At 59.6% G+C, this 112093-nt stretch carries 105 protein-coding genes, 4 tRNA genes and 1 pseudogene (1 of these 110 cut by a window edge); 50 read left to right on the forward strand and 60 right to left on the reverse strand.

What is annotated here, in order from left to right:
- From pgi to AC3IT9_RS24915, 6 genes are all read left to right on the forward strand, one after another.
- A protein-coding gene (pgi, locus tag AC3IT9_RS24890; protein WP_150727067.1) for a glucose-6-phosphate isomerase crosses the window boundary here: on the forward strand, positions 1 to 1555 show its 3' portion. Its footprint begins 110 nt before the window's first position; 1555 of the gene's 1665 nt are visible here — the last part of the coding sequence; its start codon lies beyond the left edge, outside the window; it ends in the stop codon at positions 1553 to 1555.
- A gap of 230 nt (positions 1556 to 1785) precedes the next feature.
- Positions 1786 to 3723: an acetate--CoA ligase gene (gene acs, locus AC3IT9_RS24895; RefSeq protein ID WP_489271243.1), complete on the forward strand. Its 1938-nt coding sequence runs from the start codon at positions 1786 to 1788 to the stop codon at positions 3721 to 3723.
- Between the two features lie 133 nt (positions 3724 to 3856).
- Positions 3857 to 4726, forward strand: a complete 870-nt coding sequence (locus tag AC3IT9_RS24900; RefSeq protein WP_150754953.1) for an oxygenase MpaB family protein — start codon at positions 3857 to 3859, stop codon at positions 4724 to 4726.
- A gap of 213 nt (positions 4727 to 4939) precedes the next feature.
- Positions 4940 to 5956, forward strand: a complete 1017-nt coding sequence (locus AC3IT9_RS24905) for a class I SAM-dependent rRNA methyltransferase (protein WP_489271244.1) — start codon at positions 4940 to 4942, stop codon at positions 5954 to 5956.
- 93 nt (positions 5957 to 6049) lie between these two features.
- The gene (locus AC3IT9_RS24910) at positions 6050 to 9007 is read left to right on the forward strand and encodes a DUF748 domain-containing protein (protein ID WP_489271245.1); all 2958 of its coding nucleotides are present in this window, start codon (positions 6050 to 6052) and stop codon (positions 9005 to 9007) included.
- Positions 9007 to 9303, forward strand: a complete 297-nt coding sequence (locus tag AC3IT9_RS24915) for a DUF2845 domain-containing protein (RefSeq protein WP_150727061.1) — start codon at positions 9007 to 9009, stop codon at positions 9301 to 9303. Before AC3IT9_RS24910 ends, AC3IT9_RS24915 begins: the two co-directional genes overlap by 1 nt.
- A gap of 140 nt (positions 9304 to 9443) precedes the next feature.
- Here AC3IT9_RS24915 and AC3IT9_RS24920 read toward each other — a convergent pair whose 3' ends face one another.
- Both AC3IT9_RS24920 and AC3IT9_RS24925 read right to left on the reverse strand, forming a co-directional pair.
- Positions 9444 to 9800 carry a BON domain-containing protein gene (locus AC3IT9_RS24920; protein ID WP_489271246.1) on the reverse strand — a complete coding sequence of 119 codons (357 nt, stop codon included), beginning with the start codon at positions 9798 to 9800 and terminating at the stop codon, positions 9444 to 9446.
- A gap of 299 nt (positions 9801 to 10099) precedes the next feature.
- Positions 10100 to 10522, reverse strand: coding sequence for a pilin (locus tag AC3IT9_RS24925; protein ID WP_150757730.1), 423 nt, complete (start codon positions 10520 to 10522; stop codon positions 10100 to 10102).
- Positions 10523 to 10749: 227 nt separating this feature from the next.
- Between AC3IT9_RS24925 and AC3IT9_RS24930 the strand changes: the two genes are divergently transcribed.
- The 4 genes from AC3IT9_RS24930 to yacG are packed head-to-tail and all read left to right on the forward strand — an operon-like array spanning position 10750 to position 13658.
- The gene (locus AC3IT9_RS24930; protein WP_489271248.1) at positions 10750 to 11967 is read left to right on the forward strand and encodes a type II secretion system F family protein; all 1218 of its coding nucleotides are present in this window, start codon (positions 10750 to 10752) and stop codon (positions 11965 to 11967) included.
- 1 nt (position 11968) lies between these two features.
- Positions 11969 to 12841, forward strand: a complete 873-nt coding sequence (locus AC3IT9_RS24935) for a prepilin peptidase (protein ID WP_489271249.1) — start codon at positions 11969 to 11971, stop codon at positions 12839 to 12841.
- Positions 12838 to 13461, forward strand: coding sequence for a dephospho-CoA kinase (gene coaE / locus AC3IT9_RS24940; protein WP_489271250.1), 624 nt, complete (start codon positions 12838 to 12840; stop codon positions 13459 to 13461). Before AC3IT9_RS24935 ends, coaE begins: the two co-directional genes overlap by 4 nt.
- On the forward strand, positions 13458 to 13658 hold the full coding sequence (yacG, locus tag AC3IT9_RS24945; RefSeq protein ID WP_007970539.1) for a DNA gyrase inhibitor YacG: 201 nt from the start codon (positions 13458 to 13460) through the stop codon (positions 13656 to 13658). The genes coaE and yacG overlap by 4 nt, the downstream gene beginning before the upstream one ends.
- A 35-nt stretch (positions 13659 to 13693) precedes the next feature.
- Here yacG and AC3IT9_RS24950 read toward each other — a convergent pair whose 3' ends face one another.
- Positions 13694 to 14383, reverse strand: a complete 690-nt coding sequence (locus tag AC3IT9_RS24950; protein ID WP_007990394.1) for an energy-coupling factor ABC transporter permease — start codon at positions 14381 to 14383, stop codon at positions 13694 to 13696.
- A gap of 71 nt (positions 14384 to 14454) precedes the next feature.
- Positions 14455 to 15387: a LysR family transcriptional regulator gene (locus tag AC3IT9_RS24955; protein ID WP_489271251.1), complete on the reverse strand. Its 933-nt coding sequence runs from the start codon at positions 15385 to 15387 to the stop codon at positions 14455 to 14457.
- A gap of 121 nt (positions 15388 to 15508) precedes the next feature.
- Between AC3IT9_RS24955 and AC3IT9_RS24960 the strand changes: the two genes are divergently transcribed.
- On the forward strand, positions 15509 to 15751 hold the full coding sequence (locus AC3IT9_RS24960; protein ID WP_057713259.1) for a DUF2790 domain-containing protein: 243 nt from the start codon (positions 15509 to 15511) through the stop codon (positions 15749 to 15751).
- Positions 15752 to 15759: 8 nt separating this feature from the next.
- On the opposite strand, the gene AC3IT9_RS24965 is transcribed toward AC3IT9_RS24960, so the two are convergent.
- From AC3IT9_RS24965 to AC3IT9_RS24975, 3 genes are read right to left on the reverse strand one after another with little or no spacing between them, the layout of a single operon-like run.
- The gene (locus tag AC3IT9_RS24965; protein WP_489271252.1) at positions 15760 to 17028 is read right to left on the reverse strand and encodes an OprD family porin; all 1269 of its coding nucleotides are present in this window, start codon (positions 17026 to 17028) and stop codon (positions 15760 to 15762) included.
- A gap of 16 nt (positions 17029 to 17044) precedes the next feature.
- Positions 17045 to 18265, reverse strand: a complete 1221-nt coding sequence (locus AC3IT9_RS24970) for a benzoate/H(+) symporter BenE family transporter (protein WP_489271254.1) — start codon at positions 18263 to 18265, stop codon at positions 17045 to 17047.
- A 3-nt stretch (positions 18266 to 18268) separates the two neighbouring features.
- Positions 18269 to 19612 carry an aromatic acid/H+ symport family MFS transporter gene (locus tag AC3IT9_RS24975; RefSeq protein WP_489271255.1) on the reverse strand — a complete coding sequence of 448 codons (1344 nt, stop codon included), beginning with the start codon at positions 19610 to 19612 and terminating at the stop codon, positions 18269 to 18271.
- A gap of 219 nt (positions 19613 to 19831) precedes the next feature.
- Between AC3IT9_RS24975 and AC3IT9_RS24980 the strand changes: the two genes are divergently transcribed.
- From AC3IT9_RS24980 to AC3IT9_RS24990, 3 genes are all read left to right on the forward strand, one after another.
- Positions 19832 to 20458, forward strand: a complete 627-nt coding sequence (locus AC3IT9_RS24980; protein ID WP_007970534.1) for a DUF1780 domain-containing protein — start codon at positions 19832 to 19834, stop codon at positions 20456 to 20458.
- A gap of 104 nt (positions 20459 to 20562) precedes the next feature.
- The gene (locus AC3IT9_RS24985) at positions 20563 to 20736 is read left to right on the forward strand and encodes a DUF3094 domain-containing protein (RefSeq protein WP_489271256.1); all 174 of its coding nucleotides are present in this window, start codon (positions 20563 to 20565) and stop codon (positions 20734 to 20736) included.
- Between the two features lie 60 nt (positions 20737 to 20796).
- Positions 20797 to 22095: an NAD(P)/FAD-dependent oxidoreductase gene (locus AC3IT9_RS24990; RefSeq protein ID WP_489271257.1), complete on the forward strand. Its 1299-nt coding sequence runs from the start codon at positions 20797 to 20799 to the stop codon at positions 22093 to 22095.
- Positions 22096 to 22267: 172 nt separating this feature from the next.
- On the opposite strand, the gene AC3IT9_RS24995 is transcribed toward AC3IT9_RS24990, so the two are convergent.
- The 7 genes from AC3IT9_RS24995 to rluD all read right to left on the reverse strand — a co-directional run bounded on the left by AC3IT9_RS24995 (position 22268) and on the right by rluD (position 27361).
- Positions 22268 to 22344, reverse strand: a tRNA-Pro gene (locus tag AC3IT9_RS24995).
- A gap of 94 nt (positions 22345 to 22438) precedes the next feature.
- Positions 22439 to 22514: transfer RNA gene (locus AC3IT9_RS25000), tRNA-Lys, on the reverse strand.
- A 5-nt stretch (positions 22515 to 22519) separates the two neighbouring features.
- Positions 22520 to 22596, reverse strand: a tRNA-Pro gene (locus tag AC3IT9_RS25005).
- A 9-nt stretch (positions 22597 to 22605) separates the two neighbouring features.
- Positions 22606 to 22681: transfer RNA gene (locus AC3IT9_RS25010), tRNA-Asn, on the reverse strand.
- 300 nt (positions 22682 to 22981) lie between these two features.
- Complete coding sequence (gene clpB / locus AC3IT9_RS25015; RefSeq protein ID WP_150754962.1) at positions 22982 to 25546, reverse strand: ATP-dependent chaperone ClpB; 2565 nt, start codon at positions 25544 to 25546, stop codon at positions 22982 to 22984.
- Positions 25547 to 25676: 130 nt separating this feature from the next.
- Positions 25677 to 26402, reverse strand: coding sequence for a peptidoglycan editing factor PgeF (pgeF, locus tag AC3IT9_RS25020; RefSeq protein WP_489271258.1), 726 nt, complete (start codon positions 26400 to 26402; stop codon positions 25677 to 25679).
- Positions 26399 to 27361, reverse strand: a complete 963-nt coding sequence (rluD, locus tag AC3IT9_RS25025) for a 23S rRNA pseudouridine(1911/1915/1917) synthase RluD (protein WP_008052092.1) — start codon at positions 27359 to 27361, stop codon at positions 26399 to 26401. The genes pgeF and rluD overlap by 4 nt, the downstream gene beginning before the upstream one ends.
- A gap of 151 nt (positions 27362 to 27512) precedes the next feature.
- Between rluD and AC3IT9_RS25030 the strand changes: the two genes are divergently transcribed.
- The 4 genes and pseudogenes from AC3IT9_RS25030 (at position 27513) to AC3IT9_RS25045 (ending at position 30577) form a co-directional block, all read left to right on the forward strand.
- Entirely contained in the window at positions 27513 to 28535 is a 1023-nt protein-coding gene (locus tag AC3IT9_RS25030; RefSeq protein ID WP_150754964.1) for an outer membrane protein assembly factor BamD, read from the forward strand.
- A gap of 125 nt (positions 28536 to 28660) precedes the next feature.
- Positions 28661 to 28894, forward strand: a complete 234-nt coding sequence (locus AC3IT9_RS25035; RefSeq protein ID WP_150727047.1) for a PP0621 family protein — start codon at positions 28661 to 28663, stop codon at positions 28892 to 28894.
- 28 nt (positions 28895 to 28922) lie between these two features.
- Positions 28923 to 29243 (forward strand): annotated as a pseudogene (locus AC3IT9_RS25040) (hypothetical protein); the annotation flags it as partial.
- Positions 29240 to 30577: a sigma-54-dependent transcriptional regulator gene (locus AC3IT9_RS25045; RefSeq protein WP_150754966.1), complete on the forward strand. Its 1338-nt coding sequence runs from the start codon at positions 29240 to 29242 to the stop codon at positions 30575 to 30577. The pseudogene AC3IT9_RS25040 and the gene AC3IT9_RS25045, both read left to right, overlap by 4 nt.
- Positions 30578 to 30581: 4 nt before the next feature.
- Here AC3IT9_RS25045 and thiO read toward each other — a convergent pair whose 3' ends face one another.
- From thiO to AC3IT9_RS25080, 7 genes are read right to left on the reverse strand one after another with little or no spacing between them, the layout of a single operon-like run.
- Positions 30582 to 31682 carry a glycine oxidase ThiO gene (thiO, locus tag AC3IT9_RS25050; protein WP_489271259.1) on the reverse strand — a complete coding sequence of 367 codons (1101 nt, stop codon included), beginning with the start codon at positions 31680 to 31682 and terminating at the stop codon, positions 30582 to 30584.
- A 56-nt stretch (positions 31683 to 31738) separates the two neighbouring features.
- Entirely contained in the window at positions 31739 to 32140 is a 402-nt protein-coding gene (locus AC3IT9_RS25055) for a type IV pilin protein (RefSeq protein ID WP_150757741.1), read from the reverse strand.
- A 14-nt stretch (positions 32141 to 32154) separates the two neighbouring features.
- Positions 32155 to 32568, reverse strand: a complete 414-nt coding sequence (locus tag AC3IT9_RS25060) for a hypothetical protein (protein WP_489271260.1) — start codon at positions 32566 to 32568, stop codon at positions 32155 to 32157.
- Positions 32555 to 33034, reverse strand: a complete 480-nt coding sequence (locus tag AC3IT9_RS25065; RefSeq protein ID WP_489271261.1) for a pilus assembly PilX family protein — start codon at positions 33032 to 33034, stop codon at positions 32555 to 32557. The genes AC3IT9_RS25060 and AC3IT9_RS25065 overlap by 14 nt, the downstream gene beginning before the upstream one ends.
- Positions 33035 to 33044: 10 nt before the next feature.
- Positions 33045 to 33752 (reverse strand): PilW family protein, encoded by a 708-nt coding sequence (locus AC3IT9_RS25070; RefSeq protein ID WP_489271262.1) that lies wholly within the window; start codon positions 33750 to 33752, stop codon positions 33045 to 33047.
- Positions 33749 to 34198 (reverse strand): type IV pilus modification protein PilV, encoded by a 450-nt coding sequence (gene pilV, locus AC3IT9_RS25075; RefSeq protein ID WP_489271263.1) that lies wholly within the window; start codon positions 34196 to 34198, stop codon positions 33749 to 33751. Before pilV ends, AC3IT9_RS25070 begins: the two co-directional genes overlap by 4 nt.
- Positions 34195 to 34668: a GspH/FimT family pseudopilin gene (locus AC3IT9_RS25080; RefSeq protein WP_489271264.1), complete on the reverse strand. Its 474-nt coding sequence runs from the start codon at positions 34666 to 34668 to the stop codon at positions 34195 to 34197. The genes pilV and AC3IT9_RS25080 overlap by 4 nt, the downstream gene beginning before the upstream one ends.
- A 130-nt stretch (positions 34669 to 34798) precedes the next feature.
- Here AC3IT9_RS25080 and AC3IT9_RS25085 point away from each other — a divergent pair, with 130 nt between their 5' ends.
- On the forward strand, positions 34799 to 35338 hold the full coding sequence (locus tag AC3IT9_RS25085; RefSeq protein WP_489271265.1) for a GspH/FimT family pseudopilin: 540 nt from the start codon (positions 34799 to 34801) through the stop codon (positions 35336 to 35338).
- Here the strand turns inward: AC3IT9_RS25085 and ispH are convergent.
- The 6 genes from ispH to murJ all read right to left on the reverse strand — a co-directional run bounded on the left by ispH (position 35307) and on the right by murJ (position 42818).
- Entirely contained in the window at positions 35307 to 36254 is a 948-nt protein-coding gene (ispH, locus tag AC3IT9_RS25090; RefSeq protein WP_150754973.1) for a 4-hydroxy-3-methylbut-2-enyl diphosphate reductase, read from the reverse strand. The two genes, AC3IT9_RS25085 and ispH, sit on opposite strands and share 32 nt — an antisense overlap.
- 162 nt (positions 36255 to 36416) lie before the next feature.
- Entirely contained in the window at positions 36417 to 36854 is a 438-nt protein-coding gene (fkpB, locus tag AC3IT9_RS25095) for an FKBP-type peptidyl-prolyl cis-trans isomerase (protein WP_191628064.1), read from the reverse strand.
- A gap of 7 nt (positions 36855 to 36861) precedes the next feature.
- Positions 36862 to 37374, reverse strand: coding sequence for a signal peptidase II (gene lspA / locus AC3IT9_RS25100; protein ID WP_150754975.1), 513 nt, complete (start codon positions 37372 to 37374; stop codon positions 36862 to 36864).
- Positions 37367 to 40198 (reverse strand): isoleucine--tRNA ligase, encoded by a 2832-nt coding sequence (gene ileS / locus AC3IT9_RS25105; RefSeq protein ID WP_489271266.1) that lies wholly within the window; start codon positions 40196 to 40198, stop codon positions 37367 to 37369. Before ileS ends, lspA begins: the two co-directional genes overlap by 8 nt.
- Positions 40199 to 40211: 13 nt before the next feature.
- Positions 40212 to 41150, reverse strand: a complete 939-nt coding sequence (gene ribF / locus AC3IT9_RS25110; RefSeq protein WP_150727032.1) for a bifunctional riboflavin kinase/FAD synthetase — start codon at positions 41148 to 41150, stop codon at positions 40212 to 40214.
- 129 nt (positions 41151 to 41279) lie between these two features.
- A complete protein-coding gene (gene murJ / locus AC3IT9_RS25115; protein ID WP_150754977.1) occupies positions 41280 to 42818 on the reverse strand; it encodes a murein biosynthesis integral membrane protein MurJ in 1539 nt (512 codons plus the stop codon).
- 252 nt (positions 42819 to 43070) lie between these two features.
- On the opposite strand from murJ, the gene rpsT reads away from it, so the two are divergent.
- The gene (gene rpsT / locus AC3IT9_RS25120; protein WP_007970922.1) at positions 43071 to 43349 is read left to right on the forward strand and encodes a 30S ribosomal protein S20; all 279 of its coding nucleotides are present in this window, start codon (positions 43071 to 43073) and stop codon (positions 43347 to 43349) included.
- A gap of 184 nt (positions 43350 to 43533) precedes the next feature.
- On the opposite strand, the gene AC3IT9_RS25125 is transcribed toward rpsT, so the two are convergent.
- The 5 genes from AC3IT9_RS25125 to rplU form a co-directional block, all read right to left on the reverse strand.
- A complete protein-coding gene (locus AC3IT9_RS25125; protein ID WP_489271267.1) occupies positions 43534 to 43998 on the reverse strand; it encodes a CreA family protein in 465 nt (154 codons plus the stop codon).
- 12 nt (positions 43999 to 44010) lie between these two features.
- A complete protein-coding gene (proB, locus tag AC3IT9_RS25130; protein WP_150727089.1) occupies positions 44011 to 45129 on the reverse strand; it encodes a glutamate 5-kinase in 1119 nt (372 codons plus the stop codon).
- Between the two features lie 137 nt (positions 45130 to 45266).
- Complete coding sequence (cgtA, locus tag AC3IT9_RS25135) at positions 45267 to 46490, reverse strand: Obg family GTPase CgtA (RefSeq protein WP_008052064.1); 1224 nt, start codon at positions 46488 to 46490, stop codon at positions 45267 to 45269.
- Between the two features lie 195 nt (positions 46491 to 46685).
- Complete coding sequence (gene rpmA / locus AC3IT9_RS25140) at positions 46686 to 46943, reverse strand: 50S ribosomal protein L27 (RefSeq protein ID WP_003281574.1); 258 nt, start codon at positions 46941 to 46943, stop codon at positions 46686 to 46688.
- 35 nt (positions 46944 to 46978) lie between these two features.
- Complete coding sequence (rplU, locus tag AC3IT9_RS25145; protein ID WP_003176051.1) at positions 46979 to 47293, reverse strand: 50S ribosomal protein L21; 315 nt, start codon at positions 47291 to 47293, stop codon at positions 46979 to 46981.
- 239 nt (positions 47294 to 47532) lie between these two features.
- Here rplU and AC3IT9_RS25150 point away from each other — a divergent pair, with 239 nt between their 5' ends.
- The 3 genes from AC3IT9_RS25150 (at position 47533) to AC3IT9_RS25160 (ending at position 49509) form a co-directional block, all read left to right on the forward strand.
- Positions 47533 to 48501, forward strand: coding sequence for a polyprenyl synthetase family protein (locus AC3IT9_RS25150; RefSeq protein WP_150727030.1), 969 nt, complete (start codon positions 47533 to 47535; stop codon positions 48499 to 48501).
- Positions 48502 to 48704: 203 nt separating this feature from the next.
- Positions 48705 to 49046: a zinc ribbon domain-containing protein YjdM gene (locus tag AC3IT9_RS25155; protein ID WP_020798653.1), complete on the forward strand. Its 342-nt coding sequence runs from the start codon at positions 48705 to 48707 to the stop codon at positions 49044 to 49046.
- A gap of 205 nt (positions 49047 to 49251) precedes the next feature.
- Positions 49252 to 49509, forward strand: coding sequence for a PA4570 family protein (locus AC3IT9_RS25160; protein ID WP_489271268.1), 258 nt, complete (start codon positions 49252 to 49254; stop codon positions 49507 to 49509).
- Positions 49510 to 49647: 138 nt separating this feature from the next.
- Here the strand turns inward: AC3IT9_RS25160 and bamJ are convergent, their stop codons facing one another.
- The 3 genes from bamJ to AC3IT9_RS25175 all read right to left on the reverse strand — a co-directional run bounded on the left by bamJ (position 49648) and on the right by AC3IT9_RS25175 (position 51280).
- Positions 49648 to 50265 (reverse strand): BamJ family beta-barrel-assembly machinery protein, encoded by a 618-nt coding sequence (bamJ, locus tag AC3IT9_RS25165; protein ID WP_008052058.1) that lies wholly within the window; start codon positions 50263 to 50265, stop codon positions 49648 to 49650.
- 121 nt (positions 50266 to 50386) lie between these two features.
- Entirely contained in the window at positions 50387 to 50677 is a 291-nt protein-coding gene (locus tag AC3IT9_RS25170) for a DUF6482 family protein (RefSeq protein ID WP_150727028.1), read from the reverse strand.
- A gap of 114 nt (positions 50678 to 50791) precedes the next feature.
- The gene (locus AC3IT9_RS25175) at positions 50792 to 51280 is read right to left on the reverse strand and encodes a TIGR00645 family protein (RefSeq protein ID WP_150727027.1); all 489 of its coding nucleotides are present in this window, start codon (positions 51278 to 51280) and stop codon (positions 50792 to 50794) included.
- A 171-nt stretch (positions 51281 to 51451) separates the two neighbouring features.
- Here AC3IT9_RS25175 and AC3IT9_RS25180 point away from each other — a divergent pair, with 171 nt between their 5' ends.
- The gene (locus tag AC3IT9_RS25180; protein ID WP_353741604.1) at positions 51452 to 53281 is read left to right on the forward strand and encodes a hypothetical protein; all 1830 of its coding nucleotides are present in this window, start codon (positions 51452 to 51454) and stop codon (positions 53279 to 53281) included.
- A gap of 6 nt (positions 53282 to 53287) precedes the next feature.
- On the opposite strand, the gene AC3IT9_RS25185 is transcribed toward AC3IT9_RS25180, so the two are convergent.
- Together AC3IT9_RS25185 and AC3IT9_RS25190 are read right to left on the reverse strand one after the other, a co-directional pair.
- On the reverse strand, positions 53288 to 53629 hold the full coding sequence (locus AC3IT9_RS25185) for a PA4575 family protein (protein WP_046041767.1): 342 nt from the start codon (positions 53627 to 53629) through the stop codon (positions 53288 to 53290).
- Between the two features lie 323 nt (positions 53630 to 53952).
- Positions 53953 to 56391, reverse strand: a complete 2439-nt coding sequence (locus AC3IT9_RS25190) for a Lon protease family protein (protein ID WP_150754979.1) — start codon at positions 56389 to 56391, stop codon at positions 53953 to 53955.
- Positions 56392 to 56668: 277 nt separating this feature from the next.
- Between AC3IT9_RS25190 and AC3IT9_RS25195 the strand changes: the two genes are divergently transcribed.
- From AC3IT9_RS25195 to AC3IT9_RS25205, 3 genes are all read left to right on the forward strand, one after another.
- A complete protein-coding gene (locus AC3IT9_RS25195; protein WP_150727025.1) occupies positions 56669 to 57157 on the forward strand; it encodes a DUF3015 domain-containing protein in 489 nt (162 codons plus the stop codon).
- A 93-nt stretch (positions 57158 to 57250) separates the two neighbouring features.
- Positions 57251 to 59104 (forward strand): Lnb N-terminal periplasmic domain-containing protein, encoded by a 1854-nt coding sequence (locus tag AC3IT9_RS25200; RefSeq protein WP_353741605.1) that lies wholly within the window; start codon positions 57251 to 57253, stop codon positions 59102 to 59104.
- Positions 59105 to 59384: 280 nt separating this feature from the next.
- Entirely contained in the window at positions 59385 to 59879 is a 495-nt protein-coding gene (locus AC3IT9_RS25205; RefSeq protein ID WP_150754982.1) for a GreA/GreB family elongation factor, read from the forward strand.
- A 7-nt stretch (positions 59880 to 59886) separates the two neighbouring features.
- On the opposite strand, the gene gdhA is transcribed toward AC3IT9_RS25205, so the two are convergent.
- Entirely contained in the window at positions 59887 to 61224 is a 1338-nt protein-coding gene (gene gdhA / locus AC3IT9_RS25210) for an NADP-specific glutamate dehydrogenase (protein WP_489271269.1), read from the reverse strand.
- Positions 61225 to 61597: 373 nt separating this feature from the next.
- Complete coding sequence (ettA, locus tag AC3IT9_RS25215; protein ID WP_150727021.1) at positions 61598 to 63262, reverse strand: energy-dependent translational throttle protein EttA; 1665 nt, start codon at positions 63260 to 63262, stop codon at positions 61598 to 61600.
- A gap of 277 nt (positions 63263 to 63539) precedes the next feature.
- Between ettA and AC3IT9_RS25220 the strand changes: the two genes are divergently transcribed.
- The 7 genes from AC3IT9_RS25220 (at position 63540) to AC3IT9_RS25250 (ending at position 73440) form a co-directional block, all read left to right on the forward strand.
- Positions 63540 to 67388: a sensor domain-containing protein gene (locus AC3IT9_RS25220; protein WP_489271270.1), complete on the forward strand. Its 3849-nt coding sequence runs from the start codon at positions 63540 to 63542 to the stop codon at positions 67386 to 67388.
- Between the two features lie 221 nt (positions 67389 to 67609).
- Positions 67610 to 68863 (forward strand): serine hydroxymethyltransferase, encoded by a 1254-nt coding sequence (gene glyA / locus AC3IT9_RS25225; protein ID WP_489271271.1) that lies wholly within the window; start codon positions 67610 to 67612, stop codon positions 68861 to 68863.
- A gap of 275 nt (positions 68864 to 69138) precedes the next feature.
- Positions 69139 to 69693 carry a hypothetical protein gene (locus AC3IT9_RS25230; RefSeq protein ID WP_489271272.1) on the forward strand — a complete coding sequence of 185 codons (555 nt, stop codon included), beginning with the start codon at positions 69139 to 69141 and terminating at the stop codon, positions 69691 to 69693.
- Between the two features lie 187 nt (positions 69694 to 69880).
- Complete coding sequence (locus tag AC3IT9_RS25235) at positions 69881 to 70453, forward strand: hypothetical protein (RefSeq protein ID WP_489271273.1); 573 nt, start codon at positions 69881 to 69883, stop codon at positions 70451 to 70453.
- A 211-nt stretch (positions 70454 to 70664) separates the two neighbouring features.
- Positions 70665 to 71978, forward strand: a complete 1314-nt coding sequence (locus tag AC3IT9_RS25240) for a C4-dicarboxylate transporter DctA (RefSeq protein ID WP_150727017.1) — start codon at positions 70665 to 70667, stop codon at positions 71976 to 71978.
- A 48-nt stretch (positions 71979 to 72026) separates the two neighbouring features.
- Positions 72027 to 72731 (forward strand): FadR/GntR family transcriptional regulator, encoded by a 705-nt coding sequence (locus AC3IT9_RS25245; RefSeq protein ID WP_151214217.1) that lies wholly within the window; start codon positions 72027 to 72029, stop codon positions 72729 to 72731.
- 25 nt (positions 72732 to 72756) lie between these two features.
- Positions 72757 to 73440, forward strand: a complete 684-nt coding sequence (locus AC3IT9_RS25250; protein WP_489271274.1) for a GntR family transcriptional regulator — start codon at positions 72757 to 72759, stop codon at positions 73438 to 73440.
- 102 nt (positions 73441 to 73542) lie between these two features.
- On the opposite strand, the gene yjiA is transcribed toward AC3IT9_RS25250, so the two are convergent.
- The 3 genes from yjiA to AC3IT9_RS25265 form a co-directional block, all read right to left on the reverse strand.
- The gene (yjiA, locus tag AC3IT9_RS25255; protein WP_353741613.1) at positions 73543 to 74517 is read right to left on the reverse strand and encodes a GTPase; all 975 of its coding nucleotides are present in this window, start codon (positions 74515 to 74517) and stop codon (positions 73543 to 73545) included.
- Between the two features lie 162 nt (positions 74518 to 74679).
- Positions 74680 to 74877 carry a YbdD/YjiX family protein gene (locus AC3IT9_RS25260; RefSeq protein WP_007895266.1) on the reverse strand — a complete coding sequence of 66 codons (198 nt, stop codon included), beginning with the start codon at positions 74875 to 74877 and terminating at the stop codon, positions 74680 to 74682.
- 15 nt (positions 74878 to 74892) lie between these two features.
- The gene (locus tag AC3IT9_RS25265) at positions 74893 to 76959 is read right to left on the reverse strand and encodes a carbon starvation CstA family protein (RefSeq protein ID WP_489271275.1); all 2067 of its coding nucleotides are present in this window, start codon (positions 76957 to 76959) and stop codon (positions 74893 to 74895) included.
- A 159-nt stretch (positions 76960 to 77118) separates the two neighbouring features.
- On the opposite strand from AC3IT9_RS25265, the gene AC3IT9_RS25270 reads away from it, so the two are divergent.
- Positions 77119 to 77487, forward strand: coding sequence for a PilZ domain-containing protein (locus tag AC3IT9_RS25270; protein ID WP_489271276.1), 369 nt, complete (start codon positions 77119 to 77121; stop codon positions 77485 to 77487).
- 128 nt (positions 77488 to 77615) lie between these two features.
- On the opposite strand, the gene radA is transcribed toward AC3IT9_RS25270, so the two are convergent.
- Entirely contained in the window at positions 77616 to 78983 is a 1368-nt protein-coding gene (gene radA, locus AC3IT9_RS25275; protein WP_008004292.1) for a DNA repair protein RadA, read from the reverse strand.
- A 644-nt stretch (positions 78984 to 79627) separates the two neighbouring features.
- Between radA and mscL the strand changes: the two genes are divergently transcribed.
- Entirely contained in the window at positions 79628 to 80041 is a 414-nt protein-coding gene (gene mscL / locus AC3IT9_RS25280) for a large-conductance mechanosensitive channel protein MscL (protein ID WP_150727013.1), read from the forward strand.
- Between the two features lie 43 nt (positions 80042 to 80084).
- Here mscL and AC3IT9_RS25285 read toward each other — a convergent pair whose 3' ends face one another.
- Positions 80085 to 80861 (reverse strand): ferredoxin--NADP reductase, encoded by a 777-nt coding sequence (locus AC3IT9_RS25285; protein ID WP_423504808.1) that lies wholly within the window; start codon positions 80859 to 80861, stop codon positions 80085 to 80087.
- Between the two features lie 304 nt (positions 80862 to 81165).
- Between AC3IT9_RS25285 and AC3IT9_RS25290 the strand changes: the two genes are divergently transcribed.
- Positions 81166 to 81879, forward strand: coding sequence for a helix-turn-helix transcriptional regulator (locus AC3IT9_RS25290; protein WP_489271277.1), 714 nt, complete (start codon positions 81166 to 81168; stop codon positions 81877 to 81879).
- A 175-nt stretch (positions 81880 to 82054) separates the two neighbouring features.
- Positions 82055 to 83179: a methyltransferase gene (locus AC3IT9_RS25295; protein ID WP_489271278.1), complete on the forward strand. Its 1125-nt coding sequence runs from the start codon at positions 82055 to 82057 to the stop codon at positions 83177 to 83179.
- 64 nt (positions 83180 to 83243) lie between these two features.
- Here the strand turns inward: AC3IT9_RS25295 and AC3IT9_RS25300 are convergent, their stop codons facing one another.
- From AC3IT9_RS25300 to AC3IT9_RS25310, 3 genes are all read right to left on the reverse strand, one after another.
- On the reverse strand, positions 83244 to 83411 hold the full coding sequence (locus AC3IT9_RS25300) for a DUF2474 domain-containing protein (RefSeq protein WP_015096916.1): 168 nt from the start codon (positions 83409 to 83411) through the stop codon (positions 83244 to 83246).
- 89 nt (positions 83412 to 83500) lie between these two features.
- Positions 83501 to 84508 (reverse strand): cytochrome d ubiquinol oxidase subunit II, encoded by a 1008-nt coding sequence (cydB, locus tag AC3IT9_RS25305; RefSeq protein ID WP_056728750.1) that lies wholly within the window; start codon positions 84506 to 84508, stop codon positions 83501 to 83503.
- 3 nt (positions 84509 to 84511) lie between these two features.
- On the reverse strand, positions 84512 to 85939 hold the full coding sequence (locus tag AC3IT9_RS25310; protein ID WP_150757763.1) for a cytochrome ubiquinol oxidase subunit I: 1428 nt from the start codon (positions 85937 to 85939) through the stop codon (positions 84512 to 84514).
- 503 nt (positions 85940 to 86442) lie between these two features.
- Here AC3IT9_RS25310 and AC3IT9_RS25315 point away from each other — a divergent pair.
- Positions 86443 to 87693 carry an MFS transporter gene (locus tag AC3IT9_RS25315; protein ID WP_489271279.1) on the forward strand — a complete coding sequence of 417 codons (1251 nt, stop codon included), beginning with the start codon at positions 86443 to 86445 and terminating at the stop codon, positions 87691 to 87693.
- 5 nt (positions 87694 to 87698) lie between these two features.
- On the opposite strand, the gene AC3IT9_RS25320 is transcribed toward AC3IT9_RS25315, so the two are convergent.
- Together AC3IT9_RS25320 and AC3IT9_RS25325 are read right to left on the reverse strand one after the other, a co-directional pair.
- The gene (locus AC3IT9_RS25320; RefSeq protein WP_489271280.1) at positions 87699 to 88250 is read right to left on the reverse strand and encodes a DJ-1 family glyoxalase III; all 552 of its coding nucleotides are present in this window, start codon (positions 88248 to 88250) and stop codon (positions 87699 to 87701) included.
- Positions 88251 to 88318: 68 nt separating this feature from the next.
- On the reverse strand, positions 88319 to 88765 hold the full coding sequence (locus tag AC3IT9_RS25325) for a DUF4879 domain-containing protein (protein WP_489271281.1): 447 nt from the start codon (positions 88763 to 88765) through the stop codon (positions 88319 to 88321).
- Between the two features lie 222 nt (positions 88766 to 88987).
- Here AC3IT9_RS25325 and AC3IT9_RS25330 point away from each other — a divergent pair, with 222 nt between their 5' ends.
- Together AC3IT9_RS25330 and trmA are read left to right on the forward strand one after the other, a co-directional pair.
- Positions 88988 to 90283 carry an NCS2 family permease gene (locus AC3IT9_RS25330; protein ID WP_008050771.1) on the forward strand — a complete coding sequence of 432 codons (1296 nt, stop codon included), beginning with the start codon at positions 88988 to 88990 and terminating at the stop codon, positions 90281 to 90283.
- Positions 90280 to 91359: a tRNA (uridine(54)-C5)-methyltransferase TrmA gene (gene trmA, locus AC3IT9_RS25335; protein WP_150757765.1), complete on the forward strand. Its 1080-nt coding sequence runs from the start codon at positions 90280 to 90282 to the stop codon at positions 91357 to 91359. The genes AC3IT9_RS25330 and trmA overlap by 4 nt, the downstream gene beginning before the upstream one ends.
- Positions 91360 to 91389: 30 nt before the next feature.
- Here trmA and AC3IT9_RS25340 read toward each other — a convergent pair whose 3' ends face one another.
- Together AC3IT9_RS25340 and AC3IT9_RS25345 are read right to left on the reverse strand one after the other, a co-directional pair.
- Positions 91390 to 91860: a DUF2442 domain-containing protein gene (locus AC3IT9_RS25340; RefSeq protein ID WP_150754999.1), complete on the reverse strand. Its 471-nt coding sequence runs from the start codon at positions 91858 to 91860 to the stop codon at positions 91390 to 91392.
- Positions 91857 to 92285 carry a DUF4160 domain-containing protein gene (locus tag AC3IT9_RS25345; protein ID WP_150755000.1) on the reverse strand — a complete coding sequence of 143 codons (429 nt, stop codon included), beginning with the start codon at positions 92283 to 92285 and terminating at the stop codon, positions 91857 to 91859. Before AC3IT9_RS25345 ends, AC3IT9_RS25340 begins: the two co-directional genes overlap by 4 nt.
- Positions 92286 to 92511: 226 nt before the next feature.
- On the opposite strand from AC3IT9_RS25345, the gene AC3IT9_RS25350 reads away from it, so the two are divergent.
- The 3 genes from AC3IT9_RS25350 to AC3IT9_RS25360 all read left to right on the forward strand — a co-directional run bounded on the left by AC3IT9_RS25350 (position 92512) and on the right by AC3IT9_RS25360 (position 94864).
- On the forward strand, positions 92512 to 93423 hold the full coding sequence (locus AC3IT9_RS25350) for a LysR family transcriptional regulator (RefSeq protein WP_489271282.1): 912 nt from the start codon (positions 92512 to 92514) through the stop codon (positions 93421 to 93423).
- Between the two features lie 140 nt (positions 93424 to 93563).
- Positions 93564 to 94004: a type II 3-dehydroquinate dehydratase gene (aroQ, locus tag AC3IT9_RS25355; protein WP_150727002.1), complete on the forward strand. Its 441-nt coding sequence runs from the start codon at positions 93564 to 93566 to the stop codon at positions 94002 to 94004.
- Between the two features lie 5 nt (positions 94005 to 94009).
- Entirely contained in the window at positions 94010 to 94864 is an 855-nt protein-coding gene (locus tag AC3IT9_RS25360) for a shikimate dehydrogenase (RefSeq protein ID WP_489271283.1), read from the forward strand.
- Between the two features lie 55 nt (positions 94865 to 94919).
- Here the strand turns inward: AC3IT9_RS25360 and AC3IT9_RS25365 are convergent, their stop codons facing one another.
- A complete protein-coding gene (locus tag AC3IT9_RS25365) occupies positions 94920 to 95597 on the reverse strand; it encodes a TetR/AcrR family transcriptional regulator (protein WP_150727000.1) in 678 nt (225 codons plus the stop codon).
- Between the two features lie 102 nt (positions 95598 to 95699).
- Positions 95700 to 97601, reverse strand: a complete 1902-nt coding sequence (gene quiC / locus AC3IT9_RS25370) for a 3-dehydroshikimate dehydratase QuiC (protein ID WP_489271284.1) — start codon at positions 97599 to 97601, stop codon at positions 95700 to 95702.
- Positions 97602 to 97869: 268 nt separating this feature from the next.
- On the opposite strand from quiC, the gene AC3IT9_RS25375 reads away from it, so the two are divergent.
- Positions 97870 to 99207 carry an MFS transporter gene (locus AC3IT9_RS25375; protein WP_150726998.1) on the forward strand — a complete coding sequence of 446 codons (1338 nt, stop codon included), beginning with the start codon at positions 97870 to 97872 and terminating at the stop codon, positions 99205 to 99207.
- A gap of 130 nt (positions 99208 to 99337) precedes the next feature.
- On the opposite strand, the gene AC3IT9_RS25380 is transcribed toward AC3IT9_RS25375, so the two are convergent.
- The 4 genes from AC3IT9_RS25380 to AC3IT9_RS25395 all read right to left on the reverse strand — a co-directional run bounded on the left by AC3IT9_RS25380 (position 99338) and on the right by AC3IT9_RS25395 (position 103263).
- The gene (locus AC3IT9_RS25380; RefSeq protein WP_008052441.1) at positions 99338 to 100216 is read right to left on the reverse strand and encodes a DMT family transporter; all 879 of its coding nucleotides are present in this window, start codon (positions 100214 to 100216) and stop codon (positions 99338 to 99340) included.
- A 155-nt stretch (positions 100217 to 100371) separates the two neighbouring features.
- Positions 100372 to 101187 carry a sugar phosphate isomerase/epimerase family protein gene (locus AC3IT9_RS25385; protein ID WP_489271285.1) on the reverse strand — a complete coding sequence of 272 codons (816 nt, stop codon included), beginning with the start codon at positions 101185 to 101187 and terminating at the stop codon, positions 100372 to 100374.
- Between the two features lie 2 nt (positions 101188 to 101189).
- On the reverse strand, positions 101190 to 102245 hold the full coding sequence (locus AC3IT9_RS25390) for a Gfo/Idh/MocA family protein (protein ID WP_150755006.1): 1056 nt from the start codon (positions 102243 to 102245) through the stop codon (positions 101190 to 101192).
- Between the two features lie 241 nt (positions 102246 to 102486).
- The gene (locus AC3IT9_RS25395) at positions 102487 to 103263 is read right to left on the reverse strand and encodes an IclR family transcriptional regulator (protein ID WP_489271286.1); all 777 of its coding nucleotides are present in this window, start codon (positions 103261 to 103263) and stop codon (positions 102487 to 102489) included.
- 175 nt (positions 103264 to 103438) lie between these two features.
- Here AC3IT9_RS25395 and AC3IT9_RS25400 point away from each other — a divergent pair, with 175 nt between their 5' ends.
- The 3 genes from AC3IT9_RS25400 to AC3IT9_RS25410 all read left to right on the forward strand — a co-directional run bounded on the left by AC3IT9_RS25400 (position 103439) and on the right by AC3IT9_RS25410 (position 107240).
- On the forward strand, positions 103439 to 105160 hold the full coding sequence (locus AC3IT9_RS25400) for an FAD-dependent oxidoreductase (protein ID WP_489271287.1): 1722 nt from the start codon (positions 103439 to 103441) through the stop codon (positions 105158 to 105160).
- A gap of 226 nt (positions 105161 to 105386) precedes the next feature.
- Positions 105387 to 106280, forward strand: coding sequence for a KPN_02809 family neutral zinc metallopeptidase (gene ypfJ, locus AC3IT9_RS25405; protein WP_489271288.1), 894 nt, complete (start codon positions 105387 to 105389; stop codon positions 106278 to 106280).
- A complete protein-coding gene (locus tag AC3IT9_RS25410; protein WP_151214164.1) occupies positions 106281 to 107240 on the forward strand; it encodes an alpha/beta hydrolase in 960 nt (319 codons plus the stop codon).
- A gap of 142 nt (positions 107241 to 107382) precedes the next feature.
- Here AC3IT9_RS25410 and AC3IT9_RS25415 read toward each other — a convergent pair whose 3' ends face one another.
- From AC3IT9_RS25415 to AC3IT9_RS25425, 3 genes are all read right to left on the reverse strand, one after another.
- Complete coding sequence (locus tag AC3IT9_RS25415; RefSeq protein ID WP_489271289.1) at positions 107383 to 107976, reverse strand: HAD family hydrolase; 594 nt, start codon at positions 107974 to 107976, stop codon at positions 107383 to 107385.
- Positions 107973 to 108842, reverse strand: a complete 870-nt coding sequence (gene tesB / locus AC3IT9_RS25420; protein WP_046041726.1) for an acyl-CoA thioesterase II — start codon at positions 108840 to 108842, stop codon at positions 107973 to 107975. The genes AC3IT9_RS25415 and tesB overlap by 4 nt, the downstream gene beginning before the upstream one ends.
- Positions 108843 to 108946: 104 nt before the next feature.
- Positions 108947 to 109516 (reverse strand): GNAT family N-acetyltransferase, encoded by a 570-nt coding sequence (locus tag AC3IT9_RS25425; protein WP_150755011.1) that lies wholly within the window; start codon positions 109514 to 109516, stop codon positions 108947 to 108949.
- Positions 109517 to 109595: 79 nt separating this feature from the next.
- Between AC3IT9_RS25425 and AC3IT9_RS25430 the strand changes: the two genes are divergently transcribed.
- Together AC3IT9_RS25430 and AC3IT9_RS25435 are read left to right on the forward strand one after the other, a co-directional pair.
- Positions 109596 to 110516 (forward strand): histone deacetylase family protein, encoded by a 921-nt coding sequence (locus AC3IT9_RS25430; RefSeq protein ID WP_150726989.1) that lies wholly within the window; start codon positions 109596 to 109598, stop codon positions 110514 to 110516.
- A 280-nt stretch (positions 110517 to 110796) separates the two neighbouring features.
- Entirely contained in the window at positions 110797 to 112038 is a 1242-nt protein-coding gene (locus AC3IT9_RS25435) for a TIGR03862 family flavoprotein (protein ID WP_489271290.1), read from the forward strand.
- The last annotated feature ends 55 nt before the right edge of the window (positions 112039 to 112093 follow it).

Here is a 112093-nt window from a genome sequence, read left to right on the forward strand (position 1 = left end):
CGATCCGCAGCGTTTTACTCAATTCACCCTCAGCAGCTGCGGCCTGTTTCTCGACTATTCGAAAAACCTGATCAACGCCGAGACCCGCAATCTGCTGGTGGGCCTGGCCAACGAAGTCGACCTCAAGGGCGCGATCAAGTCGCTGTTCGACGGCGAAATCGTCAACTCTTCCGAAGGCCGTCCGGCCCTGCACACGGCCCTGCGCCGCCCGGTTGGCGACAAGCTGTCGGTCAACGGCGTCAACGTGATGCCCGAAGTGCACAAGGTGCTGAACCAGATCACCGACCTCGTCGGCCGTATCCACGATGGTCTGTGGCGCGGTTACACCGAGAAGCCGATCACCGACGTGGTGAACATCGGCATCGGTGGCTCGTTCCTCGGCCCTGAGCTGGTGTCCGAAGCGCTGCTGTCCTACGCCCAGAAAGGCGTGCGCTGTCATTACCTGGCGAACATCGACGGCAGCGAGTTCCACGAACTGACCATGAAGCTGCGCGCCGAGACCACGCTGTTCATCGTCTCGTCGAAATCCTTCAACACCCTCGAAACCCTGAAGAACGCCCAGGCTGCCCGTGCCTGGTATCTGGCCCAGGGTGGTTCGGAAGCCGAGCTGTATCGCCACTTCATCGCGGTTTCGAGCAACAACGCCGCCGCGGTAGCGTTCGGCATCCGCGAAGAGAACATCTTCCCGATGTGGGACTGGGTCGGCGGGCGCTACTCGCTGTGGTCGGCCATCGGTTTGCCGATTGCCCTGGCCATCGGCATGTCCAACTTCAAGGAGTTGCTGTCCGGTGCCTACACCATGGACCAGCACTTCCAGAGCGCACCGTTCGAACAGAACATGCCAGTGCTGCTGGCCTTGCTCGGGGTGTGGTACGGCAACTTCTGGGGCGCGCAAAGCCACGCGATCCTGCCGTACGATCACTACCTGCGTAACATCACCAAGCACCTGCAACAGCTGGACATGGAATCCAACGGCAAGAGCGTGCGCCAGGACGGCAAGCCAGTGTCCACCGACACCGGGCCGGTGATCTGGGGCGGCGTTGGCTGCAACGGTCAACACGCCTACCACCAGTTGCTGCACCAGGGCACCCAACTGATCCCGGCCGACTTCATCGTGCCGATCGTCAGCTTCAACCCGGTGTCCGACCACCACCAGTGGCTGTACGCCAACTGTCTGTCGCAGAGCCAGGCGCTGATGCTCGGCAAGACCCTGCCTGAGGCTGAAGCCGAACTGCGCGACAAAGGCATGAGTGAAGCCGAGGTGCACAAACTCGCGCCGCACAAGGTGATCCCGGGCAACCGTCCGAGCAACACCCTGGTGGTCGAACGCATCAGCCCGCGTCGCCTCGGCGCTCTGGTGGCGATGTACGAACACAAAGTCTTCGTGCAAAGCGTGATCTGGGGCATCAATGCCTTCGACCAGTGGGGTGTGGAGCTGGGCAAAGAGCTGGGCAAAGGCGTCTACAACCGCCTGGTCGGCAGCGAAGAAACCCCGGCCGAGGACGCCTCGACCCAAGGGCTGATCAATTACTTCCGTGGTCGTCACCGCGGGTGATTTGAAGCCTGCCCACAGAGTGTGTATTGAGTACAAACTCTGTGGGCAACGAATATCCAATGTGGGAGCGGGCTTGCTCGCGAAGAGGCCGGTACATTCAACATCCTTGTTGACTGAACCACCGTCTTCGCGAGCAAGCCCGCTCCCACAGTTGTTTTGCATCTGACTTGAACCCATTGACCTCTCGGCGCATCTTAATCTTTGTCGCAAAACAAGAATAAGGAACCGTCATGTTCGATATCAGCACGTTCCCCAAAGCCGATGCCGTCCGCCGGGCTGCACAATTGAGTCAAGACGACTATCAGCGCATGTACCGCCAATCCGTCGAACACCCCAGCACCTTCTGGGCCGAACAGGCCACGCGTTTTCTCGACTGGAGCGCGCCTTGGGAAACCGTCCAGCGCTACAACCTGAAAACCGGTGAAGCCAGCTGGTTTGCCGGAGCGCAATTGAACGTCAGCTACAACTGCATCGATCGGCACCTGGAGAAACGTGGCGATCAGGTTGCCATCATCTGGGAAGGCGACGATCCTGCCGACTCGACATCGATCACCTACAAAAAACTGCATGAAAACGTCTGCCGCCTGGCCAATGTACTAAAAAGCCGTGGCGTGAAAAAAGGCGACCGCGTGTGCATCTACCTGCCGATGATTCCCGAGGCGGCCTACGCCATGCTGGCCTGTACCCGCATCGGCGCGGTGCACTCGGTGGTGTTCGGCGGCTTCTCCCCGGACTCGTTGCGTGACCGCATTCTCGACGCCGACTGCCGCACCGTGATTACCGCGGACGAAGGCGTGCGCGGCGGCAAGGTCGTGCCACTCAAGCAGAACGTCGACAAGGCGCTGCGAAGCTGCCCGGACGTGAGCACCGTGCTGGTGGTCGAACGCACCAAGGGGCAGGTGAACCGGGTCGAAGGACGGGACATCAAGTATCAGCAGGCCCTGAGCGAAGCCAGCGCCGATTGTCCGCCCGAGCCGATGGACGCCGAAGACCCGCTGTTCATCCTCTATACCTCCGGCAGCACCGGCAAACCCAAAGGCGTGCTGCACACCACCGGTGGCTACCTGCTGCAAGCAGCGATGACCTTCAAGTACGTGCTGGACTACCGCGATGGCGAAGTCTTCTGGTGCACCGCCGACGTCGGCTGGGTCACTGGCCACAGCTACATCGTCTACGGTCCGCTGGCCAACGGCGCGACCACGCTGATCTTCGAAGGTGTGCCGAGCTACCCGAGCACCTCGCGCTTCTGGCAGGTGATCGACAAGCACAAAGTGAACATTTTCTACACCGCCCCGACGGCCCTGCGCGCACTGATGCGCGAAGGCCCCGAACCGTTGAAGCAAACATCCCGCGCCAGCATCAGGCTACTCGGCACGGTCGGCGAGCCGATCAACCCGGAAGCCTGGGAATGGTATTTCCATGCAGTCGGCGAAGAGCGTTGCCCGATCGTCGATACTTGGTGGCAGACCGAAACCGGCGGCATCATGCTCAGCCCGCTGGTCAGTGCCCAGCGGATCAAGCCTGGTTGTGCGACACAACCGATGTTCGGCGTGCAACCGGTATTGCTCGACGAGCAAGGCAGGGAAATCAAAGGTGCCGGCAGCGGCGTACTGGCCATAAAGTCCAGCTGGCCGGCGCAGATCCGCAGCGTTTATCGCGACCCGCAACGCATGGTCGACACCTACTTCAAGCCCTACCCCGGCTACTACTTCACCGGTGACGGCGCGCGGCGCGATGAAGATGGCGACTACTGGATCACCGGGCGCATCGACGATGTGATCAACGTATCCGGCCACCGTATCGGCACCGCCGAAGTGGAAAGCGCCCTGGTGCTGCACCAGAGCATCGCCGAGGCCGCTGCGGTCGGTTACCCCCACGACATCAAGGGCCAGGGCATCTACGTCTTCGTCACGCCCATGAACGGCGCCGAAACCAACGATGAACTGAAGAAAGAATTGCTGGCCCTCGTCAGCCAGGAAATTGGCAGTTTCGCCAAACCGGACTTGATCCAGTGGGCCCCGGCCTTGCCGAAAACCCGCTCAGGCAAGATCATGCGGCGCATTCTGCGCAAGATCGCCTGCAACGAACTGGACAGCCTGGGTGATACTTCGACCCTGGCTGACCCGAGTGTGGTGCAGGGCCTGATCGACAAACGCCTGAACCAGTAACGGACTGCGCACTGTAGGAGCAGCCGGTCGACGCTCGATCGCTCGCGATGAACTCCGACGCGCCGCGTACATTCAGGAAACACGCGTAATCGTTAACGTCCATCGCGAGCAAGCTCGCTCCTACAGGTTCACCATGGAATTCATCCGCACCCGCATCGAAACCCAGATCATGAGCCTGACCGGTTTGTCCCTGGGCAAACTCGATCTGGAAAACCCCAAGGGCGACCCCGGCCTGTTCGGGCCGGACTCGGTGAGCTGGCAAGTCCATGGCGATTTCAGCAGCATGCTGATCGGTGGCATCAGTGCCCTGATGCTGCAAGCCCTGCATCCTCTGGCATTGGCCGGGGTCTGGGACCATTCGAATTTCCGTGAAGACATGCTCGGCCGCTTGCGTCGCACCGGGCAGTTCATCTCCGGCACCACCTTCGGTTCTCGACAGGATGCCGACTGGCTGATCGAAAAAGTCCGCACCATCCATTTGCAGATCACCGGCACGGCACCGGACGGACGCGCCTACGCCGCCAGCGACCCCGAATTGCTGACGTGGGTGCACGTAGCGGAAGTCAGCAACTTCCTCACCGCACATTTGCGCTATCGCAATCCGCACCTGTCGCAGGTCGATCAGGATCGCTATTACGCCGAAATTGCCTTGGTTGCCGAGCGCCTCGGGGCCCGGGATGTGCCCCGTTCGCGGCAGGAAATTGCCGACTACCTTGAGCGCATGCGTCCACATTTGCTGTGCGACGAACGCAGCCGAGAAGTCCTGCGCCTGTTGCTGAACGCCCCCTCCCCCAGCCGCCTGGCCAAGCCTTTCGGTGGTTTGATGATGCAGGCCGGGATCGATCTGCTGCCGGACTGGGCCAGCGATATGCTCGGTGTCAGCCAGAATCCGCTGCAACGCAAGCTGATCCGCGCCAGCGTCAATCGCAGTGCGCCGATGCTGCGCTGGGCGGTGCGTAATGGGTCGGTGCAGCGGGCTAAACGACGGATGGGGATTACTTAGAAAGAACAAAGATCAAAAGCTTCGCGAGCAAGTCGAGTCGTCGCACCGCCGATCCCACATTGGATCTATGTCGAACTCGAGTTTTATGTTCACAGAAAATCCGATGTGGGAGCGGCGGTGCGACGACTCGACTTGCTCGCGAAGGCAGCACCTCGGTCCCGTGCCAAAACTGTTAAACTCCCGCGCCCAATTCCCTCCTGCAAGGCGCCCAGCATGTCTTCCTTGAATCAGGCGCTGCGCGCCGCCCTCGAACGTCGCCAGGATCTGTTGGCGGAGTTGCACAGCCAGGGTACCGATTGCTATCGCCTGTTCCACGGCAGCCAGGAGGGCGCAGGGGGCCTGACCATCGACCGCTACGGCCCGCAATTGCTGGTGCAGAGTTTCCACCAGCCGCTGGAGCGCGAGACGCTGCTGCAACTGCACGAAGCGATCAATCAGCACCTGGGTTCTGACACCCTGCTGGTCTACAACGACCGCTCCCGTGGCAATTCGCGCATCGATCGCGAAGACATTGTCTACCGCGCCGACGAAGCCGCCCTGCAAAACCTGGTCGGCCACGAATGGGGCCTGAACTATCGGGTACGGGGTCGCCATGCCGGACAAGACCCGCTGCTGTTCCTCGACCTGCGCAACACCCGCGGCTGGGTCAAGGATCACAGCAAGAACAAAAGCGTACTGAACCTGTTCGCCTACACCTGTGGTGTCGGCCTCAGTGCCGCCGCCGGTGGTGCGCGCGAGGTGTGCAACCTGGACTTCGCCGAAGGCAATCTCGCGGTCGGTCGGGAGAACGGCCAACTCAACCCGCAGTTGCCGACCATGGAATTTATCCAGTCCGACTACTTCCCGGCCATTCGCCAACTGGCCGGCCTGCCGATCAGCCAGCGCCGCGGGCAAAAACTGCCGAGCTATCCGCGCCTGGAACAGCGCCAGTACGATCTGGTACTGCTCGATCCACCGGCCTGGGCCAAGAGCGCATTCGGCACCGTCGACCTGCTGCGCGACTACCAGAGCCTGCTCAAACCGGCCCTGCTGACCACCGCCGACAACGGCGTGCTGATCTGCTGCAACAACCTGGCGAAAGTCAGCATGGACGACTGGCGCGAGCAGGTTTTGCGTTGCGCAGAGAAGGCCGGGCGGCCGGTGCGTGAGTGGAGCGTGATGAAACCGGGCGCCGACTTCCCGTCGATGGATCAGCAACCACCGCTGAAAACCCTGATTCTGCAGCTCTGACCGCTGTGGGAGAAATCTGAAACTTCCTGATCAGTCCAATCACTTGGGAACCGGAAACGCGTGCCATACTCCAAGGCACTCCGATCCAGACAGATGAAGCCGCACATGTACAAAGGATTGATTCGCGCCATCGGCGCCTTGTTGACTGCTCTGGCCCTCTACAGCTTGCTGGGTTTTCTGATTTTACCGGGTGTCGCGCTGCGCGTTGCCAACCAGCAACTGGCCAACTACGCCACCACACCCGCCACGATCCAGCGGATCGAATTCAATCCGTTCAGCCTTGAACTGACCCTTTGGGGCTTGAACATCGGCGAGCCCGGTAAGGAGCAGGTCGGTTTCGAACGCCTGTATGCCAATCTGCAACTCGACAGCCTGTGGACCAAGGCGGTGCACCTGTCCGATGTCGAACTGGACAAGCCCAAGACCGAAATCCTGTTCAGCAAGGATGGCAAACTCAATCTGCTGGGGCTGTTCAAACTGCCAGCGAACGAACCCACACCCGCCGACCCGGATGCCAAGCCGTTTCCGCTGCGCATCGAGCGAATCAAACTGGCGGGCGGCGCCGTGCACTTTGAAGATGCCCGGCCCAGCGAGCCCATCGAGTTTGTCTACGACACACTCGATTTCGAGCTGAAGAACCTCAGCACCCTGCCCGATGACAGTGCCGACATGACCTTGGTGGCCGTCGGCCCCAATGGCGGACAGATCGACTGGACCGGCAACTTCAGCCTGATCCCGATCGCTTCCGAAGGTAAGCTGAAAATCACTGATGGCAAGATGAAAGCCTTTTGGCCCTATGTGCGCGACGCCGTGCCACTGGACCTCGAAAACGGCGTCATGAGCATCAGTACCGACTACAAATTCAGCCTGGCCAAGGAAACCGAGCTGCTGCTGAGCAATGTAGCGGTCAACATTGCACCCTTCGCGATCAAGGCCCCGGATGGCCGGCCGCTGGTGAGGCTCGAGCGCCTGGACGTCAGCGAAACCACCGTGGACCTGGCCAAACAGCAAGTGGTGGTCGGCAAGATCCGCAGCCACAAACTGGAAACCTGGGCCACGCTGGAATCGGACGGCCAACTCGACTGGCAGAAACTGTTCGCCAGCCAACCGTCAAAACCCGCTGCCAAAGCCAAGGCGGATGCCGAACCGGCCAGCATTCCGGCGGCGGCGGACTCACCGAAACCTGAACCGGCCGCGTCAGACAAACCCTGGCAGGTGTTGCTCAAGGATGTGCAGTTGCGCGATTACCAGGTGCATCTGGCTGACCGCAAGGCACAGCCTGCCGTCGCCCTGGATCTGGCTCCGCTGAACCTCGACCTGCAAAACTTCGACAGCCTCAACGGTTCCCCCTTTACCCTCAAGCTCGATACCGGCGTGGGCAAGCAAGGCAGGATCATGGCCGACGGCGAGGTCAACCTGGCCCCGGTCAGCGCCAGGCTGAAGGTACAGACCAAGGACATCGACCTGCGGGTTGCCCAGTCCTACATCACGCCGTTCATTCGCCTGGAACTGCGCAGCGGCATGCTCGGCAGCGATCTGGCGGTCGACCTGAAAAGCACTGAGCCTCTGGCGTTCAACGTTACAGGCCGCGCCCAGGTCGATCAGTTGCATACCCTGGACACCCTGAAAACCCGCGACTTCCTCAAGTGGCAACAGGTCGTGGTCGAAGGCCTGAACTATCAGCATGGGGACAGCCTGTCGATCGACAAGATCAACCTGTTCCAGCCCTATGCGCGCTTCATGATCAACGATGATCGCACCACCAACATCGATGACCTGCTGATTCCGCAACCGGTGGACTCCGGGGCAAAACCGGCGGCGAGCAAACCGGCCAGCAACGAAAAACCGCTGGGCATCCACATCGGCGGCATTTTCATCAATGACGGTTCGGCCAACTTCGCCGACTTCAGCCTGACCCCGAACTTCGCCACCGCCATCCAGCAACTCAATGGGCAGATCGGCACCATCGACAGCCGCCAGCCGAAACCGGCCGGTGTCGACGTCAAGGGCAAGGTCGATCGCTACGCGCCGGTGACCATCAAGGGCTCGGTCAATCCGTTCGACCCGATGGCCAGTCTCGACATCGCCACCAGCTTCAAACGCGTGGAGCTGACCACGCTGACGCCCTACTCCGGCAAGTTCGCCGGCTATCGTATCCGCAAGGGCCGGCTCAATCTCGACCTGCACTACCAGATCACCAAGGGTCAGCTCAAAGCTGAAAACAAAGTGGTGGTCGAACAACTGCAACTGGGTGAAAAAGTCGACAGCCCGGATGCCGTGAGCTTACCGCTGAAACTGGCGATTGCCTTGCTCAAGGACGTCGACGGTAAGATCTCCATCGAACTGCCGGTCAGCGGCGACCTGAACAACCCTCAGTTCAGCGTCATGCCGATTATCTGGCAGACCCTGCGCAACCTGATCGTCAAAACCGCGGCAGCACCGTTCAAACTCATTGGCGGGCTGGTCAACGGTGGCGGCTCGGAAGACCTGGGCAGCGTTTCATTCGCAGCCGGTTCCAGTGAATTGGGCAAGGAAGCCGAAGGTGCCCTGGACAAACTGTCCAAGGCACTCAAGGAACGCCCGGCCCTGCGCCTGGAAATCGAAGGCACCGCCGCCCAGAGCAGCGATGGCCCGCTGATCGCCGAACAACGCCTGGAGCGTGAGTACCAGTACAACTACTACAAAATGCTCCAGCGCCGCGGTGACAAGGTCCCGGCCCAGGCTTCGTTGCTGGAAGTGCCGGACGGGGAAAAAGGCCCGCTGCTCGAAGGTATCTACCGCACCCGCCTGAAAATCCAGCCCCCTGCCGAATGGAAGGACCTGGGCAAGGAAGAACGCACCGCGAAAATGCGTGCCGAGGTTATCAAGTTCTGGAGTTCCAGCGACGTGCTGTTGCGTCAACTGGGCCAGGAACGCGCCAGCAGCATCAAGGATTACCTGGTCGACAAGGCCCAGCTGGAAGATGACCGGGTGTATTTCATCGACGCCAATCTGGGCGAGGCGCAAAGTGACGGCCGCGTGGTGACCCCGATGCATCTGGATGCCGAGTGATGATGCGGCGGCAGCTGACTGGCCTGATCCTGGCGCTCTCCGCCAGTCAGGCCGGGGCGGCCGATACCCTGCGCTGTGGCAGCCAGTTGATCAGCGTCGGCGATCGCTCGAGTGAGGTTTTGCAGAAATGCGGTGAACCGGTCAGTCGCGACCTGCTGGGTTACAAACGCAGTGCAGATCGACGCGAAGAGTTTCAGGTCGAGGAATGGACCTACGGACCGAATGGCGGGATGTATCAATACTTGCGGTTCGAAGGTAATCGGCTGAAACAGATCACCAGCAAACGCGGCAATTGATTAGCACTATCCAGTGTGGGAGCGGGCTTGCTCCCACATTGGTTTTTCAGCGCTGCATATAGAGCAGGCCCCGGCAAAAATGCGCGGGGTCTGTGGTGGCCAACATTCGTTTGGCTCCGGTCCAGGCGAGAAGTCTTGCCTTACTCGGCTTTGAGGCCGTCAGCGGAGACCGCCTTGACGCCTTTGATCTTCTTGGCGATGGCCACAGCCATTTCTTTTTGCGAATCGGTCACGGCGGTGGTCGACGACAGCGATACCACGCCTTTGTTGGTTTCAACCTTGATGTCGGTACCTGGAATGCCTTTTTCGGTCATCAGGTCAGCTTTGACTTTGGTGGTGATCCAGGTATCGGAAGTAGCTTCTTTCGCTTCGGTCATTTCACCGGCAGCCAGCACCATTGGCGACTGGGTTGCCTGGGTGGTTTGAGCAAACGCGGCGTTGACCATGGTCAGGGTCAGCGCGGTAGCAGCAGCGGCAGTGATAGCGAACTTCTTCATACGAGTAACTCCTGTTTTTCGGAAAGTCTGCCGGGTGTCTTTTCGGCAGGGTTACCAAGGATATTGCGAACGCTATGCCAACTTTTAAACAGAGTTAAAAACCTTATTAATCAACAAGTTATAAAATAAGCCAATTTTCGGAATCATGCAAAATGCACGAGAAGCACGAACACTGCATGCAAGTTGCGGGTTTATGGAAAGTTCCTAAGATGCTGAATTTCTGAGCTTTATCTGCTGCATTTGACGACGGGTCGACAAACAGAAAAATCCTCGCAAAAGCGGGGACTTGATTCAGCACTTCATGCCGCAGAACCGGAACACCCTTTTGGCAAGTAATCCTTGGAAACGCTGCTTTTACATGACCAGCCTTTGTCTTCGTCCCGTGTCAGGGTGACGGTTTTTCCCTGGACCACCCCCGGGGCATTGTGCAACGTACAAACGATTGATCCCGCTCCCGCCGGCGTCGTAGCCGTCACAGACAGGGCGCAATGGTTGGTCGATGTCTCGCCAGCGGGCGCCACGTTGGCAATTGTCGGGGTTTCCCCCTGGCTGATCACATCCTCGAACGGCACCTTCATTGCAGTCAGTTCGGCCAGCGCCGCCGTGACCTTGGCCCGAGCCTGGTACTTGGAATACATCGGCAGACCCAGTGTTGCCAGGATCCCGATGATCGCCACCACGACGAGCAACTCGATCAGGGTAAAACCTTTCTGATTGTTCATGTACAAGCTCCATGCATGAGTCGAAGGCTCATGACCTGCCCCATGGCAGCACAGCCTGTGCCAAGGCCAGAAGCCCCTGTTGGCAGGGGGCGTGGTGGCCGCACAGCTCTTGCCTACTACCAGGATCAGCACTATCTGACGTTTTTTGTCACCTCACCCTTGCGGGTTTGGCCCCGTCCCTTGACTAGGCTATAAGAGCAATTCAATCGGAATACCCAGGACTGAACATGGCGGTCAAGGCAGCGAAAATCAGCGTGTATGCATGGGAAGGCATCGACCGCAAAGGCACAAAAGTGACCGGCGAACTCAGCGCTCAAAACCCGGCGCTGATCAAGGCGAAACTGCGCAAGCAAGGCATCAGTCCCGGCAAGGTTCGCAAGAAAAACCATTCGTTCTTCAGCATGGGCAAGCGCATCAAGGCCCAGGACATTGCCCTGTTCACCCGGCAAATGGCGACGATGATGAAGGCCGGGGTGCCGTTGTTGCAGTCCTTCGACATCATCGGCGAGGGCTTCGACAATCCGGCCATGCGCAAGCTGGTGGACGAACTGAAACAGGAAGTTGCGGCAGGCAGCAGCTTCGCCGCCGCCCTGCGCAAGAAGCCCCGGTATTTCGATGAGCTGTATTGCAACCTGGTGGATGCCGGCGAGCAGGCCGGTGCCCTCGACACCCTTTTGGAGCGGGTCGCGACCTACAAGGAAAAAAGCGAAAGCCTCAAGGCCAGGATCAGGAAAGCCATGACCTACCCGCTGGTCGTGGTGTTCGTCGCGGCAATTGTCACCGGGATTCTGCTGGTCAATGTCGTGCCGCAGTTCGAGTCGGTGTTCAAAGGCTTTGGCGCCGAACTGCCGGCCTTCACCGTGATGGTCATTGGCCTGTCGCAATTCATGCAGGCCTGGTGGTGGGTGGTCCTTGGCGCGCTGGTCACCACGGCCTTCGGCGTGCGCCACGCCCTCAGGACATCCCCGGCCTTCCGTGACCGGATGGACACCTGGCTGCTGAAACTGCCGCTGGTGGGCACCTTGATGCACAAGTCCGCCGTGGCCCGGTTCGCCCGTACACTGTCGACCACTTTTGCTGCCGGCGTACCGCTGGTGGAGGCCCTGGAATCAGTGGCCGGTGCGACCGGCAATGTCGTGTTCAAGCGCGCGGTATTGCGCATCCGGCAGGACATCTCGACCGGCATGCAATTGCATTTCGCCATGCGTACCTGCGGCGTCTTTCCGAACATGGCGATACAGATGACTGCCATCGGCGAAGAGTCAGGCACCCTGGACGCTATGCTCGACAAAGTCGCGGGGTTCTACGAAGACAACGTCGATAACATGGTCGATAACCTCACCAGCCTGATGGAACCGTTCATCATGGTGGTGCTGGGTGTTATCGTCGGTGGACTGGTAGTTGCCATGTACCTGCCCATCTTCCAACTTGGCTCAGCGATCTGACATGCCCTTGAATGAAATCCTGATTCACTCTGCGCTGGCCTTTGTCCTTCTCGCAGGCATCACCGGCCTGCTGGTCGGCAGTTTCCTCAATGTCGTGATCTGGCGCCTGCCGAAAATGCTCGAGCGCGACTGGCGTGAGCAGGCCCATGACATTCTCGGGCTGCCTGGCGAAACGCCGCTGCCGACCTACAACCTGTTGCTGCCCCACTCCCAGTGCCCGCACTGCGGTCACCGAATCCGCGCCTGGGAAAACATCCCGCTGCTCAGTTATGTGTTTTTGCGCGGCCGCTGCTCAGCCTGTAAGGCAGCGATCAGCCCGCGCTATCCGTTGACCGAACTGGCCTGCGGGCTGTTATCGGCGTTTGTTGCCTGGCACTTCGGCTTCGGTTGGCCGGCCGGCCTGGTGCTGGTGCTGAGCTGGGGTTTACTGGCGATGAGCCTGATCGACGCCGAACATCAGATATTGCCGGACGTACTGGTGCTGCCGTTGATATGGCTGGGGTTGATCGTCAACAGTTTCGGCCTGTTCGTGTCGTTGCACGAGGCGCTTTGGGGGGCGATCGCCGGCTACGGCCTGCTGTGGTCGGTGTTCTGGCTGTTCAAGCTGATCACGGGCAAGGACGGCATGGGCTACGGTGATTTCAAGCTGCTGGCGATGCTGGGTGCCTGGGGTGGCTGGCAGATTTTGCCGCTGACCATCCTGCTGTCCTCGCTGGTGGGTGCCATTATCGGGCTGATCCTGCTGCGCTGGCGCCATGCAAAAACCTCGACGCCGATCCCTTTCGGCCCCTATCTGGCCATTGCCGGCTGGATTGCGTTGCTCTGGGGTGGTCAAATAACCGACCTCTATTGGCAGTTTGTCGGTTTGAAATGAATAGCCCTGTGGAAAACCCCTGGATTCTCGGCCTGACCGGCGGCATCGGTAGCGGCAAAAGTGCGGCCGCCCAACACTTCATCGATCTGGGCGTGCATGTGGTCGACGCCGATCATGCCGCTCGCTGGGTAGTGGAACCCGGCCGCCCGGCACTGGCGCAAATCGCCGAGCACTTCGGCACCGGCGTGTTGCAGGCCGACGGGCAACTGGACCGCGCCGCACTACGCAAATTGATCTTCGAGGTGCCTGAAGAGCGCCGCTGGCTGGAGGCGCTCCTGCATCCGCTGATCGGCGAGGAGATCGCTCACCACCTGGCGCTGGCAAAATCGCCTTATGCGATTCTGGTTTCGCCGCTGCTGATCGAGTCCGGGCAATACGCCATGACCCAACGGGTGCTGGTGATCGATGCCCCTGAACAATTGCAGATCGAACGCACCCTGCAACGTGACCAGACCAGCGAACAGCAAGTCCAGGCGATCCTCAAGGCCCAGTCCAGCCGTCAGGATCGCGTGAGCCATGCCGACGACGTCGTGGTCAATGACCGCGACCTTGCCTGGCTGCACAGTGAGGTCGAACGCCTGCATCACTTTTATCTTTCTTTGCGTGGAGGCCAGTCATGAGCCAACCAACAACCGTCGAATGCCCAACCTGTGGCGCCCCCGTGGAATGGACCGCCGAGAGTAAATTCCGGCCATTCTGCTCCGACCGCTGCAAACTGATCGACCTGGGCGCCTGGGCGTCCGAAGAGCACAAGATTCCAGTGGCTCCCGATGCCGAGGACGAGATGTTCAGCGGTGACTTCGACCCGCGCCACTGATCCATCGAGAGGGCGATTCCAGGTTTTGATGCGGATCAGGACTTGGGATCGTCGTCCTTCCAGGGAGCCGAGAGGTAGCGTGTGCGGTTGAACGTCTCCAGCCACTCCGGGCAGAACACCACCAGCGCACTGACGATCATGCCGTTGATAAACGCTTCGGGAAAAATGATCAGCCACAGATATCCGACAAAGTCTTCCAGCCAGTACGGCATGGCAAAACGCTCGTCGAACCATAACAACCAAAGCGCCAGCAGCAGGCACAGCAACGCCGACAACGCCGCCGCAAAAAATCCGGAAACGAAGATATACACAAAGGGATTTCGCGGCTGAGCACGCTCCACTAGGATCGCGCAGCACTCGGTGACCAGCACCGGCAGCGCAATCAACAGCGCGCCATTGACCCCGACCGCCGCCAGGTCCTGTCGGCCGAGCAACACCAGCCCCGTTTGCGCCACCAACCCGCCGACCAGCGCCAGCGGCCAGTCCAGCAGTAGCGTCACCGCTGTCATGCCGATGAAGTGGTAAGACACGCCAGTATCAAAATCGCGCCGCACCAGCCACAACAGAAACAGCGCAAACACCGTTCCAAACAGCAGATGCTGACGACGGCTGTCGGTGAACAGTTCAACCCACGGCGCGCGACAGATCGCCCAGATCAACACCGGCACATAGATCAGCCAGCCGACCGCAAGGGTTTGCGATGACAGCAACTCTGCACCGATCATGGCTACGCGCGACTCCTTGGCGAAAGACAACAGGCACTCAGTCTACACCGCCGCTCGCCTGCCCTTCGACTTCAAGCCCAATGCCGCGAATCGTTCATCACCGCGTCATGCTCGGCGAACAGCTTCGGTAGCTCTGACTTGAGAAAGTCCACCCAGGTACGCACCTTGGCATCGAGAAAGCGTCGCGAAGGATACAGCGCATACACATTGCGTTCGCGCAGGCGCCATGCCGGTAACACGCGCAGCAAAGTACCGTCGCTCAAGGGCCGCGTCGCGGTGTAGAACGGCAGCAGGCTGATGCCCATGCCCGCCTCCGAAGCCTTGACCATCGACTCGGCAACATTGCACTGAAAGGTCTTGGCCGGGCTGACGGCGTGCTCGCCTTGCTCGTCCTGGAACAACCATTGATCGCTGTACAACGGGTCGAGCATGCGCAGGCATTGATGATCGCTCAGCGCCAGCGGCTGCTGCGGCACGCCCCGGCGTTGCAAGTAAGCCGGGGAGGCACAGGGCACGCTGTAGATCTGCCCGACGGCCTGCGCAACCATTTGTGAGTCGGCCAGTTCGGGCGCTATCGAAATCACCACATCGTGCCCTTCCTCCAGCGGATCGGGATTGCGCTGCGACAAGGTCAGCTCGAACACCACATCGGGATAGAGCTCGCTGTAGCGGGCGATCAACGGCGTGAGCAGCACACCCAGGCCGTTCATGCTGTGCACCCGCAGGCGTCCCGCCGGATTGATATGAGCGCCCCGGGCCTCGGCCGTCGCCTCGTCCATGGCTTCGACGATTTGCCGGCTGCGCAGCAGGAAGCGCTCGCCGGCATCGGTCAGGCTCAAGCGCCGCGTGGTGCGTTGCAGCAGACGCGCCTGAACATGCTCCTCCAGATCCGCCACCAATCGGGATACCTGGGCGGTCGACAGATCCAGCGCATCGGCAGCCCCGGTGAAGCTGGCGCAGTCCACCACCCGGATGAACACGCGCAAGTTGTTAAGCACATCCATAAGCCCCCCTCGGGCGATGACTGTTACGTTTTATGTAAGGCTGCATCCGCCGTTCGCCCCTTTATCCGTCGGTGGCAAAGACTAAAATTCAGACATCAGAACCGACACGGAGCACGCCAACATGAAAACGTTGATCAGCCTGTTGCTGACCGTCATCGCCACCTCGGCCATGGCCGCCGACAACGAACCCCTCGCGGTCCTGTATAACCCGGCACAGCCCCTGGACATCGCCAAGGTGGTTTCTGTGTCCGACACGGCGACCGCGTGCGGGGTTGTACCGGCGACCATGGAGTATGTCGATCATCAGGGCCAGACCCATCGCGTGACCTACAACGTCATGGGTGATTGCACCAGCAACCTGTGATCAATGGCTCACAGCAAGGTCCACGTGTAGCTGAGGATCAAGCGGTTCTCGTCGATATCACTGCGGTAGTTTGAACGCGCCATCGCATTGCGCACACGGATGCCAAGGCCCTTGAGGCTGCCGCTCTGCAGCACATAGCCGATGTCCAGGTCACGCTCGCGATCCTTGCCTTCAAACCCCTTGCCGGTATCGACGTTATTGCCGCTGATGTAGCGCACGGTACTGGTCAGCCCCGGTACGCCGAGCGCCGCGAAGTCGTAGTCGTAGCGCGCCTGCCAGGAACGTTCATCGGTGGAGGCGAACTCGTAGGTCGGCACTTCGTTGCCCAGTGGTGAGATGTTGGCAAACACCCGTGGGAACGCACTGTCACCGAACATGCCCTGATAGCCGACGTAAAACGTATGGCCGCCACGCTTGGCCGACAGCAACGAGAAGAACGCCTGGTTGTCGATGTTGCCCAGCAGTTTCTTGCCGTCCTCGCGCGAATCGTAGTAACCGAGGTTGGTACCGAGGATCCAGTCGCCCACCGGCTCACTGTGTTTTAAACCCAGAAAACGCTGGTTGTAGATATCTTCCAGTTGCCCGTACCAGGCGCTGACCGAGCTGCGCTTGTCGTTGAAGACATAATCAGCGCCGGCAAAATTGAAACCGTCACTGCTGACCTGGCGCTGCGGCACATGGCCCAACATCGCTTGCATCTTTTCGTCGCCAGCCTCATTGCGCAGGCTGGTTGAACTCAAGTGACCACCCTGCAGCGTCAGGCCATTGATCTCGTTGGAGGTGATGCTTGCGCCCTGATAACTCGGTGGCAGCAGGCGAATATCGCTGAATGCCAACACTGGCAGATTGGGTTGCAGCTCACCGACTTTCAGCTCGGTTTTGGAGTAGCGCATCTTCAACGCGCCTTCCAGACGACTGTAGTTGTCCGCCGCGCGGCCGTCGTCCTGCACCGGCAGCAAACCGGTATTGGTCCGGTCCGGAGCGCTGTCGAGCTTGAGGCCGAGCAAGCCGATGACGTCCACCCCAAACCCGACGGTGCCCTGGGTGTATCCGGACTTCACGTTGAGTATGAAACCCTGGGCCCACTCTTCAGCCTTCGATTGCTGGTTGGCGCCGACGATGTCGGAATAGTCGCGGCTGAAGTAGTAATTGCGCGCCTGCAACGTCGCGGTGGTGTCTTCGACAAAGCCGGCTTCAGCCGCCATCGCACCCGTGGAAAAACCCGAGACGACAGCCAGGGACAACGCCGAACCGGTTGTTGGGAGAATCTGTTTCATCGTTTTTCTCTTATTGTTATTGATCGACTGGTTGAAGGACTTCAGTTGCAGTGGATTTTCGACGGGGAACGGAACGACGGGCGCTCAACAGCACATGGGTGACCATGCCGAAAATCAGCCCCCAGAACGCCGCGGACAAACCGAACAACGACATGCCCGAAGCCGTGACCAGAAAGGTCACCAGCGCGGCTTCACGATCGCTCGGCACCGCCATCGCACCCGTTAACGCGCCGGCAATGGCGGCGAACAGGGCCAGCCCGGCCAGCGCCGCGATCAGCTCTTTGGGGAACGCTGAAAACAGCGAGACCAGCGTGGCGCCGAAGATCCCCAACAGCAGGTAACACAGGCCGCCGACGACCCCGGCCACGTAGCGTTTGCGAGGATCTTCGTGGGATTCGCGACCCATGCAGATCGCCGCAGTGATCGCCGCCAGATTCAGTCCATGGCACCCGAACGGCGCCAGCAGTGCCGTGCCCAGCGCGCTACTGGCGATGATCGGGCTTGCCGGCGTTGGGTATCCACTGGCGCGCAGCACCGCCATGCCGGGCACGAATTGACCGGTCAGCGCCACCATCACCAGCGGCAAGGCGATGTTCAGGATCGCACCCAGGCTGAACTCAGGCGTGATCCACACCGGCGTGGCCAGGCCGATCACCAGCGCTTCACGATGCAAATCACCGGTGAACGCGGCAATCGAACAGCCCACCAGCAGCACCATCATCACTGCATAACGCGGCATCACACGCTTGCAGATCAGGTAGCAGGCAAACATCGCCAGGACCAGCAACGGCTTGTGCTGCATCGACACGAACAACCCGGTGCCGAAACTGAACAGGATCCCCGCCAGCATCGCCGCCGCGATGGCGGCGGGCAGCTTGTTGATGATCCGGTCGAAAGCGCCCGAGATGCCAACCACGAAAATGATCAGGCTGCTGGCCAGATACGCCCCCACCGCCTCTGCCATGGAGATGTCCGGCAACAGCGTCACCAGCAACGCCGAGCCCGGCGCCGACCAGGCGATGATCACCGGAACGCGGTAGCGCAGGCTCAAACCGATACCGAGCACGGCGCTGCCAATGGAGATCGCCCAGATCCAGGACGACAACACTTCCCGCGAAAGATGTGCCGCTTCTGCCGCCTGAAAAATGATCACCAACGGGCCGGCGTAGGAAATCACCGTGGCAATCAATCCAGCCACGGCGGCTGACAATGAGAAGTCCTGGAAAAACGCTTTCATGATTCAGGCACCGGTCGCTGACAACGCTGGGTTGACGCCAGCAGCGCTGCGTCGGCTGCTGATGGCGAACACAGTCATGGCCAGGGCCGCCACCGCACCGGGCAAGGCAAACGCCATGAAGTTCAGTTGCAGGGGCAAGCTGATCCCGAGCAACGCACCACCCAGCAGCGGACCGACGATGGCCCCGTTGCGCCCGATGCCCGACGCCCAGCCCAGGCCGGTAGAACGAATCGTCATGGAATAAAACTGCGCGGCGCAGGCGTACAAAAGAATCTGCGAGCCAATGGTGGTGGCACCCGCAATGGCGATCAGCAGGTACAACACCGGCATCGGGCTGTTGAAGCCCAACAGGGTTATCGACACCGCCGCCATGGCGAAAAACACCGACAGCACCCGCGGCAGATTGAGTTTGTCGCCCAGCACCCCGCCACCGACCGCGCCGAAGATCGCCCCGAAGTTCAACACCAGCAGGAACGACAGGCTCGAACCCAGGCTGTAACCGGCGTTGGCCATCAGTTTCGGTAGCCAGGAACTCAGCGCGTACACCATCAACAGGCAGCAGAAAAACGCCAGCCATAGCATCAGCGTGCGCAACGCACGGCCTTCACGGAACAACTGCAACACCGGGGTGCCCGTGCCTTTCACTTCGGCCATGTGCAATTGATCGGAGGTTTGCGCGACGTAGGCCGGATCGATGCGCTGAAGAATGTTGCGCGCCTCTTCATTACGCCCCTGACGCAACATGAAGCCCACCGATTCGGGCAGGAAATACATGATCAGCGGCAACAACAGCAACGGCAGGACCGCCACGTAAAACACCGACTGCCAGCCGAAACTCGGGATCAGCACAATGCCCAGTCCGGCGGACAGCATGCCGCCCACCGAGTAACCGCTGAACATGATCGCCACCAGAGTGCTGCGGATTTTTTTCGGCGCGTACTCGTTCATCAGCGCCACGACGTTAGGCATCACGCCGCCAATGCCGAGCCCGGCAATGAAGCGGCAGAGGCCGAACTCGGTGGGGTTGCGGGCGAAACCATTGAGCACGGTGAAACCACTGAAGAGCATCACGCAGATCGTGATGGTTTTTTTGCGGCCGATCCTGTCCGACAGCGGACCGAAGAACAGCGCGCCGAACATCATGCCGAACAGTGCATAGCTGCCCAGGGCACCGGCTTGCAGAGGACTGAGCCCCCACTCTTTCATCAGCATCGGCAGGACCACGCCGTAGATCACCAGATCGTACCCGTCGAATATGATGATCAGGGCACACCAGAACAGCACCATCCAGTGAAAGCGGTTGAAGCGAGCGTTGTCGATAACCTCATGTACGTCGATCTTGCGCATGGCATATATCTCTTGTTGTTGTTTTTTTAGAGCGGCGGTAACACGGCTTACGTCCGTACAGCCGAGGGTAGAGCCGCCCGATACGTGGCAATAGCCAGTGAACGCAGATCACTATCCGTTTTGTGCAGGGCCCTGAAACGGGCATGGGAACGGGAGGCTATGAGCCTCTGCGACAAATTGTCTTCTTTGCGATCACATTTGAACGCTAAGCTTGGGCCTATGGATGACTCAGATTACCTACGCCTGCTGACCATCGCGGCCGAGCAAGCCAACGCGTTCCTGTCCAATGCCCGCAAATGGGAGCGGGAGCGTTGGGTGTGCCAGCGCCTTCTGCAAGGCTTGAACATTCCCTATCGTGCCGATGAGTTCGCCCCCGCAGGCGAGCCGCCGGATGTGTTGTTTCGCGATGCCAGTTTCGAGGTGTTCTTCGTGCTCGACGAGGGGCGGCGCCTCAACGATGAATGGCGCGACGAACTGCAACGCCGACGCAGCGCGTTTTCCCTGAGTCAACTGGTGCGCCGCGAGGCCAAGCCACGACGCATCCCGGCCAACGAGTTTTTGCTGCGATTGGCGCCGACCTTGCGCAAAAAAGCGCACAACTACAAAGAACGCGGCATGGATCTGGGTGAACTGGACATCATTGCCTTCGCCAGCCTCAAACGCGAAGTACTGGACCTCAACAGCCATTTCCCGCCGCCGACCGAATACCTGCGCCAGGGCTGGCGTTCGCTGTCATTGGTTGGGCCGACATTCGCCCGTGTGCTGTTCGCTCACCCGGATGCGCCGGACTTCTTGCGCAGCAACCTGGGGCGCAGCATTGTGTTCGACGTCGGGATCAGCCTGTGAGCCTCGAGCCTTTCCCCGGTCAGCAGCTAAGCTCCGTTCACAGCTGAATAATTTCCCTGTAGCTTCTACACATTCAGCAACGTCTACCCCTGACGAGGCCCGATATGACCAGCCGCCTGAACCCCGACGACCAAAAGCATGTCGAAGAGTACCTGCAGTTGTCCCAGCATCAAGTCGAGCGCCGGCCTTTCCGGCCGTGGATGCTCCTTGTACTGGTATTGGCAATGACCATTGGTCTGGGCCTGTTGAGCCGACTTATCAGTTACCTGACGCTATGAGCTGCCTTGCGCTCGCTTGGGTAACCGTACCGATTTCTTTTAGCCTTGCGAGTTATCCCCATGTCCCATCGTATTGTCATTGTCGGCGGCGGCGCCGGCGGTCTGGAGTTGGCTACCCGTCTGGGTAAGACTCTGGGCAAGCGCGGCACAGCCAGCGTGATGCTGGTCGACGCGAACCTGACCCACATCTGGAAACCGTTGTTGCACGAAGTGGCGGCCGGTTCCCTGAACTCTTCCGAAGACGAACTCAACTATGTCGCCCAAGCCAAATGGAACCATTTCGAGTTCCAGCTGGGGCGCATGAGCGGGCTCGATCGCGCGAAGAAAAAAATCCAGCTGGCCGCCACCTATGACGAAGCTGGTGTGGAGTTAGTGCCAGCCCGCGAAGTGCCTTACGACTCGCTGGTGATCTCCGTCGGCAGCACCACCAACGATTTCGGCACCCAGGGCGCGGCGCAGCACTGCCTGTTCCTCGACACCCGCAAACAGGCTGAGCGATTCCACCAGCAACTGCTCAATCACTATTTGCGCGCTCACGCCGGTCAGTCCGACACGATCGAGCAAATCAGCGTGGCCATCGTCGGCGCCGGTGCCACCGGGGTCGAACTGGCCGCCGAACTGCACAACGCCGCCCACGAACTGGCAGCCTATGGCCTGGACCGGATCAAACCGGAAAACATGCACATCACCCTGATCGAAGCCGGACCACGAGTCCTGCCGGCGCTGCCGGAGCGGATTGGCGGGCCTGTGCATAAAACCCTGGAGAAACTCGGGGTCAACGTCATGACCAATGCCGCTGTCAGCGAGGTGACGGCCGACAGCCTGATCACCGCCGACGGCAACGAAATCAAGGCCAGCCTGAAAGTCTGGGCCGCGGGGATTCGTGCACCGGGTTTCCTCAAGGACATCGATGGCCTGGAAACCAACCGCATCAATCAGCTGCAAGTGCTGCCGACCCTGCAAACCACCCGTGACGAGAACATCTTCGCCTTCGGTGACTGCGCCGCCTGCCCGCAACCGGGTAGCGACCGCAATGTGCCACCACGTGCCCAGGCCGCTCACCAGCAGGCTTCGTTGCTGGCCAAATCGCTGAAACTGCGCATCGAAGGCAAGGCACTGCCGGAGTACAAGTACACCGACTACGGCTCGCTGATCTCGCTGTCGCGTTTTTCGGCTGTGGGTAACCTGATGGGCAACCTCACCGGCAGCGTGATGCTCGAAGGCTGGCTGGCGCGGATGTTCTACGTGTCGCTGTACCGCATGCACCAGATGGCGCTGTACGGGCCGTTCCGCACGGCGATGCTGATGCTGGGCAGCAAGATCGGTCGCGGTACCGAGCCACGGCTCAAGCTGCACTGATGTAAACCTGTGGGAGCGAGCTTGCTCGCGATGGCGTCCTTTCTGTCGATATCAATGTCGCCTGATACACCGCCATCGCGAGCAAGCTCGCTCCCACAGGGTTTTGTGGCACGCCCAGTATTTTCGAAAGCAAAAAAAATCCCCGTATCTTTCGATACGAGGATTTTTAATATGGTCGGGGTAAGGGGATTCGAACTCCTGACATCCTGCTCCCAAAGCAGGCGCGCTACCGGACTGCGCTATACCCCGGTAAAAAAAAGGCACCCTTGAAGGCGCCTTCTTCGATCAGCGCTTTTGGCCTCTGATCTTAAGATTCGATTCCAGCGTTAACTGGTTTCAAAAATGGTGGGTCGTGTGGGATTCGAACCTACGACCAATTGGTTAAAAGCCAACTGCTCTACCAACTGAGCTAACGACCCAAAAATGGTCGGGGTAAGGGGATTCGAACTCCTGACATCCTGCTCCCAAAGCAGGCGCGCTACCGGACTGCGCTATACCCCGGTTTGAAATTGGCTCCGTGACCAGGACTCGAACCTGGGACCCAATGATTAACAGTCATTTGCTCTACCGACTGAGCTATCACGGAACTACACATTTCAATTTACAACTTTGAAGCTTTACTGCGTTCTCTTCGACCCGTTCGCATCGCTGCGTTCGTGTGTCTGAGGCGCGCTATTCTACAATCTTCAGCACCTCTGTCAACCCCCTAAATTGCTTTCAAGTTAATGATTTGCAACTTATTTTGGATTCCTGCTTGGGGAGCGGAAACCCTGGCGGGTGACTTACTGCGGGGCGCACTTTACAAGCCTTTTCCTTTGAGTTCAACAGCCTAACGAAAAAAAGGCCTCGTTATGCGAGGCCTTTTCGATTTTGCTGCCGTTTTGGATCAGACGAAGACGATTTCGTCGTTTTCCACCACACCGTGAGCGGTATCGCCCGGCATGAATCGACCGGACAGGATCAGCTGCGCCAGCGGGTTCTCGATCCAGCGCTGGATAGCGCGCTTGAGCGGCCGTGCGCCATACACCGGGTCGTAACCGACCGCGATCAGCTTGTCCATGGCTTCAGGGCTGAGCTCAAGCTTCAGTTCCCGCTCGGTCAGGCGGCTGCGCAGACGACCCAACTGGATCTCGGTAATGCCAGCGATCTGATCTCGCGCCAATGGCTCGAAGATCACCACTTCGTCGACCCGGTTGATGAACTCCGGCCGGAAGTGGCTGGAAATCGCATCCATCACAGCTGCACGCTGCGCCTCACGATCACCGACCAGTTCCTGGATCTGCACCGACCCCAGGTTGGAGGTCATGACAATCACGGTGTTCTTGAAGTCCACCGTACGGCCATGGCTGTCGGTCAGACGACCATCCTCGAGCACTTGCAGCAAGATGTTGAACACATCCGGGTGCGCCTTCTCGACTTCGTCCATCAGGATCACCGAGTAAGGCTTGCGACGCACCGCCTCAGTCAGGTAACCGCCCTCTTCATACCCCACGTAGCCTGGTGGCGCACCGATCAAGCGAGCCACGGAATGTTTCTCCATGAACTCGGACATGTCGATCCGCACCATCGCCTCTTCAGTATCAAAGAGGAACTCGGCCAGCGCCTTGCACAGCTCGGTTTTACCGACACCGGTCGGGCCGAGGAACATGAACGAGCCGCTCGGGCGATTCGGGTCGGACAACCCGGCGCGGGAACGCCGCACAGCGTTGGAAACCGCAACCACCGCTTCGTCCTGGCCGATCACACGCTGGTGCAACAGGCTTTCCATTTTCATCAGCTTTTCACGCTCGCCTTCGAGCATTTTCGACACCGGAATACCGGTCCACTTCGAAACGACTTCGGCGATCTCTTCTTCAGTCACCTTGCTGCGCAGCAACTGGTTTTCGGCTTTGCCGTGCTGATCGACCATTTGCAGGCTGCGTTCCAGATCAGGGATAACCCCGTACTGCAACTCGGCCATGCGGTTCAGGTCGCCTTTGCGACGGGCCGCTTCCAGTTCCTGACGGGACTGCTCGATTTTCTGCTGAATCTGCGCAGAACCCTGGACTTCGGCTTTTTCCGAGTTCCAGATTTCTTCGAGATCCGAGTACTCACGCTCATGCCGAGCGATTTCTTCCTGCAATTTTTCCAGACGCTTCTTCGCTGCGTCATCGCTTTCTTTCTTCAGCGCCTGGGATTCCACCTTCAGCTGAATCAGGCGACGCTCCAGACGGTCGAGCACTTCCGGCTTGGAGTCGATCTCCATGCGGATGCGGCTGGCGGCCTCGTCGATCAGGTCGATGGCCTTGTCCGGCAACTGTCGGTCAGTGATGTAGCGATGGCTGAGCTTGGCCGCGGCAATGATCGCGCCATCGGTGATCGCCACCTTGTGGTGAACCTCATAACGCTCCTTGAGGCCACGCAGGATGGCGATGGTGTCTTCTTCGCTCGGCTCATCCACCAGCACTTTCTGGAAACGTCGCTCGAGTGCGGCGTCCTTCTCAATGTATTGGCGGTACTCGTTGAGCGTGGTGGCACCGACACAATGCAGCTCACCGCGGGCCAGGGCCGGCTTGAGCATGTTGCCCGCATCCATCGAGCCTTCGCCCTTACCGGCGCCGACCATGGTGTGCAATTCGTCGATGAACAGGATGATCTGCCCTTCCTGCTTCGACAGTTCATTGAGCAGGGATTTCAGGCGCTCTTCGAACTCACCGCGATACTTGGCACCGGCAATCAGCGCCCCCATGTCCAGGGACAACAGGCGCTTGCCCTTGAGGCCATCCGGCACTTCGCCATTGATGATGCGCTGGGCCAGGCCTTCGGCGATGGCGGTTTTACCCACGCCAGGCTCACCGATCAGCACCGGGTTGTTCTTGGTCCGACGTTGCAGCACCTGGATTGTGCGGCGAATTTCATCGTCACGGCCGATCACCGGATCGAGCTTGCCGTCTTCGGCACGCTTGGTCAGGTCGACGGTGTATTTGTCCAGCGCCTGTCGCGCTTCTTCGTGGTTAGGGTCGTTGACGGCCTCGCCACCGCGCAGGTTGTTGATCGCATTTTCCAGGGCTTTCTTGCTCACGCCCTGGCCGAGCAACAGTTTGCCGAGCTTGCTGTTCTCGTCCATGGCGGCGAGCAGCACCAGTTCGCTGGAGATGAACTGGTCGCCCTTTTGCTGGGCCAGACGGTCGGCCTGGTTGAGCAGGCGCGCCAGATCCTGCGACATGTTCACGTCACCGGTCGGGTTCTGGATTTTCGGTAGCTGGTCGAGCTCTTTGGTCAGCTCTTTACGCAGGCTATTGACGTCGAAGCCCACCTGCATCAACAGGGGCTTGATCGAGCCACCCTGCTGTTCGAGCAAGGCTTGCATCAAGTGCGCCGGCTCGATGGCCGGATGATCGTGACCGACAGCCAGGGATTGGGCATCGGACAACGCTAACTGCAATTTGCTGGTTAAACGGTCTATACGCATGGGTCACCTTCCTTTTGAGCAGGCCGGACCTATAAAACATCCTGAATGAAGAAACCTGCCAGATACCACAATAGATGTGGTCGATTCTGGGAGTTTCAAGCGTCGGGACGTTGATGCAGGTCAGGGAAGCTTAGCGGGCGAGCCAGATCAGCGAGGCGAATCGACCGGTGCGGGACGCACGGCGATAAGAAAAGAAGCGAGGGTCGGTTACGGTGCAGAAACCACCACCATAGACAGCCGTTACACCACGAACTGCCAGACGCAAGCGGGCCAGCATATAGATGTCGGCCATGAACTTGCCGGGGTTTTGGCTCGGTACAAAGGCTTCTGCCGCTTGCGGCAACAGCTGTACGAAGGCTTCACGCACCTCCGGACCAACTTCAAAGGCTTGCGGGCCGATAGCCGGGCCGAGCCAGACCAATACTTCGGCAGGTGGCACGGCCAGACTGTCGAGGGTGGCCTCCAGCACGCCCGCCGCCAACCCGCGCCAACCGGCATGAGCCGCTGCGACACGGGTGCCGGCACGGTCGCAAAACAACACTGGCAGACAGTCGGCCGTCATCGCCGCGCAGGCGACGCCCGGCGTTGATGTCCAACTGGCATCAGCCGTATCCACCCGGCCTGGATCGGCATGGGCCACGACAATGCCGTGGACCTGCTGCAGCCAGGCCGGTTGAATGGAGAAATGATCGGTAAGACGACGGCGATTCTCGGCAACAGCTTCAGGATTGTCGTCGACGTGATCGCCGAGGTTGAGGCTGTCGAACGGCGCCAGACTGACGCCGCCCGCACGGGTGGTGACGCAGGCTTTGACCCCGGCCGGCGCGGGCCAGTCAGGAATCAGCCAGTCACTCATCCGATGAACGCCTCACGGTCTTGCTTAAGCAGGGTCAGCAACCAGACAAAATCTTCCGGCAACGGTGATTCCCAGCTCATGCGCTGACCGGTGGTCGGATGATCCAGTTCCAGGAAACGCGCATGCAGCGCCTGACGCGGGAAGTTTTTCAGCGATTCGACCATGGTTGGGTTGGCGGCCGGCGGAATACGGAAACGACCGCCGTAGGCAGGATCTCCGACCAACGGGTAGTTGATGTGCGCCATGTGCACGCGAATCTGGTGCGTACGACCGGTTTCCAGCTTCACCCGCACGTGAGTGTGGGAGCGGAAGCGCTCGAGCACGCGGTAATGGCTGACGGCTTGCTTGCCACCTTCCATCACGGCCATGCGCTGGCGTTGCTGGCCGTGACGACCGATCGGCGCGTTGATCTTGCCACCGGCTGTCACCACACCGATCACGATGCACTCGTAGATCCGGCTGACGCTGCGGCTCTGCAACTGTGTAACCAGCTGCGTCTGCGCTTGAATGGTCTTGGCCACCACCATCAGGCCGGTGGTGTCCTTGTCCAGGCGATGCACGATACCGGCGCGGGGTACATTGATGATGTCCGGCACGTGGTGCAGCAAGGCGTTGAGCAAGGTGCCGTCGGCATGACCGGCAGCCGGGTGCACCACCAGGCCCGCAGGCTTGTTGATCACCAGGATGTCGTCGTCTTCGTAGACGATATCCAGGGCTATGTCTTGAGCGACCCATTCGCCCTGAGCTTCCTGCTCGGCAGTCAGCTCAAGGATGGCGCCGCCGTGGACGATGTCTCGCGGGCGGATAACCGCCCCATCCACAGTCAGGCGGCCGTCTTTGATCCAGGCGGAAAGGCGCGAGCGCGAGTGCTCAGCGAATAATTGTGCGGCGACTTGATCGAGGCGTTGGCCGCCCAATTCGGACGGCACCTCTGCGCGAAGTTCAATTTTATCGGACATGCTCAGACTAGGCGTCGGCACAGCCTTTGGTTTCGGCTGCGCGCTTGTGGTTAAATACGGCGTCTTTTGCCCCGAGGCTATTCAACGGGGCGCTCATCATAACAGGACGGCCACGCCCAAGACAGCGGCCGTCATAGGGACGCAAGCCGCCATGCAAGTGAAACACCTGCTGCTGATCGCCATCCTCGCATTGACCGCTGCTTGCTCATCGAAGGAAGTCGTAGACGAAAACCTCAGTGAAGTCGAGCTGTACCAACAGGCTCAAGCCGACCTGGACAATAGCAGCTACACCAGTGCCATCGCCAAGCTGAAGGCTCTGGAATCGCGTTATCCGTTCGGTCGCTATGCCGATCAGGCGCAACTCGAACTCATCTACGCCAACTACAAGAACACCGAGCCTGAGGCTGCAAAGTCTGCAGCGGAACGCTTCATTCGCCTGCACCCACAGCATCCGAACGTCGATTATGCCTACTACCTCAAGGGCCTGACTTCTTTCGACCAGGATGTCGGCCTGCTGGCGCGTTTCCTGCCGCTGGACATGACCAAGCGTGACCCGGGCGCCGCCCGCGACTCCTATAACGAGTTCGCCCAGCTGACCAGCCGCTTCCCGAACAGCCGCTACGCACCAGACGCCAAGCAGCGCATGATCTATCTGCGCAACCTGCTGGCGGCCTACGAAATTCACGTGGCCGACTACTACCTGACCCGTCAGGCCTATGTCGCCGCCGCGAACCGCGGTCGTTACGTGGTGGAAAACTTCCAGGAAACCCCTTCGGTCGGCGACGGCCTGGCGGTGATGACCGAGGCCTACCAGCGCCTGCACCTGGACGAACTGGCTGCCACCAGCCTGGAAACCCTGAAGCTCAACTACCCGAACCACCCGACGCTGGTGGACGGTCAGTTCGTACCGACCGTGGCCGAAGCCGACAACCGTTCGTGGCTGAGCAAGACGACCCTGGGCCTGATCGAGTCCCGTCCGCCGCTGCCACCGGGCGAAACCCGCGCCAACCAGGACGTGCAGAAGCAGTTCCAGGACGCCAAGGACGCAATCCCGAGCGAGCTCAAGCCTAAAGACGACAATGGCGAAGCGCTTGAAGAAGAAAATCACGAAGCGCAAGGCAACGACAGCGACCGTTCGTGGTTCAGCTACATGACCTTCGGCGTGTTCGACTGACACCTTAGGTTGTGCAAAAAGGGAGACTTTCGAGTCTCCCTTTTTTATTTCAGCGCTTTATTACACTGTGCGCCTGTCTGGTCCTTGGCTAAACTGCCGCTTCATCAATCAAAAAGCAGCTCACCATGCTTCGTTTATTGTTCTGGATTGCCCTGATTGCCGCTGCAGTATGGTTCTGGCGCAAATTCAAGGGGCAGGCCTCCACCCCCAAGCCCCCTGCCGAACGGGAAGCGGCGCCAATGGTCCGTTGCGCCCATTGCGGCGTTCACCTGCCGCGCGACCGCGCACTGAGCCTCGACCAGCAATGGTATTGCAGCCAGGCTCATCTCGAGCAAGACAAAGGTTCCAAAGGCCGCTGACACCTCACCCGAAATAGCGGTCGATTGAGAACTATCGCGCGCCCCCAAGGAACTGAAAGGCATCGATCGACGTCTGACGCAGATTATTCAAGATCACTCTCTGCGAATGAACCGGGTAATCGAAAACGTCCTGCACCTGCTGCGCCGCGAGCAAATGTCGCCGCTACGGCTCGACCTGAAATCACTGGAAATACTCGATAATGAAGCCCCAGCCCGCCATATCAAAGGCCTGGGGCTTTATCTGTCCGGCCAGCCGGGCGAAAGCATTCTGTCCCGCCTAGACTTCAAAGCACGCCAGGAAAGCGGCTGCTTTTGCATGACCTATGCTCACGGACGAACCCCACATTGAACACCAGACCACGACAAAAAGTCTTGATCGTCGATGACGAACCGGACATTCGCGAACTCCTGGAAATCACCCTGGGAAGGATGAAACTGGAGACGTTCAACGCCCGCAACGTCGGCGAAGCGCAATCCCTGCTCAAACGCGAAACCTTCGATCTATGCCTGACCGACATGCAATTGTCGGACGGTACAGGCCTGGAGCTGGTGCAGCACATCCAGCAGCGCCACCCTCAGGTCCAGGTGGCGATGATCACCGCCTATGACAGTCTCGAAAACGCGATCAATGTGCTCAAGGCCGGGGCATTCGACTTCCTGACCAAACCGGTGGACCTTACGCGCTTGCGTGAACTGGTCACCAGCGCCCTGCTGGTTCCTGCCCGCGGGGGCGGTATCGATCGATGCTTGCTGGGCGACTCATTGCCCATGCGTAACCTACGCAAACACATCACCAAACTGGCCAGCAGCCATGCGACGGTATACATCAGCGGAGAATCCGGCAGCGGCAAGGAATTGGTCGCGCGCCTGATCCATGATCAAAGCCCCCGCGTCAATCAGCCGTTCATTGCGATCAACTGCGCGGCGATTCCTTCGGAGCTGTTGGAGAGCGAGTTTTTCGGCCATCGCAAAGGCAGTTTCAGCGGCGCCATCGAAGACAAATCCGGCCTGTTCCAGACAGCACACGGCGGCACCCTGCTCCTCGACGAAGTGGCTGACCTGCCACTGACCATGCAAGTCAAACTGCTGCGCGCGATTCAGGAAAAAGCCGTACGCAGCGTCGGCGGGCAGCAGGAAGTGGCGGTGGATGTGCGTATTCTCTGCGCCACCCACAAAGACCTTGGTGCAGAAGTCGCCGCCGGACGATTTCGTCATGATCTTTACTACCGTTTGAACGTGATCGAACTCCCGGTGCCGCCCTTGCGCGAGCGTCGTGATGACATCGAAATGCTAGCCAGCCACATACTCAAGCGCCTGGCCGCCGATACCGGTCAACCTGCCGCGAGACTCCACCCCCAAGCCCTCGATGCGCTGAAAAGCTATCGCTTCCCGGGCAATGTTCGGGAACTGGAAAACATGCTCGAACGGGCGCACACCTTGTGTGAGAACAAACAGATCGAAGCCGGCGACCTGCGCCTGGCTGAAGGCAACTGTGGGGCTGAGGGTGGCGTGCCGGACCTGACCCGGATCGACAATCTGGAAACCTACCTGGAAAACGTCGAACGCCAACTGCTGCTCCAGGCCCTGGAGGAAACACGCTGGAACCGCACGGCGGCGGCTCAGCGGTTGAATCTGTCATTCAGGTCAATGCGTTACCGGCTCAAGAAGCTGGGATTGGATTGAGGCTTTAAAGTCTTCCGGCAGGCGCATAAGGCGCCGGATCGATAATCGGTGCCCGGCCCAGCATCACATCGGCAAACAGTTGGCATGACGCCGGAGCCAGCACCAGCCCGTTACGGTAATGCCCGCAGTTGAGCCAGAGCCCGTCAAACCCCGGCACCGGGCCGATGTAAGGAATGCCCTCGGGTGATCCCGGGCGCAATCCGGCCCAATGCCCCACCACTTCGGCATCGGCCAGCGCCGGGATCAATTCCACCGCGGACGCCTTCAAACTTTCCAGTGCCGACCCGGTCGGCGTCTTGTCGAAGCCTTCATGCTCCAGCGTACTGCCGATCAGTATGTGCCCGTCGCGCCGGGGAATCGCATAACGGCCCTTGGCCAGGACCATGCTCGGCAGGAAATCCGCCGCACACTTGTAGAGAATCATCTGCCCTTTCACCGGCTCGACCGGCAGCGTCAGATCAAGACACTTGAGCAAATCACCGCTCCAGGCCCCCGCCGTCAGGACAACTTGATCGCCAAGAACAGAACCTGTGACGGTCTGCACGCCGACCACTTTATTGCCGTCACGAACAAACCCACTGACTTCGCACTGCTCATGGATCGTCACGTTCGGCAGCGCCAGCAACGCGGCCTTGAGTGACTTCACCAGACGCGGATTGCGCACGTTGGCGACGTCGGCCATATAGATCGCCCGGGAAAAACCGCTGCCCAGCACCGGTACGGCGTCGTGTGCCGCCGAAATATCCACCGCGCTAAGCGGACGATTTTCCCGGGCGGCCCATGCCAGCGCTTCAGCCTCGTCATCCAGATCCAGCCAGTACAGACCAGTGGTGTGCACTTCAGGATCAACGCCAGTGGCGGCAAACAAGCGCTCGCCCAGCTGTGGATAAAAGTCCTGGGACCAGTGAGCCAACGCGGTAACCGCCGGGCTGTAGCGCCACGGGTAAAGCGGCGAAACGATGCCACCACCGGCCCAGGACGACTCCTGACCGACGTTCGAGCGATCCAGCAGCACAACGCTTTGCACTTCGGAGGCGAGATTGAACGCCGTCAGCAATCCAATCACCCCACCGCCGACAATCACCACTTGCTGTTGCCTGGTCATGTTCTGATCCAATCGTTAAATAGACAGAGGGTACAAAAGGCACCCGAAAAAGAAACTCAGCGCCCCCAGCAGTCTTTGCTGGTCAGGCCGGATTTCGCGTTGACCATACCGAGCACACCGGTGTTGGTGATGGTCAGATCACCGCACTTGTCGGTGGCCATGCTCGAGTCAGCCTTGCGCACCGCGGTCAGCAGAAAGGCCTGGTCGGTCAGGGTCGGTGTGATGCTGTAGTAATCATTGCCGGCACTGAGGCCCGTCGCATCGGTGTAGGCATTTTTCTGCGAGTAGAAGCGCTCCAGCAGCTGCGCTTGCTCCGAGAGCAAACCGGCTACTTCTGCGCGACGGCCCTTGTTCATGTATTCGGTGAGACTCGGGGCAGCAATGGTCATGACAATACCGATGATCGCAATCACGATCATGATTTCGATCAGGGTAAAACCGCGGTTGGAACTACGCATGCATCAATTCTCACTCACTGTATTTGTCGCCACATGATGCGACGGCTGCCGCCGGATTTTTCCATCCCCGCAGTACCGTCGCCAGTGGAATCGTTCACGGCCCCGCCATTGTCGCTGACGTCCTGGGTCGAATGTTCTCCGATAAAGATCACGCCATCGGATAGCGTGTCGCTGTTGTCGACCACTCCATCGGCGTTGCTGTCGAGCATCTTAACGCTGATCGCCTCGGGCAGCTTCAGGCAGACGGCCTTCAACCCCTGATTGCTGTGGTAAAAGCCGTACCAGTTGCCATTGGCCAGACAGGTTGGCCGGTTCAGCGCTGGCGAATCCACTGATGTGGCAGCGTGCACCGACACCGACAGGTTAAGCGCGACGACGACACCAAATAGTTGTAACCATAACCTGACAGGTCGCTCAGTACTTCGCATAGATGCTCTCCACCACACTGCGCGAATGCCCCGCGATGCCGACTGCCGTTACCCGATACAAGGTTGCCGGGGTATTGATTGGCACATTCACCGTATTTCGGCTGACTCCGATGTTTTGCACGCCATAAAAGCCCTTGCCCGATGCAATCCAGGTCACTCCGGAAGAGGCGTTGAAACCGCCAGCGGTAATAGTCGAAGACTCGGAGGGTGGCGCACATTGCACGATGCCGCTGCAAACAGGTAGTGCATAGCTGTCCCGCTGCACTGTACCCTCGCCCACCCGCAACGCGGCTTCGGCACTCTGGAACGACTGGTTGCGCAAGGCGACGCTACCGGCCATTTTTTCCTGCAGGGTGGCGCTCTGCATTGATGAAAGACCAATCAGCGTCAGTAGGAGCAAGAACACCAGACTGACCAGCAGTGCCATGCCACGTTGGGCGTAATACGTCATGGGAGAACGATTCATTGGCACTCCCTCATGGCAAGCGGTTGCGCAGAGCGGCAACCACGTTGAAGGTTTGATCGGCCACCCGGTGGTTCGGATCGAAGAGAGTCAGGCTCAGGCGAACGCTACGAATCAGCGCGGGGTCCGGCGGGTTGCTGCTGTAGCGGGATGCAGCCAGGTCAGTGGCCGTGCTGGCCAGGCCGAAGCTCACGTCGAAAGCGCTGACGTTGTCCACCAATATCTGGTCTGCTGCGGCCCCGCTTTTCATCAGCAGTTGGTTGTTGCTGAAGCTGTAAATCAGCCGCCGGACCGGAAATGCCAGCTGCCCTGCCACTGGCGTCCGACCTTTACTGTAGGCCGTCGAATTGGTTCGACAATCGGAAAGTACGGTCCAGTCCGGTTCGCTGCCATTGCCGCCAACATCCGTCGTAACCAGTGTCAACTTGCGGCCGCCGTTATCCCAACGGATCGGTGCTACCTGACTGGCATGGAAATCCCTTTTCTTACTTGAATCGGTGATCGTTTCCAGGCAACCGAACATCCCGACCATGCGGACTTCCTGAATCATTTTGCTCAACACGAAACGTGCGTCCTCCTGCATGTTCGCGGCGGCATTCTGGCTGAGATAAGTGTTCTTGGCCGCAATGAAAACCTGCACCACGCCCAGCACCACGATCAGGCTCAATGCCAGGGCGATCAGCAACTCGACCAGGCTGAACCCCCTGCTGCGGCGACTCACGGGATCACCGCCGGATCAATGGCCGCGCGACTGCTCAGGACGAAACTGCGCCGAGAGTCGGCTGCCTTCGCAGCCCGTGAGTCGTCCCAGGTAATTGTGATGGTGTACACCTGCTGATTGACGCTGACACTACCCGTCGCGGTGGCGCCGAGCGAACTGACAATGTTGGCGTTGAAGTCAAACAGGTCCTGATCCCGGGTAACGTCCGGGTTGCCCGAAGCCGGCGGCGCAATGGTGTAGTCCGCAGCGGCGTTGGCGCGAATGCGGTCCATCATGTCGTAGGCGATAAAGCTGGCCTGACTGATCATGCGCGCGCTGTCCGTGTACTTCAGCGCATTGAGCTGAAACGCCGCCGCCCCCAACAGGCCCACTCCCAGAATGACTAATGCCACCAGGACTTCGACTAGCGTCATACCTTCCTGCGTACGTTTGCTCCATGCCCTCATCCGCAACTTCCACCCAATAGAATTCGTCCGTTCATACACACTGTCAGCGTCCTGCTTTGTGCTCCCCGCCCATAGCTGATCAGCACCTCTGTGGACGGTGATGACAATCCGCCCAGGCTGTTGAAATCGATGGCCGTGACGCCAGAGGTTAGCGCCAGAGTCGCGCCGCTGCTCATCGGCGGAACAACCCGTAATACATTGGCCAAAGCGCCAGTACCGTCGTAAACCGCCAGCTCCCCACTCCAGACATCCCCACCCGCCGCTGGGCGCACCCGTGTGGTATTACCCCGATCGATGGCTTCGAGCCGGGCAAAATTCAAGGCTCGTCGCAGGTCAGCTATTTCGGTGTCAGCCCTGGTTGTTTGCGCCGAGCGGGTAAACGCCGGGACGGCCATAGTCAGCAGAATCAGAAGGATCGCGAGCGCGACCAGCAACTCGATCAGCGTGAAACCTTTTGTAGGATGATCCATCGGGGCCTTCTGTTTCCTTCGGCTATACCTGCTCTTGCGCGGCACCACATTCGAGCGATGCGGTGCGTTTGCGTTGCCATTTCTCGCGCAGGGATTGCGCGAGCCACAGCACGCCACGGAGGGAAATGTCATGCGGCAACAAGGCTTCAGCCTGATCGAACTGCTCATGGGACTGGCAATTACCGGAATTGTTCTGCATTTGGTCAGTCCGGCGTTCGCAACGCTGGTCGAGTCGAACCAAAGACAACAAGCGGCACAGGCTCTTTCCAGCAGTATTCGCACTGCCCGCAGCGAAGCCATCGTCCGCAACCAGGCCGTGGTGATTCACGGCATCAATGGCGATTGGAGCCAAGGCTGGAGGATCATTCTGGATATCAGCGGCAAGGGGGAGATGGACAGCGACAATCCACTGCTGGCCGAACGCCAGAGCGGCGCACGCCTGTCGATTGTGGGGAACAGTACGGTCGAAAGCTCAATACGCTTCAGAGGTCAGGGCGAGGCACTGTTTGGAGGGACGCTACACGTTTGCGCTGTTCGCGAACCGGTAAGCCAACATCAAGTGGTGTTGGCCCGGACCGGTCGCGTCAGCCTGCGTAGCGACAAGGCTGAGCATCCGTTATGCGAAAAAAGGAATAAGTTCAGAGCAACGAGCGAACGCGCAGTTCTTTAGGCATCGAGAACGTGATGTTCTCCTCGCGACCGGCCAGCTCATCGGCACCGGTGGCACCCCAGGCCTGCAACTGCTGGATCACGCCGCGCACCAGGACTTCCGGGGCGGATGCGCCAGCGGTGATGCCAATACGCTCGACGCCGTCGAACCAGCTCTTTTGCAGGTCTTCGGCACCGTCGATCAGGTAGGCCGGCGTGGACATGCGTTCTGCCAATTCGCGCAAGCGATTGGAGTTGGAGCTGTTCGGGCTGCCGACCACCAGCACCACGTCGCACTCGTCGGCCAGTTGCTTGACCGCGTCCTGACGGTTTTGCGTGGCGTAGCAAATGTCGTCCTTGCGCGGTCCACCGATGGCCGGAAAGCGCGAACGCAGAGCGTCGATAACACGGCTGGTATCGTCCATCGACAAGGTGGTCTGGGTCACGAAGGCGAGCTTTTCAGGGTTCCTTACCTGCAACGCCGCGACATCTTTCTCGTCTTCGACCAGGTAGATCGCGCCACCACTGCCGGCATCGTACTGGCCCATGGTGCCTTCGACTTCCGGGTGACCGGCGTGGCCGATGAGAATGCACTCTCGGCCGTCACGGCTGTAACGCGCCACTTCAATGTGGACTTTGGTCACCAGCGGGCAGGTGGCGTCGAACACTTTCAGACCACGACCAGCCGCTTCGCTGCGCACGGCCTGGGAAACGCCGTGGGCACTGAAGATCACGATGACGTCGTCCGGCACCTGGTCCAGCTCTTCGACGAAAATCGCACCACGGGAGCGCAGGTCTTCGACGACAAATTTGTTGTGGACCACTTCGTGGCGCACGTAGATCGGCGGCCCGAAGACTTCCAGGGCGCGGTTGACGATTTCGATCGCCCGGTCCACGCCGGCGCAGAAGCCACGGGGGTTGGCGAGTTTGATTTGCATGCTGTGCCTCGTGTCTTGCGCGCAAGAAATATCGAAAACAGAGAAAAACCAGTGTGGGAGCGGGCTTGCTCGCGAAGGCGTCATCACATCCAACATTCTTGCTGACTGACACACCGCTTTCGCGAGCAAGCCCGCTCCCACATTTTGACCGTGCTCGGTCAGTTACAGTGCTTTGACGGAAATGATTTCCACGTCAAAGGTCAACGTCTTGCCCGCCAGCGGGTGGTTGAAGTCGACGGTCACTTGCGCGTCATCGAACTCTTTCACCACGCCCGGCAATTCAGTATTGGCCGCATCGTTGAAGATCACCAGCAAGCCAGGCGACAGTTCCATGTCCTGGAACTGGGAGCGCGGGATGAGCTGCACGTTTTGCGGGTTGGACTGGCCGAAAGCGTTTTCCGGCTCGATGCTCAGCGTACGCTTGTCACCGGCCTTGAAACCGAACAGGGCCGCTTCGAATCCTGGCAACAGGTTGCCATCACCAACCTTGAAGGTTGCCGGGGCTTTATCGAAGGTGCTGTCCACTGTGTCGCCGTTCTCCAGGCGCAATGCGAAATGCAAGGTGACTTCCGTGTTCTGGCCGATGCGTTGCTCAGCCAATACCTGTTCAGTCATGAACGGTTTCTCCGGTCTTTTTACTTTTGAACATATCCAGTGCCAGCATGACAGCGCCTACAGTGATCGCACTGTCGGCAAAGTTGAACGCCGGGAAATACCAGCGGTTCTGCCAATGCACCAGAATGAAATCGATCACATGGCCCAGGGCAATGCGGTCGTACAGATTGCCCAGCGCACCGCCGAGCACCAGTGCCAGCGCAACCGCCAGCCAGGTTTCGTTGCGCCCCAGACGCTTGAGCCACACCACCAGCACCACACTGACCACGACCGCGATCAACGCGAACAGCCAGCGCTGCCAGCCGGAGCTGTCAGCCAGGAAGCTGAACGCCGCGCCAGTGTTGTAGGCCAGGGTCCAGCTGAAGTAATCGGGGATGATTACGATCTGCTGGTACATCTGGAGCTTGCCTTCGAAGTAGAACTTGCTGGCCTGGTCGATGACCAAAACCAGCAAACTCAACCAGAGCCAGCTCAGCCGTCCGAAACGGCCAACGGCATTAGGCATAGTGACGGACCTCGCCAGCGCCGCTGATGTTATCCACGCAACGACCACAGATTTCCGGATGCTCCGGGTTCACGCCGACGTCTTCACGGCAGTGCCAGCAACGGGCGCACTTGGCGTGGCTCGACTTGACGATCTTCAGCTTCAGGCCGCTGACTTCGGTGACCACGGCATCGGCTGGTGCCTGCACCAATGGCGCAACACTGGCGGTCGACGTGATCAGCACGAAGCGCAGTTCGTTGCTCAGCTTGGCCAAGTCCGCGGTCAGCGCGTCTTCGGCGAACAGCGTCACTTCGGCCTGCAGGTTGCCACCGACAGCCTTGGCTGCACGCTGGATTTCCATTTCCTTGTTGACCGCGACCTTGACCGCCATGATCCGGTCCCAGTAAGCGCGATCCAGCTCGAAGCCTTGCGGCAATTCGGTCAGGCCTTCGTACCAGGTGTTGAGCATGACGGACTCGTTACGCTCGCCCGGCAGGTACTGCCACAGTTCGTCGGCGGTGAACGCCAGGATCGGCGCAATCCAGCGCACCAACGCCTCGGAGATGTGGAACAGCGCGGTCTGGCACGAACGGCGGGCCTTGCTGTCGGCGCCAGTGGTGTACTGACGGTCCTTGATGATGTCGAGATAGAAACCGCCCAGCTCCTGCACGCAGAAGTTGTGGATCTTCGAGTATACGTTCCAGAAGCGGTATTCGCCGTAGTGCTCTTGCAGCTCGCGTTGCAGCAGCAGAGTACGGTCTACGGCCCAACGGTCCAGAGCCAGCATTTCTTCGGCCGGCAGCAGATCGGTGGCCGGGTTGAAGCCGGTCAGGTTCGAAAGCAGGAAGCGCGCGGTGTTACGTATACGCCGATAGGCGTCCGCACTGCGTTGCAGGATCTGCTCGGAAACCGCCATTTCGCCTGAATAGTCGGTCGAAGCGACCCACAGACGCATGATGTCGGCGCCCAGGGTGTCGTTGACTTTCTGTGGCGCAATCACGTTGCCCAAGGATTTGGACATCTTGCGGCCGGACTCGTCGACCGTGAAGCCGTGAGTCAGCAGTTCGCGATACGGTGCGTGGTTGTCGATGGCGCAACCGGTCAGCAGCGACGAGTGGAACCAGCCACGGTGTTGGTCCGAGCCTTCCAGGTACAGGTCGGCGCGCGGGCCGGTTTCGTGGCCCATCGGGTGCGAACCGCGCAGGACGTGCCAGTGCGTGGTGCCCGAGTCGAACCAGACATCCAGGGTGTCGCTGATCTTGTCGTACTGCGGCGCTTCATCGCCCAGCAACTCGGCGGCGTCCAGCTTGAACCAGGCCTCGATGCCTTCGACTTCAACGCGCTTGGCGACTTCTTCCATCAGCTCGACGGTGCGAGGGTGCAGCTCGCCGCTTTCCTTGTTCAGGAAGAACGGGATCGGCACGCCCCAGTTGCGCTGACGGGAAATGCACCAGTCCGGACGATTGGCAATCATCGAGTGCAGGCGCGCCTGGCCCCAGGCCGGAACGAACTGGGTTTCTTCGATGGCTTTGAGCGAGCGCTGACGCAGGGTGTCGCCGGTGGTCGGCTGCTTGTCCATGCCGATGAACCACTGCGCGGTGGCGCGATAGATCAGCGGGGTCTTGTGGCGCCAGCAGTGCATGTAGCTGTGTTCGATGATGGTGGTGTGCAGCAGCGCACCGACTTCGGTCAGCTTGTCGACGATGGCCGGGTTGGCCTTCCAGATGAACTGGCCGCCGAAGAATTCCAGCGACGGTACGTAAACGCCGTTGCTTTGTACCGGATTGAGGATGTCATCGTTGACCATGCCGTACTTCTTGCAGGTCACGAAGTCGTCCACGCCATAGGCCGGAGCGGAGTGAACCACACCGGTGCCAGCGCCCAGTTCAACGTAGTCGGCCAGGTAAACCGGCGACAGACGGTCGTAGAACGGGTGACGGAAGTTGATCAGTTCCAGCGCTTTACCGGTGGTGGTCGCAATGACCGAACCTTCCAGCGAGTAGCGCGCCAGGCACGCCTCGACCAGCTCTTCAGCCAGCACCAGCAGCTTGTCGCCGACGTCGACCAGGGCGTAGTTGAATTCCGGGTGAACGTTCAGCGCCTGGTTGGCCGGGATGGTCCACGGGGTGGTGGTCCAGATCACGATCGAGGCAGGCTTGGCCAGCGATGGCAGACCGAAGGCGGCAGCCAGCTTGGCTTCATCGGCAATCGGGAACGCCACGTCGATGGTCGAGGACTTCTTGTTCTCGTATTCGACTTCCGCTTCGGCCAGGGCCGAACCGCAGTCAAAGCACCAGTTCACAGGCTTGAGGCCCTTGAACACAAAACCGCCCTTGACGATTTCGGCCAAGGCACGGATTTCACCGGCCTCGTTCTTGAAGTCCATGGTCTTGTACGGATTGGCGAAGTCGCCCAGCACGCCGAGGCGAATGAACTCGGACTTCTGCCCTTCGATCTGCTCGGTGGCATAGGCCCGGCACAGTTCGCGGGTCTTGTCCGCGCCCAGGTTCTTGCCGTGAGTCACTTCGACTTTGTGCTCGATCGGCAGGCCGTGGCAGTCCCAACCCGGTACATAAGGCGCGTCGAAGCCCGACAGGGTCTTCGAGCGGATGATCATGTCCTTGAGAATCTTGTTCAGCGCATGACCGATGTGAATCGAGCCGTTGGCGTACGGAGGGCCGTCGTGCAATACGAACTTCGGACGATCCTTGCCAATCTCGCGCAACTTTCCGTACAGGCCAATGCTGTCCCAGCGCTGCAGAATCTGCGGTTCGCGCTGGGGCAGGCCGGCCTTCATTGGGAAGGCGGTGTCCGGAAGGTTTAGCGTGGCTTTATAGTCGGTCATTTAAGGCTCTTCATTAGCGATGGGCGCTAGGTGCGGCTAGTGCACGGGCGGCGGCGACATCCGCGTTGATCGCCGTTTTCAACGCCTCCAGAGAGGCGAAACGCTGCTCTTCACGCAGCTTGTGGTGGAAAACCACCGTTAAACGCCGGTCATACAGATCGCCGGCAAAATCTAAAAGATGCACTTCCAGGTGGGCTTTGCCATCACCTTGAACCGTGGGCCGCACGCCAATGTTGGCGACGCCGGGCCAGGTCTTGCCGTCGATCTCGACATCCACCAGGTAAACCCCGGTGAACGGCACGCGACGACGCTTGAGTTGTATGTTGGCGGTGCGCGTACCCAACTGCCGCGCGAGCTTCTGGCCATGCAATACGCGACCGGCAATCCGGTACGGCCGCCCGAGCAGGCGTTCGGCCAGGGCGAAATCAGCGGCAGCCAGGGCGTTACGGACCTGTGTGCTGCTGACCCGGATGCCATCCAGCTCGACGGTTTGCGCCGCTTCGACGGTAAAACCCTGAACGATGCCGGCCTGTTGCAGGAAATCGAAATCTCCCGCGCGATCACAGCCGAAACGGAAGTCGTCCCCGACCTCCAGGTGCTGGACGCCAAGGCCATCCACCAGAATGGTATCGACGAACTCGCTGGCGCTGAGCTTGCTCAGGCGCTGGTTGAACGCCAGGCACAGAACACGGTCGACGCCTTCTGCGGCCAACAATTGCAGCTTGTCCCGCAGGCGGGCCAGACGGGCCGGCGCGGTGTCCGGAGCAAAGAACTCTCGCGGCTGCGGCTCGAAAATCACCACGCAACTGGGCACGCCCAACTCGAGCGCGCGCTCACGCAGCCGCGCCAGGATAGCCTGGTGGCCACGGTGCACACCGTCAAAGTTGCCAATAGTGGCGACACAGCCCCGATGCTGGGGGCGCAGATTGTGGAGGCCTCGAACCAGCTGCATAACGCGCTTCTTGCTCATAAAGTGGTCGATTATAACCACACCCGGCGGCCGACGACAGGCAACACCGTAACCCAAAGTGATCGAGCCGACAAAACCGCCGGCTCGCCCGTGTATATCAAGGCCAGAACCTCAGCCCAGCGCCTTGCGATTGAAGTCGCGCAAACGGAAGCCCATCAACACTAACATGCCGAAATAAGCCACCACACCCGCCGCCACCAACGCCCCCAGACGCAAGAACCGTTCGAGCATATGCCCCTGATCCCAGGCCGGCATGAAGTGCATCGTACCCAACAGTACCGCGGACATCACTGCCACCGCGACCAGCAACTTGAATGTGAACTTCGCCCAGCCCGGCTGCGGCTGGTACATCTGCTGCTTGCGCAGTTGATAGAACAGCAACCCGGCATTGAGACAGGCGCCGGCACTGATCGCCAAGGCCAGGCCCGCGTGAGCCAGGGGGCCGATCAGCATCAAATTGAACAACTGGGTGATCACCAGGGTGAAAATCGCAATTTTTACCGGTGTACGGATGTTTTGTTGCGCATAAAAGCCAGGGGCCAGCACTTTGACCACAATAATTCCGAGCAACCCGACCGAGTAGGCGATCAGGGCACGCTGGGTCATCGATGCATCAAACGCATTGAACTGGCCGTACTGGAACAAAGAAACCGTCAGCGGCTCAGCCAGAATCCCCAATGCCAGGGAGCAAGGCAGCACCAATACGAAGCACAGGCGCAGGCCCCAGTCGAGGATGCGCGAATACTCGTGACGATCCTTGTTGGCGTAGGTCTTGGCCAGGGTCGGCAGCAGAATCGTCCCCAGCGCCACGCCCAACACGCCGGACGGCAGCTCCATCAAACGGTCGGCGTAATACATCCACGACACGGAACCGGCAACCAGGAACGAAGCGAAGATAGTGTTGATGATCAGCGAAATCTGGCTCACCGAGACACCGAGGATGGCTGGCAGCATTTGCTTCATTACACGCCAGACGCCGGTGTCGCGCAGGTTCAGGCGCGGCAGTACCAGCATGCCGATCTTTTTCAGGTGCGGCAGCTGATAGAGCAACTGCGCCAGGCCGCCGACCAGTACCGCCCAGCCGAGCGCCATTACGGGCGGATCGAAGTACGGCGTCAGAAACACCGCAAATATGATCATGCTGACATTGAGCAAGGTCGGCACGAAGGCTGGCACCGAAAAGCGGTTCCAGGTGTTGAGGATCGCGCCGGCCAGCGACGACAGGGAAATCAGCAGGATGTAGGGAAAGGTCACCCGCAGCAGGCTGGACGTCAGTTCGAACTTTTCCGGCGTGTCAGTGAAACCCGGCGCGGTCACCCAGATGACCCACGGCGCGGCGATCATGCCCAACGCCGTGACCAGCGCCAGCACCAGCGTCAACAGGCCCGAGACGTAGGCAATGAACGTACGCGTCGCCTCTTCACCCTTCTGGCTTTTATATTCGGCAAGAATTGGCACGAACGCCTGGGAAAACGCCCCTTCGGCAAATATCCGCCGCAGCAAATTGGGCAGTTTGAAGGCGATAAAGAACGCGTCGGTCGCCATTCCTGCGCCAAATGCGCGCGCAATGAGGGTGTCCCGAACAAATCCCAAAATCCGGGAAAGCATCGTGATAGAGCTGACGGCGGCCAACGATTTGAGCAGATTCATGGAAAGAGTTTGTGCCTGTCGATAAACAGCAGGCGAACTACGCGCCTACTTATGCGATACTCCGCGCCGCAACAGCACAGAGCCAAAGCTCGCGAGTTTACAGGTCGCACGCTGGAAAGAAATCTCCAAGCTTGCTTCACCTACCACTTAGCGGAACGTCTCAACCGCCCTTGACAAGACCTCAACTCATCGGCATGATTCGCGGCCTATTTTGTTTGCTATTTCCTAAAAAGTCTTTCGAGGAGCTCGACGGTGGCCAACTCACCTTCCGCCAAAAAACGTGCAAAACAGGCTGAGAAGCGTCGCAGCCACAACGCCAGCCTGCGTTCCATGGTTCGTACCTACATCAAGAATGTAGTTAAGGCCATCGACGCAAAAGACGCTGCCAAAGCTCAAGCCGCTTACGTTCTGGCTGTGCCAGTTATCGACCGTATGGCCGATAAAGGCATCATCCACAAGAACAAGGCCGCTCGTCATAAGAGCCGCCTGAATGGCCACGTCAAGGCCCTGAACGTTGCCGCTGCTGCCTAAGCGACTCGTTCATTAAAAAACCGACCTCAGGGTCGGTTTTTTATTGCCTGCGATTTAATGGACCTGACGCAAAAAAATGCGGGAGCGAGCCTGCTCGCGAAGAGGCCATGCCAGTCAACATTGATGCTGAATGGCACACCGTTTTCGCGAGCAGGCTCGCTCCCACAGCTCGACTTACATCAGACTATTGAGCGCTCGCCCACGGCAAAATCGGAATCGCCGTCACCGCATTCTGCGGACTGCCCTCGATCAAGCGATCGCTATACACCAGATACACCAGCGTATTACGCTTCTTGTCGAGAAAGCGCACCACCTGCATGGTCTTGAACACCAGGGACGTGCGCTCCTTGAACACCTCGTCACCATCCTTGAGCTCACCCCTAAAGCTGATCGGCCCGACCTGCCGGCAAGCGATAGACGCCTCAGCACGATCCTCGGCCAATCCAAGACCACCTTTCACCCCACCAGTCTTGGCGCGCGACAGATAGCAGGTCACGCCGTCGACCTTGGGGTCATCAAAGGCCTCGACCACGATCCGGTCATTCGGCCCGACAAACTTGAACACCGTCGACACCTGGCCAATCTCTTCGGCCGAAGCCAGCAGTGGCATCGCCAGCAGCAATCCCAACAATCCTTTTGCCACACGCATTCAGGTATTCCTTCAAACCAGGATCAGGTTATCGCGGTGAACCAGTTCCGGTTCCGCCATGTAACCCAACAGACCGACAATCGCCTCAGACGACTGACCGATGATTTTTTGCGCTTCCAGCGCACTGTAGTTGGCCAGGCCACGGGCAATCTCACGACCGTCCGGCGCCACGCACACCACCATCTCACCGCGACGGAAGCTGCCCTGCACCAATTTGACGCCTACCGGTAGCAAGCTCTTGTTGCCTTGGGACAACGCGATCACCGCACCAGCATCCAGCACCAGGGTGCCACGGGTTTGCAGATGACCGGCCAGCCACTGCTTGCGTGCCGCCAGCATGCCGCGCTCCGGCGACAGCAAGGTGCCGATGCGTTCGCCCGCCTTGAGGCGGTCCAGCACACGCTCGATGCGCCCACCAACGATGATGGTGTGAGCACCGGAACGGGCCGCCAGGCGCGCAGCACGCAATTTGGTCTGCATGCCACCACGACCCAGCGCACCACCAGTGCCGCCCGCCACCGCGTCGAGCGCCGGATCATCGGCGCGCGCCTCGTAAATCAGCTGGGCATCCGGATTGTTGCGCGGGTCGGCATCGAACATGCCGTCGCGATCCGTCAGGATCACCAGCAAATCCGCCTCGACCAGGTTCGCCACCAGCGCTGCCAGGGTGTCGTTGTCGCCAAAACGGATTTCGTCGGTGACCACGGTGTCATTTTCGTTGATGACCGGAATGACTTTGAGCTCGACCAATGCGCGCAGGGTACTGCGGGCATTCAGGTAACGCTTGCGGTCGGACAGGTCATCGTGGGTCAGGAGAATCTGCGCGGTATGCCGGCCATGCTCGGCAAAGCTCGACTCCCAGGCCTGCACCAACCCCATCTGGCCGATTGCGGCGGCAGCCTGAAGTTCGTGCATCGCACTGGGTCGCGAGGTCCAGCCCAAACGGCTCATGCCGGCCGCCACCGCCCCGGAGGACACCAGCACTAGCTCGACACCCGCCTCATGCAAGGCCACCATCTGTTCAACCCAGACACCCATTGCCGCGCGATCCAGGCCTTTGCCGTCCGCCGTCAGCAAAGCGCTGCCGATCTTCACGACCCAACGCTGCGCACCTGTCACCTTGCTCCGCATCATCTTCAACCTTAGCTTGAGGGCAGCGCGACCTAGCACTGCCCGTGACGTTATTCGTGGTTATTCGTGACCAACAATCGATTTCCAGATACTAAAACGCCGCTCGATTGAGCGGCGCTTAAGTTTATCGCAACGAATCAGTCACGCACGTAAATGATTTCCGGACCGTCTTCGTCATCCACATCTTCTTCGTCCCAATCATCGTCGCCGATGTCGTGGACCGACTTCACGCCACTGCGACGCAGGGCACGCTTGTCATCCAGCGCCTGCAGTTGCGCGCGAGCTTCGTCTTCGATGCGCTGATCGAGATCGGCCAACTCTTCCTTGTAAGCCGGATCATTGGCCAGGCGATCAGCACGATCTTCCATGTAACGCATGATGTCGTGGCACAGACGCTCGGTACCGAGCTTGGAGATGGCCGAGATCACGTAGACCGGACCCGTCCATTCCAGGCGATCAACGATTTCCTTGACGCGCGCATCGTGCTCTTCATCAAGGATCTGGTCGCACTTGTTCAGGACCAGCCAGCGATCACGCTCCGCCAGGGACGGGCTGAACTTGATCAGCTCGTTGACGATCACTTCAGCGGCATCCGGTGCGCTGGCGTCATCCAGCGGCGCCATATCCACGAGGTGCAGCAGCAGACGCGTACGCGCCAAGTGCTTGAGGAAGCGAATACCCAGACCAGCACCCTCGGAAGCACCCTCGATCAAGCCCGGAATATCGGCAATGACGAAGCTCTTCCAGCGATCGACGCTGACCACACCCAGGTTCGGCACAAGCGTGGTGAACGGGTAGTCGGCAACTTTCGGCTTGGCAGCCGAAACCGAACGGATAAAGGTACTTTTACCGGCGTTCGGCAAACCCAGCAGACCTACGTCAGCCAGCACTTTCATTTCCAGCTTCAGGTCGCGCTGCTCACCCGGCTTGCCCGGAGTGGTCTGGCGCGGCGCACGGTTGGTACTGGATTTGAAACGGGTGTTGCCCAGACCGTGCCAGCCGCCCTGCACTACCATCAACTTCTGACCGGCCTTGGTCAGGTCGCCGATGACTTCCTGAGTCGCGGAGTCGATCACCGTGGTGCCGACCGGAACGCGCAGGATCAGGTCTTCACCCTTCTTGCCGGTGCAGTCGGTGCTGCCGCCGTTGGAGCCGCGCTCGGCATCGAAGTGCCGGGTGTAACGGTAGTCCACCAGGGTGTTGAGGTTTTCGTCGGCCATCATGTAGATGGAACCGCCGTCACCGCCATCACCGCCGTTCGGGCCACCGTTCTCGATAAATTTTTCCCGACGGAAACTCATGGCGCCATTGCCGCCATCACCAGCCTTTACGCGAATCGATACTTCATCAACAAACTTCATAACAAACGCCTCTCGCCATACGGACGAGCCGAAAAACAATCAAGACATAAGACTCTTGCAAAAATGAGCGCAGCGACCCTAAACCACGACACCTACATCGTACGCCGACAGCCCATACAAACAGCTTTGCAAGAGACTCACCCCACAAACGAAAAAGCCCCGTCGCGAGACAGGGCTTTTCCAGCGATCGCGCAATTAAGCTGCGACTACGCTCACGTAACGACGACCGAAGGCGCCTTTTACTTCGAACTTGATCACGCCTTCGACTTTAGCGAAGAGGGTGTGATCTTTACCCATGCCAACGCCGTAGCCAGCGTGGAATTGGGTGCCGCGCTGACGCACGATGATGTTGCCTGCTTTGATAGCCTGGCCGCCATACATCTTCACGCCAAGGCGTTTGGCTTCTGAGTCGCGACCGTTACGGGTACTACCACCAGCTTTTTTGTGTGCCATGAGTTCAATTCTCCTAGTGAGGAATTAGGCTGTAATTAAGCCTGAATACCGGTGATTTTGATCTCGGTGTACCACTGGCGGTGGCCCATACGCTTCATGTGGTGCTTACGGCGACGGAACTTGATGATGCGGACTTTATCGTGACGACCTTGGGAGATCACTTCAGCCACAACGGTAGCGCCAGCAACAACTGGAGCGCCGATATTCACGTCGTCACCGTTGGCAACCAACAGAACGCGATCAAAGGTAACGGATTCGCCGGTAGCGATTTCCAGTTTTTCGATCTTCAGGTATTCACCTGGGGCGACTTTGTACTGCTTGCCGCCAGTAACGATTACTGCATAAGACATGGTATTTCTCCGATAATCCTGCTCACCCAGCTCTTTATAAGAAGAGGTATTGGCTGGCATGGCTGCATGGGGCTGGAGGCCCGCTTGCAATTGCGTAAGGCAGGTGCTGCCCAGGAAGTTCAGGGTGCGCGATTGTACGCAAGGCACGAGCGCCTTGCAAGGGGCCGTCCATCGCGCCTTGACAGGCCCGGACGCGGGTCCTAGCATGCCGCGCAACCCTTCTGGAGCGACTGTCGCTGATGCAACCCCAAGCTTTCTACCGCGCGGTGGCGGACGATTTTAGCGCCGTCGACGGCATCATCAAGAAGCAGCTGACTTCGCGCGTGCCGCTTGTATCGAAAATCGGCGATTACATCACCTCGGCCGGCGGTAAACGCCTGCGTCCTTTATTGGTGCTGCTGTGTGGCAAGGCCCTGGGTCGCGAAGGCGATGACCTGCGCCTGCTGGCCGCGACCATCGAGTTTTTGCACACCGCTACCCTGCTGCATGACGATGTGGTCGACATGTCCGGCATGCGCCGTGGCCGCTCGACCGCCAACGCCATGTGGGGCAACGCGCCAAGCGTGCTGGTGGGTGATTTCCTGTATTCGCGCTCCTTCGAAATGATGGTCGAGCTGGGCTCGATGCCAGTGATGAAGATCCTTTCGCAAGCCACGCGCATCATCGCTGAAGGCGAAGTGTTGCAGCTGTCGAAGGTTCGTGACGCCAGCACCACCGAAGAAACCTACATGGAAGTCATCCGCGGCAAGACCGCGATGCTCTTCGAAGCCTCGACCCACAGTGCTGCAGCCCTGTGCGAAGCCTCGCCGGAACAGGCCGAAGCCCTGCGTACTTTCGGTGATCACCTGGGCGTGGCCTTCCAGCTGGTCGACGACCTGCTCGATTACAAAGGCGACGCCGAAACCCTGGGCAAGAACGTCGGTGACGATCTGGCCGAAGGCAAGCCGACCCTGCCGCTGATCTACACCATGCGCGAAGGTACGCCGGAACAGGCCGCCCTGGTACGCAAAGCGATCCAGAAAGGCGGAATTGAAGATCTGGAAAGCATCCGCGAAGCCGTGGAAGCCTCGGGCTCGCTGGATTACACCGCGCAACTGGCCCGTGACTATGTGGCCCGCGCGATCAAGTGCCTCGAAGCGCTGCCTGCCAGCGAATATCGCGATGCACTGGTTGAACTGAGTGAGTTCGCGGTCGCGCGTACGCACTGACAACACTGCAAAACCCTGTGGGAGCGAGCTTGCTCGCGATTGCGATCTGATAGTCGACTGTGATGTTGACTGACACACCGCCATCGCGAGCAGGCTCGCTCCCACAGGTTTGTTCCCCACAGGTTTTCCTGCGCTGTGCCCTCTTCCTCCTAAAACCCTATACAATGTGCGCTTTTTAGCGATCCTGAATCCAAGGAGCCTTAGTGAGCACGTTGCCACCCTGCCCAAAATGCAATTCCGAATACACCTATGAAGACGGCGCCCAGCTGATCTGCCCCGAGTGCGCCCACGAATGGTCCGCCAGCGGTGAGGCCGAAGCTGTGTCCGATGACGCAGTGAAAAAGGATTCGGTCGGCAACGTCCTGCAGGACGGCGACACCATCACCGTGATCAAGGACCTCAAGGTCAAGGGTACGTCTTTGGTGGTCAAGGTCGGCACCAAGGTCAAGAACATCCGCCTGTGCGATGGCGATCACGACATCGATTGCAAGATCGACGGCATCGGCCCGATGAAACTCAAGTCCGAGTTCGTCAGAAAAGTCTGAACCTGCTGTTGTCCATCCCGCGCCCGGCGTGGGATGGCGCATCACCCTCCCCCGTTTCGCCCAGTAAATCCTCGCAATAGCCAAACGCCAGTCGTTTTGACCTGACGCAATCTTTACCCGGAAAAAAGCGCAAACCGCCAATAGGCCCTTGCTATTTATTGAATAGGAATTATTCTCATAAAACCCCTCAGTGGAGATGAGAACCATGACTTATTTGATCGATGCCTGGCTGGACCGCCCACACCCTTACCTCAGGATCCTGCATCGGGAAACCGGGGAAGTCTGTGCGGTGCTGGAAGAGGAAGCCTTGAGCGAACTGCAGGACCAGGGTGATCTTGACCTCAATGGCCTGAGTTCCAGCGAGCCGGTGGTGCTCAAGGAACTGGTGCGTAATCTGTTTCTGTTCTGCTATGCCCGGGCGTTGCGCCCGTCGCACGATCTGAACCATAAGATCGAGATATGAGAAACGCTGCAAAACACTGTAGGAGCGAGCATGCTCGCGAAAAACTCCAAGACACCGCGTTCATTCAGAATGGCCGCGTAATCGTTGACGCCCATCGCGAGCAAGCTCGCTCCTACAGGTACAGGTAATCAGCGGGTATTACAGAACGTCAAGCAACTCGACGTCGAACACCAGTACGCTGTGCGGCGGGATACTGCCAACGCCTTGAGCGCCGTAAGCCAGTTCGCTCGGCACGTACAGGCGCCATTTGCTGCCGGCGTTCATCAGTTGCAGGGCTTCGGTCCAGCCGGCGATCACGCCGCCGACCGGGAATTCTGCAGGCTCGCCGCGCTCGTAGGAGCTGTCGAACACAGTGCCATCGATCAGGGTGCCGTGGTAGTGAGTACGCACGGAGTCTTCACGGGATGGCTTGGCGCCTTCGCCAGCGGTCAGCACTTCGAACTGCAGGCCGGAAGCCAGAGTGGTGATGCCGTCACGCTTGGCGTTTTCAGCCAGGAAGGCCAGGCCTTCGCCAGCAGCCGCTTCAGCCTTGGCTGCAGCTTCGGCCTGCATGATTTCGCGGATGACTTTGAAGCTGGCGGACATTTCTTCCTGGCCCACACGGCTTGGCTTGCCGGCGAATGCGTCGGTCAGACCTGCCAGGATCGCGTCCAGGCTTACGCCCGGTGGCGGGTTGTCGCGCAGTTGATCGCCCAGCTGACGGCCAATACCGTAGCTGACGCGGGTTTCGTCGGTGGACAGATTTACTTCGGACATGACACTGCTCCGCTGTGCGGACGGCTCGGGAACTTGCCATGCGTGCACAGCGCGTCCCGGAGCGCCCGGAACCAAAAGGGCCAGCAGACTAGCACAGATGTCATGCCACTGATGAGGGACGTCAGGCGATCGGCACCTTCAGGTTTTCCTCGACATCGGCAACCAACCCACACATTTCGTCATGCACGACCGTGTGCACGAGGTTGAAGTGCAACTTGGGAAAGGAGCGCAGCACATCGCGGGCATGCTCCACCGAACGCAGGCTCATCATGTGCCCGTGCGTATCGCTCAAGGGATACGCCGTGCCATGCATCCGCGCCTCCAGCAGGTAGATGCCGCCCTCCATCGAGATCAGGTTCAGCTCGTCCACCTTCCCGGCGATGGCATACGCATTCAACTCTTGCAGGTTCATGAGCGCACCTCACGCAGTAGCGAGCCTCTTTACAGGGATAGGCTTCAGCGCATCAAAGCACAAGCCACAAACGACGCCGCCCGTCTGGTTTGCAACCCGCAATGGAAGTTGAAATCAGTGCTTGGTGAGTTTATCCAGGTAACCCATGGCAAATGCCGAGATCACGAAGGTCATGTGGATGATCACGTACCACTGCAGATGTTCAGGATCAACGTTCTTGGCGTCCATGAAGATGCGCAGCAGGTGAATGGACGAGATCGCCACGATCGACGCGGCCACTTTCATCTTCAGCGACGAAGAGTCCATGGTGCCCAGCCAGTTGAGCTTTTCCTTGCTGTCGTCGATGTCCAGTTGCGAGACGAAGTTCTCGTAGCCGGAAATCATCACCATCACCAGCAAACCGCCCACCAGCGCCATGTCGATCAGTGACAGCAGCACCAGGATCAAGTCCGATTCGGCCATCGAAAACACGTTTGGGATGACGTGGAAGACTTCCTGGAAGAATTTCAGTGCCAGCGCCAACAGCCCGAGGGACAGGCCGAAATAGATCGGCGCCAGCAGCCAGCGCGAGGCGTACATTGTATTTTCGATAAAGCGTTCCATTGAATCTCACATGTTGGTCTGAAAATGGCCGCGAGTATACCAGCCACCCGTCTATACCCAGAAGCAGCCAGAAACCGTCGAAAAATCCGCCACCTGCGCCTGTGTATCAAAGTTTTTCTGCTAGTGTCCAAATCATTGACTGCTCAGCGATGTCGGACAGGAAGACTGGAAATGGATGTGCGATTGCCTTTGACGAGTGCCGGAATTTTCCTGGCGCTGCTGCTGAGCGGCTGCTCACCCAGCGATGAAAAGCGCCAGCTCAGCCTCGAAGAAAAAACCGCGCTGTTCGAAAAATCGCTGGACGCCATACAGGATCCGAAGCTCAAGGATGCCGTGTCAGAGCTGGGCGGCTCACTGTTGCTGCTCGAACGCGCGCAACTCAAGCTCGACAGTAAACCGGTGGAAACCGAATACGGCGAAGACGCCCTCGCCATGCTCAAGCACTACCCGACCCCGCAGGCTCTGGTCGATACCTACATCAACGGGTTGTTCGTGCTGCAAAAGGACTCCGGCTCCGACTACCTGACCGATCTGCAGCCAGTGTTCCCCTTCACTTTCAGCGTTCCTGCCGCGTTTTTGTTTCCCCACGGCCTGGAATGGCAGTCGGTCACGCTAAGCAACAAACGAGTGATTCCATTCCAGCCGGAATGGTCGGAAACCGACCCCGGCATTCAGCTCAGCCCATCGAGCTCCAACCTGACAAACCCCGATGACCTGACCTTGGCCTACCCCTTCATCGAAGGCCTCGACATCGACCGAAAGCAGCAACCGCAACCGGTGAGCCTGCAAGGCAAAGTCGAAGTCATCGCACCACGCCGCCTCTACAGCTTCGACCTGACGAAAAAGGACGTAGGCCAGACCCGCACCAATGACAACCTGAGCGTCACCCTGCTCACATTGACGAACAACTACGCGGAAATCGAATACAACAACAGCGCGCCGCTGGCCCCTGAAGTCAGTGATACACCGCTGAACCCGCTGATCGTCCAGGCCAAAGACAGCACCGGGCAATTTATCTCGCGCGCCGGCTCAATCAATGAAACCTCGGTACAAATTGCCTTCTATCAGCAGCAGCTGGCCAAGATGCAGCAGCAGAAGAGCTGGAGCGAGGCCCTGGAAAAACAGCTCGACGAAGAACAACGCAACTTTGAGAAACAGCAGGCTCGACATTATTCGAAGGTGTACTTCAACGGGACGATCGAAACCCTCGAAGTCAGCATGCTGGATTTTTCCGCCGTCACGGCCACCCGAAAGAACCTCGACCTTCCGATCCGGCGTTTCGATGCCAATACCACGGCCAAGTCCATCCAGCCCTTGAACCTGCCCGTGGTGGTCTATGACGACCAGGCGGTGGGCTGGCTGAAAGGAGCAACGCTGAGTGAGGAGCAACTGAAAAAGAACGTCAACATCAGTCAGTCGGTCGACGACCCCAGCGCTGCGCGAATCGAGTTCACTCACCTGCGCACCTTTAACGATGAACTGCTCGGCACCTCGTTCAACCCCGGTGAAAGTCCGGTGAGTTTCTTTACCGAAGACGCTGCTGGCAAACGCGACGAACCGATCGAACTGCCACCAGAGGCGTACCAGATTGACCCTCTGCGCGGCACCATCACTTACGATCTGAATCTGTTTCCGCAAACCCCAGCCTATGCAGTGGGCTCCATGCCGCTGTTCCTGGCCACGGTCGAAAAGAAAACCGTCGATGCCCGTCAAATGCCCAAAGGCCTCGCGCTCAAGGACAACGCACTGGTGGTGGACCTGAAGGCATTTCCCGCCCAGGACTGGCGCTTTTTCGCCAAGGACGACAGCGGTAATTACTTGAAGGAGATTCTATCGGTCAGTCACGACGCGAGCGCACAAGGTCCGGCGCAGTTTGCCGTGCATTACTTCTACGGGCAGCCTACGCGCCTGGAAACCTATCAGCGCACTGACCTCGACACCGTGCAATATGGTTTCGAGGTCAAACTCGACAAGGCCGACATGACGCGCCTTGATCAATAGTGCGACTCAGTGCTCGGGGTGAAACTCGAAGCCGCCCATGTTCCGGCAGCGACCACCGTTGATTTCCCGCAGCTGGGCTTGCAGATGCAGGCACCAGATTTGCGGATCGTCGGCCAACTCGTAGCCGTGCAAGGTCAGGCTTTCAACGATGGTGTCGAGGATTGATTCAGCGACGAATGGACCGTGAAACGGGCCTTGGGCCTTGATGGCCGAAGGCTGTTCACCGGCCATTCCAGCGGCGAACAGCAGAGTCCACATGCCCGTATCTCCCGCCAATGGACGGATGGAACACTCGATACGGGTCACAAGGCCCAGGCATTGACGGGTGAGGCAGAGGTTGCGCGACATGGCGGCGACCCTCGGTAGATCCGGTATTCAGCCCCCATGGGAAGGCTGTTTCGATCCTGTGATTACTATCGATATCCTTGAGCTGAGAATAGAAGAAAAGTCTGCCTTGCAGGCCGAGGCGAGACCGAAAGGCGCCGAATGGTCACAGCGTGAATATTGACGTCATTTCGATGACGCTTTTTCGGCAATACATACATAAAAATGTGGGAGCGAGCCTGCTCGCGAAGGCGGACCGTCAGTCAACACATGGGTTGAATGTCAGTTCCTCATCGCGAGCAGGCTCGCTCCCACAGTAGAGCGGTGTGAGTTAGTTCAAGTGCGCATCAAGCCGGCTTGGTTTCCGCCAACGCCTCTTGCGCCAACTCCTTCTCGGCTTCCTTCAGATCATCTTCACTGATCATTTCCGCGATAACCCGCAGGCGCTCCACGACCCGCGCATTCACGCTGCCTTCAGGGAACGCGCCATTCTCGTCCGGCTCGCCGGCCGGCTCGCCGACCAGCAAACTCAAGGCTTCGTCGGCCTGACGGACCGCGTAGACATGGAACTGCCCCGCACGCACCGCCGCCAGCACCTTCTCGTCGAGCATCAGCGTGGCGACGTTGGCGTGAGGAATGATTGCCCCCTGCTCGCCGGTCAACCCGCGGGCTTCGCACAGACGGAAGAAGCCCTCGATCTTTTCGTTGACTCCGCCGACCGCCTGCACTTCGCCGAACTGGTTGATCGAACCGGTGATGGCAAAGCACTGCTTGAGCGGGGTTTTCGACAAGGCCGAGATCAGGGTGCAGGCCTCGCCCAGGGAAGCACTGTCGCCATCGACATAACCATAGGATTGCTCCAGGGCGATGCTCGCGGAAATCGCCAGCGGAAACTCCTGGGCGTAACGACTGCCCAGATAACCGGTAAGGATCATCACGCCTTTGGAGTGGATAGGCTGGCCGAGGTTGACCTCGCGCTCGATGTCGACAATGCCGCTGCCGCCCGGGTATACCGTGGCGGAAATCCGCGCCGGAATACCAAAGGCCGAGTCACCGACTTCCAGCACCGTCAAGCCGTTGCACTTGCCGACCGCCGCGCCCGCGGTGTCGATCAGGATGATCCCGGCCAGCATGTCATCGAGAATCCGCGCCGAAACCCGCCCGGTCCGCGTGGCCTTGGCCTTGAGCGCACGCTCGATGTGCCCCGCGTCGGTCATTTCATCGCCTGCCAGGTGACGAATGAAATCCGCCTCGCTGACCAGTTGGAACAAGTCCCCGATACGCGCCGACAAGCGCCCCTGGTGCTCGGCCAGACGCGCGCTGTAGGTCGCCAGGCGTGCCACCGCATCGGCGGTCAGCGGAGCCATGCCTTCTTCGGAAGTACGGGTTTTGAGCAACTGGGCAAACTGCTCCAGGCTCTCGTCGACCATCGGGATGTCTTCGTCGAAATCCACCAGGACGCGGAACATTTCCTGGAAGTCCGGATCGAGGTCTTGCAGCGTGTAATACAGCTGACGGGCACCGATGATGACGACCTTGACCTGCAACGGAATGTGTTGCGGTGTCAGGGTCACGGTGGCCAGACGGCCCAGTTCACCCAGCGGCGATTCCATTTTCAGCTTGCGCGATTGCAGGGCGCGTTTCAGCGCGTCCCACACGAACGGCTCGCTGAGCATTTTGTCCGCTTCAAGGATCAGGAAACCACCGTTGGCCCGGTGCAAGGCACCCGGCCGCAGCTGCCGATAGGTGGTGTACAGCGCGCCTTGATCGGTGCTGTATTCAATGCGACCGAAAAGATTTTCGTAGGTCGGGTGCGGCTCGAACACCACCGGCGCACCCCCGCTGGCCGAATGACCAACCACCAGGCTCGGCGCGTATTGTTCTTCCAGCAACTTGCGGGCGACAGCGTCGATCTTGCTGTCGTCCACCAATTGCTCGACCACGGTCTTGAGCAAGTACACCTGCATGGCTTGCAAATAACCGCATACCGCCGCGTTCTCGGCGTACTTCTCCGACAATGGCGACAACAATGGCTGCAAGGCCAGAGTGATGGTTTCTTCGTTCAGATGACGCAGTTGGTTGCTCGACTCACGCTTCCATTGTGGCAGGCTGGCGAGTTCTTCGTTCAGGCGCTCCTCCAGTACCGAAATATCCTCGTGGAAGCGCTCGCGCTCGGCTTCCGGCAATTGTGCGAATTCAGCTTCGTCCAACGCCTTGCCGTCGCCCATTGGGGTGAAGGCGATATTGCTGGCGTCGCGGTACAGCGCGACGTCCTTTTCCAGTGCCAGACGCTCGATGACGTCCAGGGCCTTGTCGTAGCGCTGGTTGAAGGCGCGGTCGATGGCGCTTTTCTTCTGCTGGTAGGACGGATGCTCGAAGACTGCCGGAAAGGTCGCCAGCAGGTTGTCGATCAGACCGTTGATATCTCCAATGAAGTTACCGGCAGTGCCCGACGGCAATTCCAAAGCACGTGGTTCGCGCGGCTCATCGAAATTGTTGACGTAGACCCAGTCCGCCGGGGTCTGCAGGCGCTTGCCTTCGGCCTTGAGGTAGCGTTTGACGAACGAGAACCGGCCAGTGCCGGGCTCGCCCATGACAAATACGTTGTAACCGGGGCGTGGCATGGCCACACCGAACTGCAAGGCTTCGACCGCACGTTCCTGGCCAAGCACACCGCGAAAGGGCTCCAGATCATTGGTGGTAGAGAAGCTGAACTGTTCAGCGGAAAACGGACGGGTCAGCGCTTCGGGCGCTAGACGCAAGCTGGCAGCAACAGGATCAGGCATCGGGCTTCCTTAACAATCAGGCGGGGCAGATGACAGCATTCTGGCGCCGCCCATGCCCGACTGGCAAGGAGCGCCGCAGGCCTGAGCATCGACAACCCACCAACCCCAGGCGGGCCGGGCCTGCGCTGCCGTTTCCCATGAATGTTTTGCAAAAAATCACGGAACCCCGTGATCGTGCCTAAACTCCAAACTGCGCGGCTGGACTAATGACCGGCCCACTGGCACCAGACGGGCCAGACTCCTTGTCCATTGGTAGGCACATAAAGAGAACAAAGCTATGAAACGGATTCTTCTCGGTACTCTCTTCACTGCTGTATCCATCAACGCCATGGCTCAGGCGCCAGGCGGCCCGGATTGCGGTTGGGGCAACATGCTGTTCGAAGGCCAGCGTGGTACTCCGGCTCACTTCCTGGCATCCACCACCAACGGCACCTCCGGCAACGCAACCTTCGGCATGACCTCCGGCACCAACGGTTGCGCGACCAATTCGTCGCTGACCTATGGCGGCAAATCCTGGTTTGCCATGAATGGCATGATGAACGAGCTGTCCGAAGACATGGCCAAGGGTCAGGGCGAAGCGCTGACCACCTATGCCGTGGTGCTGGGAGTGGCGCCGGAAGACCGTGCGCACTTCGCCGCCGTCACTCACGAGCACTTCCAGCAGATCTTCAGCAAGGCTGACGTGACTGCCGAAGACGTGCATACCAACACCCTGGCCGTGCTCAAAGCCGACCCTCGTCTGGCCAAGTACGCAACTCAAGCTTAAGCTCGACCCGACCCGCTTCTTTCGGGAAGCGGGTTTTGTTTTTTGGACCTGCCTCTTTTTGGGTCTTTTTCTCAAGTATTTAAGTTGCCATCTATGCTCAAACGCCTTGCCTGGCTGGCGCTGTGTGCCTGCGCCCCGCTGTCCGCCGCGCCTCAGATCGACCCACAACGTTTGCAGCAACTGGCCAACGACCCTTTCTGGATATCCCTGGGCCATTACGAAACCGCCAAGCCAGGTGGCTGGCGCAGCTATGTCAGCGACCGGAAATTTTTCCTCGCCGCTGACGGCAATGAACATCCGGACCATGAACTGGCGGCGACTGTACAAGCCTTGTACGCCCCGGCCAGTGCCGGTGAAACACACGCTCAATGCGTCTACCCTGCCCGCACCCGCTGGCTGAAAGAACAACTCGGCCTGGCCGGCCTGCCGACGCCGGACTGCGCCGGGTTCAAGCAATGGTTCAAGGACGTCTCGCCCGACAGCGCGGTGATGATCTTCCCGGCGGCTTACCTGAACAGTCCGTCCTCGATGTTCGGCCATACCCTGCTGCGCATCGACCAGGCCGAAGTGAAGAGCGACAAGACTTCGCTGCTCAGTTACGCGATCAACTTCGGCGCCTACATCGAGGGCTCGGACAACAGCATCATCTATGCCTGGAAAGGCCTGATGGGCGGCTATCCCGGTCTGTTCGCGATGGTGCCCTACCAGGAAAAACTCTCGGAATACCGCAGCCTGGAAAACCGCGACCTGTGGGAGTACCGCCTGAACCTGACCCAACAGGAAACCGCGCGCATGGTCGAGCACGTCTGGGAGCTGAAGCAGATCAAGTTCGACTATTTCTTCTTCGACGAGAACTGCTCGTACCGCTTGCTGGAACTGCTGCAAGTGGCCCGCCCGGGCTTGCGCCTGACCGAGCAATTCCCGCTCACCGCCATCCCGACCGACACCGTCAAAGCCGTGAAAGAGGCCGGGCTGGTGGAATCGATCCAGTATCGCCCGTCCCGGGAGCGCGAACTGCTCAGTCGCGCCGAGCCGTTGAACCCTGAAGAACAGCAATGGGTGCTGAAAGTCAGCGCCGATCAGAAACAATTGCAAGACCCGGCCTTCAAGGCTCAACCCCGCGACCGCCAGGCGCTGATCATCGATGCGGCCTATCGCCTGGAGCGTTACCGCGCCAACGGTCAGGAGCGCGACCCGGCGCGCGCCCAGCGCAGCTTCGAACTGCTGCGGGCAATCAACCAGAACCCGGCGCCGGAGCTGGATATCCCGCAACCGGGCCTGCCTGAGGACGGTCACGAGTCCCGCACCTGGCAGCTCGGCCTCGGCACCCGTGGAGATAAAGCCTTTGGCGAGTACGGCTTGCGCATGGCTTATCACGACCTCAATGACAACAACGAAAGCTTTCCCCTTGGCGCGCAGATCGAAATCCTGCAATTGAAACTGCGCCAGTACGAAGGCAACGAATGGCAAGTGCAGCAACTGGACCTGGCAACCATTCGTTCCCTTACCCCGCGCAACAAGTTGCTGCAACCGCTGTCATGGCAAGTCACCGGTGGTCTGGAGCGGGTGCCGGGCAAGCATGATGACCAAACCCTGGTCAGCCACGTCAACGGCGGGGGCGGTGGCACCTGGCAACTGGGCGACGACACGCTCGGCTTTGCCCTGGGCACCGTGCGTATCGAGCACAACAACGACTTCGCCGCATTTATTGTCCCGGCCGCCGGCTTCAACAGTGGTGTGCTGTGGAAAAACCCGCTGGGCAATTTGAGCCTGGAAGCCAAGGGCGATTTCTTCACCAATGGTGAAGTGCGTCGTAGCCTGAGCCTGAATCAGCAGTGGGAAATATCCCGCAATCTCGGCCTGCGCTTGAGCGCCCAGCGCGAGTTCAGCCATTTGGCGACGGCCGAGAACGAAGTGATGCTGGAGCTGAAGTGGTATCACTACTGACCCGAATGCAACGCTCCCACAGGGGTTATGTGGCGTTCGACAAAATGCATGCCCCCCCTTCACATACACCCGACGAATCCACTTCTAGACTTTCACTATGGGCGGCGTATCCAGGACCGCGGGGATGAACGCAACAGTCATCTGGAGGAACGGGACAAAGCCTGGCAGCAGAAGGATCAGGACGCCGCACGGGCCTATCGCTCGCCGTAAGTCGCTTTCAGACATTTGCTGAAACCAAATGCCTGCGACCATGGCCAAAACCCTATACCGGGAGAATTCCATGAGCCGTGCCTTCGTCAATGAAGATAACGCCGCCTCGCAAGCCGATCAGCCTGTAGAACGGCAGGTCAGTGCGCAGCCCAATTACGTCACGCCGCAAGGCCTGGACCTGTTGCAGGGAAAAGTCGCCGAACTGCAAACCCTGCATGCCGAGCAATCGGCAAAAGGCGAGCAGGCGGACAAACAGCGCCTGGCCGATCTCGAACGTGATTTGCGTTACTTCAAGCAACGCCTGGGCAGCGCTCAGGTCGTACTCGCTGCGACCTCGACCGAGAAAGTGCAAATCGGCAGTTGGGTGACTTACGCCGACGAACATGCCACCGAACGCCGGGTACAACTGGTGGGCGAAGATCAGGCCGATGCCGCCCACGGCCTGATCAACTGGAGTTCGCCGCTGGGTCGGGCACTGCTCGGTGCACGACTCAACGACGAAGTGCTGTGGCAGCGCCCCGCCGGGGATCAACTGATAGAAGTGATCCGTATCGAACCGGCGTAGGCTTCGCCTAAACGACGCCTTGGGCCAGCATGGCATCGGCAACCTTGACGAAACCGGCGATGTTCGCGCCCTTGACGTAATTGACCCGGCCATTCTCATCGCCGTAATGCACGCAAGCGTGGTGAATCGACTGCATGATCGCGTGCAGCTTGCTGTCCACTTCGCCACCGGTCCACGCCAGGCGCATGGCGTTCTGCGACATCTCCAGCCCGCTCACCGCCACACCACCGGCGTTGGATGCCTTGCCCGGCGCGAACAGAATGTCGGCTTCGATGAACAGGTCCACCGCCTCGAGGGTCGTCGGCATGTTCGCGCCTTCGGCCACGCAGATGCAGCCGTTGCGCAGCAAGGTGCGAGCAGCTTCGGCATCCAGTTCGTTCTGCGTTGCGCACGGCAGCGCGATGTCGCAGCTCAGGCTCCATGGCAGCTCACCGGCGCGGAACTCCAGGCCAAAACGGCCGGCCAGTTCACGGATGCGCCCGCGCTGTACGTTTTTCAGCTCCAGAACCGCCAGCCATTGCTCCTCGGTCAAACCGCTTTCGCAATACAACGTACCCTCGGAGTCGGACAGCGAAATCACCTTGCCGCCCAGGTCCATGACCTTGCGCGCCGCGTATTGCGCAACGTTGCCGGAACCGGAGATTGCCACTCGCTTGCCCTCGACTGCCAAACCGCGGCGCTTGAGCATTTCTTCGGCGAAGTACACGCAACCGAAACCGGTGGCTTCAGGGCGAATCAGGCTGCCGCCGTAGCTTGGGCCTTTGCCGGTCATCACGCTGGTGAACTGGTTGCTCAGGCGCTTGTACTGGCCGAACAGGAAACCGATCTCCCGCGCGCCGACACCGATGTCCCCGGCCGGCACGTCAACGTCGGCACCGATGTGGCGGTACAACTCGCTCATGAAGGCCTGGCAGAAGCGCATGACTTCCGCGTCGCTTTTGCCTTTGGGGTCAAAGTCCGAACCACCCTTGCCGCCGCCCATGGGCAATGAAGTCAGGGAGTTTTTGAAGGTCTGTTCGAAGGCGAGGAATTTCAGCACGCCCATGTTTACCGACGGGTGGAAACGCAGGCCGCCCTTGTACGGGCCGATTGCGCTGTTCATCTGGATGCGGAATCCGCGATTGACCTGGACCTGGCCCTGATCGTCGACCCACGACACGCGAAACACCACCGCCCGCTCCGGCTCGCAGATGCGCTCCAGGATGCCGGAGGTCAGGTAATGCGGATTGGCTTCAAGAAACGGCCACAGGGTACGCAGGACTTCTTCGACAGCCTGGTGGAATTCGGGTTGGTCCGGGTCGCGTTTTTTCAGGCGCGCAAGGAAGGATTCGACGGATTCGATCATGGAAAAGTCTCGGCAAATTTATTGTCGTTGGAGGAGATTGAGCCGGACTGTAACAAACGATTCACGCACAAGAACAGCGCAGAATGTCGCATTTATGAAATTAAATGGTGCACGGGATATAAATAAGTCTGTTTTCTTGTCTGATTCTGCACCCGAATAGGGACTCACCATTCGAGTAATGCACCATCAGGAACACCGCCTTCGCGAGCAAGCCCGCTCCCACAGGGGATCCTCTGCTGAATTGAGATTTGTGGCCTCCACAAAACCCTGTGGGAGCGGGCTTGCTCGCGAATGGCGCGGCTCGGTGTCATTGAAAAACGCGCACAAAAAAACGGAGCCCGAAGGCTCCGCTCTTTATGCAACCAACCTGAAATCAGGCCAGTTTCTTGTGGCGTACACGATGCGGCTGGGCAGCCGCTTCGCCGAGGCGCTTTCTACGGTCGGCTTCGTACTCGGTGTAGTTACCTTCGAAGAACACCGCTTGCGAGTCGTCTTCGTACGCCAGGATGTGAGTCGCGACGCGGTCAAGGAACCACCGGTCGTGGGAGATCACAATGGCGGCGCCCGGGAAGTCCAGCAGGGCCTCTTCCAGGGAACGCAGGGTTTCAACGTCGAGGTCGTTGGACGGTTCGTCGAGCAGCAGGACGTTGCCGCCCTCCTTCAGGGTCAGGGCCAGGTGCAAGCGACCGCGCTCACCACCAGACAGGTCCTTGACGAACTTCTGCTGATCGCCACCCTTGAAGTTGAAGCGACCGACGTAAGTACGCGACGGGATCTCGTAGTTACCGATGCGGATCTGGTCGGAACCGTCGGAGATCTGCTGGAACACGGTCTTGCTGCCGTCCAGGTCCTCACGGCTCTGGTCGACGCAAGCAAGCTGCACGGTTTCACCGACTTCGATGCTGCCCGAATCCGGCGTTTCCTTGCCCATCAGCATGCGGAACAGGGTCGACTTACCGGCACCGTTACCGCCGATCACGCCGACGATGGCGCCTTTAGGCATGGCGAACGACAGATTGTCGATCAGCACGCGGTCGCCATAGCCCTTGGTGACGTTCTTGAACTCGATGACCTTGTCGCCCAAGCGTGGACCGGCCGGGATGTAGATCTCGTTGGTTTCGCTGCGTTTCTGGAATTCCTGCGACTGCATTTCTTCGAAGCGTTGCAGACGAGCCTTGGATTTCGACTGGCGGGCCTTGGCGCCTTTGCGCACCCACTCCAGTTCTTCCTTCATGGCTTTTTCGTGAGCCGACTGCTGCTTGGATTCGGCAGCCAGACGATCGGACTTGGCTTCCAGCCAACCCGAATAGTTGCCCTCGTAAGGAATGCCCGCGCCGCGGTCGAGTTCCAGGATCCAGCCGGCAACGTTGTCCAGGAAGTAACGGTCGTGCGTGATCGCGACCACGGTACCCGGGAAGTCGTGCAGGAAGTGCTCGAGCCACGCAACGGAGTCGGCGTCCAGGTGGTTGGTCGGTTCGTCGAGCAGCAGCATGTCCGGGGCGGACAGCAGCAGACGGCACAGGGCCACGCGACGTTTTTCACCACCGGAGAGGACTTCGACCTTGGCATCCCAGGCTGGCAGGCGCAGCGCGTCGGCGGCGACTTCCAGCTGACGATCGAGGTTGTGACCGTCGCTGGCTTGCAGGATGGCTTCGAGCTTGGCCTGTTCGGCAGCCAGTTTGTCGAAGTCGGCGTCTTCTTCAGCGTAAGCCGCGTAGACCTCGTCCAGGCGCGCCTGGGCGTTCTTGATCACGCTGACCGCTTCCTCTACCACTTCACGCACAGTTTTGGTCGGGTCCAGGATCGGCTCTTGCGGCAGATAACCGATGTTCAGCTCCGGCATCGGGCGGGCTTCGCCGTCGAATTCGGTGTCAACGCCAGCCATGATTTTCAGCAGCGTGGACTTACCCGAACCGTTGAGGCCGAGCACGCCGATCTTGGCGCCGGGGAAGAACGACAGAGAAATGTTTTTCAGGATTTCCCGCTTCGGCGGAACAACTTTGCCCAGCCGATGCATGGTGAATACGTATTGAGCCATGGAGAACCTTGGGTCAGTGACAGATGAATGATTGGAGCGCAGGCGATGCCCGGGCCAGACCGTGCGCGTCGTCCGTAAGAGGCGACGCTGAAAAAGTCTGAGTCTAGGAGCTGGAACGCTCCCGCGTAACCGGCAAAGCTACCTTAATGACCGGTGGCAGTCCAGCCGACGGACAGGGGCTGGCACTTCGCCACAACTCAAGGCATGCTAGCCGCCCTTCGGGCGTCCGGCTTATAGTGCACGTCGCGCCAGTCCAGCCAAACCGCAGGATGACAGCTTGTCCAAAGTCCCTCCGCCTCTGACTTCCAGCGCGCCGGCCACAGCGCCCGGCTCCCCCTTGCGCGGGACCTTGAAGGGCACCTTGGCGACACTCGCATTATTGCTGCTGGCCCTGCTGTTCTGGCAGTTGCTCGACCAGTTACGGGAAACCCAGAAGAACCAGCGTCAGTACACCATCGACTACACCGCCGATCTGGCCGCGCAGGTCAGCCTGAACATGGCGCTCAACGCGCAGATCGCCCTCAACCTGTTGCCGATCGTCGAACAACCGCAAGGCGCCGATGAACTGCAGGCCCTGCTGCGCAAGCTGCAACAGTCGCTGCCGGATCTACGCAGCCTGGCGTTGCTCAGCCCCTCGGGAAGAGTCATCAGTGACAGCGCTCCCGACAGCGATGACAGCGACTACCTGGGTGAACTGGTACGCCGCAGCCACGCCCAGACGCACTACTTCAGCAACGCCACCGACGGTTCCGTGGTGCATTTATTGTTGCATCAGGCCAGCGGCAGTTCCCGAGGCTATTGGGTCTTGCGCCTGACACCCACTTTCTTTTCGTCCTTGACCAAGCAAAGCGAAGCCGTCCGCCGCCCGTTGTGGCTGGTGGAGAACCGCATCAATCATCAGATCATCAGCCGCGACGAAGCGCTGCCCTCGGTCAATCCGGGCACGCTGACCGCGGATGATGTCGCCAACAGCGTGCTGACCGTTGCGCTGAGCAGCAGCGATTGGCAACTGCGCGGCTTGTTCGACCGTCAGCGCGTGCTGGAAGAGTTGCTGCCGGCGTTCATCGGCAAATGCCTGCTGGGCCTGGCGTTTTCCATGCTGCCGTTCATCGCCTTGCTGAACACGCGCCGACGTCAGCGCCAATTGAGCGAAGGCCGCCGGCGTTATCAGGATATTTTCGAAGGCACCGGCGTGGCTTTATGTGTCCTCGACATGTCCGGGCTCAAGGTTTTTTTCGACAAGGCACAACTGCAGGGCAGCGAACAACTGCAAGCGTGGCTGGCGATCCCGGAACAACGCCGGCAATTGCTCAAGGAACTGCGGATCACCGAGGTCAACCAGGTCGCGCTGCAACTGCTCAATGTCGATAGCGCCGACAAAGCCTGGCAACTGCTGATCGATGGCCATCCGCAGCACGGCACCGCCATCGGCAACCAGGTACTCGACGCGGTGCTCAACCAGCAGCAACAGCTTGAGCTGGAAATCAAACTGCAGGATGCCAGCGGTCGCGACCAGCACCTGTGGCTGGTGCTGCGCCTGCCGCAAGCAACGGACGACTATAAAGCGGTGATCCTGAGCATCACCGACATCACCAGCCGCAAGCTCATCGAACTGTCGCTGCAGGAACGCGAAGGTTTTTGGTCGGACGTGGTGCGCACCGTGCCGGATCACCTGTATGTGCAGGATGTGATCAGCCAGCGCATGATCTACAGCAACCACCATCTGGGCCAGACACTGGGTTACAACCGCACCGAACTGCACCAGATGGGCGAATACTTCTGGGAAATCCTCCTGCACCCCGAAGACGCCGACTATTACCACCGCTCCCGCCAGGTCCAGCGCCAGGCCGGTTATCGCCAGTTGATGCAGTGCCAGTTGCGCTTCCGCCATCGGGACGGCCAGTGGCGACGCTTCGAGATTCGCGAGCAGGCACTGGCGCGGGACAAGGACGATCAGGTCACGCGAATCATCGGCGTGGCCAAGGACATCACCGACCAGATCGAAGCCAGCGAATCCCTGCGCGACAGCGAGCAGCGCTACCGGATGCTAGCCGAAAGCATCAGCGACGTGATCTTCTCCACCGACAGTCGCCTCAACCTCAATTACGTCAGCCCTTCGGTGCAAGCGGTGCTGGGTTACGACGCCGAGTGGATTTTCCAGAACGGCTGGCAATCGACCATCGCCAACCCGCAACAACTGACCGGCATCTACCACCTGATGGACCGGGTCAGCAAAGCGCTGGATCAACCGGGCCAACTGGCGCTGTTACGCAGCCAGGTGCAAACCCAACTGTTCCTGTTCGATTGCCTGCGGGCCGACGGGCGCAAGATCCCGATCGAACTGCGCCTGGTATTGGTCTGGGACGAACACGGCACGTTCGAAGGCGTGCTCGGCGTCGGCCGCGACATCAGCCAGCAACGCCGGGCCGAAAAAGACCTGCGCATGGCCGCCACGGTATTCGAACACTCGACCTCGGCGATCCTGATCACCGACCCGGCCGGCTACATCGTCCAGGCCAACGAAGCCTTCAGCCGTGTCAGCGGCTATGCCGTGGAGCAGGTCCTCGACCAGTTGCCGAACATGCTGACCGTCGACGAGCAGCAGGAAACCCATCTGCGTTACGTGCTCAAGCAATTGGGCCAGCACAGCACCTGGGAAGGCGAAGTCTGGCTCAAGCGCCGTAATGGCGAGCACTACCCGGCCTGGGTCGGGATCACCGCCGTACTCGACGACGAAGGTGACCTGGCCAGTTATGTGTGTTTCTTCAGCGACATCAGCGAGCGCAAGGCCAGCGAGCAGCGGATTCACCGCCTCGCCTACTACGACGCCCTGACCCACCTGCCCAACCGCTCACTGTTCCAGGATCGTCTGCACACGGCGTTGCAATCCGCCGAACGGCAGAAGTCGTGGGTAGTGCTGATGTTCCTCGACCTCGATCGCTTCAAGCCGATCAACGACTCCCTGGGCCACGCCGCCGGCGACCGCATGCTTAAGGAAATGGCCACGCGCCTGCTCGGTTGCGTCGACGATGACGACACCGTGGCACGCATGGGCGGTGACGAATTCACTTTGCTCCTGCAACCGCGAGCCAACCGTGAAATCGCCCTGAACCGGGCGATCCATGTGGCCGAACAGATTCTCGCCAGCCTGGTGAAACCGTTCGTGCTCGAAGGCCGCGAGTTCTTCGTCACGGCCAGTATCGGTATCGCCCTGAGCCCGCAGGACGGCAACGAACTCAGCCAGCTGATGAAGAATGCCGACACCGCGATGTACCACGCCAAGGAGCGCGGCAAAAACAACTTCCAGTTCTATCAGGCGGACATGAACGCCAGTGCGCTGGAGCGTCTGGAGCTGGAAAGCGACTTGCGCCATGCCCTGGAACAGAACGAATTCGTGCTGTATTACCAGCCGCAGTTAAGCGGCGACGGCAAGCGTCTGACCGGTGCCGAGGCGCTGCTGCGCTGGCGTCATCCACGCCGCGGCCTGGTGCCGCCGGGGGATTTCATTCCGGTGCTCGAAGAGCTCGGGCTGGTGGTGGATGTCGGCGACTGGGTGATCCGCGAGGCCTGCCGTCAACTCAAGGCCTGGCATCAGGCCGGGGTACGCGTGCCGAAAGTGTCGGTGAACATCTCGGCGCGGCAGTTCTCCGATGGTCAGCTCGGCACGCGGATCGCCACCATCCTCAAGGAAACCGGCCTGCCGCCGGCGTGCCTGGAACTGGAACTCACCGAAAGTATCCTGATGCGCGAAGTCAGCGAGGCGATGCAGATTCTCGCCGGGCTGAAAAATCTTGGGCTGAGCATTGCGGTGGATGACTTTGGCACCGGTTACTCATCCCTGAACTACCTCAAGCAATTTCCCATCGACGTGCTGAAGATCGACCGCACCTTCGTCGATGGCCTGCCCAGCGGCGAGCAGGACGCACAAATTGCCCGGGCAATCATTGCCATGGCCCACAGCCTCAACCTGGCGGTGATTGCCGAAGGCGTGGAAACCCATGAGCAGCTTGATTTCCTGAGGGAGCACGGTTGCGATGAGGTTCAGGGGTATCTATTCGGCCGACCGATGCCGGCGAGTCGGTTTGAGACGCAGTTCAGTAATGATGCGTTGTTCATGCTTGACTAAGCGCTCTTGTGGCGAGAGAGCTTGCTCCCGCTCGAGTGCGTAGCGCTCGCAAGATTTGGGGCCGCTTCGCAGCCCAGCGGGAGCAAGCTCCCTCGCCACAAACACTGAAAATCCCACGCATGAACACCACTTGTCTGCGACATGATGCCGTTTCATATGCCATCTAAAACCCATTGGGTTAGAATGCCCCCCTTTTCCGCCCCCGATCCCTGAGGACCGCCATGTTCAGCCGTGATTTGACCATTGCCAAGTACGACGCCGACCTTTTTGCCGCCATGGAGCAAGAAGCTCAGCGCCAGGAAGAACACATCGAGCTGATCGCTTCGGAAAACTACACCAGCCCAGCGGTGATGGAAGCTCAAGGCTCGGTACTGACGAACAAGTACGCCGAAGGCTACCCGGGCAAGCGCTACTACGGCGGTTGCGAGTACGTCGACATCGTCGAGCAGCTTGCAATTGATCGAGCAAAAGAGCTGTTCGGCGCCGATTACGCCAACGTTCAGCCGCACGCCGGCTCGCAAGCCAACAGCGCCGTTTACCTGGCCCTGTTGTCGGCTGGCGACACCATCCTGGGCATGAGCCTGGCCCACGGTGGTCACCTGACCCACGGTGCCAGCGTTTCCTCCTCCGGTAAGCTGTACAACGCTGTTCAGTACGGCATCGACGCCAATGGCCTGATCGACTACGACGAAGTCGAGCGCCTGGCCGTTGAGCACAAGCCAAAAATGATCGTGGCCGGTTTCTCTGCCTACTCGCAGATCCTTGACTTCCCGCGCTTCCGTGCAATCGCCGACAAGGTAGGTGCCTACCTGTTCGTCGACATGGCCCACGTGGCCGGTCTGGTCGCCGCTGGCGTCTACCCGAACCCGGTTCCATTCGCTGACGTGGTGACCACCACCACCCACAAGACCCTGCGCGGTCCACGTGGCGGCCTGATCCTGGCTCGCGCCAACGCCGACATCGAGAAGAAGCTGAACTCCGCGGTATTCCCGGGTGCCCAGGGTGGCCCGCTGGAGCACGTGATCGCAGCCAAGGCAATCTGCTTCAAGGAAGCGCTGCAGCCTGAGTTCAAGGCTTACCAGCAACAAGTGGTGAAAAACGCCCAGACCATGGCCAGCGTGTTCATCGAGCGCGGTTTCGACGTGGTTTCCGGCGGTACTGAAAACCACCTGTTCCTGCTGTCGCTGATCAAGCAGGAAATCTCCGGTAAAGACGCCGATGCCGCTCTGGGCAAAGCGTTCATCACCGTGAACAAAAACTCCGTACCAAACGACCCACGTTCCCCGTTCGTCACCTCCGGTCTGCGCTTCGGCACTCCGGCTGTGACCACCCGTGGCTTCAAGGAAGCAGAGTGCAAGGAACTGGCCGGCTGGATCTGCGACATCCTGGCTGACCTGAACAACGAAGCGGTGATCGACGCCGTTCGCGAGAAGGTCAAGGCTATCTGCAAGAAGCTGCCGGTATACGGCGCTTAATCCGCCCCGCTAAACCGCAGTAAAAAACCGGCACTTGTGCCGGTTTTTTTTCGCCCACAAGAAAGCTGACACCCTACCTGAATACTTCTTTCGCGACGCTCTTGACCTCAACACTTAAAAACTTGAAACAACAACCCTTCCAAAAAAAGACAACAACGACAACTGAGCTGCTACTTTAATTACACAACACACACAACAACCACTAACACACCAATCAACACTCACCAACATACATTTCTCAACAACCAACAACCAAACCAAGGAACACGTCAAGCATGAACAACCCAGACCCACAGCAATCTTTTACCGCCACACTTTCCATTGATAACAAACCCGTAGTCTTGTATCGACGGGCCATTCAAAAAAATCTGGATGACCCACAGACAACTGAGGAACTGCGCAACTACTACCAAAGTAAACTTGAATCTGGCTCGATCACTGACCTTCTGACATTCGATGAGGGCCTCACGCCTGAGCTATTCCTCTTCGAATATTACGACGGCGTCTACATCATCAAAATCCAGGGTAGCAATGGAGAGTTCGCCAACACGGTCAGCATGGAGGGAGAACTGCGAAACTGGTCTGTTTTTGAAGGAGACGATCCCACTTATTTCCGTATCAAAGACAATAACGGCGCTGTCATAAAGCTGGATGATATTCCACTTGAAGGCGGTTATTTCCTGCTTTATAGCGGCCCACAACATAGGAAAGTTTGCACCTATGGAGAGCTCCCCAGTTTCCCAGTCATTACCGATTACCCTAACCGAGGCGGGCGCTTGGCAATCTTTAACCTGAACATTATCAAACGCTCCACCTCCAACGGACACTGAACATATCTGACACCCCACAACTTCCGACATCCGGCTTTACCACCGACAGTTTAATTACTTTGTGCCTTAAGCCTTAAAGATTCAAGCCAATGCCCCAACGCGCTTGGGCATTGGCATTGTTAATAACTAAATAAGTGGTAATCCGCTCTGACAATCAACTTCCCCCTACAAATTCAAGGATGAACTCATGACTACAAACAGGCAGAAATCTTTCATTGCGACACTGGAACTTGACGAGCGACAAGTGGATTTCCTGGGAGCGCTGCATGGCACTCCCGCGATCCGGCACGACACACTTTTCTCGGGCGGTTTTTTTACCGGTGCGTCGAGAGAACACGATGACTCTCACTTGCTCGGCAGCCTCTCCCTTCGAGAGGTAAAAAACCCTGCGCCACTAATCATTTACTTTCGCTGCACAGAAAACTATTACCACCTCTATATCCGCTCACATACCACTTACACAGGGCATTGCATAAGCAAGGACCTTGCCGGGGTGCTGGGTGCATTTCTTCCGGCCGGCGGCGATACCACATCCTTCAATTTGCTGAGCCTGCAAAACCGGATCATAACGCTGGAAGACATGGACGGTGATATCCAGCGAGTTCGACTCAAGGCTCGCAGTTCGGGGCGTATCGGCGCCATTCGCCGCGATGGAGCGCCTTACAGCTATCTGGCCGAGATCCTTGAAGAAGGCGTGGTATTCAAGTTGAGAATCATCGAGCGAAACGCCTCCTTTCTGGGTTATCCGGACGAAATCTGACAGAGCGCCCAGAACGGCTCACGCATTGCATCAGTCCACAGGCAAACTGGTAAGACCGGTCATGCCAATTTTTCCATTTCCCCTTGTCATCTCGAAAAAAACGAGCGTAGACTGCGCCTGCACTGGACATACCGGTAAGACCACAATAATTAAGTCCTGAATCTGATGTGCTCCGCACACGGCAACCAGGACACCGACCAGGATTCCTCCCATGCTCAGATGGTGCTCGCGTTCAATCTTCCTCCAAGTGGTTCTCGGACTGGTGCTCGGCATCGTCTGCGGGCTGACCCTTCCCGAATACTCCGCTCAGCTCAAACCGCTCGGTGACGGTTTTATCAAGCTGATCAAAATGCTCATTGGCTTGATTGTGTTTTGCGTAGTGGTCAGCGGCATCAGCGGTGCCGGCGACCTGAAGAAGGTCGGCCGTATCGGCCTCAAATCGGTGATCTACTTTGAAATCCTGACCACCATCGCCCTGGTGATCGGGTTGGTGTTCGCCTTCAGCACCGGTATCGGCAGCGGCGCAAACATTCACCTGGAACAGCTTTCAGCAGCCGACATGGGCGACATTGCCCAGCGCAGCCAGCACATGCACACCACCACACAGTTCCTGATGGACCTGATTCCGACGTCGGTGATCGGTGCCTTTGCCGATAACAACATCCTGCAGGTCCTGCTGTTCTCCGTGCTGTTCGGCAGTGCGCTGAATCTGGTGGGTGAGGCGGCATCGGGTATTTCGCGGCTGATCAATGAGCTCAGCCACGTGATCTTCCGCATCATGGGCATGATCGTGCGCCTGGCGCCGATCGGTGTATTCGGTGCGATCGCCTTCACCACCAGCAAATATGGCCTGGACTCGCTGCAGCACCTGGGCAGCCTCGTCGGCCTGTTTTACCTGACCTGCGTGGCCTTCGTGACGCTGATTCTCGGCTTGGTGATGCGCCTCTCCGGCTTGAAGATGTGGCCGTTGCTCAAGTACCTGCGCGAAGAACTGCTGATCGTCATGGGCACCGCTTCGTCCGACGCTGTGCTGCCACAAATCATGCGCAAGCTTGAGCACCTGGGCATCGGCAGTTCAACGGTCGGGCTGGTGATTCCAACGGGTTACTCGTTCAACCTCGACGGTTTCTCGATCTACCTGACCCTGGCCATCGTGTTCATCGCCAATGCCACCGGCACGCCGCTGGCAATGACCGACCTGTTGACGATTCTGTTGGTATCGCTGATCACCTCCAAGGGGGCCCACGGCATTCCGGGCTCGGCACTGGTGATTCTGGCGGCCACCCTGACAGCCATTCCGGCCATTCCGGTGGTGGGTCTGGTGCTGGTGTTGGCCGTGGACTGGTTCATGGGCATCGGCCGGGCGCTGACCAACCTGATCGGCAACTGCGTGGCGACCGTCGCCATTGCGCGGTGGGAAAAGGACATCGATGTGCAGCGGGCGAACAAGGTACTTTCCGGCCAGGCGGGTTATACCTTCCAGCCGCGAAAACCGGTTGCTCAAGCGGCAGCCAAAGAATTCTGAATGACCGCCGTGCCTGCCGACCGCAGGCACGGCTCATGGAGCGAACAAGTGATTACCTCATCAACCGTCGTCAACTCAGTGGTAGAAAAACTTCGGGCCGCTTTGGCCCGAGGTCAGTGGCGCTCCGGCGAAATGCTGCCGGGGCAACGTGAACTGGCCGAACAGCTGGGTATCAGCCGTCCGAGCCTGCGTGAAGCCGTCATCGTCCTGGAAACCCTCGGTCTGGTGCGTTCGATGCCGGGCAAAGGCGTGGTGGTGCTCGAAGCCAATCTCATCGACAGCCAGACGTATGACAGTGCAGTGGCCGCAGCGAGCCTGGAAGACGTGCTGCAGCTGCGCTACACCCTCGAGCCGTTCATCGTCGGCCTCGTGGCGCAGTCCATCAGCAGCAAGGAAGTCGGGCAACTGCGCCTGACCCTGATGGACATGCGCGAAGCCCTGGAAGCCATCGACAGTGAAGCCGGCGTGAATGCCTACATCGCGTTCCACGAAGAATTGTTCACGCTCACATCCAACCCCATCTTCCAGAGCGTGGTCCAGCAGACCAGCAACGCCCTCAAACAGAGCGCCGAAGTGTTGCGCAACTCCCCGGAGCATCTGGCTGAGCGCCTTGAAGAAAACGAAGCGGTTGTGCGGGCGATCCGCAGCAAGAACAGCGCCCAGGCCAGCGCCGAGATGCGTCGGCACATTTTGCGCGAAGGCCAGCGCATGGGTATTGAACTGAACATCCCGGAAGACAACCTCGGCAGTTGAAACCTCTTCGAACTGGAGATTGGCCATGAACAGCTTTGCCTCGCCACAAACGCTCGCCACCCTGCCCGTCCGCCCTTCGGTGGATGATCTGTATTCGCGGGTCCTCGATGCCATTTTCGAACAGCGCATCCATTCGGCCAGTCGCTTTACGGAAGAAAGCCTGGCGCAGATGTTCGGTGCAAGGCGCAGCGACATGCGTGATGTGCTGACGCGGCTGTCCCACCAGCAGATCATCATCCTTCGAGTCAACCATCGTCCCCGCGTCGCCGAACTTGATGTCGAGCAGACCCGGCAGACGCTGCATGCCCGACGTCTGGCCGAGATCATGCTGGTGCGGCTGGCCTGTCAGCGTCCATGCGCGCAAGACTTGAAGCGCCTGCGGACACTGGTCGAAAACGAGCGTCAATGCGCCGAGCGTGGCCGGGCGATTCGTTTGTCGGGAGAGTTTCATCTGCAGTTGGCACAAATGGCGGGGAATGCACCGCTAGCGCATTTTCTTGAGAGCTTGGTACCGCTGACTTCGTTGGCGATTGCGCAGTTTGATCTGCAGCAGAAAGAGTATTGCGTGGAGCACATGGGGATTCTGGATGCGCTGGAGCGAGGAGATGCCGCGACGGCGCAAGCCGTGCTCAACCGGCATCTGGATTATCTGGAAGACTTGTTGCTGAGCCCTGCATCGGCACGGGGCCAGAACTGTGCCGCAGGTTAGTCCGTTTTCGCGAGCAGGCTCGCTCCCACGGAGGACTGCACTTCAAATGTGGGAGCGAGCCTGCTCGCGATGGCGACTCAAGGCTCGCTGCAATTTCTGACTTTAATCCGCCGCCACCCGCGCAAACCCCTCGCGAATCTTTTCCTCCGGCAAATCATCGGCAATGAACACGATCACGCTCTCGCGCACGTCGTCTTCAGCCCACTCGGTATCCCAGTCAAAACCATAAAGCTTCAGCACCCCCTGAAACACCATGCGACGCGATTCGCCGAGGATATTCAACACACCTTTGTAGCGCAGCAGTTGCTTGCCATGGTCTTCCAGCAGTTCGTTCATGAACTCGCTGAGCTTGTCGATATCCAGCGGCTTTTCAGTGCGCAGCACCAGGCTGGAAATGCGGTCTATGGACGGAGCAGCCTGGCTGACCGGGCGCAAACTCACACCGCCACCGAGGTCGGCATTGAGGTTGAAGCCGCGTACATCGAGCAACTCGGCGAGGTCGATCTTGCCGTGGTCGACCACGCGGATCGGCGCACGCCGGTTGATGCGGGTCAGACGCTCGCTCAACGCGGTGAAGGTCGGTTCGTCCACCAGGTCGCGCTTACTCACCAGCAAGCGGTCGGCGAAACCGATCTGCGCCTGGGCGATGGTCTGGGTCAGGTGCAAGTCGGCATGTGCCGCGTCGACCAGCGTGATGATGCCGTCGAGGATATAGCGCTCGCGCAACTCTTCGTCGATGAAAAAGGTTTGTGCCACCGGTGCCGGATCGGCCAGGCCGGTGCATTCGATCACCAGGCGGTCGAAGGCGATGTCACCCCGGTCCAGACGCTCGAGCAACAGATAAAGCGCTTTAGTCAGGTCCGTATGGATGGTGCAGCAGACGCACCCGTTGGACAGTGTCATCACTTGTACCGGTTCATCGCCCAACAACTGGGTATCGATACCGGCATCGCTGAATTCGTTCTCGATCACGGCAATTTTCAGGCCGTGCTCGGCCTTGAGCAGGTGACGCAACAAAGTGGTCTTGCCAGCGCCGAGGAAGCCGCTGAGGATCGTGACCGGGATGGGAGAGGACAAAATTGATCTCCTGTTTCACAAAACTAATAAACAACACAAAACAAATGTGGGAGCGAGCCTGCTCGCGAAGGGGCCGTCAGCTTCAACAAATATGCTGACTGATACACCGCTTTCGCGAGCAGGCTCGCTCCCACAGGTTTTGCTGTTAACCCGCAATCCGGATCAACAGCACTTCGGCCCACCCTTGCCACCGTAACGGGCTTCCTGACGCTCCCGAAAGAACATCTCATAGCTCATCACCGGTTTGTCCGGGTGTTTGGTCTGCATATGCTCGACGTAGTTGTCGTAGTCGGGCATGCCGACCATCAGGCGTGCGGCCTGACCGAGGTATTTACCGAGGCGACTCAAGTCATTGAACATGCTGCAATCCTCTGGTTACGCATCCGGCAGCGCCTGGAATGGCGATTCTTTATCCGTACGCTCTTTTTTACCCCAGGCGGCAATACCGACCTTGAGTGCATAGAACAGGATACTGAACACCACGAACAGGAACAGCGCGGTCAGCGTTGCGTTGGTGTAGGCGTTGAAGATCACGTGCTGCATCTGGTCAATGCTCTTGGCCGGGGCGAGGATCTGACCATTGGCCAGCGCATCGCTGTACTTCTTCGCCAGGGCCAGGAAGCCGATCGCCGGGTTGGCGTCGAACAGTTTGATGAAGCCCGCTGTCGTGGTGCAGATCAACAGCCACACCGCCGGCAACATGGTGACCCAGACATACCGCTGACGCTTCATCTTGATCAGCACCACGGTGCCGAGCATCAGGGCGATACCGGCCAGCATCTGGTTGGAGATACCGAACAGTGGCCACAGGGTGTTGATGCCACCCAACGGATCGATCACGCCCTGGTACAGCAACCAACCCCACATCGCCACGCAACCGGCGGTGGCAATCAGGTTGGCGGTCCAGGATTCGGTGCGTTTCAGCGCCGGCACGAAAGAACCCAACAAGTCCTGCAGCATGAAACGCCCGGCACGGGTGCCGGCGTCGACTGCGGTCAGGATGAACAACGCTTCGAACAGGATCGCGAAGTGGTACCAGAACGCCATGGTGTTTTCACCCGGCAGAACACTGTGCAGGATCTGCGCGATACCGACCGCCAGGGTCGGTGCACCGCCGGCACGGGCCAGGATGGTGGTTTCACCAATGTCGTGGGCTACCGCTTGCAGGGCTTCCGGGGTAATGGCAAAACCCCAGTTGCTGACGGCTGTCGCAACGGCCACCACATCACCGCCGACCACGGCCGCCGGGCTGTTCATGGCGAAGTACACGCCAGGCTCGATCACCGATGCGGCGACCATGGCCATGATGGCCACGAACGATTCCATCAGCATGCCGCCGTAACCGATGTAGCGGGCGTTGGTTTCGTTATCCAGCAGTTTCGGCGTGGTGCCGGAAGAGATCAGCGCGTGGAAACCGGAGACCGCGCCACAGGCGATGGTGATGAACAGGAACGGGAACAGACCGCCCTTCCATACCGGGCCAGTGCCGTCGACGAACTGGGTCAGGGCCGGCATTTTCAGCTCGGGCATGGTCACCAGGATACCGATGGCCAGTGCGACGATGGTGCCGATCTTCAGGAACGTGGAGAGGTAGTCACGGGGCGCCAGGATCAGCCACACCGGCAACACTGCCGCGACAAAACCGTAGCCAATCAGCATCCAGGTGATCTGGATACCGGTAAAGCTGAATGCCTTGGCCCATACCGGATCAGCGGCGATCTGTCCGCCGAGCCAGATCGAACCGAGCAGCAGCAGCACGCCGATCACCGAGATCTCACCGATGCGACCCGGGCGGATGTAGCGCATGTAGATACCCATGAACATCGCGATCGGGATGGTCGCCATCACCGTGAAAATGCCCCAAGGGCTTTCGGCCAGGGCTTTCACCACGATCAGCGCCAGCACCGCGAGGATGATGATCATGATAAGGAAGCAGCCGAACAACGCGATGGTGCCGGGAATACGGCCCATTTCTTCACGGACCATGTCGCCCAGGGAACGACCGTTGCGGCGGGTGGACATGAACAGGACCATGAAGTCCTGCACCGCACCGGCCAGCACCACGCCGGCGATCAGCCAAAGCGTGCCGGGCAGGTAGCCCATCTGCGCCGCCAATACCGGACCGACCAGAGGACCCGCGCCAGCGATGGCCGCAAAGTGGTGACCAAAAAGAATGTGTTTGTTGGTTGGAACGTAGTCCAGACCGTCATTGTTGAGCACAGCGGGAGTGGCCCGTCGCGCATCGAGTTGCATGACATTGTTAGCGATGAACAGACTGTAGTAGCGGTAGGCGACCAGATAGATAGCCACGGCAGCGACCACAATCCACAAGGCGTTGATTGCCTCGCCTCGACGCAATGCCACGACACCCAGGGCGCACGCACCTACGATTGCCAACACCAGCCAAGGCAAATGGCGTAGCGGGCTATTATTATTTTTCATTTTATTATTCCAGCCAGAGTGGACAAGAAAGACAGCCTCACCGAGTTTAGCGCTCCTGACGACAAAGACCATACCCGACATTGGTCTGGACACCTGCACGCGCTGGCAGCCGTTGATCATGCGGGTCTATAGTCAGCGTACATTTCCGAGGATCGCGCCATGAGCGAGCACCCTGCCGAACGTCGCCGCTTCAAACGTATTGCGTTCGATGCCCGAACCGAGCTGAGTCAGGGGGAGTCCACGTGGCCGGTGAAGTTGATTGACCTGTCGCTCAAGGGGTTGCTGATCGAGCGACCCGATCCGTGGCTGGGCAATCCGCTGCAGGATTTTCTGGTCGACATTCATCTGAGCGAAGAGGCCGACATCACCATGGATGTGCAACTGGCCCACGACGACCATGACCAACTAGGGTTTGTCTGCCTGCACATCAGTCTGGAGTCCATCGAGCGCCTGCGGCGATTGATCGAGTTCAACCTCGCTGACCCGCAGGAGCTGGAGCGAGAATTGGGTGCGCTGATCGAAATCTAGAAGTCGCCGGCTACCAATGTGGGAGCGAGCCTGCTCGCGAAGGGGTCGTCAGCCTCAACGGATATGTTGACTGATACACCGCTTTCGCGAGCAGGCTCGTTCCCACAGGGTTGCGTATTAACCAGAAACTATTCGAACAACGCGTCCAACGCCTGCTCCAGACGAGTGACAGCAATGATCTGCAACCCTGCCGGCGCCTCTTTCGGCGCATTGCCCTTGGGCACGATGGCCCGCTTGAAGCCATGCTTGGCAGCTTCTTTCAAACGCTCCTGACCGCTCGGCACCGGACGCACCTCACCGGAAAGCCCGACCTCACCGAACACCAGCAGATCGTGGGGCAACGGCCGGTTGCGCAAACTGGACATCACCGCTGCCATCAACGCCAGGTCGGACGCCGTTTCCAGCACCTTGACCCCGCCGACCACGTTGAGAAACACGTCCTGGTCGTGGGTCGGAATGCCACCGTGACGGTGCAGCACCGCCAGCAACATCGCCAGCCGGTTCTGGTCCAGCCCCAGCGTGACCCGACGGGGGTTGGCCAGGTGACTGTCGTCCACCAGCGCCTGTACCTCCACCAGCATCGGCCGCGTGCCTTCCCAGGTTGCCATCACCACGCTACCCGGGACTTCTTCCTGGGCACGGGTCAGAAAAATCGCCGAGGGGTTGGAGACTTCTTTCAGGCCCTTGTCGGTCATGCCGAACACACCCAGTTCATTGACTGCACCGAAACGGTTCTTCACCGCCCGCAGCAGACGCAGGCGCCCGTCGGACTCGCCTTCGAAATACAGCACGGTGTCGACCATGTGCTCCAGTACCCGAGGGCCAGCGAGCGCGCCTTCCTTGGTGACGTGACCCACCAGGAAAATCGCCGTACCGCTCTGTTTGGCATAACGCACCAGCAATGCCGCGCTTTCACGTACCTGGGATACACCACCCGGTGCCGATTGCAGTTGCTCGGTAAAGATCGTCTGGATCGAGTCGATCACCATCACCTTGGGCTTTTCCTGACGGGCCGTGGCGATAATGGCTTCGATGCAGGTTTCAGTCATGACCCGCAGTTGATCCTGAGGCAACCCCAGGCGCCGCGCACGCATGGCCACTTGCTGCTGGGATTCCTCACCGGTGACGTACAGCGCCGGCATGCTCTTGGCGAGGTTGCACAAGGTTTGCAACAGAATGGTCGACTTGCCGATGCCAGGGTCGCCACCGATCAGCACCACCGAGCCATCCACCAGACCACCACCCAGAACCCGGTCGAGCTCGCTGGAGGCGGTGGAGAAGCGTGGAATTTCTTCGACACTGACTTCGGCCAGGGTCTTGATCTGCGCCTGCTGTCCGGCCCACCCGGTACGACCGCTGGGGGCGGCTGCCCCGCCGCTTTCCACCATGGTTTCGGTGAGTGTGTTCCAGGCCCCGCACTCACCGCACTGGCCGGCCCATTTGGGGAAGGTTGAGCCGCACTCGGTGCAGCCGTACATGCGCTTGGCCTTGGCCATCGGAACTCCCGGAAAAAAACGCGATGATAGCTCAGCCAAGGCGCGCGAGTGCGGCCAGATATTTCGCAACCCCTTTGATGACTTCAAATAACCCCATTAAATACAGGTATATTGAAATACACCCTTCATACAAAACCTTGTATAAGTATTTTTCTCAACTCGGCCAACAAACTCTAGTGACTTGCCATATCGCACGCTTTGAAAACCTATACAAACTTTATTCATTTACATACTTCATGCACAACTTCAAAAACACCCACACAATACGCAGCATTGATTCAGAGAAACACGCAACTTGTCTGACACCCAAAACTAACGAAACAGTTAATACCACTGCAACTACAATTAATTTTCAATAGAGCCTTCTGACCACTAACTGCCAGATCATCTTTAACGCCCCGATTCAGAGATGGTCTCTCAACCTTGGCTCGCCCACACAAACGACGCCATTTCGCTGAAAAAAATCGTCGTATGCAAAACTCCGCAGAAGGCCTGGCCGCCCCACAGATGAGATCAATCGGTGAATATTTCAACACCACCCGGGTCGATTGCCGGCAAGCACAGCAGGCAGTTGATTCGAGCAGGAAGCGATTTGCTGATTTACACTGCGTGCATCAACCTCATCTGTAACAAGGAAATAACCTATGGGCGTGCTCAATGAGTTCAAGGCCTTCGCGGTCAAAGGCAACGTGGTCGACATGGCCGTCGGTATCATCATCGGTGCGGCCTTTGGCAAGATCGTTACGTCGTTTGTCGGTGACCTGATCATGCCGCCAATCGGGATGCTGATCGGTGGCGTGGACTTCAGTGATCTGGCCATAACGCTCAAGGCAGCGGAGGGTGCTGCTCCGGCAGTGGTGCTGGCTTATGGCAAATTCATCCAGACCATCATCGACTTCGTCATCGTCGCCTTCGCGATCTTCATGGGCGTCAAGGCCATCAACCGCCTGAAGCGCGAAGAGGCCGTGGCCCCTAGCCTGCCGCCGGTTCCAACCAAGGAAGAAGAGTTGCTGGGCGAGATCCGCGACTTGCTCAAGGCCCAGAACAACCGGCCTTGACAGCATTAGCAAAAAAAACGGCGCCTTCGAGGCGCCGTTTTTCTTACCAGAAGTTTTCCACCGCCACCTGGCCGGGTCGCCGGCTGAGGCTCAAGTGCATGTCCCGCTTTTTGAGCAGCTTGCGCGTGTCATCGATCATCTGCGGATTGCCGCACAGCATGACCCGAGAATGCTCAGGGGTCAGCGCAACACCCGCGGCGCGCTCCAGTTCGCCGTTTTCAATCAGCGTGGTGATCCGCCCGTTCAATGCACCAGGATGCTGCTCACGAGTGACTGTGGTGATCAATTGCAGTTTGTGTGCGTACTCCGCCAGATATTCAAGTTTCGCCAGCCCTGCGATCAGTTCCTGATAAGCCAGTTCCCGGGCTTCGCGAACGCTGTAGACCAGAATGATCCGCTCGAATCGCTCCCAGACTTCGAAGTCCTGGAGTATCGACAGGAACGGCGCGATGCCCGTGCCTGTGGCTAACAACCACAGATCAGGCCCATCGACAAACCGGTCCAGCGTCAGGTAACCGAAGGCCTGGCGGTCGACCAGCAATGCATCACCAACGCCCAGTCGGCTGAGTTCGCTGGTGAACTCACCGCCCGGTACGACAATGGAAAAGAACTCGAGGAACTCGTCAAAGGGCGAGGACACCATCGAGTAGGCGCGCCATACCGTGCTGCCGTCAGCCTTGGTGACGCCCAATCTGGCAAACTGCCCCGCCCGAAAACGAAACCCTGCATCCCGCGTGGCGCGCAGGGTAAACAGGTTCGGGGTCAACGGATGAACCTCGAGCAAGGTCTGACGGGTAAATTTTTCTTCACTGACGGACATGGAAGGCTCCAATCAAAAGATACCCCAGTGTCCCGCAAAGAAAGCAGCGTAACCACCGACAATTTGTAGTGACATTAATCTGTACTAGTGACCGAATACTAAATGCGGCACACAACCATCAATACAAAATGACAAATGGCATTTTATAATTCATCAATTGCCTAAGAACCAGGAACACACTTTTTCAACAGTCAAAAGAGCAAAATTGTCGAACCATAATCGTAGGAACTGTCCTACACTTCGTGGCGTGCCGGATCTTGGATCCAAGATTGCATCCGGAAGACACGTTAATGGAGATCATTGTATGGAGATCTGGAAGGAGTCACAGCTCAACCAATTGGCACGCACACAAGAGATCAATACCGCCTATCGAATCGCGCTCAACTTCGCTAGAAACCTTGGATATAAATTTTGTGGATTTTCAATTACTTCGAACTCAGTCGTGACTGGTGACAGTCCGGTGAGCCTGAACAATTTCCCCCATGAATGGAACATTCAATATGAAAAAAACAACACCACGCAAATAGACCCGGTAGTGGCGCACTGCAATCATTCAACGTTGCCTGTTCTCTGGAGCGAAGAGCTTTTTTCCAGGACGCCATGGCTATGGCAGTTGCTGCAGCAACAAGGTTTGCAGCATGGCTGGTCCCAAGCGATCCACGATGAGGAAACCGGTCTGCGCAGCATTCTCAGCCTGGCCAGAAGCCATTGCCCGATTTCAGCCTATGAGTTGTACGAGCATCTCGGATTCTCGGTGTTCATCAGTCGCCATTTGCACGCTCTGGCGCTCGAGATGCAACCGAAAAAAAAGGCTCGCCCCCAGGTTCCTCCCTTGTCACGGCGGGAACTCGAAGTATTGAAACTGTCGGCCGATGGCAAGACGGCCTATGAAATTGCCAGGATCCTCAATTTGAGTGAACGAACGGTCAATTTTCATGTGCACAGGGCTATCGAGAAGTTCGGCGTCAATAACAAGATTGCGGCAGTCATCGCCGCGGCCCGGTCCGGAGCCATCTGAAAGCGCCCGACTGCGGGAAAACCTGCGGGTAATCCAGGCAAAAAAAACGTACCATTTGCGGTCCCTCCTGAGTGATGGCGTGTAGACCTTCACGACGCAGTACACTCGGACGGCTCCGCCCGCTCCAACGCCTTCAGGCAGCGGGATATCCGTTGATTACCCAGAGCCCCGCCCCATGCCTTTGCTCGAAACACCCTTCGCCAGCCTTGACCTGATCCGCCAGCCCGAACAGCAGAACGAACCGCTGCAAGCTTTCGATGCAGCCGATGAATACCTGCTCAATCATCTGGCCGAACAGCAGCCGGCGTCGGACACCCGGGTATTGGTGCTCAATGACAGTTTCGGCGCATTGGCGGCCAGCCTCGCGGGCAAGGTGCGGGTGGTCAGCAGCGGTGATTCGTTCCTGGCCTTGCAGGGTCTGGAAAAGAACCTGGTGCGCAACGGCCTGGCGTTTGATGCGGTGCCGAGCGTACCCGCCAGCGAAACCCCAGCCGGGCCGTTCGACTGCGTACTCATCCGTGTACCGAAAACCCTGGCGCTGCTGGAAGAACAACTGATCCGCCTGCAAGGCCAACTGGCACCCGGCGCCCAAGTGGTTGCCGCCGCCATGATCAAGCATCTGCCCCGGGCGGCGGGCGACTTGCTGGAGCGTTACATCGGCCCCGTGCAAGCCTCGTTGGCGGTGAAGAAGGCGCGGCTGTTGATTGCCACGGCTCAGGACAAAACGCCAGCGGTGTCGCCTTACCCAACGCGATACAGACTCGACGAACCGGCTATCGAACTGCTCAACCACGCCAATGTGTTTTGCCGCGAAGGCCTGGACATCGGCACCCGGGCATTTTTGCCACACCTGCCGAAAAACCTCGGTTCGGCGCGAGTCGCCGATCTCGGTTGCGGCAACGGCGTCCTGGCCATCGCCAGCGCCCTGCAAAACCCCGAGGCCCACTACACGCTGGTGGACGAGTCGTTCATGGCCATGCAATCGGCGTCCGAGAACTGGCGCGCAGCCTTGGGTGAACGGGAAGTGATCGTACGCGCCGGTGATGGCCTGGCCGGCCAGGAACCGCAATCGCTTGACGTCGTGCTGTGCAATCCACCGTTTCACCAGCAACAGGTGGTGGGCGACTTCCTGGCCTGGCGGATGTTCCAGCAGGCGCGCGAAGCGCTGGTCGTGGGCGGCGCGCTGTACATCGTCGGCAATCGTCACCTGGGTTACCACAGCAAGCTGGCGCGATTGTTCCGCGGTGTCGAGCAAGTGGCGGCCAATCCGAAATTCGTGATCCTCAAGGCGCGCAAGTAACAGGCAAAAAAAACCCTCCGGTCGGAGGGTCGTAAATCCGCGCCTCGAGGCCACGGGAGAGATGTCAGTGCGTGGTCAGGCCGGCCGCGTTCATGAACAGTCGCATCAGGCTGGCGACGATGAACAAGGCGCCCACGCTGCCGACCCAGATCAGGGCCAACCAGCCGAGCCGCTGCCACAGCGGCTTTTTTTCGGCTTCTTCAATGTCGTGCAGGGAATGTTTGCCGTTCATTGATAAATCCTCCGATGTAGATCGATGGCGTCTGTCAGGACGCCATCGCGAGCAGGCTCGCTCCCACATTAGTTTCGTGGTGCACAGGGCTAGTGGTAGCCGTCTTCATGGGTGACCTTGCCGCGGAACACGTAGTAGCTCCAAAAGGTGTAGCCCAGGATGAACGGGATGATGAACAGCGTGCCCACCAGCATGAAGCCCTGGCTTTGCGGCGGCGCGGCGGCGTCCCAGATCGAGATCGACGGCGGGATGATGTTCGGCCACAGGCTGATGCCCAACCCGCTGTAACCAAGGAAGATCAGCACCAGGGTCAGCAGGAACGGCGTGTAATGCGCGTTGCGGGCCACGGCGCGGATCAGGCCGTACATCGTCACCAGCACCAGGATCGGCACCGGCATGAACCAGAACAGATTCGGCATGGTGAACCAGCGAGCGGCGATATCCGTGTGGGCCAACGGGGTCCAGATGCTGACGATGCCGATCACCGCCAGCAGCACGAAGGCCAATGGCCGTGCCAGGTCATGCATCTGTTCCTGCAACTTGCCTTCGGTCTTCATGATCAGCCAGGTGCAACCGAGCAAGGCATACGCCACCACCAGCGCCGCACCACAGAACATCGTGAACGGTGTCAGCCAGTCCAGTGAACCACCGGCGAACTGCCGGTTGACCACCGGCAGCCCGTCGATGAACGCGCCAAGCGCAACGCCCTGGAAGAACGTCGCAGTGACCGAGCCACCGATGAATGCCTTGTCCCACAGGTGGCGCTTGTCGTCCCTGGCCTTGAAGCGGAACTCGAAGGCCACACCGCGGAAGATCAGCCCGATCAACATCAGGATCAGCGGCAGGTACAGCGCCGAGAGCACCACCGAATAGGCCAGCGGAAACGCGCCGAACAACGCCGCGCCACCCAACACCAGCCAGGTCTCGTTGCCGTCCCAGACCGGGGCGACGGTGTTCATCATCACATCGCGATCGGTCTTGCCCGGAATGAACGGGAAGAGAATGCCGATGCCCAGGTCGAAACCGTCCATGACCACGTACATCATGATGCCGAAGATGATGATCACGGCCCAGATCAGCGGAAGATCAATACCCATGATTCAAATCTCCTTGGTCAGGCTGTGGCCGGCATCGTCGTCAGCGGCGGACAACGGACGGGCCGGTGTGCGTTTCTGGCCGGGGCCTCCGTCGTTGGTTTCCTTGCCTTCGTCGGTCTTCGGCCCCTTGCGCACCAGGCGCATCATGTAGCCAAGACCGGCGCCAAACAGCGCGAAATAAACCACGACAAACAGGATCAGGGTGATGCTCATCTGCATGAAGCTGTGGTTGGACGACGCATCCGCCGTACGCATCAGGCCATAGACCACCCATGGCTGGCGGCCGATTTCCGTGGTGAACCAGCCGGCGAGGATCGCGATCAGGCCGGACGGCCCCATCCACAGCGCCAGGTACAGGAACGGCCGCGAGGTATAGAGGGTGTCGCGCTTGCGCAGCCACAGGCTCCACAAACCGGTGAAGATCATCAGCATGCCCAGGCCCACCATGATCCGGAACGACCAGAACACAATGGTCGAATTCGGTCGGTCTTCAGGCGGGAACTCCTTGAGCGCCGGGACTTGCTTGTCCAATGAGTGCGTGAGGATCAGGCTGCCCAGGTACGGGATTTCGACGGCGAACTTGGTTTTCTCCTCTTTCATGTCCGGCCAGCCGAACAGGATCAGCGGAGTCGCCTCGTTACCCTTGTTTTCCCAGTGCCCTTCGATCGCGGCGATTTTTGCCGGCTGATGCTCAAGCGTATTGAGACCGTGGAAGTCACCGATGACCGCCTGGATCGGCGCGACGATCAATGCCATCCACATGGCCATCGAGAGCATTTTGCGGATCGCCGGGTTGTCCTTGCCGCGCAGCAAATGCCAGGCCGCGGAGGAGCCGACGAAGAAGGCCGTGGCGACGAACGCCGCCGTGGCCATGTGCATCAGGCGATACGGGAACGACGGATTGAAGATAACCGCCAGCCAGTCGGTCGGTATGACCTGACCGTTGACGATCTCGAAGCCCTGCGGGGTCTGCATCCAGCTATTGGAAGCGAGAATCCAGAACGTGGAGATCAACGTACCGATGGCCACCATCACGGTGGCGAAGAAGTGCAGGCCACGCCCGACCTTGTTCCAGCCAAACAGCATGACGCCGAGGAACCCGGCTTCGAGGAAGAATGCCGTGAGCACTTCATAGGTCAACAACGGTCCGGTCACTGAACCGGCGAAGTCCGAGAAGCGGCTCCAGTTGGTGCCGAACTGATAGGCCATCACCAGGCCGGAAACCACCCCCATGCCGAAGTTGACGGCAAAGATTTTCGACCAGAAATGGTAGAGGTCACGGTAGGTGTCGTTATGGGTTTTCAGCCACAGGCCTTCGAGTACCGCCAGGTAACTCGCCAGGCCAATGGTGATGGCCGGAAACAGGATGTGGAACGAGATGGTGAACGCGAACTGAATTCGGGCGAGATCAAGTGCCTCTAAACCGAACATAAGTCTTCCTCTGTCAGGTAGTACGGCTGCTGGCTTAAAGCCTGCACCCACGGCCCCCACGGGTATGGAGTGTGGCGAATCTCTGCTTGTTCTTTTTTTGGCACGCATCACAACGCAGGGAGTCTGGCCTTGCGGCCGCCGGATCAATTCCTTTTGCGGGTTTTGACCTGGATCAATCAACGTTGAAAGAGTAGTCCCAATTTCGGGGATGAACCGCGTGGTCTTTTGCCGCGTGACAAGTTGCCTCATGGCCTTTGTCATCAGCTGCAACATATCTCTCCTGTGGGAGCGGCGGTGCGACGATTCGACTTGCTCGCGAAAGCGGCGTGTCAGTCGACATCAATGCTGAATGTGCCGCCCCCTTCGCGGGCAAGCCCGCTCCCACAGTGCCTGCTGTGTTTTCAAGATAGGTGTCTGGCTAACTAAATTTTTTGACACGGCAACTTTCTGTTACAGGTTGGTGATAATCTCGCCGTTCCCCTCTCCCCCAGATTTTGCCGCAGATGCCCAGCCAAGAGCCCTTGCTGTTACGTCACCATCGCCCTTTTCTCGCGTTCTGGCTGGCCCGGGTATTTACCGCCAGCGGCTTCCAGATGCTCACCGTGGCCATCGGCTGGAACCTGTATCAATTGACCGGCAACGTGCTCGACCTGGGCCTTGTCGGCCTGGTCGAGTTCGCCCCGCGCGTGCTGTTCATGCTGCACACCGGGCACGTCGCCGACCGCTATGACCGGCGCAAGGTGGCGGCGATCTGCCAGTCCCTGCAGGCATTGATCGCCCTGTCGCTGGCCATCGGCAGCGCGACCGACCATGTCACCCGGGAAATGATTTTTATCCTGGCCTTCCTGCTCGGTGCCGCCCGTTCCTTTGAAATGCCGACCACCCAGGCCCTGCTGCCCAGTATCGTGCCCAGCGGGCTGTTTCCCCGTGCGGTGGCCGCCGCGCAATCGGCCCAGCAATCAGCCACCATCGTCGCCCCGGCCCTCGGCGGTTTGCTCTACGCCTTCGGCAGCGTCTGGGTGTATGGCCCGACGGTGCTTTTGTATGTCATCGCCTGTTCGCTGATGCTCAACCTGCCGGCCCGGCAAACCCCGCTGAACAAGGGCAAGGCCACTCTGGACTCACTGCTGGCGGGTATTCGCTTTATCCGCAGTCGTCCGGACATTCTCGGGGCGATCTCCCTCGATCTGTTCGCGGTGCTATTGGGTGGTGCGACGGCGCTGCTGCCGGTGTTCGCCAAGGACATTCTGCTGACCGGCCCGTGGGGGCTGGGCCTGCTGCGCTCGGCACCGGCGGTGGGCGCGCTACTGATGTCGCTGTTCCTGGCGCGGTTTGCCGTGGAGCGCAACGTCGGGCGGGTGATGTTCACCGCCGTGGGCATCTTCGGCGTGGCAACCATCGCCTTCGGCCTGTCGACCTCGTTCTGGTTTTCCCTGGCGGTGTTGGTGGTGTTGGGCGCGGCAGACATGATCAGCATGGTGATCCGCGCCTCGTTCGTTCAACTGGAAACCCCGGACGAAATGCGCGGTCGGGTCAGCGCCGTGAACGGTTTGTTCATTGGTGCTTCGAACCAGTTGGGTGAATTCGAATCAGGCCTGACCGCCCATTGGTTTGGTACTGTGCCAGCTGTGGTCATGGGCGGGATCGGCACGCTGGTAGTGACCGGGGTTTGGGTCAAACTGTTCCCGACACTGGCGAGCCGCGATCGCATGCGCGTGGCTAAAGATGAAGCGAAGGAAGAGGCGAAAGTCTAAGCAGGCTAAACCAACAACTCCCCCGCCACCGCTGTACTGATGGCTTTACCGCAGAGTTGCTCCACCAGCGCCAGGGCAAACGCCAAAGCGGCGCCTGAGCCTTGGGCCGTGACGCAGTTGCCGTCGACCACCACCGGTTGATCGACAAAAGTACAGCCCGACAGTTGATGACTGGCCGAGGGCAGGCAGGTCATGCGCCGTTGACGCAATACGCCAAAGGCCTGCAGCGCCACGGCGGGCGCTTCGGCGATGGCGGCGAACAGGCGACCGGCTGACGCCTGATCCTTGATCAATTGTTGCAGGGGTTGGTGTGCTGCCAGGTGCTGCGAACCCACCGCACCTCCCGGCAAGGCAATCAGGTCGAAGGGTTGCGCCAGCAAGTCCACCAGCATCGCATCGGACGTCAGGCGAGTGCCGCGGGCGCAGGTGAGCATGCGCCGCCCTTCGATACTGGCCACCACCACTTCTACTTTGGCGCGGCGCAGTACGTCGATCAGGGTCACGGTTTGCAGGTCGTCGGTGCCCTCGGCAAGGGCAATCAAGGCTCTAAAGGTCATCAGGTATTGTCCACGGAATGATCTTTTAAGCGTAGTCAGCTTTCCCGACCCTTGTTCGAGGCGTGTGTTTACTTGATGTAAAGCTGCGTCGACATCGTGTTGCCGGGCGCGTTGATCGAGGTATTGCTGAAGGTCAACGTGCCTTCCTGCTTGCCCGCCAGAGTGAGGGCGTACAAATAGCCGACGGTTTTTTCCCCGGGGGTGCAACTGGTCAGGTTGCCGTTCTTGAATGCGCAAACCGGCGTCCGTGTGCCGTTCACCTCGAAACCGTCGAGGGCGACATGGGCCTCACGCCCGTAACCCACCTCCAACACGTACACCGTGATGTTCGGGCCATTGTGATCGCAGCGCGTCCGGGTTTGCCCTTCGTCGATGTTCTCGACACCACAGGACGGCGACGCGACTTTGAGTACTTTCAATTGCGTCAGTGGCGCAGCAGAGGCCGCCACGGCCGTTTGAGTCCCGAGAAACAACGCCACCCATGCTCCGAAGGCGGCAACCAGACGCTTTTTCATGCAGGACCCATCCACCCCAAAAAACCAGCGCGCAGTATGGCGCACTTGGCTTTGTCGCAAAACATCGACGACGATCACCGCCAAAGCAGCCATATTCCCAAGCTACTGGTATGATGCGCGGCTTTTTCCGGCCCACAGTAATTTCCAGGCGCGCTCTGCTGCCTGTGCTTTGCTGTTGAGGTCGATACATTCACGGCGCCCGGCGCGCCACGGGGAGCAGACATGCTGGAAAGGCTGTTTCAACTCAAGGCACACAACACCAACGTGCGGACCGAGATTCTTGCGGGCGTCACGACCTTTTTGGCCATGGCCTACATTCTGTTCGTCAACCCGAGCATCCTCGGCGAGACCGGCATGGACAAGGGCGCGGTGTTCGTCGCCACCTGTCTGGCCGCCGCCATCGGCTCGACGACCATGGGCCTGATCGCCAACTACCCGATCGCCCTCGCACCGGGCATGGGCCTGAACGCCTTCTTTACCTACACCGTGGTCCTGCACATGGGCCATACCTGGCAAGTGGCGCTGGGGGCGGTGTTCATCTCGGCGGTGTGCTTCTTCCTGTTGTCGATCTTCCGCATCCGTGAATGGATCATCAACAGCATCCCGCTGCCGCTGCGCTCGGCGATTGCCGCCGGCATCGGCCTGTTCCTGGCACTGATCGCCCTGCACAACGCCGGTATCGTGGTCAGCAACCCGGCGACCATGGTCGGCCTCGGTGACCTGAAACAACCGGCTCCGATCCTCGCCACCCTCGGTTTTGCCCTGATCGTCGCCCTCGAAGCCCTTGCCGTGCGCGGCGCAGTGCTGATCGGCATTCTGGTGGTGACCATCATTTCCATCGTGATGGGCTTCACCCCATTCGGCGGCGTGATGTCGATGCCGCCGTCCCTGGCCCCGACTTTCCTGCAACTGGACATCAAGGGTGCGCTGGACATCGGTCTGGTCAGCGTTATCTTCGCCTTCCTGTTCGTCGACCTGTTCGACAACTCCGGCACCCTGATCGGTGTGGCCAAGCGCGCCGGTCTGATGCGCAAAGACGGCCACATGCCGAAAATGGGCCGCGCGCTGATCGCCGACAGCACCGCAGCCATGGCCGGTTCCCTGCTGGGCACTTCGACCACCACCAGCTACATCGAATCCGCCGCCGGCGTGAGTGCCGGTGGCCGCACCGGCCTGACCGCCATCGTAGTGGCGTTCCTGTTCCTGCTGGCGCTGTTCTTCTCGCCACTGGCCGCCAGCGTTCCGGCCTTCGCCACCGCACCGGCACTGCTGTTCGTCGCCGTGCTGATGACATCCGGCCTGGCCGAAATAGACTGGGACGACATTACCGTCGCCGCGCCGGTGGTGATCACCGCGCTGGCAATGCCGTTCACTTACTCCATCGCCAATGGCATCGCCTTCGGTTTCATTTCCTGGACCGCCATCAAGCTGATGTCCGGTCGTGGCCGTGAGCTGAACCCGGCGCTGGTGATCCTGTCGATTCTGTTCGTGATCAAGCTGGGTTGGTTCAACGCATGACTTTTGATTCCCAGGCCTACGCCGTTCAGCTCGAAGAAAAGGTCACGCGCTTGCGTGACCTGCTGGCCCCGTTCGATGCGCCGGAGCCAGCCGTTTTCGATTCGCCGCTGAAAAACTTCCGCCTGCGCGCCGAGTTCCGCCTGTGGCGCGAGGCCGGCGAGCGTCACTACGCGATGTTTTCCCAGGAAGACAAACGCACGCCAATCCTGATCGAAGAGTTCCCGATCGCCAGCCTGCGCATCAACCAGTTGATGCCGCAGCTGAAGGCAGCGTGGCAAGCGAGTGCGCCCCTGAGCCACAAGCTGTTCCAGGTGGAGTTCCTGACCACTCTGGCCGGCGACGCGATGATCACCCTGTGCTATCACCGCCCGCTGGACGAGCACTGGCATGCGGCGGCGTCGAAACTCGCGGCCGACCTGAACGTCAGCATCATCGGCCGCTCCAAGGGCAAGCGCGAAGTCATCGGTCACGATTACGTGGTCGAGAAGCTGGAAGTCGGCGGCCGCACCTTCAGCTATCGCCAGCCCGAAGGCGCGTTCACCCAGCCCAACGGCACGGTGAACCAGAAGATGCTCAACTGGGCATACGATGCGCTTGGCGATCGCTCCGATGATTTGCTGGAGCTGTATTGCGGCAACGGCAACTTCACCCTGCCGCTCGCCACCCGCGTGCGCAAAGTGCTGGCCACCGAAATCAGCAAGACCTCGGTCAACGCAGCGCTGAGCAACCTCAGCGAAAACGCGGTGGATAACGTCACCCTGGTGCGTTTGTCCGCTGAAGAGCTGACCGAAGCCCTGAATGAAGTGCGCCCGTTCCGGCGCCTGCATGGCATCGACCTCAAGAGCTACGAGTTCGGCAGCGTGTTCGTCGACCCGCCCCGTGCCGGCATGGACCCGGACACCTGCGAGCTGACCCGGCGCTTCGACAACATCCTGTACATCTCCTGCAACCCGGAGACCCTGGCAGCCAACATCGCCCAACTGCACGACACCCACCGCATCACCCAATGCGCGATGTTCGACCAGTTCCCGTGGACCCATCACATGGAATCCGGGGTGATGCTGACCCGGCGTTGATGGCGCCTGCCAGGCACAAAAAAGCCGTCTTCACGACGGCTTTTTTGTGGGTACCTGCAAGACAACATCGACCTTGCGCGGGCGCCCGCCTTTCCTGCCGTTGGCCCGCGCGGCTTCAGACTTTGCGGCGCTGCTCTGGCGACCATTGCGCGAAGCGACGACCGAGGCCGCCATGGCCATCAGCGGCTTGCTCGCAGAAATCATCCCGGCGATGGATACATGCAGGTCCTTACCTTCATGGCACAGGGCAGTACCCGCGTAGCCGACAGTCAGACTGGCGAAGTCCCCGCCCTCAAAATCATCGAACTCCGGATAGTTGGCCACGGGCAACAATACGCCGCTGCCGTCTTCGAAGCTGACGGCCAGACAGGGGGCCAGGTAGGTAACCGCTGTCGCTTGCAGGCTATTTTTTCTACGTAGTTCGCCACGTTCAATGGCTTTGTCCAGGCTACTTTCCGTAACGGGACTATCGACCTGAACCTTGGCTTTTATCGTTTTCATAATTCGATCTCCACACCTTCCTGTGCACCTATCAGGGACAGCAACGTCTTGTTCGATTCAGGTTCGTAGCAAGCCGATCCAATCATATTGGTGGTACTGACAACCCTTTTCACCACAACGACTTCGTTGCTTTGCCAGTCCCACAGTTGATTATCAAGACAGGCTGTTTGTAATTTTCGCCACCAGATGCCCCGGGCGCGCCGCAAATGGGCAGGTTGCTGGAGCGATTGGCGCAATCCCTCAAGCACCGCCAACGGTGGCCGACGCGATAGCGGAACTACATCCCAGAGCTCGACACCGTTGTGCCAAAAGCTGAACCTGAATCTCGCACTCCACGTACCCGCCTCCACATGCGCATGAGGCGGACAATGCTCGTCTCGCAACATGATCACTACCGACAGTCCTTTGTAATTGCATACCTTCATGCTAACCCATCCGTTAGGTTAATGAATCCGAGGATTCGACATTCTCTGGAAAACCCGACCGCTGGCATTGGCCGTCGAATCATTACTTCCGTCCCCAGACTAGCGTCCTGGCGTTATCCGGCTCTGCGGAACACCACGCAAAATGGTAAGAAATCCTTTCATTACGGCGCTGGCACCTGATAAATACTGATCCAGCTCCCTCATCTGATCCCCGGTGTAATCAATCATGCAGCGACAATTCGACGATCTTCAGTTGGGCAGCATTGAGCTGTTTTGCCTGGCCGCCGAGGCCGGCAGTTTTACTGCCGCGGCGCTGGTGGCGGGCGTCACGCCCGCGGCCGTGAGCCGTTCGGTGTCGCGCATGGAGGAACGCCTGGGCGTGCGCCTGTTTGCGCGCACCACCCGCAGTGTGAAGCTGACCGACAGTGGCCGCCGCTATTACGAGGAGTGCCGCCAGGCCCTGGCGCAACTGGTCGAGGCCCAGCGCGAGGTGATGGGCCAGCAGCAAGTGCCTTCCGGTACCTTGCGCATCAGTATTCCGACCACCTACGCGCATCATCGAATCCTGCCTTTGTTGCCCGAATTTCGGGCGCGCTATCCGGCGGTGAAGGTCGAGTCGCACATCAGCAATCGCAACATCGATTTCGTCGGCGAAGGCTACGACATGGCGATTCGCGTGCGAGCCATCCCGGATTCCGGCCTGATCGCCCGACCGTTGGAAGATGCCGCCCTGGTGATGATCGCCAGCCCTGATTACCTGAAACGGGCCGGCATTCCGCAAACCCTCGACGACCTCGAAAACCACGAATGCATCCAGTACGAATTGCCCAGCAGCGGCCGGCGCATTGCCTGGCTGTTCAACGATGAGGGTGTGCCCCGGGAGATTCTGGCCGAGGGCAGCCTCAGCTGTTCCGACGATGTGCTGGGCGGTGTCACCTTGGCCAAACACGGGGCGGGGTTGTTTCAGACCTATCGTTTTATCGTGGAAAAGGAACTGGCCGACGGCTCGCTGGTGGAAGTGCTCAAGCCCTACGGCGGGCGCTCGCGGCCGTTTACCTTGCTGTACCCGCAAAGTCGCCATGTACCGCTGCGCTTGAGGGCGTTTATCGATTTCCTTGTGGAGCACCTACCGCACTGACCTGCGAAAGTGTCCGATCACCGCCCACAAACAGCCTGTGCGTCGTCACTTCAATTGACCAAATTAACTAGTTAGTACAATTTATCTCCACAGGCTGAAGTCCTCGGCCGATTCCAAAAATAATAAGTGGAGAGATTCCGATGTCCCCTATCGTTCTGGTGCTCAACGGCCCGAACCTGAACCTGCTCGGTACCCGTGAACCGGCGACTTACGGCCACGAAACCCTGGCAGACATTTCGGTCCTGTGCGCACGTACCGCCGAAGAATTCGGCCTGGCAGTGGAGTTTCGCCAGACCAACCATGAAGGCGAATTGCTCGACTGGATTCACGCCGCCCGCGGTCGCTGCGCCGGGATCGTCATCAATCCTGCCGCGTGGACCCACACCTCCGTTGCGATCCGCGATGCCCTGGTCGCCAGCGAACTGCCGGTGATCGAAGTCCACCTGTCCAACGTCCACGCCCGCGAACCCTTCCGCCACCATTCCTTCGTTTCAGCCATTGCCACCGCCGTGCTGGCCGGTTTTGGCAGTCATGGCTATCGCCTGGCGCTGGAACACTTCAGTCATCGTTTGAAGGGGTGATCGCCGTGACTCAGAACCACGTGATACTGGCCGGGCTGATTGGCGCCGGCATCCAGGCTTCCCGCACACCGGCCCTGCACGAGCATGAAGGCGATGCCCAAGGGCTGCGCTACCTCTATCGCCTGATTGATCTTGATCAGTTGAAACTCGACAGCAACGCCCTGCCCGACCTGTTGATGGCTGCCGAGCGCATGAACTTCACCGGGCTGAACATCACCTTTCCATGCAAACAGGCGATCATCCCGCTGCTCGACGAACTCTCGCCGGAGGCCCGCGGCATCGGTGCGGTCAACACAGTGGTGCTCAAGGATGGCAAACGCATCGGCCACAACACCGATTGCCTGGGCTTTGCCGAAGGTTTTCGCCGGGGTTTGAAAGGCGTTGTCGTTGAGCGTGTCGTACAGATGGGCGCCGGCGGTGCAGGTGCGGCGGTGGCCCATGCGTTGTTGAGCGAAGGCGTACAACAGCTGAGCATTTTTGACGTGGACATCCGCCGCGCCCAGGATCTGGCGGACAATCTCAATCAGCATTTCGGCGTCGCTCGAGCGGTTGCCGGGTATGACCTGCCGAACGCCATGGCCCTGGCAGATGGCCTGGTGAACACCACGCCGATGGGCATGAAAAAGCTGCCGGGCATGCCAGTGCCGGTGGAGTTGCTGCGGGCCGAATTGTGGGTAGCGGAGATCGTTTACTTCCCGCTGGAAACCGAACTGCTGCGCAACGCCCGCGCTCTCGGTTGCCGGACGCTGGACGGCGGCAACATGGCGGTGTTTCAGGCGGTGAAGGCGTTCGAGTTGTTCAGCGGCGTGGTGCCGGATGCCCAGCGGATGCTTGAGCATTTCCAGAGCATGAATGACTGAAAAGCTTCGCGGGCAAGCCACGCTCCCACAGGATCGGTGTTTGCCCGCTATGGATTCAGGCTTGCAGGTACCGCAGAACCGACTCGCAAATCATCTCCCGATGACGCTGCTTGATGCGTTCGTCCGGCAGGTCGATCTGAAAAATCTCACCAAAGGTGTGGCGGTTCGAGACGCGATAGAAGCAGAACGAACTGATCAGCAGATGCACATCGAGCGGATCAAGCCCGGTACGGAACAGCCCTTGCTCGGCGCCGCGACGCAGAATCTCGCCCAGTGAATCAAGGATGGTGTTGTTCATCGCCTTGATCGCATCGGAGCGCTTCACGTACTCGGCGTTGTGAATGTTCTCGATGCTGACGATGCGCACGAAATCGACGTTGCGATCATGGTGATCGAAGGTGAACTCCACCAGCCGCCGAATGGCTTCGATCGGCGCCAGTTCCGCCAGGTGCAGGCGATTTTCGGTGTTGCGGATATCGCCGTAGAGTTTCTCCAGCACCTCGACGTAGAGCTGCTCCTTACTGCCGAAGTAGTAATAGATCATGCGCTTGGAGGTGTGGATGCGCTCGGCGATGGCATCGACGCGAGCCCCGGAAAGCCCCTGCTGGACGAATTCGACAATCGCCTCCTGCAGGATGTTTTCGCGGGTCTTTTCCGGATTGTTCTTGCGACTCTTGCGCGGCTCGGTACCAGGTTCTACGGAGGCTGCGGGGAGTTCTGAGGTCATTGTCATTGCGGGCTCACGGCCATCACTGCACAGGCTGGCGATTATGGGCTGCGCGGCACGGTGAAGGAAGCCGCGCAGCCCACGTTTAATCCCGCGTTTACGAATTTCCTACAACTTCGCCTGGCGCAATGCGCCGCTACGGGATTTGGCCATGGCCGCCAGGCGCACCGCGACGTTGGCCGCGCCGTAGCCGGCATAACCTTTTTTACGCTGGATGATCTCGAAGAAGAATCGCCCCTCGAACGGCTCGGTGTACACATGAAACAGCTCACCGCCCTGGGCGTCGCGGTCGTACAACACGTTGTAGTAGGCCAGTTCGCTGAGGAACTCGTCGTCGAAATCGAACCGCGCCGCCAGGTCATCGTAGTAGTTGAGCGGGATATCCAACAGCGGCACGCCCGCCTCTTTTGCACGGCTGACCTGGGCAAAGATGTCATCACAATCAAACGCGATGTGATGCACACCGGAGCCGCGATAACTCGACAGCGCGTGTGAGATCGCAGTGTTGCGGTTCTCGGAAATGTTCAGTGGCAGGCGGATCGAACTGTCCCGGCTGCGCAAGGCCCGGCTCTTCACCAGACCGTAAGGATCCGGCAGCACGACTTCATCGTCCGCCTCGAAATCCAGCAGGCTCTTATAGAACAGCACCCAGCTGTCGAGGCTGTCGGCCGGCAGCGCCATGGCCATGTGGTCGATGCGCTTGAGGCCGCCGCTGACCGGCGCATCCGCCAGCAGATTGAAGTCGGTGCCGTAGACGTCGGCATCCTGGTCCACCAGATAGATCAGGCTGCCATCCGGGGCACGCACCGCCGCCAGTTCCAGTTCATTGGGGCCGACCAGCCCGCGATAGGGTTGCCCCTTATAGGCCACGGCGCGGGCCAGCGCGCTGGCGCTGTCCTTGACCCGCACGGCGGTGGCGCACAATGAAGGGCCGTGGGCCTCAAAGAAACTGTGACCGAACGAGTAAGGCTCGGAGTTGAGGATCAGGTTGATATCACCCTGGCGCATCAGGCTGACGCTCTTGGAACGATGCTGCCCGGCCTTGACGAAACCCAGTCGCTCAAGCCAATGGGCGAGCTTGGCGCCGAGGCTTTCGTCCACGGCAAACTCCAGAAACTCGATGCCGTTGTACTCACTGGCCTTGGGCGTTTCGAACAGAATCTCGGAGTTGGCCGCAGGCTTGGCTTCCTGCGCCAGGCGCTCGCGGGTCTTCTCTTCCAGGTACAGCAACGAACGCAAGCCGTCGGCGGCGTTGGCCCGTGGCGGCGCGGCGCGGAAACCGTCGTTGAAGATCTCCAGCGACAAAGGCCCGGTGTAGCCGCTCTTGATGATTGGCGCGAGGAACCCCGGCAAGTCGAATTCACCCTGACCCGGGAAGCAGCGAAAATGCCGGCTCCACTCCAGCACGTCCATGGCCAGGATCGGCGCGTCAGCCATTTGTACGAAGAAAATCTTGTCCCCGGGAATCTCGGCGATAGCGCTTGGATCGCCCTTGAGCGACAAGGTGTGAAAGCTGTCCAGCAACACGCCAAGGCTTGGGTGATCGGCCTGACGCACGATGTTCCACACCTGTTGCCAGGTGCTCACATGCCGGCCCCAGGCCAGCGCTTCGTAACCGATACGCAGGCCGCGTGCCCCGGCGTGCTCAGCCAGCAGTCGCAAGTCGTCGACCAGAATCCGCTCATCACCGATGGACTCGGCCGAGGCGTTGCTGCACACCAGCACCAGGTCAGTGCCCAGCTCCTGCATCAGGTCGAACTTGCGCTCGGCGCGTTCCAGGTTGCGTGAAAGGCGATCGCGACGGCAGCCTTCGAAATCGCGGAACGGTTGAAACAGCGTGATGGCGATCCCGAGATCGGCGCACATCTGTTTAATTTCCCGTGGACTACCGTCGTAGTAGAGAAGGTCGTTCTCGAAAATCTCGACGCCGTCGAAACCGGCGGCGGCAATGGCTTCGAGTTTTTCCGGCAGGGTACCGCTCAAGGATACGGTGGCAATGGAACGCTGCATGTTTCGGCTCCCGGTGGAGGCTTCGGCTACAGGGAATTTGCGCCGCTTTTAAAAGAGTGAGGGGATTATTGAGCCGGTCGGTGCATTGAGCAATTTAAAGTGTACTACCCAGTTAGTTTTGTGTTCGATTATCGAACAAAATGGTGATTAGCGAATTGACGATTTTTTGTCCACTGCCCAACATCGTCCTCACATTAAGTCCGGACACGCAACACCGGTCGCGATGTCCAAAACACCAAATAACAAATTCAAAAAACGGGTGGTACACATGATTCCTTCCCAAAGCTCACGCATGGCTCCGGCCATGAACGTCACTGCCGGTGGCATCGGCGACAAAATTCGCGGCGCCATGGCTGTCGGCAAAACCCGTTGGGGGATGCTGGCACTGGTGTTTTTCGCCACCACTCTGAACTACATCGACCGCGCCGCCCTGGGCGTGATGCAGCCTATCCTGGCCAAGGAAATGAGCTGGACGGCGATGGACTACGCCAACATCAACTTCTGGTTCCAGGTCGGTTACGCCATCGGCTTCGTGCTGCAAGGCCGCTTGATCGACAGGGTCGGCGTCAAGCGCGTGTTCTTCTGCGCGGTGCTGCTCTGGAGCCTGGCGACCGGCGCCCACGGCCTGGCCACTTCGGCGGTCGGCTTCATGGTTTGCCGATTCATCCTCGGCCTGACCGAAGCGGCCAACTACCCGGCTTGCGTGAAAACCACCCGCCTGTGGTTCCCGGCCGGCGAGCGCGCCGTGGCCACCGGCATTTTCAACGCCGGCACCAACGTCGGTGCGATGTTCACACCCATGCTGCTGCCGCTGATCCTGCACGTCTGGGGCTGGCAGGCCGCGTTCCTGTGCATGGCGGCACTGGGCGGGATCTGGTTGCTGTTCTGGGGCCTGAAGTACTTCAACCCGGAAGACCACCCAAGCGTCAAACAGTCGGAACTGGACTACATCCAGAACGAAGTCGAACCTGAACAAACCCGCGTGCCGTTCTCGAAAATCCTGCGCATGCGTGGCACCTGGGCCTTCGCCCTCGCCTACTCGATCACCGCGCCGGTGTTCTGGTTCTACCTGTACTGGCTGCCGCCATTCCTCAACCAGCAATACAACCTGGGCATCAACGTCACCCAGATGGGTATCCCGCTGATCATCATCTACCTCACTGCCGACTTCGGTAGCGTTGGCGGCGGCATCCTCTCCTCGTTCCTGATCGGTCGCGGCGTCAACCCGATCAAGGCGCGACTGATGTCCATGTTCCTGTTCGCCTGCTGCATCATCGGCGTGATCATGGCGGCCGGCTCCAGCAACCTGTGGGTCGCGGTGGCCGCCATCTCCCTGGCCATCGGCGCGCACCAGGCCTGGACCGCGAACATCTGGAGCCTGGTGATGGACTACACGCCCAAGCACATGATGAGTACGGTGTTCGGCTTCGGCGGCATGTGTGCGGCGATTGGCGGGATGTTCATGACCCAACTGGTCGGCCACATCCTGACCATCACCAACAACAACTACACCGTGCTGTTCACCATGATTCCGGCGATGTACTTCATTGCGCTGATCTGGATGTACTTCATGGCACCGCGCAAGATTCCGACCGTCACTGACTAAAGATCGCCGCAATGCCTCCCTGTGGGAGCGAGCCTGCTCGCGAAAGCGGATTGTCATTCAACATTGATGTTGTCTGATACATCGCCTTCGCGAGCAGGCTCGCTCCCACAGGTCTTTCATCGCTGGGCTTTTACCGTCGGCTTTGCTGCCAGGCCGCTGCCAACCCGCTGCAGCAGATCACGGCAATGCCGAGCACGGTGGTCAGTGTCGGCGTGTGGGAAAACAGCAGCCAGCCCAGCAGGCCGGCGAAGATGATCTGGCAATAGCTGAACGGTGCCAGCAGTGCCGGTGCCGCGAGGCGGAACGCCTGGGTCAGGAACAGGTGTGCCGTCATCCCGCAGGCCCCCAGCGCCAGCATCATCGCGCCATGCACCAGGTTCGGCGTCTGCCAGAAGAACGGCACCAGCGCACTCATCACCAGCGTGTTGCACAAGCCGGCGAAGAAGTTGCTGGTGGTCGGGCTGTCGATCTCGCTGAGCTTGCGCGTCAGCAATTGGTAGAAGCAGAAAAACAACGCCGAGCAGAACGGCAGCAACACCGCCGGGGTAAACAGATCACCACCGGGGTGAACGATGATCAGCACCCCGCTGAAACCGAAAATCACCGCCAGCCATTGTCCCCGCGTCACGCGTTCGCCAAGCAGCGGCACCGACAGCGCGGTGACCAGCACCGGCGCGAGGAAGTTGACCGACGTGGCCTCGGCCAGCGGGATGTACATCAGCCCCGTGGTGAAAAACAGACTGGTGCCCAGCAGGCACAGCGCCCGGATCACCTGCAGCAATGGCCGTTTGGTACGCAGCACCCGCAGCCCGGACTGCGGCAGGAAAATCCCGGCCATCAGCAAGGTGTGAACCACGTAACGCGCCCAGACCACCATGACGATGGGATAGAAACCGGAGAGGTATTTGGAAAAGGCGTCGTGGCTGGAAAACAGGAAGGTTGCGACAACGATCAGCAGGATCCCTTTGAAGGGCTGATTGACGCCGGAAAGCGGGGTGCTGACGGTCATTGGGTTTCCTTACTTGAAGTCAAAAGCATCACATGTAGGAGCGAGCTTGCTCGCGATGGTCGTCAACGATGATGATGGCCGCCTGGACAAACACGGCGCCCTCACGTCCATCGCGAGCAAGCTCGCTCCTCCAAGCGATAGGTGCGCAGCAGCGCTTACAACCGCGCCAACAATTCCCGGGTTTTATCCAGCGCCATCTGCGCCCGGTCCAATCCACTCACGCCCTGCTCCAGCAACTGCACGGTGGGAATCTCCAGGCTCAACGGAATGTCAGCCGGCAAACCGCGCAACAACCCCGGCAGGTCACAATCGCCATCGCCGGGGAAACGCCGTTCGTTACGCGCCTGACGCAAGATCTCCGCCATGTCGGCCGGCCGTGGTCCTGCGACGTCACACAACTGTGCATACCGTAACCGTGAGGGGGCAACTTTGACCAGTTCTTCCAACCGCGATCCAGAGCGGTCGAAGTGAAAGGCGTCAACCAATACGCCGCCGTTTTCACGCCCGGCGTTTTCCACGATACGCGCGGCTTGTTGAAGATTGCGCGCATCGGTCCAGGGCATGAACTCCAGATGCGGGTGCAACCCATAGGCTGCCGCCAGATCACAGAGTTCGGCAAAATGCTGCGTCAGCCGCTGCTCGTCCGGATCGTTACCGGCCACCAGCAACTCACTGGCGCCGAACTCGGCACCCACTGCCAGGATTTTCTCGAAATCGGCGACGACGGTTTCCGGCTTGAGCCGCAGGATTTCGACGTCCAGCACCCGAATACCGGTATCGCGCAGACGCGCCAGGGTCTGGCGCCGCAATTCGTGGTCGGCCACCAAGGCAAAATGGTGCTCCTCCGGGGTCGCCGGTACCAGACGCAAGCCGACATGGCTGTAACCGGACCGCGCGGCTACCTCGACCATGTCGGGCGGCGACAACTCCAGCACGGTCAGGCTGGCCAGGGAGAGAATACGCTCGCTCATGCTCAACCCTCGATCAAGGATGGCGTGCAGGCACGCCCGGTTTCGGCGGCTTCGCGGATGGCTTCGATCAGCGCCAACGTACGCGCGGCATCGGCGGCACTCACCAGCGGCTCGACCTCCCGGCGCGCAACGCGCACGAAGTGCTGCAACTGCAGACGCAGGGCTTCATCGGCACTGAAGCTTTCCTGGGTTGCCAGCAACGGTTGATGCCAGCCGCCATCGACTTCGTTGTAGTGCCAGCGTTTAAGCTGCGGAATGCTCAGCGCCCCACCCGTTCCGGCCAGCAAGTAGCACGGCTGATCAGGATGACGCGGATACACCGGGTTCTCCCCCGAATCCAGCTCCCAACTCCAGGGTGCCGCCACCGCATCGGAGCCGGTCAGGCTGCCCAGTGCACCGTTGTCGAATTGCAGCAGTACTGCCGCGCAATCTTCGTTGGCAAACCCGCGAATGGCATTGCTGGTGATGGCCTGAACCTGACGCACCTCACCGCACAAATGCCGCAGCAGATCGAGGTCGTGGATCAGGTTGGTCAACAACATCCCCGCGCCAGCCTCGCGGCGCCAGGGTGTTTCAAAATAGCTGTCGGGCTTGCGCAACTGCCAGAGCGCTGTGACCGTGGTCAACCGACCCAATGCGCCGCTGTGGACAAGTTCGTGGGCGCGGACGATCAGCGGATTGTGCCGGCGGTGATGTCCGACCAGTACCGGAACGCCGCTGGCCTTCGAGGCAGCCACCAGCTCCCGGGCTTCATCCAGGTGCACGCCCACCGGTTTTTCCAGCAGTACCGGCACGCCAGCCGCGAGGCAATCGAGGGCCGTACTGACGTGCTGCGTGTTCGGGTTGGCGACGATGACTGCGTCTGGCTTCACCTGCTCCAGCATCTGACGATGATCGGCGAAACAGGCTACGCCCCATTGCGCCGCAAGACTGGCCGCCTGCGGTCCGGGATCGGCCACGGCGCACAACGTTGCTTCAGTCAGGGATTGCAGATGCTGGTAGTGCTGCTGGCCCATGTTGCCAGCACCGATCAGGGCGATGCGAAGTGGCGAATTCAAGATGAGGTCCTCTTGTGAGTGTTATTGGAGCGATGAATTCCAATAATTTAGAACCTGGTTCCAGATTCTTACACAGACCTGTCCTGAAAGTGTTCGAACAGCGCACAGCTTCTCAAGTTAAACGCTGTTCAAAATGTGGGAGCGGGCTTGCTCGCGAATGCAGTGTGCCAGTCGCCATCCAGATCGCATGACACACCGCATTCGCGAGCAAGCCCGCTCCCACAGTCGATTTGCACAGGCCTTAGTTGAACAACTCCGACGCCAAACTCGCTGCACTCAACTCCTCGGTGTACGCCAGCAACAACGGCGCCAGCTCATGCAGCCGCGCCCCCGGCATCCGTGCGCTCGGCCCGGCGATGCTGAGCACCCCGATCACCCGTCCATCGGCGGGATGGCGCACCACTGCCGCAATCGCCGAAGTGCCGACCGCCGAACTTTCCTCAACCCAGGCGTAGCCCGTCTCCCGCGCCAGACGCAGGCGCTCGAGCAATTCGATGTTCGAGCGCGGCGCGTTCGGCCCCACATGTTCCGGCACCTGCGCGCCCTGCCGTTCCACCAGCGACAAGGCTTCGGCATCGCTCATGCACGCCAGCCACGCATGCCCCGAGGCGGTGTAGAACAACGGCGCATCGCGGCCCATGTCCGGGTCGTAACGCAGACCGGAGCGCGCACCCTGGGACTTGGCGATCCAGGTCTGACGCTCGCCGTCGATCACCCCGAGACGCACCAGTTCGCCGGTTTCCAGAGCCAGGCGGTCAAGCACCGGCTGCACGATGTCGGCACCGCTGCTCGACAGGTAACGGAAGCCCATCGCCACCAATTTGGTCGAGAGGTGATAACGCAAATTATCCGGATTCTGCCGCACATAACCGAGGCGGATCAGCTCGGCCAGCAGGCGATGGGTCGCGCTCTTGGGGATGTCCAGTTGCTCCGCCAGGGTCTGCATCGGCAGGCCACGGGGATCGCTGGTGAGGCTTTCGAGCACACTGAAAACACGTTCGATCTGACTGCCGGCCATGGTCACTTCCACGCAAAATTTGCTCGATTCTAGAAGACAACCGCACGAATGCGAAATCTGGAACTGACCGTTCGATAACCGCCCGCTTTACGCCCTCCAGACTTGTTCGGCTTTACCTGACTCTTATATTTTCTGGAACCAGATTCCAAAACGATAAAGCACCGGAGTTCAAACAATGCCTGCCGAAGCGCACTTTCTTCCCGACATCGACTGCGATGTGCTGATCGTTGGCTCCGGTGCGGCGGGACTGTCGGCGGCCGTGACCGCCGCGTGGCACGGGCTGAAAGTCATAGTGGTAGAAAAGGACCCGGTGTTCGGCGGCGCCACGGCCTGGTCCGGTGGCTGGGCCTGGGTGCCCTGCAACCCGCTGGCCCGACGCGCAGGCATCGTCGAAGACGTTGAACTGCCGCGCACTTACCTGAAACACGAACTGGGAGAGCGTTTTGATCCGGCAATGATCGACGCTTTCCTGGAAGCCGGCCCGCGGATGGTGTCGTTCTTCGAGCAGCACACCTCGCTGCAATTTTCCGACGGTAACGCCATTGCCGACATTCATGGCGACACGCCCGGGGCCGGCACCGGTGGACGCTCGGTGATCGCCGCCCCCTACGACGCACGAAAAGTCGGCACACTGCTCAAGCGTCTGCGCAAAACCATGCGGGAAACTTCGTTCATGGGCATGCCAATCATGGGGGGGGCGGACCTCACGGCATTCCTCAACCTGACCCGCTCGCTGTCGGCGGCCTGGCACGTTACGCGGCGTTTCAGCCGTCATCTGTTCGACCTCGCCATGCATGGCCGGGCGATGCAATTGGTCAACGGTGTGGCCTTGGTGGCGCGCCTGGCGAAATCCGCCGATGACCTCGGCGTGTTGCTCTGGGAATCAGCGCCCGTGACCCGATTGCTGCGCGAGAATGATCAGGTACGAGGTGCGGTGATCAGCACCGCCAAAGGCTTGGTGCGCATCCATGCACGCAAGGCCGTGGTGCTCGCGGCCGGTGGTTTCGCCAATGACATCGAACGTCGCAAGGCACTGTTCCCCCGCACACCGACCGGGCATGAGCATCTGGCCTTGCCGCCCCTCGGCGTTTGCGGCGATGGCCTGCGCCTGGGCGAAAGTGTCGGTGCCCGGGTCAACAGCGACATGGCGTCCGCCGTCGCCTGGGCGCCGGTTTCGCAAGTGCCGCACAGCGACGGCAGCACGGGACACTTCCCGCACATCATCGAGCGGGGCAAACCCGGCATCATCGGTGTGCTGAGCAACGGCCAGCGCTTCGTCAATGAAGCCAACGGCTACTACGACTACGTCACGGCCATGGTCGCCGCCGCCCCGCCGGGTGAAGAAGTGGCGTCGTGGCTGATCTGCACCCATGGTTTTCAACGTCGTTATGGCCTGGGCATCTCTCGGCCATTTCCGGTGCCGCTGGCATCCTTCATCCGCAGCGGCTATCTGAAAACCGGCGAATCCCTTGAGGAATTGGCTGCAGCCTGCGGCATCGACCCGGTTGGCTTGCGCAGCACCGTGTCGGACTACAACCGCCACGCGCGCAACGGTGAGGACCCGCAGTTCGGTCGTGGTTCCACGCCCTACAACCGCAAGCAGGGTGACGCACTGCAACAACCCAACCCATGCGTCGCGCCGATCGAACAAGGCCCGTTCTATGCCGTGAAAGTCCAGCCGGGCAGCTTCGGCACCTTCGCCGGGCTCAAGGTCAACCAACATGCCCAGGTCCTGGATGACGCGGCGCAGCCCATCGCCGGCCTGTACGCGGCGGGCGGCGACATGGCCAGCATCATGGGCGGTCACTACCCCGCTGGCGGCATCAATCTCGGCCCGGCGCTGACCTTCGGCTACATCGCCGCGCGCCACATCGCAGGCGTCACTGCTTATGAATAATCCGCAAGACCGGCGATCGCCTTCAAGATAAAAACCCATCGCCCGACGGAATTCGATGGGTTATCCGTGTTCAATACAAGCCTGAAACCTTCTCGGTAGCCCTTCACGGGTAGCCGGGAATCAACCTGTGCGCGAAAAAAAGACGGACGGCCGGACTGGCGCCGCTCCCACTTGGCAGCAACACTCATCGCACGGAGCTTTACCCGGAACAGAAGAGGATTCCCACATGCTATGGAAAAAAGGCCGACGCAGCGACAACGTGGTCGACGCCCGTGGCGATGATGTTGGCGGCGGTGGCGGCGGCATGCGTTTTGGCGGTGGCAAAGGCCTGAGCCTGACGGCGATCCTCCTGATCGTCGGCATCGGCTGGATCACCGGCCAGGATCCGCTGCAGATCCTCGGACAACTGACCGGGCAAATGGACCAGCAATCGACACCCGCCACCAACCAGAGTCGCCAGGCACCGCCGGTCAACGATGAGAGCGCGGAATTCGTGCGCTCGATCCTCGGCGATACCGAGGACACCTGGGGCGTAATTTTCCAGCAGGCAGGCCGCCAATATAAGGACCCGACCCTGGTGCTGTTCAGCAATCGCGTGAATTCGGCCTGCGGTCTGGCCAGCTCGGCGACCGGCCCCTTCTATTGCCCCACCGACCAGAAGGTCTACCTGGACATGGCGTTCTTCCAGGAGATGTCCCAACGTTTTTCCGCCGCGGGCGACTTCGCCCAGGCCTACGTGATTGCTCACGAAGTCGGACACCACGTGCAGACCCTGCTTGGGGTTTCCGCGAAAATTCAGGCAGCGCGCCAGCAGGGCCGGCAGATGGAGGGCGACGGTGGTTTGCTGGTTCGCCAGGAACTTCAGGCCGATTGCCTGGCCGGTGTCTGGGCCAATAATGCGCAGAAGCGCCTGAACTGGCTGGAGCCGGGCGACATCGAAGAAGCACTGAACGCAGCGAACGCCATCGGTGACGATCGTTTGCAGCAGCAGGGTCAGGGCCGCGTGGTCCCGGACTCGTTCACCCACGGTACGTCGGCGCAACGGGTGCGCTGGTTCAAAACCGGTTTCGCCCAAGGCCAGGTAAGCCAGTGCGATACCTTTGCGACGAAAAATCTGTAAATGAAGAAGTGGTTATTGGTTGTTCTGTTTACTTGCGCAACGTCCCAGGCCGCCGAGCAGGGGGTCAAGGAGCTCAGCTCAGGGCGCCTGCTGTTGAAATCAGGCGAAATCGCGGTGGGCATCAGCCCCGCCCCGGCAAAAATCGAACGGGTGCTGATCATCCTCCACGGTCGCTTGCGCAATGCGCAAACCTATCTGCAGAGCGCTGAGCACGCGGCCGAACTGGCCGGGCAAAGCGCAACGACCCTGGTGATCGCCCCGCAATTCCTCAATGAAACCGACGTTGCGGTCCATCCGGTGGCCGAAACAGTCTTGCGCTGGCAAGGCAATGAATGGATGGCCGGCGGCGAATCCACGGCGCCGTTTCGGCTGAGTTCCTACGCGGCGCTCGACGAAATCATCGCCCGCTTGGGTGACCGTCAGCAGTTTTCGGAGGTGAAGCAAATCGTCATCGCCGGGCACTCCGGCGGCGCGCAGGTGGTTCAGCGCTATGCATTGCTCGGTCACGCACAATCCGACCTCGATGCGGCCGGCGTGCAGGTGCGCTACGTGATCGCCAATCCGTCCTCCTACGCTTATTTCGATGAGCGCCGGCCCGTGGCGTTCAGCCACGCCGGTTGCCCGAACTTCAATCGCTGGAAGTACGGGCTGGCGGATTTACCGGCCTACGCCGAAGGGCAAACTGCCGCGCAGTTGCAGGAAAGTTACCTAAAGCGTGAAGTCGTTTATCTGCTGGGGCAGCAGGACATCGATCCGAATCATCCGGCGCTGGATAAAAGCTGTGAGGCCAAGGCGCAAGGGCCGTCTCGATTGGCCCGCGGGCGTTTTTACTTCGATTATCTGAAGCGGCTGCAACCGCAAGGGTTGAAGCAGCAACTGATTGAAGTACCCGGGGTCGGGCATGACGGGGATGGGATGTTTACATCGCCGCAGGGGCAGAAGGCTTTGTTTGGGCAGTAGGTTTTGCAGTGTCTGATCTGACGCCATCGCGAGCAAGCTCGCTCCCACAATAGGTCTGTGCGGACTCGATATCGAGTATCACCAGAGAACCACTGTGGGAGCGAGCTTGCTCGCGATGGCGATTTATCAGGCGACAAATTCTTCAAGCCAACAGCATCTGCCGCAACTCAACACAATCCGCCGCATGCCAATCGGTCAATTCCGGCCATGGATTATCCGGCAGATTCACCAGCACCGTGCGCGCACCCGCTGCTCGCCCGCAATCGAGATCGAATAGGTAATCACCCACCATCACCATCTCGCTCGCCGGCACCTTCCACGCTTCGGCCAGTTTCAGCAACCCGCCCGGATGCGGCTTGGGCGGTGCATCATCTCGGCCCAACACATCCTCCAGCGCAAAGCAGTCGGCCAGGCCAATGGCCTCCAGCGTGACATGTGCCAGCTCCCGGGCATTGCGCGTGAGAATGCCCAGGCGATAACCACGCCCGGCCAGTTCTCGCACCAACTCCACCGCACCCGGTGCCGGTTGCGAACCGAGGGCCAGGTCCCGCTCATGCTCCAGCAGCCACGCATGTTTGGCTGCGGCTTCATCGGCCGGCAGCGCGGCGAGGTGGGTCAGGATGTCGTGTTCGGCAGGGATCGCCAACGCCACGCGAATCGCCGCGAAGTCGTGCACGGCCACCGTCAGGGTGCCGTCCATGTCGAACACCCAGTGACGCACGTCTGCCAGGCTCATGCCCAATCCTTGCGGTGACGGATCAAGCCTTCCTGGGTGACCGAGGCCACCAGTTGTCCGGCGCGGTTGAACACGCTGCCACGGGAGAATCCACGGGAGTTGCCGGCCCACGGACTGTCCATCGCGTAGAGCAGCCAGTCATCGGCACGCAGATCCTGGTGGAACCACAGCGCGTGATCGAGGCTGGCGACCTGCATGTCCTTGTGCCACACCGACTTGCCGTGGGGCTGCATCGAAGTGACCAGCAGACCGAAGTCCGATGCATAGGCCAGCAGGTATTTATGCAGAGCTGGCGAATCGGCCAAAGCCCCGTCGGCGCGGAACCAGACGTACTTGACCGGATCGGAGGGCAGCGGGTTGTAGGGATCTTTCTCGGTCACCGGGCGGAATTCGATCGGCTTCGGGCACAGCAGCTTTTCGCGCATTTTCTCGGGGATCAGGTGCGCGCGCTGCTGGGTGATTTCCAGCTCCGATGGCAGGTTTTCCGGACCGACCACTTGCGGCATTTCGGTCTGGTGCTGGAAGCCTTCCTCGTCGTACTGGAACGACGCACTGCAGGTGAAGATCGGGTGGCCCTTCTGGATCGCCGTCACGCGGCGCGTGCTGAAACTGCCACCGTCACGCACCCGGTCAACCTGATACACCACCGGCAACCCGGCATCGCCCGGACGCAGGAAATAGCCGTGCATCGAATGCACATGGCGCGCCTCTTCAACCGTCTGACTGGCCGCCGACAGTGACTGGCCGAGCACCTGACCACCGAACAACTGACGAAACCCCAGGTCCTGGCTGCGGCCACGGAACAGGTTTTCTTCGATCGGTTCCAGGGTCAGCAGGTCGACCAGATCATCCAACACTTGGCTCATTCAGATGCTCCTCACGCAAAACATTGCCGCGCAGCCTTGGCTGCTACGGTCGATTCAGTTTCTGGACTCTACCCATGAGGGCCATTGTAAACGTCCGTGTCAGGTTATCCATGCAAGGTTTGCAGCCATTGCTCGCGGCTGATGCGATACAGCACATGCCGACGCAACGGATGATCGGCCTCGAGTCGCGGGTGATCGAAGTCATCCGCCGGATCATGGTGCATGCCGATGGCCTGCATGACTTTCTCCGACGGCAGATTGGTTTGCGTCGTGAAGGCCACGACCTCTTTCAGCGGCAAGCGGTCGAACCCGCAGCGCAGAGCGGTCCACGCCGCTTCACTGGCGTAACCGAGGCCCCAGTGCTCGCGGGCCAGGCGCCAGCCGATTTCCGTGGCCGGGGTGAAAGGCGCGTCGAATCCGACCACGTTGAGCCCGGTAAATCCGATGAACTGGCCAGAGTCCTTGCGCTGCAAAGCCCAGAGACCATAACCATGCTCGGCGAAATGACCACGGATTCGCCCGATCAATGATGCGCTTTCCAGCCGGCTCAAGGTTGCCGGGAAATAGCGCATCACCTGCGGATCGGCACACATCGCCGCAAAACCCGCTAAATCTTCATCGCGCCACTGGCGCAACAGCAGCCGAGCGCTTTCAAGTTCCAGTATTGGCTCCATCGTGCCCCGCCTCTCCATTTCAATGTCGCAAGTCTACAACGCTGGTAGGATCCTTCTCTCATTCCTACATGAAATGACCATGCCACTGCCGCTGATTTATCACGAAGACTACAGCCCCGAGTTTCCGGCGGACCACCGCTTCCCGATGGACAAGTTCCGCCTGTTGCGCGATCACCTGGTGGACAGCGGCCTGACCCGCGATGCCGACCTGTTGCGCCCGGAGCTGTGTCCGGCAGAGATTCTCGCTCTCGCCCATGACCCTTCGTATATAGAACGCTACATGAGTGGCGAATTGTCCCGCGAAGACCAGCGCCGCCTCGGCCTGCCCTGGAACGAAGCCCTGGCCCGGCGTACGGTGCGGGCGGTCGGCGGTTCGTTGCTGGCGGCCGAGCAGGCGCTGGAGCATGGCCTGGCCTGCCACCTGGCGGGGGGCACCCACCATGCGCACTACGACTACCCGGCCGGGTTCTGCATCTTCAATGACCTGGCGGTGATCAGCCATTACCTGCTGGAAAGTGGTCGGGTAAATCGGGTGCTGATCTTCGATTGCGACGTGCATCAGGGTGATGGGACTGCACGAATACTGCACAACACTCCGGAGGCGGTGACCGTTTCCCTGCACTGCGAAAAGAATTTTCCTGCGCGCAAGGCCGAAAGTGACTGGGACATTCCGCTGCCCAACGGCATGGGTGATGCCGACTACCTGAAAGTGGTGGACGATGCACTCAACTACCTGCTGCCGCTCTACCAACCGGATCTGGTGCTGTATGACGCCGGGGTCGATGTGCATAAGGACGACGCCCTGGGTTATCTGAAGCTGACAGACGAAGGCGTCGCCGCCCGCGATGAAAGCGTGATGCGCCATTGCCTTGGCCGCGACATTCCGCTGGTCGGGGTAATCGGCGGCGGCTACAGCAAGGACCGCCAGGCCCTGGCCCGTCGTCACGGCATCCTCCATCACAGCGCGCAGCGCGTCTGGCAGTCATCAGGTTGTCATTGAGCTGTGGATGCTTTACCCACAATGCCTGTGGAACTGCCTGTGGATAACCTGAGTGAAAGGGCCTGCAGCCCACACGGCGTATAGGCTACAGAACACTGACTGTTTTTTAACCACCCTTCAAAGACACCTCTAAACCCTGTAGGAGTGAGCCTGCTCGCGATAGCGGTCTGTCAGGCCCACAGATGTTGAATGTACCGCCGCCATCGCGAGCAGGCTCGCTCCTACAGGGGACGGGGCTGGTAGAATGCCCGGCTTATCCCGTCAGACCGCAGCGCATCCCATGACCCAATCCTCGTCAACCGTTCCCCCTCACGTCGCCATCATCGGCGGCGGCCCCGCCGGCCTCATGGCGGCCGAAGTGTTGAGCCAGGCAGGGATCAAGGTCGACCTGTACGACGGCATGCCCTCGGTCGGACGAAAATTCCTCCTGGCCGGCGTCGGCGGCATGAACATCACTCACTCCGAAGCCTACCCGGCGTTTCTCTCGCGCTACGCCGAACGCGCCCCGCAGATCGCCCCGCTGCTGCGCGGCTTCGGCGCCGAAGCGCTATGCCAATGGATTCATGACCTGGGCATCGAAACCTTCGTCGGCAGCTCCGGCCGGGTATTCCCCACCGACATGAAAGCCGCGCCATTGCTGCGCGCCTGGCTCAAGCGTCTGCGCGACAGCGGCGTAGTTATCCACACCCGCCACCGCTGGCTCGGCTGGGACGAGCGTGGCGGATTGCGCATCGACAGCCTGGAAGGCGAAAAAACCGTGCAAGCCGATGCCACCCTGCTCGCCCTCGGTGGCGGCAGTTGGTCGCGACTGGGTTCGGATGGCGCGTGGATGCTGCCACTGGAGCAGCACGGCGTAGGACTGGCGCCGTTGCAACCCAGTAATTGCGGCTTCGAGGTGCAGGCCTGGAGCGAATTGATGGTCAGCAAATTCGCCGGCGCGCCGCTGAAAAATATCGCCATCGGCCTTAACGACGACGTGCCGCGACTCGGCGAATGTGTGATTACCGCCACCGGAATCGAGGGCAGTTTGATCTACGCCCTGTCGGCACCGATCCGTGAGGCAATCAACCGGCACGGCTCGGCAACCATTCATCTGGACCTCTTGCCCGGCCGGCCTGTGGATAAAGTTGCGGCGGCGTTGAACAAGCCCCGGGGATCGCGCTCCATGGCCAAGCACCTGCACAGTCAGTTGGGCATCGATGGGGTCAAAGCGGCGCTATTGCGTGAACTGACCAGCGCCGACTGCTTTGCCGACATGGCCTTGCTGGCCAAATTAATCAAGGCGTTGCCACTGACACTGGTGAAAACCCGTCCGCTGGACGAGGCCATCAGCAGCGCGGGTGGCGTGTTGTTTGAAGCGATGGATGAGCGATTGATGCTCAAGCAATTGCCTGGCGTGTTTTGCGCGGGGGAAATGCTCGATTGGGAAGCGCCGACGGGCGGCTATCTGCTGACCGCGTGTTTCGCCAGCGGGCGGGCGGCGGGGTTGGGGATGGTGGAGTGGTTGCGGCGCAAGGGCTGAAGACCGAGGCGCGCCCTTCGCGAGCAAGCCCGCTCCCACAGGGGATTTGTGAACA

The organism is Pseudomonas sp. KH_046_1 (assembly GCF_057839025.1).

Excerpts from the sequence above, each read along its gene's own strand:
- acs (WP_489271243.1), top strand. The coding sequence starts at position 1,786 with ATGTTCGATATCAGCACGTTCCCCAAAGCCGATGCCGTCCGCCGGGCT.
- AC3IT9_RS24900 (WP_150754953.1), top strand. The coding sequence starts at position 3,857 with ATGGAATTCATCCGCACCCGCATCGAAACCCAGATCATGAGCCTGACC.
- AC3IT9_RS24905 (WP_489271244.1), top strand. The coding sequence starts at position 4,940 with ATGTCTTCCTTGAATCAGGCGCTGCGCGCCGCCCTCGAACGTCGCCAG.
- AC3IT9_RS24910 (WP_489271245.1), top strand. The coding sequence starts at position 6,050 with ATGAAGCCGCACATGTACAAAGGATTGATTCGCGCCATCGGCGCCTTG.
- AC3IT9_RS24915 (WP_150727061.1), top strand. The coding sequence starts at position 9,007 with ATGATGCGGCGGCAGCTGACTGGCCTGATCCTGGCGCTCTCCGCCAGT.
- AC3IT9_RS24920 (WP_489271246.1), bottom strand. The coding sequence starts at position 9,800 with ATGAAGAAGTTCGCTATCACTGCCGCTGCTGCTACCGCGCTGACCCTG.
- AC3IT9_RS24925 (WP_150757730.1), bottom strand. The coding sequence starts at position 10,522 with ATGAACAATCAGAAAGGTTTTACCCTGATCGAGTTGCTCGTCGTGGTG.
- AC3IT9_RS24930 (WP_489271248.1), top strand. The coding sequence starts at position 10,750 with ATGGCGGTCAAGGCAGCGAAAATCAGCGTGTATGCATGGGAAGGCATC.
- AC3IT9_RS24935 (WP_489271249.1), top strand. The coding sequence starts at position 11,969 with ATGCCCTTGAATGAAATCCTGATTCACTCTGCGCTGGCCTTTGTCCTT.
- coaE (WP_489271250.1), top strand. The coding sequence starts at position 12,838 with ATGAATAGCCCTGTGGAAAACCCCTGGATTCTCGGCCTGACCGGCGGC.
- yacG (WP_007970539.1), top strand. The coding sequence starts at position 13,458 with ATGAGCCAACCAACAACCGTCGAATGCCCAACCTGTGGCGCCCCCGTG.
- AC3IT9_RS24950 (WP_007990394.1), bottom strand. The coding sequence starts at position 14,383 with ATGATCGGTGCAGAGTTGCTGTCATCGCAAACCCTTGCGGTCGGCTGG.
- AC3IT9_RS24955 (WP_489271251.1), bottom strand. The coding sequence starts at position 15,387 with ATGGATGTGCTTAACAACTTGCGCGTGTTCATCCGGGTGGTGGACTGC.
- AC3IT9_RS24960 (WP_057713259.1), top strand. The coding sequence starts at position 15,509 with ATGAAAACGTTGATCAGCCTGTTGCTGACCGTCATCGCCACCTCGGCC.
- AC3IT9_RS24965 (WP_489271252.1), bottom strand. The coding sequence starts at position 17,028 with ATGAAACAGATTCTCCCAACAACCGGTTCGGCGTTGTCCCTGGCTGTC.
- AC3IT9_RS24970 (WP_489271254.1), bottom strand. The coding sequence starts at position 18,265 with ATGAAAGCGTTTTTCCAGGACTTCTCATTGTCAGCCGCCGTGGCTGGA.
- AC3IT9_RS24975 (WP_489271255.1), bottom strand. The coding sequence starts at position 19,612 with ATGCGCAAGATCGACGTACATGAGGTTATCGACAACGCTCGCTTCAAC.
- AC3IT9_RS24980 (WP_007970534.1), top strand. The coding sequence starts at position 19,832 with ATGGATGACTCAGATTACCTACGCCTGCTGACCATCGCGGCCGAGCAA.
- AC3IT9_RS24985 (WP_489271256.1), top strand. The coding sequence starts at position 20,563 with ATGACCAGCCGCCTGAACCCCGACGACCAAAAGCATGTCGAAGAGTAC.
- AC3IT9_RS24990 (WP_489271257.1), top strand. The coding sequence starts at position 20,797 with ATGTCCCATCGTATTGTCATTGTCGGCGGCGGCGCCGGCGGTCTGGAG.
- clpB (WP_150754962.1), bottom strand. The coding sequence starts at position 25,546 with ATGCGTATAGACCGTTTAACCAGCAAATTGCAGTTAGCGTTGTCCGAT.
- pgeF (WP_489271258.1), bottom strand. The coding sequence starts at position 26,402 with ATGAGTGACTGGCTGATTCCTGACTGGCCCGCGCCGGCCGGGGTCAAA.
- rluD (WP_008052092.1), bottom strand. The coding sequence starts at position 27,361 with ATGTCCGATAAAATTGAACTTCGCGCAGAGGTGCCGTCCGAATTGGGC.
- AC3IT9_RS25030 (WP_150754964.1), top strand. The coding sequence starts at position 27,513 with ATGCAAGTGAAACACCTGCTGCTGATCGCCATCCTCGCATTGACCGCT.
- AC3IT9_RS25035 (WP_150727047.1), top strand. The coding sequence starts at position 28,661 with ATGCTTCGTTTATTGTTCTGGATTGCCCTGATTGCCGCTGCAGTATGG.
- thiO (WP_489271259.1), bottom strand. The coding sequence starts at position 31,682 with ATGACCAGGCAACAGCAAGTGGTGATTGTCGGCGGTGGGGTGATTGGA.
- AC3IT9_RS25055 (WP_150757741.1), bottom strand. The coding sequence starts at position 32,140 with ATGCGTAGTTCCAACCGCGGTTTTACCCTGATCGAAATCATGATCGTG.
- AC3IT9_RS25060 (WP_489271260.1), bottom strand. The coding sequence starts at position 32,568 with ATGCGAAGTACTGAGCGACCTGTCAGGTTATGGTTACAACTATTTGGT.
- AC3IT9_RS25065 (WP_489271261.1), bottom strand. The coding sequence starts at position 33,034 with ATGAATCGTTCTCCCATGACGTATTACGCCCAACGTGGCATGGCACTG.
- pilV (WP_489271263.1), bottom strand. The coding sequence starts at position 34,198 with ATGAGGGCATGGAGCAAACGTACGCAGGAAGGTATGACGCTAGTCGAA.
- AC3IT9_RS25080 (WP_489271264.1), bottom strand. The coding sequence starts at position 34,668 with ATGGATCATCCTACAAAAGGTTTCACGCTGATCGAGTTGCTGGTCGCG.
- AC3IT9_RS25085 (WP_489271265.1), top strand. The coding sequence starts at position 34,799 with ATGCGGCAACAAGGCTTCAGCCTGATCGAACTGCTCATGGGACTGGCA.
- ispH (WP_150754973.1), bottom strand. The coding sequence starts at position 36,254 with ATGCAAATCAAACTCGCCAACCCCCGTGGCTTCTGCGCCGGCGTGGAC.
- lspA (WP_150754975.1), bottom strand. The coding sequence starts at position 37,374 with ATGCCTAATGCCGTTGGCCGTTTCGGACGGCTGAGCTGGCTCTGGTTG.
- ileS (WP_489271266.1), bottom strand. The coding sequence starts at position 40,198 with ATGACCGACTATAAAGCCACGCTAAACCTTCCGGACACCGCCTTCCCA.
- ribF (WP_150727032.1), bottom strand. The coding sequence starts at position 41,150 with ATGCAGCTGGTTCGAGGCCTCCACAATCTGCGCCCCCAGCATCGGGGC.
- murJ (WP_150754977.1), bottom strand. The coding sequence starts at position 42,818 with ATGAATCTGCTCAAATCGTTGGCCGCCGTCAGCTCTATCACGATGCTT.
- AC3IT9_RS25125 (WP_489271267.1), bottom strand. The coding sequence starts at position 43,998 with ATGCGTGTGGCAAAAGGATTGTTGGGATTGCTGCTGGCGATGCCACTG.
- proB (WP_150727089.1), bottom strand. The coding sequence starts at position 45,129 with ATGCGGAGCAAGGTGACAGGTGCGCAGCGTTGGGTCGTGAAGATCGGC.
- cgtA (WP_008052064.1), bottom strand. The coding sequence starts at position 46,490 with ATGAAGTTTGTTGATGAAGTATCGATTCGCGTAAAGGCTGGTGATGGC.
- rpmA (WP_003281574.1), bottom strand. The coding sequence starts at position 46,943 with ATGGCACACAAAAAAGCTGGTGGTAGTACCCGTAACGGTCGCGACTCA.
- rplU (WP_003176051.1), bottom strand. The coding sequence starts at position 47,293 with ATGTCTTATGCAGTAATCGTTACTGGCGGCAAGCAGTACAAAGTCGCC.
- AC3IT9_RS25150 (WP_150727030.1), top strand. The coding sequence starts at position 47,533 with ATGCAACCCCAAGCTTTCTACCGCGCGGTGGCGGACGATTTTAGCGCC.
- AC3IT9_RS25160 (WP_489271268.1), top strand. The coding sequence starts at position 49,252 with ATGACTTATTTGATCGATGCCTGGCTGGACCGCCCACACCCTTACCTC.
- bamJ (WP_008052058.1), bottom strand. The coding sequence starts at position 50,265 with ATGTCCGAAGTAAATCTGTCCACCGACGAAACCCGCGTCAGCTACGGT.
- AC3IT9_RS25170 (WP_150727028.1), bottom strand. The coding sequence starts at position 50,677 with ATGAACCTGCAAGAGTTGAATGCGTATGCCATCGCCGGGAAGGTGGAC.
- AC3IT9_RS25175 (WP_150727027.1), bottom strand. The coding sequence starts at position 51,280 with ATGGAACGCTTTATCGAAAATACAATGTACGCCTCGCGCTGGCTGCTG.
- AC3IT9_RS25180 (WP_353741604.1), top strand. The coding sequence starts at position 51,452 with ATGGATGTGCGATTGCCTTTGACGAGTGCCGGAATTTTCCTGGCGCTG.
- AC3IT9_RS25185 (WP_046041767.1), bottom strand. The coding sequence starts at position 53,629 with ATGTCGCGCAACCTCTGCCTCACCCGTCAATGCCTGGGCCTTGTGACC.
- AC3IT9_RS25190 (WP_150754979.1), bottom strand. The coding sequence starts at position 56,391 with ATGCCTGATCCTGTTGCTGCCAGCTTGCGTCTAGCGCCCGAAGCGCTG.
- AC3IT9_RS25195 (WP_150727025.1), top strand. The coding sequence starts at position 56,669 with ATGAAACGGATTCTTCTCGGTACTCTCTTCACTGCTGTATCCATCAAC.
- AC3IT9_RS25200 (WP_353741605.1), top strand. The coding sequence starts at position 57,251 with ATGCTCAAACGCCTTGCCTGGCTGGCGCTGTGTGCCTGCGCCCCGCTG.
- AC3IT9_RS25205 (WP_150754982.1), top strand. The coding sequence starts at position 59,385 with ATGAGCCGTGCCTTCGTCAATGAAGATAACGCCGCCTCGCAAGCCGAT.
- gdhA (WP_489271269.1), bottom strand. The coding sequence starts at position 61,224 with ATGATCGAATCCGTCGAATCCTTCCTTGCGCGCCTGAAAAAACGCGAC.
- ettA (WP_150727021.1), bottom strand. The coding sequence starts at position 63,262 with ATGGCTCAATACGTATTCACCATGCATCGGCTGGGCAAAGTTGTTCCG.
- glyA (WP_489271271.1), top strand. The coding sequence starts at position 67,610 with ATGTTCAGCCGTGATTTGACCATTGCCAAGTACGACGCCGACCTTTTT.
- AC3IT9_RS25230 (WP_489271272.1), top strand. The coding sequence starts at position 69,139 with ATGAACAACCCAGACCCACAGCAATCTTTTACCGCCACACTTTCCATT.
- AC3IT9_RS25235 (WP_489271273.1), top strand. The coding sequence starts at position 69,881 with ATGACTACAAACAGGCAGAAATCTTTCATTGCGACACTGGAACTTGAC.
- AC3IT9_RS25240 (WP_150727017.1), top strand. The coding sequence starts at position 70,665 with ATGCTCAGATGGTGCTCGCGTTCAATCTTCCTCCAAGTGGTTCTCGGA.
- AC3IT9_RS25250 (WP_489271274.1), top strand. The coding sequence starts at position 72,757 with ATGAACAGCTTTGCCTCGCCACAAACGCTCGCCACCCTGCCCGTCCGC.
- AC3IT9_RS25260 (WP_007895266.1), bottom strand. The coding sequence starts at position 74,877 with ATGTTCAATGACTTGAGTCGCCTCGGTAAATACCTCGGTCAGGCCGCA.
- AC3IT9_RS25265 (WP_489271275.1), bottom strand. The coding sequence starts at position 76,959 with ATGAAAAATAATAATAGCCCGCTACGCCATTTGCCTTGGCTGGTGTTG.
- AC3IT9_RS25270 (WP_489271276.1), top strand. The coding sequence starts at position 77,119 with ATGAGCGAGCACCCTGCCGAACGTCGCCGCTTCAAACGTATTGCGTTC.
- radA (WP_008004292.1), bottom strand. The coding sequence starts at position 78,983 with ATGGCCAAGGCCAAGCGCATGTACGGCTGCACCGAGTGCGGCTCAACC.
- mscL (WP_150727013.1), top strand. The coding sequence starts at position 79,628 with ATGGGCGTGCTCAATGAGTTCAAGGCCTTCGCGGTCAAAGGCAACGTG.
- AC3IT9_RS25285 (WP_423504808.1), bottom strand. The coding sequence starts at position 80,861 with ATGTCCGTCAGTGAAGAAAAATTTACCCGTCAGACCTTGCTCGAGGTT.
- AC3IT9_RS25290 (WP_489271277.1), top strand. The coding sequence starts at position 81,166 with ATGGAGATCTGGAAGGAGTCACAGCTCAACCAATTGGCACGCACACAA.
- AC3IT9_RS25295 (WP_489271278.1), top strand. The coding sequence starts at position 82,055 with ATGCCTTTGCTCGAAACACCCTTCGCCAGCCTTGACCTGATCCGCCAG.
- AC3IT9_RS25300 (WP_015096916.1), bottom strand. The coding sequence starts at position 83,411 with ATGAACGGCAAACATTCCCTGCACGACATTGAAGAAGCCGAAAAAAAG.
- cydB (WP_056728750.1), bottom strand. The coding sequence starts at position 84,508 with ATGGGTATTGATCTTCCGCTGATCTGGGCCGTGATCATCATCTTCGGC.
- AC3IT9_RS25310 (WP_150757763.1), bottom strand. The coding sequence starts at position 85,939 with ATGTTCGGTTTAGAGGCACTTGATCTCGCCCGAATTCAGTTCGCGTTC.
- AC3IT9_RS25315 (WP_489271279.1), top strand. The coding sequence starts at position 86,443 with ATGCCCAGCCAAGAGCCCTTGCTGTTACGTCACCATCGCCCTTTTCTC.
- AC3IT9_RS25320 (WP_489271280.1), bottom strand. The coding sequence starts at position 88,250 with ATGACCTTTAGAGCCTTGATTGCCCTTGCCGAGGGCACCGACGACCTG.
- AC3IT9_RS25325 (WP_489271281.1), bottom strand. The coding sequence starts at position 88,765 with ATGAAAAAGCGTCTGGTTGCCGCCTTCGGAGCATGGGTGGCGTTGTTT.
- AC3IT9_RS25330 (WP_008050771.1), top strand. The coding sequence starts at position 88,988 with ATGCTGGAAAGGCTGTTTCAACTCAAGGCACACAACACCAACGTGCGG.
- trmA (WP_150757765.1), top strand. The coding sequence starts at position 90,280 with ATGACTTTTGATTCCCAGGCCTACGCCGTTCAGCTCGAAGAAAAGGTC.
- AC3IT9_RS25340 (WP_150754999.1), bottom strand. The coding sequence starts at position 91,860 with ATGAAAACGATAAAAGCCAAGGTTCAGGTCGATAGTCCCGTTACGGAA.
- AC3IT9_RS25345 (WP_150755000.1), bottom strand. The coding sequence starts at position 92,285 with ATGAAGGTATGCAATTACAAAGGACTGTCGGTAGTGATCATGTTGCGA.
- AC3IT9_RS25350 (WP_489271282.1), top strand. The coding sequence starts at position 92,512 with ATGCAGCGACAATTCGACGATCTTCAGTTGGGCAGCATTGAGCTGTTT.
- aroQ (WP_150727002.1), top strand. The coding sequence starts at position 93,564 with ATGTCCCCTATCGTTCTGGTGCTCAACGGCCCGAACCTGAACCTGCTC.
- AC3IT9_RS25365 (WP_150727000.1), bottom strand. The coding sequence starts at position 95,597 with ATGACAATGACCTCAGAACTCCCCGCAGCCTCCGTAGAACCTGGTACC.
- quiC (WP_489271284.1), bottom strand. The coding sequence starts at position 97,601 with ATGCAGCGTTCCATTGCCACCGTATCCTTGAGCGGTACCCTGCCGGAA.
- AC3IT9_RS25375 (WP_150726998.1), top strand. The coding sequence starts at position 97,870 with ATGATTCCTTCCCAAAGCTCACGCATGGCTCCGGCCATGAACGTCACT.
- AC3IT9_RS25380 (WP_008052441.1), bottom strand. The coding sequence starts at position 100,216 with ATGACCGTCAGCACCCCGCTTTCCGGCGTCAATCAGCCCTTCAAAGGG.
- AC3IT9_RS25385 (WP_489271285.1), bottom strand. The coding sequence starts at position 101,187 with ATGAGCGAGCGTATTCTCTCCCTGGCCAGCCTGACCGTGCTGGAGTTG.
- AC3IT9_RS25395 (WP_489271286.1), bottom strand. The coding sequence starts at position 103,263 with ATGGCCGGCAGTCAGATCGAACGTGTTTTCAGTGTGCTCGAAAGCCTC.
- AC3IT9_RS25400 (WP_489271287.1), top strand. The coding sequence starts at position 103,439 with ATGCCTGCCGAAGCGCACTTTCTTCCCGACATCGACTGCGATGTGCTG.
- ypfJ (WP_489271288.1), top strand. The coding sequence starts at position 105,387 with ATGCTATGGAAAAAAGGCCGACGCAGCGACAACGTGGTCGACGCCCGT.
- AC3IT9_RS25410 (WP_151214164.1), top strand. The coding sequence starts at position 106,281 with ATGAAGAAGTGGTTATTGGTTGTTCTGTTTACTTGCGCAACGTCCCAG.
- AC3IT9_RS25415 (WP_489271289.1), bottom strand. The coding sequence starts at position 107,976 with ATGAGCCTGGCAGACGTGCGTCACTGGGTGTTCGACATGGACGGCACC.
- tesB (WP_046041726.1), bottom strand. The coding sequence starts at position 108,842 with ATGAGCCAAGTGTTGGATGATCTGGTCGACCTGCTGACCCTGGAACCG.
- AC3IT9_RS25425 (WP_150755011.1), bottom strand. The coding sequence starts at position 109,516 with ATGGAGCCAATACTGGAACTTGAAAGCGCTCGGCTGCTGTTGCGCCAG.
- AC3IT9_RS25430 (WP_150726989.1), top strand. The coding sequence starts at position 109,596 with ATGCCACTGCCGCTGATTTATCACGAAGACTACAGCCCCGAGTTTCCG.
- AC3IT9_RS25435 (WP_489271290.1), top strand. The coding sequence starts at position 110,797 with ATGACCCAATCCTCGTCAACCGTTCCCCCTCACGTCGCCATCATCGGC.